The 114,143-nt window shown below is 67.1% G+C and carries 108 protein-coding genes, 4 pseudogenes and 1 riboswitch (1 of these 113 running past the window's edge); of the genes and pseudogenes, 43 read left to right on the forward strand and 69 right to left on the reverse strand.

Features of this window, described 5'->3' with window-relative positions; all coding sequences use genetic code 11:
• Window positions 1–136 precede the first annotated feature (136 nt).
• On the reverse strand, window positions 137–1,501 hold the full coding sequence (lat, locus tag NMI01S_RS00560; protein ID WP_062994239.1) for an L-lysine 6-transaminase: 1,365 nt from the start codon (window positions 1,499–1,501) through the stop codon (window positions 137–139).
• A gap of 64 nt (window positions 1,502–1,565) precedes the next feature.
• Window positions 1,566–2,018 carry an Lrp/AsnC family transcriptional regulator gene (locus tag NMI01S_RS00565; protein ID WP_036498415.1) on the reverse strand — a complete coding sequence of 151 codons (453 nt, stop codon included), beginning with the start codon at window positions 2,016–2,018 and terminating at the stop codon, window positions 1,566–1,568.
• Window positions 2,019–2,115: 97 nt separating this feature from the next.
• Here NMI01S_RS00565 and amaB point away from each other — a divergent pair, with 97 nt between their 5' ends.
• Complete coding sequence (amaB, locus tag NMI01S_RS00570; RefSeq protein WP_062994095.1) at window positions 2,116–3,645, forward strand: L-piperidine-6-carboxylate dehydrogenase; 1,530 nt, start codon at window positions 2,116–2,118, stop codon at window positions 3,643–3,645.
• Between the two features lie 4 nt (window positions 3,646–3,649).
• Here amaB and NMI01S_RS00575 read toward each other — a convergent pair whose 3' ends face one another.
• The 3 genes from NMI01S_RS00575 to NMI01S_RS00585 form a co-directional block, all read right to left on the reverse strand.
• Window positions 3,650–4,501 (reverse strand): SDR family NAD(P)-dependent oxidoreductase, encoded by an 852-nt coding sequence (locus NMI01S_RS00575; RefSeq protein WP_062994096.1) that lies wholly within the window; start codon window positions 4,499–4,501, stop codon window positions 3,650–3,652.
• A complete protein-coding gene (locus tag NMI01S_RS00580; RefSeq protein WP_062994097.1) occupies window positions 4,498–5,445 on the reverse strand; it encodes a patatin-like phospholipase family protein in 948 nt (315 codons plus the stop codon). Before NMI01S_RS00580 ends, NMI01S_RS00575 begins: the two co-directional genes overlap by 4 nt.
• Before the next feature lie 81 nt (window positions 5,446–5,526).
• A complete protein-coding gene (locus NMI01S_RS00585) occupies window positions 5,527–5,991 on the reverse strand; it encodes a VOC family protein (RefSeq protein WP_084512075.1) in 465 nt (154 codons plus the stop codon).
• 166 nt (window positions 5,992–6,157) lie between these two features.
• Between NMI01S_RS00585 and NMI01S_RS36505 the strand changes: the two are divergent.
• From NMI01S_RS36505 to NMI01S_RS34630, 4 genes and pseudogenes are all read left to right on the forward strand, one after another.
• Window positions 6,158–7,864 (forward strand): annotated as a pseudogene (locus NMI01S_RS36505) (DEAD/DEAH box helicase); the annotation flags it as partial.
• 501 nt (window positions 7,865–8,365) lie between these two features.
• Window positions 8,366–11,080 (forward strand): annotated as a pseudogene (locus NMI01S_RS36510) (Lhr family ATP-dependent helicase); the annotation flags it as partial.
• Window positions 11,081–11,121: 41 nt separating this feature from the next.
• Window positions 11,122–11,934: a DNA-formamidopyrimidine glycosylase family protein gene (locus NMI01S_RS00595; RefSeq protein ID WP_062994098.1), complete on the forward strand. Its 813-nt coding sequence runs from the start codon at window positions 11,122–11,124 to the stop codon at window positions 11,932–11,934.
• Between the two features lie 120 nt (window positions 11,935–12,054).
• Window positions 12,055–12,228 carry a hypothetical protein gene (locus NMI01S_RS34630; RefSeq protein WP_157125989.1) on the forward strand — a complete coding sequence of 58 codons (174 nt, stop codon included), beginning with the start codon at window positions 12,055–12,057 and terminating at the stop codon, window positions 12,226–12,228.
• Window positions 12,229–12,243: 15 nt separating this feature from the next.
• On the opposite strand, the gene glpD is transcribed toward NMI01S_RS34630, so the two are convergent.
• Complete coding sequence (gene glpD / locus NMI01S_RS00600; RefSeq protein WP_062994099.1) at window positions 12,244–13,992, reverse strand: glycerol-3-phosphate dehydrogenase; 1,749 nt, start codon at window positions 13,990–13,992, stop codon at window positions 12,244–12,246.
• Between the two features lie 132 nt (window positions 13,993–14,124).
• Here glpD and glpK point away from each other — a divergent pair, with 132 nt between their 5' ends.
• Window positions 14,125–15,624 carry a glycerol kinase GlpK gene (gene glpK / locus NMI01S_RS00605; RefSeq protein ID WP_062994100.1) on the forward strand — a complete coding sequence of 500 codons (1,500 nt, stop codon included), beginning with the start codon at window positions 14,125–14,127 and terminating at the stop codon, window positions 15,622–15,624.
• Window positions 15,625–15,635: 11 nt separating this feature from the next.
• Here the strand turns inward: glpK and NMI01S_RS00610 are convergent, their stop codons facing one another.
• From NMI01S_RS00610 to NMI01S_RS00625, 4 genes are all read right to left on the reverse strand, one after another.
• Entirely contained in the window at window positions 15,636–16,820 is a 1,185-nt protein-coding gene (locus NMI01S_RS00610) for an aminotransferase-like domain-containing protein (protein WP_062994101.1), read from the reverse strand.
• An 84-nt stretch (window positions 16,821–16,904) separates the two neighbouring features.
• Window positions 16,905–18,083, reverse strand: coding sequence for a DUF8176 domain-containing protein (locus NMI01S_RS00615; RefSeq protein WP_062994102.1), 1,179 nt, complete (start codon window positions 18,081–18,083; stop codon window positions 16,905–16,907).
• A 73-nt stretch (window positions 18,084–18,156) separates the two neighbouring features.
• The gene (locus NMI01S_RS00620; RefSeq protein WP_245716641.1) at window positions 18,157–19,299 is read right to left on the reverse strand and encodes a hypothetical protein; all 1,143 of its coding nucleotides are present in this window, start codon (window positions 19,297–19,299) and stop codon (window positions 18,157–18,159) included.
• 354 nt (window positions 19,300–19,653) lie between these two features.
• The gene (locus tag NMI01S_RS00625) at window positions 19,654–21,072 is read right to left on the reverse strand and encodes an NAD(P)H-quinone dehydrogenase (RefSeq protein WP_281186606.1); all 1,419 of its coding nucleotides are present in this window, start codon (window positions 21,070–21,072) and stop codon (window positions 19,654–19,656) included.
• A gap of 201 nt (window positions 21,073–21,273) precedes the next feature.
• Between NMI01S_RS00625 and NMI01S_RS00630 the strand changes: the two genes are divergently transcribed.
• Window positions 21,274–21,756 (forward strand): gamma-glutamylcyclotransferase family protein, encoded by a 483-nt coding sequence (locus tag NMI01S_RS00630; protein ID WP_062994104.1) that lies wholly within the window; start codon window positions 21,274–21,276, stop codon window positions 21,754–21,756.
• Between the two features lie 60 nt (window positions 21,757–21,816).
• On the opposite strand, the gene NMI01S_RS00635 is transcribed toward NMI01S_RS00630, so the two are convergent.
• The 4 genes from NMI01S_RS00635 to NMI01S_RS00650 all read right to left on the reverse strand — a co-directional run bounded on the left by NMI01S_RS00635 (window position 21,817) and on the right by NMI01S_RS00650 (window position 26,307).
• Window positions 21,817–22,980, reverse strand: coding sequence for a M20 family metallopeptidase (locus NMI01S_RS00635; RefSeq protein WP_062994243.1), 1,164 nt, complete (start codon window positions 22,978–22,980; stop codon window positions 21,817–21,819).
• Between the two features lie 248 nt (window positions 22,981–23,228).
• Window positions 23,229–24,404, reverse strand: coding sequence for a M20 family metallopeptidase (locus NMI01S_RS00640; RefSeq protein ID WP_062994244.1), 1,176 nt, complete (start codon window positions 24,402–24,404; stop codon window positions 23,229–23,231).
• Window positions 24,405–24,608: 204 nt separating this feature from the next.
• Window positions 24,609–25,310 (reverse strand): enoyl-CoA hydratase-related protein, encoded by a 702-nt coding sequence (locus tag NMI01S_RS00645; protein WP_062994105.1) that lies wholly within the window; start codon window positions 25,308–25,310, stop codon window positions 24,609–24,611.
• Between the two features lie 88 nt (window positions 25,311–25,398).
• Window positions 25,399–26,307 carry a ribonuclease Z gene (locus NMI01S_RS00650; protein WP_062994106.1) on the reverse strand — a complete coding sequence of 303 codons (909 nt, stop codon included), beginning with the start codon at window positions 26,305–26,307 and terminating at the stop codon, window positions 25,399–25,401.
• A gap of 101 nt (window positions 26,308–26,408) precedes the next feature.
• Here NMI01S_RS00650 and NMI01S_RS00655 point away from each other — a divergent pair, with 101 nt between their 5' ends.
• Both NMI01S_RS00655 and NMI01S_RS00660 read left to right on the forward strand, forming a co-directional pair.
• A complete protein-coding gene (locus tag NMI01S_RS00655) occupies window positions 26,409–27,188 on the forward strand; it encodes a purine-nucleoside phosphorylase (RefSeq protein WP_062994107.1) in 780 nt (259 codons plus the stop codon).
• Window positions 27,189–27,197: 9 nt separating this feature from the next.
• The gene (locus tag NMI01S_RS00660) at window positions 27,198–28,823 is read left to right on the forward strand and encodes a phospho-sugar mutase (protein WP_062994108.1); all 1,626 of its coding nucleotides are present in this window, start codon (window positions 27,198–27,200) and stop codon (window positions 28,821–28,823) included.
• A gap of 69 nt (window positions 28,824–28,892) precedes the next feature.
• On the opposite strand, the gene upp is transcribed toward NMI01S_RS00660, so the two are convergent.
• Entirely contained in the window at window positions 28,893–29,522 is a 630-nt protein-coding gene (gene upp / locus NMI01S_RS00665) for a uracil phosphoribosyltransferase (RefSeq protein ID WP_062994109.1), read from the reverse strand.
• Window positions 29,523–29,668: 146 nt separating this feature from the next.
• On the opposite strand from upp, the gene NMI01S_RS00670 reads away from it, so the two are divergent.
• The 5 genes from NMI01S_RS00670 (at window position 29,669) to NMI01S_RS00690 (ending at window position 33,207) form a co-directional block, all read left to right on the forward strand.
• The gene (locus tag NMI01S_RS00670) at window positions 29,669–29,989 is read left to right on the forward strand and encodes a type VII secretion target (protein ID WP_036498448.1); all 321 of its coding nucleotides are present in this window, start codon (window positions 29,669–29,671) and stop codon (window positions 29,987–29,989) included.
• Entirely contained in the window at window positions 29,986–31,128 is a 1,143-nt protein-coding gene (locus NMI01S_RS00675) for an NlpC/P60 family protein (RefSeq protein WP_062994110.1), read from the forward strand. Before NMI01S_RS00670 ends, NMI01S_RS00675 begins: the two co-directional genes overlap by 4 nt.
• Window positions 31,125–31,472 carry a hypothetical protein gene (locus NMI01S_RS00680; protein ID WP_036498400.1) on the forward strand — a complete coding sequence of 116 codons (348 nt, stop codon included), beginning with the start codon at window positions 31,125–31,127 and terminating at the stop codon, window positions 31,470–31,472. Before NMI01S_RS00675 ends, NMI01S_RS00680 begins: the two co-directional genes overlap by 4 nt.
• 106 nt (window positions 31,473–31,578) lie before the next feature.
• Complete coding sequence (locus NMI01S_RS00685) at window positions 31,579–31,911, forward strand: YbaB/EbfC family nucleoid-associated protein (RefSeq protein ID WP_030513580.1); 333 nt, start codon at window positions 31,579–31,581, stop codon at window positions 31,909–31,911.
• A gap of 33 nt (window positions 31,912–31,944) precedes the next feature.
• On the forward strand, window positions 31,945–33,207 hold the full coding sequence (locus NMI01S_RS00690) for a SatS C-terminal domain-containing protein (protein ID WP_062994111.1): 1,263 nt from the start codon (window positions 31,945–31,947) through the stop codon (window positions 33,205–33,207).
• A 21-nt stretch (window positions 33,208–33,228) separates the two neighbouring features.
• Here NMI01S_RS00690 and NMI01S_RS00695 read toward each other — a convergent pair whose 3' ends face one another.
• From NMI01S_RS00695 to NMI01S_RS00715, 5 genes are all read right to left on the reverse strand, one after another.
• Window positions 33,229–34,323 carry an adenosine deaminase gene (locus NMI01S_RS00695; protein ID WP_062994112.1) on the reverse strand — a complete coding sequence of 365 codons (1,095 nt, stop codon included), beginning with the start codon at window positions 34,321–34,323 and terminating at the stop codon, window positions 33,229–33,231.
• A 110-nt stretch (window positions 34,324–34,433) separates the two neighbouring features.
• Window positions 34,434–34,937, reverse strand: a complete 504-nt coding sequence (locus tag NMI01S_RS00700; RefSeq protein ID WP_062994113.1) for a DMT family transporter — start codon at window positions 34,935–34,937, stop codon at window positions 34,434–34,436.
• The gene (locus tag NMI01S_RS00705) at window positions 34,934–35,458 is read right to left on the reverse strand and encodes a DMT family transporter (protein WP_167669857.1); all 525 of its coding nucleotides are present in this window, start codon (window positions 35,456–35,458) and stop codon (window positions 34,934–34,936) included. Before NMI01S_RS00705 ends, NMI01S_RS00700 begins: the two co-directional genes overlap by 4 nt.
• 152 nt (window positions 35,459–35,610) lie before the next feature.
• Complete coding sequence (locus tag NMI01S_RS00710) at window positions 35,611–36,897, reverse strand: thymidine phosphorylase (RefSeq protein ID WP_062994115.1); 1,287 nt, start codon at window positions 36,895–36,897, stop codon at window positions 35,611–35,613.
• A 44-nt stretch (window positions 36,898–36,941) separates the two neighbouring features.
• A complete protein-coding gene (locus NMI01S_RS00715) occupies window positions 36,942–37,343 on the reverse strand; it encodes a cytidine deaminase (RefSeq protein WP_062994116.1) in 402 nt (133 codons plus the stop codon).
• A gap of 329 nt (window positions 37,344–37,672) precedes the next feature.
• Here NMI01S_RS00715 and sdhC point away from each other — a divergent pair, with 329 nt between their 5' ends.
• From sdhC to NMI01S_RS00740, 5 genes are all read left to right on the forward strand, one after another.
• Complete coding sequence (sdhC, locus tag NMI01S_RS00720; protein WP_051024341.1) at window positions 37,673–38,074, forward strand: succinate dehydrogenase, cytochrome b556 subunit; 402 nt, start codon at window positions 37,673–37,675, stop codon at window positions 38,072–38,074.
• 1 nt (window position 38,075) lies between these two features.
• Window positions 38,076–38,507 carry a succinate dehydrogenase hydrophobic membrane anchor subunit gene (locus NMI01S_RS00725; protein ID WP_030513572.1) on the forward strand — a complete coding sequence of 144 codons (432 nt, stop codon included), beginning with the start codon at window positions 38,076–38,078 and terminating at the stop codon, window positions 38,505–38,507.
• A gap of 13 nt (window positions 38,508–38,520) precedes the next feature.
• Complete coding sequence (sdhA, locus tag NMI01S_RS00730; RefSeq protein WP_062994117.1) at window positions 38,521–40,305, forward strand: succinate dehydrogenase flavoprotein subunit; 1,785 nt, start codon at window positions 38,521–38,523, stop codon at window positions 40,303–40,305.
• Window positions 40,305–41,081: a succinate dehydrogenase iron-sulfur subunit gene (locus NMI01S_RS00735; RefSeq protein ID WP_036498394.1), complete on the forward strand. Its 777-nt coding sequence runs from the start codon at window positions 40,305–40,307 to the stop codon at window positions 41,079–41,081. The genes sdhA and NMI01S_RS00735 overlap by 1 nt, the downstream gene beginning before the upstream one ends.
• Window positions 41,082–41,329: 248 nt before the next feature.
• Window positions 41,330–42,214 (forward strand): phenylalanine 4-monooxygenase, encoded by an 885-nt coding sequence (locus tag NMI01S_RS00740; protein ID WP_062994118.1) that lies wholly within the window; start codon window positions 41,330–41,332, stop codon window positions 42,212–42,214.
• Window positions 42,215–42,275: 61 nt separating this feature from the next.
• Here the strand turns inward: NMI01S_RS00740 and NMI01S_RS00745 are convergent, their stop codons facing one another.
• Both NMI01S_RS00745 and NMI01S_RS00750 read right to left on the reverse strand, forming a co-directional pair.
• Window positions 42,276–42,875 (reverse strand): acyl-CoA-like ligand-binding transcription factor, encoded by a 600-nt coding sequence (locus tag NMI01S_RS00745; RefSeq protein ID WP_062994119.1) that lies wholly within the window; start codon window positions 42,873–42,875, stop codon window positions 42,276–42,278.
• A gap of 49 nt (window positions 42,876–42,924) precedes the next feature.
• Window positions 42,925–44,385, reverse strand: coding sequence for an MFS transporter (locus NMI01S_RS00750; protein WP_084512132.1), 1,461 nt, complete (start codon window positions 44,383–44,385; stop codon window positions 42,925–42,927).
• 342 nt (window positions 44,386–44,727) lie between these two features.
• Here NMI01S_RS00750 and NMI01S_RS00755 point away from each other — a divergent pair, with 342 nt between their 5' ends.
• The gene (locus tag NMI01S_RS00755) at window positions 44,728–46,044 is read left to right on the forward strand and encodes a D-alanyl-D-alanine carboxypeptidase family protein (protein WP_062994246.1); all 1,317 of its coding nucleotides are present in this window, start codon (window positions 44,728–44,730) and stop codon (window positions 46,042–46,044) included.
• Between the two features lie 26 nt (window positions 46,045–46,070).
• Here the strand turns inward: NMI01S_RS00755 and NMI01S_RS00760 are convergent, their stop codons facing one another.
• The 4 genes and pseudogenes from NMI01S_RS00760 to NMI01S_RS36340 all read right to left on the reverse strand — a co-directional run.
• Window positions 46,071–47,471, reverse strand: a complete 1,401-nt coding sequence (locus NMI01S_RS00760; RefSeq protein WP_084512088.1) for an ADP-ribosylglycohydrolase family protein — start codon at window positions 47,469–47,471, stop codon at window positions 46,071–46,073.
• 3 nt (window positions 47,472–47,474) lie between these two features.
• Window positions 47,475–48,440, reverse strand: coding sequence for a hypothetical protein (locus NMI01S_RS35700; protein ID WP_245716643.1), 966 nt, complete (start codon window positions 48,438–48,440; stop codon window positions 47,475–47,477).
• Window positions 48,377–48,907 carry an SUKH-4 family immunity protein gene (locus NMI01S_RS35705; RefSeq protein WP_245716644.1) on the reverse strand — a complete coding sequence of 177 codons (531 nt, stop codon included), beginning with the start codon at window positions 48,905–48,907 and terminating at the stop codon, window positions 48,377–48,379. The genes NMI01S_RS35700 and NMI01S_RS35705 overlap by 64 nt, the downstream gene beginning before the upstream one ends.
• Before the next feature lie 145 nt (window positions 48,908–49,052).
• Window positions 49,053–49,373 (reverse strand): annotated as a pseudogene (locus NMI01S_RS36340) (toxin glutamine deamidase domain-containing protein); the annotation flags it as partial.
• Window positions 49,374–49,661: 288 nt separating this feature from the next.
• Here NMI01S_RS36340 and NMI01S_RS35715 point away from each other — a divergent pair.
• The gene (locus tag NMI01S_RS35715) at window positions 49,662–50,105 is read left to right on the forward strand and encodes a hypothetical protein (protein WP_062994124.1); all 444 of its coding nucleotides are present in this window, start codon (window positions 49,662–49,664) and stop codon (window positions 50,103–50,105) included.
• Between the two features lie 326 nt (window positions 50,106–50,431).
• On the opposite strand, the gene NMI01S_RS35720 is transcribed toward NMI01S_RS35715, so the two are convergent.
• A complete protein-coding gene (locus tag NMI01S_RS35720) occupies window positions 50,432–50,665 on the reverse strand; it encodes a hypothetical protein (RefSeq protein ID WP_062994125.1) in 234 nt (77 codons plus the stop codon).
• A 36-nt stretch (window positions 50,666–50,701) separates the two neighbouring features.
• Complete coding sequence (locus tag NMI01S_RS35725) at window positions 50,702–50,932, reverse strand: hypothetical protein (protein WP_062994126.1); 231 nt, start codon at window positions 50,930–50,932, stop codon at window positions 50,702–50,704.
• Between the two features lie 289 nt (window positions 50,933–51,221).
• Between NMI01S_RS35725 and NMI01S_RS35730 the strand changes: the two genes are divergently transcribed.
• Complete coding sequence (locus NMI01S_RS35730; protein ID WP_062994128.1) at window positions 51,222–51,587, forward strand: hypothetical protein; 366 nt, start codon at window positions 51,222–51,224, stop codon at window positions 51,585–51,587.
• A gap of 1,545 nt (window positions 51,588–53,132) precedes the next feature.
• Here the strand turns inward: NMI01S_RS35730 and NMI01S_RS36630 are convergent.
• The 6 genes and pseudogenes from NMI01S_RS36630 to NMI01S_RS00825 all read right to left on the reverse strand — a co-directional run.
• A pseudogene (locus NMI01S_RS36630) lies at window positions 53,133–53,531 on the reverse strand (WXG100-like domain-containing protein); the annotation flags it as partial.
• A gap of 15 nt (window positions 53,532–53,546) precedes the next feature.
• Complete coding sequence (locus tag NMI01S_RS00805) at window positions 53,547–53,873, reverse strand: WXG100 family type VII secretion target (protein ID WP_062994129.1); 327 nt, start codon at window positions 53,871–53,873, stop codon at window positions 53,547–53,549.
• Between the two features lie 84 nt (window positions 53,874–53,957).
• Complete coding sequence (locus tag NMI01S_RS00810; protein WP_084512091.1) at window positions 53,958–54,455, reverse strand: YbaB/EbfC family nucleoid-associated protein; 498 nt, start codon at window positions 54,453–54,455, stop codon at window positions 53,958–53,960.
• A gap of 123 nt (window positions 54,456–54,578) precedes the next feature.
• Window positions 54,579–54,950, reverse strand: a complete 372-nt coding sequence (locus NMI01S_RS00815; protein ID WP_062994131.1) for a hypothetical protein — start codon at window positions 54,948–54,950, stop codon at window positions 54,579–54,581.
• Window positions 54,947–57,145, reverse strand: a complete 2,199-nt coding sequence (locus NMI01S_RS34640; RefSeq protein WP_157125991.1) for a hypothetical protein — start codon at window positions 57,143–57,145, stop codon at window positions 54,947–54,949. Before NMI01S_RS34640 ends, NMI01S_RS00815 begins: the two co-directional genes overlap by 4 nt.
• Window positions 57,145–57,453, reverse strand: coding sequence for a hypothetical protein (locus tag NMI01S_RS00825; protein ID WP_062994133.1), 309 nt, complete (start codon window positions 57,451–57,453; stop codon window positions 57,145–57,147). Before NMI01S_RS00825 ends, NMI01S_RS34640 begins: the two co-directional genes overlap by 1 nt.
• Window positions 57,454–57,651: 198 nt before the next feature.
• Here NMI01S_RS00825 and NMI01S_RS00830 point away from each other — a divergent pair, with 198 nt between their 5' ends.
• Window positions 57,652–58,758, forward strand: a complete 1,107-nt coding sequence (locus NMI01S_RS00830; RefSeq protein ID WP_084512095.1) for an NAD(P)-dependent oxidoreductase — start codon at window positions 57,652–57,654, stop codon at window positions 58,756–58,758.
• A 23-nt stretch (window positions 58,759–58,781) separates the two neighbouring features.
• Here the strand turns inward: NMI01S_RS00830 and NMI01S_RS33860 are convergent, their stop codons facing one another.
• From NMI01S_RS33860 to NMI01S_RS36350, 3 genes are read right to left on the reverse strand one after another with little or no spacing between them, the layout of a single operon-like run.
• Entirely contained in the window at window positions 58,782–58,982 is a 201-nt protein-coding gene (locus NMI01S_RS33860) for a DUF397 domain-containing protein (RefSeq protein WP_084512099.1), read from the reverse strand.
• Window positions 58,982–59,530, reverse strand: coding sequence for a DUF5753 domain-containing protein (locus NMI01S_RS36345; RefSeq protein ID WP_369689896.1), 549 nt, complete (start codon window positions 59,528–59,530; stop codon window positions 58,982–58,984). Before NMI01S_RS36345 ends, NMI01S_RS33860 begins: the two co-directional genes overlap by 1 nt.
• Before the next feature lie 17 nt (window positions 59,531–59,547).
• Window positions 59,548–59,787, reverse strand: coding sequence for a helix-turn-helix domain-containing protein (locus tag NMI01S_RS36350; RefSeq protein ID WP_369689892.1), 240 nt, complete (start codon window positions 59,785–59,787; stop codon window positions 59,548–59,550).
• Window positions 59,788–60,079: 292 nt separating this feature from the next.
• On the opposite strand from NMI01S_RS36350, the gene NMI01S_RS00840 reads away from it, so the two are divergent.
• Genes NMI01S_RS00840 through NMI01S_RS00855 form a run of 4 tightly spaced genes read left to right on the forward strand, consistent with a single transcriptional unit; the run spans window position 60,080 to window position 63,145 of the window.
• Window positions 60,080–60,445 (forward strand): hypothetical protein, encoded by a 366-nt coding sequence (locus NMI01S_RS00840; protein WP_062994135.1) that lies wholly within the window; start codon window positions 60,080–60,082, stop codon window positions 60,443–60,445.
• A gap of 38 nt (window positions 60,446–60,483) precedes the next feature.
• Window positions 60,484–61,074, forward strand: a complete 591-nt coding sequence (locus tag NMI01S_RS33865) for a DUF3558 domain-containing protein (RefSeq protein ID WP_245716665.1) — start codon at window positions 60,484–60,486, stop codon at window positions 61,072–61,074.
• A gap of 2 nt (window positions 61,075–61,076) precedes the next feature.
• Complete coding sequence (locus tag NMI01S_RS00850; protein WP_062994137.1) at window positions 61,077–62,420, forward strand: hypothetical protein; 1,344 nt, start codon at window positions 61,077–61,079, stop codon at window positions 62,418–62,420.
• The gene (locus tag NMI01S_RS00855; protein ID WP_062994138.1) at window positions 62,417–63,145 is read left to right on the forward strand and encodes an ESX secretion-associated protein EspG; all 729 of its coding nucleotides are present in this window, start codon (window positions 62,417–62,419) and stop codon (window positions 63,143–63,145) included. The genes NMI01S_RS00850 and NMI01S_RS00855 overlap by 4 nt, the downstream gene beginning before the upstream one ends.
• Window positions 63,146–63,240: 95 nt before the next feature.
• On the opposite strand, the gene NMI01S_RS00860 is transcribed toward NMI01S_RS00855, so the two are convergent.
• From NMI01S_RS00860 to NMI01S_RS00875, 4 genes are all read right to left on the reverse strand, one after another.
• Window positions 63,241–63,864 carry an antibiotic biosynthesis monooxygenase gene (locus NMI01S_RS00860; protein WP_084512105.1) on the reverse strand — a complete coding sequence of 208 codons (624 nt, stop codon included), beginning with the start codon at window positions 63,862–63,864 and terminating at the stop codon, window positions 63,241–63,243.
• 144 nt (window positions 63,865–64,008) lie between these two features.
• Entirely contained in the window at window positions 64,009–65,103 is a 1,095-nt protein-coding gene (locus NMI01S_RS00865; RefSeq protein WP_062994139.1) for a TPR repeat domain-containing protein, read from the reverse strand.
• Window positions 65,100–67,586: a TPR repeat domain-containing protein gene (locus NMI01S_RS00870; protein ID WP_062994140.1), complete on the reverse strand. Its 2,487-nt coding sequence runs from the start codon at window positions 67,584–67,586 to the stop codon at window positions 65,100–65,102. The genes NMI01S_RS00865 and NMI01S_RS00870 overlap by 4 nt, the downstream gene beginning before the upstream one ends.
• 26 nt (window positions 67,587–67,612) lie before the next feature.
• A complete protein-coding gene (locus NMI01S_RS00875; RefSeq protein ID WP_062994141.1) occupies window positions 67,613–67,930 on the reverse strand; it encodes a hypothetical protein in 318 nt (105 codons plus the stop codon).
• 91 nt (window positions 67,931–68,021) lie between these two features.
• Here NMI01S_RS00875 and NMI01S_RS00880 point away from each other — a divergent pair, with 91 nt between their 5' ends.
• Complete coding sequence (locus tag NMI01S_RS00880; protein ID WP_062994142.1) at window positions 68,022–68,579, forward strand: hypothetical protein; 558 nt, start codon at window positions 68,022–68,024, stop codon at window positions 68,577–68,579.
• Between the two features lie 51 nt (window positions 68,580–68,630).
• Here NMI01S_RS00880 and yhjD read toward each other — a convergent pair whose 3' ends face one another.
• The 3 genes from yhjD to NMI01S_RS00895 all read right to left on the reverse strand — a co-directional run bounded on the left by yhjD (window position 68,631) and on the right by NMI01S_RS00895 (window position 71,721).
• Window positions 68,631–69,644: an inner membrane protein YhjD gene (gene yhjD, locus NMI01S_RS00885; protein WP_062994143.1), complete on the reverse strand. Its 1,014-nt coding sequence runs from the start codon at window positions 69,642–69,644 to the stop codon at window positions 68,631–68,633.
• A gap of 51 nt (window positions 69,645–69,695) precedes the next feature.
• On the reverse strand, window positions 69,696–70,718 hold the full coding sequence (trpS, locus tag NMI01S_RS00890) for a tryptophan--tRNA ligase (protein WP_062994144.1): 1,023 nt from the start codon (window positions 70,716–70,718) through the stop codon (window positions 69,696–69,698).
• A 70-nt stretch (window positions 70,719–70,788) separates the two neighbouring features.
• A complete protein-coding gene (locus tag NMI01S_RS00895; protein WP_062994145.1) occupies window positions 70,789–71,721 on the reverse strand; it encodes an oxygenase MpaB family protein in 933 nt (310 codons plus the stop codon).
• 99 nt (window positions 71,722–71,820) lie between these two features.
• On the opposite strand from NMI01S_RS00895, the gene NMI01S_RS00900 reads away from it, so the two are divergent.
• Window positions 71,821–72,513: a TetR/AcrR family transcriptional regulator gene (locus tag NMI01S_RS00900; RefSeq protein WP_245716646.1), complete on the forward strand. Its 693-nt coding sequence runs from the start codon at window positions 71,821–71,823 to the stop codon at window positions 72,511–72,513.
• Window positions 72,514–72,543: 30 nt separating this feature from the next.
• Here the strand turns inward: NMI01S_RS00900 and NMI01S_RS00905 are convergent, their stop codons facing one another.
• Both NMI01S_RS00905 and NMI01S_RS00910 read right to left on the reverse strand, forming a co-directional pair.
• Complete coding sequence (locus NMI01S_RS00905) at window positions 72,544–73,065, reverse strand: barstar family protein (protein WP_062994146.1); 522 nt, start codon at window positions 73,063–73,065, stop codon at window positions 72,544–72,546.
• Window positions 73,065–73,571, reverse strand: a complete 507-nt coding sequence (locus NMI01S_RS00910; protein WP_369689893.1) for a guanyl-specific ribonuclease — start codon at window positions 73,569–73,571, stop codon at window positions 73,065–73,067. Before NMI01S_RS00910 ends, NMI01S_RS00905 begins: the two co-directional genes overlap by 1 nt.
• A gap of 1,197 nt (window positions 73,572–74,768) precedes the next feature.
• Between NMI01S_RS00910 and NMI01S_RS00915 the strand changes: the two genes are divergently transcribed.
• The 3 genes from NMI01S_RS00915 to NMI01S_RS00925 are packed head-to-tail and all read left to right on the forward strand — an operon-like array spanning window position 74,769 to window position 76,436.
• Window positions 74,769–75,110: a hypothetical protein gene (locus NMI01S_RS00915; RefSeq protein ID WP_062994148.1), complete on the forward strand. Its 342-nt coding sequence runs from the start codon at window positions 74,769–74,771 to the stop codon at window positions 75,108–75,110.
• Complete coding sequence (locus tag NMI01S_RS00920) at window positions 75,079–75,603, forward strand: DUF6879 family protein (protein ID WP_062994149.1); 525 nt, start codon at window positions 75,079–75,081, stop codon at window positions 75,601–75,603. The genes NMI01S_RS00915 and NMI01S_RS00920 overlap by 32 nt, the downstream gene beginning before the upstream one ends.
• Complete coding sequence (locus tag NMI01S_RS00925; RefSeq protein ID WP_062994150.1) at window positions 75,600–76,436, forward strand: helix-turn-helix domain-containing protein; 837 nt, start codon at window positions 75,600–75,602, stop codon at window positions 76,434–76,436. Before NMI01S_RS00920 ends, NMI01S_RS00925 begins: the two co-directional genes overlap by 4 nt.
• A 108-nt stretch (window positions 76,437–76,544) precedes the next feature.
• Here the strand turns inward: NMI01S_RS00925 and NMI01S_RS00930 are convergent, their stop codons facing one another.
• Window positions 76,545–77,333 (reverse strand): exodeoxyribonuclease III, encoded by a 789-nt coding sequence (locus NMI01S_RS00930; protein ID WP_084512108.1) that lies wholly within the window; start codon window positions 77,331–77,333, stop codon window positions 76,545–76,547.
• A 14-nt stretch (window positions 77,334–77,347) separates the two neighbouring features.
• Here NMI01S_RS00930 and ephH point away from each other — a divergent pair, with 14 nt between their 5' ends.
• A complete protein-coding gene (ephH, locus tag NMI01S_RS00935; protein WP_245716647.1) occupies window positions 77,348–78,280 on the forward strand; it encodes an epoxide hydrolase EphH in 933 nt (310 codons plus the stop codon).
• A gap of 52 nt (window positions 78,281–78,332) precedes the next feature.
• Here the strand turns inward: ephH and NMI01S_RS00940 are convergent, their stop codons facing one another.
• The 9 genes from NMI01S_RS00940 to NMI01S_RS00980 form a co-directional block, all read right to left on the reverse strand.
• Entirely contained in the window at window positions 78,333–80,096 is a 1,764-nt protein-coding gene (locus tag NMI01S_RS00940) for an AMP-dependent synthetase/ligase (RefSeq protein ID WP_062994152.1), read from the reverse strand.
• Window positions 80,093–80,968: an alpha/beta fold hydrolase gene (locus NMI01S_RS00945; protein ID WP_063920621.1), complete on the reverse strand. Its 876-nt coding sequence runs from the start codon at window positions 80,966–80,968 to the stop codon at window positions 80,093–80,095. Before NMI01S_RS00945 ends, NMI01S_RS00940 begins: the two co-directional genes overlap by 4 nt.
• Window positions 80,965–82,221: an acyl-CoA dehydrogenase family protein gene (locus NMI01S_RS00950; protein ID WP_062994153.1), complete on the reverse strand. Its 1,257-nt coding sequence runs from the start codon at window positions 82,219–82,221 to the stop codon at window positions 80,965–80,967. The genes NMI01S_RS00945 and NMI01S_RS00950 overlap by 4 nt, the downstream gene beginning before the upstream one ends.
• 18 nt (window positions 82,222–82,239) lie before the next feature.
• A complete protein-coding gene (locus NMI01S_RS00955; RefSeq protein ID WP_062994154.1) occupies window positions 82,240–83,109 on the reverse strand; it encodes an SDR family oxidoreductase in 870 nt (289 codons plus the stop codon).
• 14 nt (window positions 83,110–83,123) lie between these two features.
• On the reverse strand, window positions 83,124–84,005 hold the full coding sequence (locus tag NMI01S_RS00960; RefSeq protein WP_062994155.1) for a MaoC/PaaZ C-terminal domain-containing protein: 882 nt from the start codon (window positions 84,003–84,005) through the stop codon (window positions 83,124–83,126).
• 4 nt (window positions 84,006–84,009) lie between these two features.
• The gene (locus NMI01S_RS00965; RefSeq protein WP_062994156.1) at window positions 84,010–84,444 is read right to left on the reverse strand and encodes a type II toxin-antitoxin system Rv0910 family toxin; all 435 of its coding nucleotides are present in this window, start codon (window positions 84,442–84,444) and stop codon (window positions 84,010–84,012) included.
• Between the two features lie 13 nt (window positions 84,445–84,457).
• Window positions 84,458–85,675 (reverse strand): lipid-transfer protein, encoded by a 1,218-nt coding sequence (locus tag NMI01S_RS00970; protein WP_062994250.1) that lies wholly within the window; start codon window positions 85,673–85,675, stop codon window positions 84,458–84,460.
• Between the two features lie 466 nt (window positions 85,676–86,141).
• Window positions 86,142–86,786, reverse strand: a complete 645-nt coding sequence (locus NMI01S_RS00975; protein WP_062994157.1) for a TetR/AcrR family transcriptional regulator — start codon at window positions 86,784–86,786, stop codon at window positions 86,142–86,144.
• A 38-nt stretch (window positions 86,787–86,824) separates the two neighbouring features.
• Window positions 86,825–87,364 (reverse strand): potassium channel family protein, encoded by a 540-nt coding sequence (locus NMI01S_RS00980; protein WP_062994158.1) that lies wholly within the window; start codon window positions 87,362–87,364, stop codon window positions 86,825–86,827.
• Between the two features lie 283 nt (window positions 87,365–87,647).
• Here NMI01S_RS00980 and NMI01S_RS00985 point away from each other — a divergent pair, with 283 nt between their 5' ends.
• The 4 genes from NMI01S_RS00985 to NMI01S_RS01005 all read left to right on the forward strand — a co-directional run bounded on the left by NMI01S_RS00985 (window position 87,648) and on the right by NMI01S_RS01005 (window position 93,184).
• The gene (locus NMI01S_RS00985) at window positions 87,648–87,998 is read left to right on the forward strand and encodes a hypothetical protein (protein WP_063920622.1); all 351 of its coding nucleotides are present in this window, start codon (window positions 87,648–87,650) and stop codon (window positions 87,996–87,998) included.
• Window positions 87,999–88,032: 34 nt separating this feature from the next.
• Complete coding sequence (locus NMI01S_RS00990) at window positions 88,033–89,967, forward strand: type VII secretion target (protein WP_084512111.1); 1,935 nt, start codon at window positions 88,033–88,035, stop codon at window positions 89,965–89,967.
• Window positions 89,964–92,096, forward strand: a complete 2,133-nt coding sequence (locus NMI01S_RS35525) for a hypothetical protein (protein WP_174554415.1) — start codon at window positions 89,964–89,966, stop codon at window positions 92,094–92,096. Before NMI01S_RS00990 ends, NMI01S_RS35525 begins: the two co-directional genes overlap by 4 nt.
• 170 nt (window positions 92,097–92,266) lie before the next feature.
• A complete protein-coding gene (locus NMI01S_RS01005; RefSeq protein ID WP_157125993.1) occupies window positions 92,267–93,184 on the forward strand; it encodes a hypothetical protein in 918 nt (305 codons plus the stop codon).
• Here NMI01S_RS01005 and NMI01S_RS01010 read toward each other — a convergent pair.
• The 3 genes from NMI01S_RS01010 to NMI01S_RS01020 form a co-directional block, all read right to left on the reverse strand.
• Entirely contained in the window at window positions 93,141–94,403 is a 1,263-nt protein-coding gene (locus tag NMI01S_RS01010; protein WP_062994163.1) for an FAD-binding protein, read from the reverse strand. The two genes, NMI01S_RS01005 and NMI01S_RS01010, sit on opposite strands and share 44 nt — an antisense overlap.
• A gap of 166 nt (window positions 94,404–94,569) precedes the next feature.
• Window positions 94,570–95,874 carry an MFS transporter gene (locus tag NMI01S_RS01015; RefSeq protein WP_245716648.1) on the reverse strand — a complete coding sequence of 435 codons (1,305 nt, stop codon included), beginning with the start codon at window positions 95,872–95,874 and terminating at the stop codon, window positions 94,570–94,572.
• Between the two features lie 170 nt (window positions 95,875–96,044).
• Window positions 96,045–97,262, reverse strand: a complete 1,218-nt coding sequence (locus NMI01S_RS01020) for an NADP-dependent isocitrate dehydrogenase (protein ID WP_030513542.1) — start codon at window positions 97,260–97,262, stop codon at window positions 96,045–96,047.
• A gap of 312 nt (window positions 97,263–97,574) precedes the next feature.
• Window positions 97,575–97,686: riboswitch (SAM riboswitch) on the forward strand.
• 13 nt (window positions 97,687–97,699) lie between these two features.
• Between NMI01S_RS01020 and NMI01S_RS01025 the strand changes: the two genes are divergently transcribed.
• On the forward strand, window positions 97,700–97,954 hold the full coding sequence (locus tag NMI01S_RS01025; protein ID WP_062994165.1) for a hypothetical protein: 255 nt from the start codon (window positions 97,700–97,702) through the stop codon (window positions 97,952–97,954).
• Entirely contained in the window at window positions 97,951–99,117 is a 1,167-nt protein-coding gene (gene metX, locus NMI01S_RS01030; RefSeq protein ID WP_174554417.1) for a homoserine O-acetyltransferase MetX, read from the forward strand. The genes NMI01S_RS01025 and metX overlap by 4 nt, the downstream gene beginning before the upstream one ends.
• Window positions 99,118–99,128: 11 nt before the next feature.
• On the opposite strand, the gene NMI01S_RS01035 is transcribed toward metX, so the two are convergent.
• The gene (locus NMI01S_RS01035; protein WP_062994252.1) at window positions 99,129–99,374 is read right to left on the reverse strand and encodes a DUF3017 domain-containing protein; all 246 of its coding nucleotides are present in this window, start codon (window positions 99,372–99,374) and stop codon (window positions 99,129–99,131) included.
• Between the two features lie 197 nt (window positions 99,375–99,571).
• Here NMI01S_RS01035 and NMI01S_RS01040 point away from each other — a divergent pair, with 197 nt between their 5' ends.
• Window positions 99,572–100,036, forward strand: a complete 465-nt coding sequence (locus tag NMI01S_RS01040) for a tRNA (cytidine(34)-2'-O)-methyltransferase (protein WP_062994166.1) — start codon at window positions 99,572–99,574, stop codon at window positions 100,034–100,036.
• A 28-nt stretch (window positions 100,037–100,064) separates the two neighbouring features.
• Here the strand turns inward: NMI01S_RS01040 and NMI01S_RS01045 are convergent, their stop codons facing one another.
• Window positions 100,065–100,295 (reverse strand): DUF167 domain-containing protein, encoded by a 231-nt coding sequence (locus NMI01S_RS01045; RefSeq protein ID WP_062994167.1) that lies wholly within the window; start codon window positions 100,293–100,295, stop codon window positions 100,065–100,067.
• A gap of 83 nt (window positions 100,296–100,378) precedes the next feature.
• Entirely contained in the window at window positions 100,379–103,720 is a 3,342-nt protein-coding gene (locus NMI01S_RS01050) for an error-prone DNA polymerase (RefSeq protein WP_062994168.1), read from the reverse strand.
• 371 nt (window positions 103,721–104,091) lie between these two features.
• Between NMI01S_RS01050 and NMI01S_RS01055 the strand changes: the two genes are divergently transcribed.
• Window positions 104,092–105,441: an MFS transporter gene (locus NMI01S_RS01055; RefSeq protein WP_062994169.1), complete on the forward strand. Its 1,350-nt coding sequence runs from the start codon at window positions 104,092–104,094 to the stop codon at window positions 105,439–105,441.
• 6 nt (window positions 105,442–105,447) lie between these two features.
• On the opposite strand, the gene NMI01S_RS01060 is transcribed toward NMI01S_RS01055, so the two are convergent.
• Entirely contained in the window at window positions 105,448–105,624 is a 177-nt protein-coding gene (locus NMI01S_RS01060) for a hypothetical protein (protein ID WP_157125994.1), read from the reverse strand.
• 234 nt (window positions 105,625–105,858) lie between these two features.
• Here NMI01S_RS01060 and NMI01S_RS01065 point away from each other — a divergent pair, with 234 nt between their 5' ends.
• Window positions 105,859–106,839 carry an SDR family NAD(P)-dependent oxidoreductase gene (locus tag NMI01S_RS01065; RefSeq protein ID WP_062994171.1) on the forward strand — a complete coding sequence of 327 codons (981 nt, stop codon included), beginning with the start codon at window positions 105,859–105,861 and terminating at the stop codon, window positions 106,837–106,839.
• Window positions 106,840–106,923: 84 nt separating this feature from the next.
• Here the strand turns inward: NMI01S_RS01065 and NMI01S_RS01070 are convergent, their stop codons facing one another.
• From NMI01S_RS01070 to imuA', 4 genes are read right to left on the reverse strand one after another with little or no spacing between them, the layout of a single operon-like run.
• Entirely contained in the window at window positions 106,924–107,835 is a 912-nt protein-coding gene (locus tag NMI01S_RS01070; protein ID WP_062994253.1) for a ferredoxin family protein, read from the reverse strand.
• Window positions 107,836–107,885: 50 nt separating this feature from the next.
• The gene (locus NMI01S_RS01075) at window positions 107,886–108,710 is read right to left on the reverse strand and encodes an alpha/beta fold hydrolase (RefSeq protein ID WP_157125995.1); all 825 of its coding nucleotides are present in this window, start codon (window positions 108,708–108,710) and stop codon (window positions 107,886–107,888) included.
• A 21-nt stretch (window positions 108,711–108,731) separates the two neighbouring features.
• Entirely contained in the window at window positions 108,732–110,336 is a 1,605-nt protein-coding gene (locus tag NMI01S_RS01080; RefSeq protein WP_062994255.1) for a DNA polymerase Y family protein, read from the reverse strand.
• 22 nt (window positions 110,337–110,358) lie between these two features.
• Entirely contained in the window at window positions 110,359–111,090 is a 732-nt protein-coding gene (gene imuA', locus NMI01S_RS01085; RefSeq protein WP_062994256.1) for a DnaE2-dependent mutagenesis accessory factor ImuA', read from the reverse strand.
• A gap of 405 nt (window positions 111,091–111,495) precedes the next feature.
• Between imuA' and NMI01S_RS01090 the strand changes: the two genes are divergently transcribed.
• The gene (locus NMI01S_RS01090; protein WP_062994172.1) at window positions 111,496–112,641 is read left to right on the forward strand and encodes a serine/threonine-protein kinase; all 1,146 of its coding nucleotides are present in this window, start codon (window positions 111,496–111,498) and stop codon (window positions 112,639–112,641) included.
• Window positions 112,642–112,648: 7 nt separating this feature from the next.
• Here the strand turns inward: NMI01S_RS01090 and NMI01S_RS01095 are convergent, their stop codons facing one another.
• Together NMI01S_RS01095 and NMI01S_RS01100 are read right to left on the reverse strand one after the other, a co-directional pair.
• Window positions 112,649–113,311, reverse strand: coding sequence for a response regulator (locus NMI01S_RS01095; protein ID WP_036498325.1), 663 nt, complete (start codon window positions 113,309–113,311; stop codon window positions 112,649–112,651).
• Between the two features lie 153 nt (window positions 113,312–113,464).
• A protein-coding gene (locus NMI01S_RS01100) for an ATP-binding protein (protein WP_245716649.1) crosses the window boundary here: on the reverse strand, window positions 113,465–114,143 show its end. It continues 836 nt past the right edge of the window; only the last 679 of its 1,515 coding nucleotides appear in the window; its start codon lies off the right edge, out of view; the stop codon is at window positions 113,465–113,467.

The raw sequence follows: 114,143 nt of genomic DNA on the forward strand, positions 1-114,143 counted from the left end.
AAGGCTGACTCTGGACACTCGTCATGCCCCGGAGTGTAACCAGTGGCGCAGCCCGGCGGAATTCCAGTGGGGGCTACCGACCAGTACCCTTATTGACTACTTGCCAGCAGAAAACCGCTGGTGAAGTGCCACAACGTCACCTATCGGCCATGCCCGTGAGGACCCGATCCAGGGCATCCACCGCCCGCTCGAGCTCGTCGGCGGTGACCGTCAGCGGCGGCCGGAACCGGATGCCGCGCTCACCGGTTCCGAGGAACAGTACCCGTTCGCGCTGCCGCAGATCGGCCAGGACGGCATCGCGTAGCTCGGCGGATTCCAGCGTCACCGCGCACATCAGGCCACGACCGCGCGGATCGGTCAGCCGCTCGTGCCGGTCGGCGAGCGCGCGCAGCCGGTCGAGCAACAGGGCGCCCAGCTCCTTCGCGCGGGCGGCCAGGTCTTCGGCCTCGACCACCTCGAGGATGCGCCGCGCCCGCACCATATCGACGAGGTTGCCGCCCCAGGTGGAATTGATCCGCGAACTCACCGCGAACACGTTGTCGGGCACCTCGTCGACGCGCCCGCCGGCCATGATCCCGCAGACCTGCGTCTTCTTCCCGAACGCGACCACATCGGGCCGCAGGCCGAACTGCTGGTAGGCCCAGGTCGAGCCGGTCATCGCCACACCGGTCTGCACCTCGTCGACGAGGAACAGCGCGTCGTGCTCGTGGCACAGATCCTGCATGTGGCGGAGAAATTCCGGTCGCATATGCCGGTCGCCACCCTCGCCCTGTATCGGCTCGGCGATGAAACACGCGATGTCGTGCGGATTTTCGACGAACGCGGCCCGGGCCTGCGCCACCGCACGCTGCTCGGCGGCCTCGATATCGACGCCGGGACGCAGGTAGGGGGTCTCGATGCGCGGCCAGTCGAAGGTGGGGAATCGTTCGGTCTTGATCGGGTCGGTGTTGGTCAGCGACAGGGTGTAGCCGGAGCGGCCGTGGAAGGCGCCGGTCAGGTGCAGCACCTTCGTGCCGAGGTCGGCCGGGCGGCCGTGTATCGCGTTGTGGCGGCTCTTCCAGTCGAACGCCACCTTCAGCGCGTTCTCGACCGCCAGCGCGCCGCCGTCGATGAAGAACAGATGCGGCAGTGCCGGATCGCCGAGGACCCGCGCGAAGGTGTCGACGAAGCGCGCCATCGCGACCGTATAGACATCGGAATTACTGGGCTTGTTCAGCGCCGCCCTGGTGAGTTCGGCGCGAAAGCGGGCGTTCGCCGCCAGCGCCGGATGGTTCATCCCCAGCGCGGAGGAGGCGAAGAAGCCGAACATATCCAGATAGACGGTGCCGTCGCGGGCGTCGACCAGCTCGCGTCCCCGCGATCTGCGCAGGTCCAGGACCAGATCGAAACCGTCGGCGAGCATATGGGCGGACAGGATGTCGTGTACGCGCGAGGCGGTGACCGACGCCGGGTTCGTGACCTCCGCGTCAGCCGTTCCGGGGCGCTCCAGTTCGAGGGTCACACCCACAGGATACGAAAATATTTACGGTTTCACTACGAACAAACGGATAAATTACGATCAGGTCTCATCTGTCATAGAATGTCTGCAGAATGATGGTGCTTCGGGTGCGGACATTGGCGGTGGCGCGGATCTCCTGCAGCAACTGTTCGAGATGCCGGGGCGAGGCCACCCGGACGAGCAGCATGTAGCTCTCCTCCCCCGCCACCGAATGACATTCCTCGATGCCGGGGATGTGCTGCAGCAGGGCCGGAGCATCGTCGGGCTGTGACGGATCGAGAGGAGTGATCGCGACGTATGCCGACAGCAGTTGTCCCAGCGCCTCCGGATCGACCTTCGCGGAATATCCGCGGATCACGCCGCGCGCCTCGAGCCGGCGCACCCGCGACTGCACCGCGGACACCGACAGACTGGCCTTCTCGGCGAGATTGGACAGTGTGGCCCGGCCGTCGGCCATCAATTCGCGGATCAGGAGCCGATCGATATCGTCGAGAACAGGTTTCGCAGGTGCATCCGCCATCAGCGAAGGCTAACCCAGCGGGCGGTGGCCGGGGCCGGAAACGATCTCCCACCGGTGTGAAGTCCCTCGTCAACCGATTTCGGATACGGAGCCGCAGATGACATCCGCACCTGTTCTGCCCACCACCGACGAACTGCGTGACCGGGCCGCGCGCCTGCTGCTCGAACTCGGCGTCGACCCGCTCGACTCGGGCGACCTACCGGCCCGCACACCGATCACCGGCGGTGAGCTGATGCGTGTCCCGGCCACCTCCGCATTCGAGGTGACCTGCGCGATCGACAAGGCGCACAGCGCTTTTCGCACGTGGCGCACCGCCCCCGCGCCGCAACGCGCCGCGGTGGTGCGGCGGCTGGGACAACTACTGACCGAAAACCTCGACGCGCTGGCCGAACTCGTCACCCTGGAGGCAGGCAAGATCGGCGCCGAGGCCCGCGGCGAGGTCCAGGAGATGATCGACGTCTGCGAATTCGCCGTCGGTCTGTCCCGCCAGCTCTACGGCCGCACCATGGCCTCCGAGCGGCCCGGGCATCGGCTCATGGAGACGTGGCATCCGCTCGGTGTGGTCGGGGTGATCTCGGCGTTCAACTTCCCGGTCGCGGTTTGGTCGTGGAATACCGCGATCGCACTGGTCTGCGGCGACACGGTGGTGTGGAAACCCTCGCAGACGACGCCGCTGACCGCGCTGGCCTGCGATGCGCTGCTGCGTCGCGCGGCCCTCGACGTCGGCGCCGACCCGCAGATCCACCAGCTGATCCAGGGCGGCGCGGATGTCGGCACCCAGCTCGTCGACGACGAGCGGGTGGCCCTGGTCAGCGCCACCGGATCGGTGCGGATGGGACAGGCTGTGGCGCCCAGGGTGGCGGCGCGCTTCGGGCGGTGCCTGCTCGAGCTGGGCGGCAACAACGCCGCGATCGTCACCCCGTCGGCGGATCTCGATCTCACCACGCGGGCCGTGGTTTTCGCCGCGGCGGGAACGGCCGGACAGCGGTGCACGACGCTGCGACGGGTCATCGCGCACGTGGATGTGGCCGGACCGCTGCTGGATCGGATGAGCGCGGCGTATCGCCAACTGCCCGTGGGTAATCCGTTCGACGACGCGGTATTGGTCGGACCGCTGATCGACGGCCGCGCCCACGCCGCGATGCGGGCGGCGATCGACCGTGCGCTGGCCGACGGCGGTGAATTGATCTGCGGCGGTGAGCGGGTCGAGGTCGGCGGCGGCGACTCCTACTATGTGCGCCCGGCGATCGTCCGGATGCCCGCCCAGACCGCGATCGTGCGCGAGGAGACCTTCGCGCCGATTCTCTACGTGCTCACCTACCACGATCTCGACTCCGCGATCGCCCTGCACAACGGTGTGCCGCAGGGGCTTTCGTCGGCCATCTTCACCGGGGACCAGCGTGAGGCGGAACGGTTCCTCGCCGCCGACGGCTCCGATTGCGGCATCGCCAATGTGAACATCGGCACCTCGGGCGCGGAGATCGGCGGTGCGTTCGGCGGGGAGAAACAGACCGGCGGCGGGCACGAATCGGGGTCCGACGCGTGGAAGGCGTATATGCGCCGCGCCACCAATACGGTCAACTACTCCACCGAACTGCCGCTGGCACAAGGCATTCGGTTCGGTTGAGCGCCTAGCGCTCCGGTTCGCGCCCGATGGCGCGGACCTGGTCCTCGTAGACGGCCCGCACCGCCGCATCGCCCGGATGCAGCGCCCGGTCGCCGTCGAAGAGGCCGCGCACCCTGCGCACGACCGATTCGGGCGCGGCCGCCAGCGCGATGTCGATCGGGTCGAGGTACTGCGGCACCGCCACCTCGGCTCGGCGGGAGCGGCAGGTCTTGACGATCGCGGTGGCGACGTCGACCGGATCGACCGTGGGCAGCCCGCGGCCCAGGGTCAGCCCCGAAGACAGCCGCGTGCGCACCGCTGCGGGCAGCACACAGCTCACGCTGACCCCCGATTCGGCGAATTCCAGCCGGGTCGCGGCCGAGAGTCCGACGGCGGCGAACTTGCTCGCGTTGTACACCGCCAGGCCGGGCAGCGGGATTTTTCCGGCCAGCGAGGCGACGTTGACGATATGACCGCGGCCGCGATCGATCATCGCCGGCGCGACGGCCCGCATACCGTGGATGAGTCCCCAGACGTTCACATCGATCGTGGTGTGCCCCACCGCATCCGGTTCGCTGAGGAACGGGCCGGCCGGCATCACTCCGGCGTTGTTCACCAGGATGTCGATCCGGCCCAGATCGGCGACGACCTCGTCCCACCGCTCCCGGTCGCGCACGTCGAGTTCGACGGGGCGGGCACCGAGGGCGGCCGCCGCGTCGGCGGCGGCCGCGCCGTCCACATCGGCGAGGACGACCTCGGATCCGTTGTGCGCGAACAATTCCGCGGTGGCCCGGCCGATGCCGCGCCCGGCGCCGGTGACGAGGACGCGGGCAGCGGCGAGGTCGATCGGCGGATAGCCGTTCCCGAACAGGTTCATGCGAATTCACTCCGTTCCATGGCGCGGCGGGTGCTGCGCAGACTGTGTTCGAAGGTCTCGCCGCGGCGGCGGCCGTCCATGAAATTCGGGCCCATCACCGCCAGGTCGGCGGCGGTCACCGCCAGCCGCAGTACGCGGGTTCCGGTCGCGCGCACGGCGGCGATCTCGGAGTCCAGTTGCGCGCTCATCGGCCTGCGGAGCTGACGCTCGAGCCAGTGCCCGGGCCCGCCCGCGGGCACCGACCGGGCCGAGGCCATCGGGGTCAGCACCACCAGTTCGTCCAGATGCAGCGGCAGCAGCAGATCCACCGAGGCGGTGGAGGCGGCACCGCCGTCGACGAACCGCCGGCCCGCGATCGGCACGGGCGGGAACCAGCCCGGAACCGCCCATGAGGCCCGCAGCGCCTGGCCGACCGTCGCGACCGGCGCCTCCGGTGCGCCGAAGGCGACCCGCTCGCCGGAGTCGTAGTCCATCGCGACCAGCCACGCGGCCGGATGGGCGAACCAGTCCCGATCGTGGTTCAGGTCGGTGGCCAGGCGCTGCAACCAGCTCGCGTCGCCGCCGCCGACCGGCAGCAGCCGACTGCCCGCGCTCAGCAGCGCTTGCCGGGAACGGTTGCCGTGCAACGTCATTCGCGGTGCGCCGAGGCGGGGGCGGGGCAGCGGCGGGAAGCGGCCCGGTTCGTCGGCCATGTGCCGGACCAGGATCGGATCGGCGACGGTGCCGCGCTGCATGGCCACCAGATCGTCGACGGAGATCCCCGAGGCGAGCATCGTCACCATCTCCGCACCGGCGGAGGTGCCGATCAGCGCGTCGGCCTCGCGCGGATCCCACTGCAGCACATCTCGCACCGCGGCAAGCGCCGCCACGATCCAGGCCGCCCCGACGGTGCCGCCGCATCCGATCGCCAGGCCACGTCGCTGTAACCCGTTACTGTTACGCATAGTCTCAAACACTAGCGGGCGGGCGGCGCGAGACGAGGCCGGGTTCGGCGGATCGCAACCGTTCGGCAATGAACGCGCCGGCTACCGCCACGGCATGTACTGCAAACTCCAGGTATTGCCGTCGGGGTCGGCGAAATGGGCGTACAGCACGCCCCCGCCGACATCGTCGACCTCACCCACGGCGACACCGCGCGCGAGGAGGTCCGCGCGGGCAGCCTCGATATCGGCCACCACGAGATGCAGTCCACGCAGGGAACCCGCCGCGCCCGCCGCGGTGGGGACGCCTTCGGACAGCAGGATCGAACACGCCGAACCGGGCGGGGTCAGCTGCGCGATTCGCACACCCGGGGCGGGAGTCACGTCGACATCGAGATGAAATCCCACCCGATCGCGATAGAACTCGATTCCCCGATCGATATCGCGCACCGGGACCGGCACCAGTTCCAGCAGCAGCGTGCCGGGCGGGACCGGGGGGTTGTCCGGGTCGTTCGTGACCTGGGCGGGATCGGCCGGAATCTCGGTCACAGTGTCGGGGCGCTCGCTCATGGTCGGTCCCATCGTCGGTATCCACCGCATTCGCGGCCAGCCTATCGGGGCGAGCCGTGGACCGGCGCCGATCCGGCGACCTCATCCGGCGGGGTCCGGTCCGGGAAACACCCCGCACACATCGCCGGCGGGACTCGATGTCGGTGCCCGGGTGCAGACTGAACCCATGCAGCAGTTCTCCCGGCCGACCCAGGAGTGGTTCGACGGTGCGTTCCCCGCGCCCACAACCGCCCAGCTGGGGGCCTGGGAGGCGATCTCCGCCGGAGAACACACCTTGGTGATCGCGCCGACCGGGTCGGGCAAGACGCTGTCGGCCTTCCTGTGGGCGATCGACCGGCTCGCCACCCGCGAACCCACGGACGGCCCGCAGCGCACCGCCGTGCTCTACATCTCCCCGCTCAAGGCGCTGGCGGTCGACGTCGAGCGCAATCTGCGCGCCCCCCTGGTGGGCATCACCCGCACGGCCGCCCGGCTCGGTATGCCCGCCCCGGAGATCAGCGTCGGCGTACGTTCCGGCGACACCACCCCGGCCGACCGGCGGACACTGCAGCGCAGGCCGCCCGACATCCTGATCACGACGCCGGAATCGCTGTACCTGATGCTCACCTCGGCGGCGCGCGAGACGTTGTCACAGGTCGGCACCGTGATCGTCGACGAGGTGCACGCCATCGCCGGTTCCAAGCGCGGGGCGCATCTGGCCCTGTCGCTGGCCCGGCTCGACCAGCTCACCGAGCAACCCGCCCAGCGCATCGGGTTGTCGGCCACCGTCCGGCCGCCGCAGGAGGTGGGGCGCTTCCTGGTCGGCTCGGCGCCGATCACGATCGTGTCGCCACCTGCGCCGAAAACATTCGACCTGTCGGTGCGGGTGCCGGTGGCGGATATGACCGAGCCGGGCGAATCCGATCAGCCGGGTTCGATCTGGCCGCATGTGGATGCCGCGATCGTGGATCTGGTACTGGCGCATCGTTCGTCGATCGTGTTCGCGAATTCGCGGCGGCTGGCCGAACGCCTGACAGCGCGGCTCAACGAGGAATACGCCGAGCGCATCGCCGAACCGGACGAGGCGCAGGAGGTCGCGGGACACCGCGAGCACGCGCCGCCCGCCCAACTCGGGTCACCGACCGAGGTCAATCATGGGGCGGCGCCGTTGCTGGCGCGGGCCCATCACGGTTCGGTGAGCAAGGAACAGCGCGCCATCATCGAGGACGACCTCAAGAGCGGCCGGTTGCGGTGCGTGGTGGCGACCAGCAGCCTCGAACTCGGTATCGACATGGGTGCGGTGGATCTGGTGGTGCAGGTCGAGGCGCCGCCGTCGGTCGCCGGCGGGCTGCAGCGGGTCGGTCGCGCCGGACATCAGGTGGGTGAGATCTCGCGCGGGGTGATCTTCCCCAAACACCGCACCGACGTGATCCACTGCGCGGTGGCGTCGATGCGGATGACGGCGGGACAGATCGAGGAGCTGAAGATCCCCGCTCATCCCCTCGACATCCTGGCCCAGCAGACCGTGGCCGCCTGCGCCCTGGAACCGATCGATGTCGACGAGTGGTTCGAAACCGTCAGAGGGACAGGAAGTTTCGCACTTCTGCCGCGCTCGGCGTACGAATCGGTGCTGGATCTGCTGTCGGGCCGCTACCCCTCCGACGAATTCGCCGAACTGCGTCCGCGCCTGGTGTGGGACCGCGATGCGGGCACGCTGACCGGACGTCCCGGCGCGCAACGCCTCGCGGTCACCTCCGGCGGCGCCATTCCCGACCGCGGGCTGTTCCCGGTGTTCATGGTCGGCGAAAAGGCCTCGCGGGTCGGTGAACTCGACGAGGAGATGGTCTACGAATCGCGGGTGGGCGATGTGTTCGCCCTCGGCGCGACCAGCTGGCGCATCGAGGACATCACCCACGACCGGGTTCTCGTCTCCCCCGCCTTCGGTCTGCCCGGCCGGCTTCCCTTCTGGCACGGCGACTCCCTCGGTCGCCCGGCCGAATTGGGCGCGGCGCTGGGCGAATTCGTCCGCACGGCCGGTCAGGCCGTCGAGCGCGCCCCGGCCGGGCGGATCGAGGAACTCGTGCGCGATGCGGGCGGCTTCGGTTCGGAGTTCGACGGTGAGGCCCTCGACTCCGGCGGGCCGGTGACGCGCGGCGGCGGACAGCGGCAGTCGCGCCGGGCAGTGCGGGACAACGCCGATTCGATCGACGACGAGCAGCCGCGTACCTCGGCGGCGCCGTCGGAAAGCCCTGCGCGACAACGCCGGTCGCCCGCGGACCCCAGCGGGAACGGCGCCACCCGGCGCACGCCCTCCCGCGCCCGCGCGGGAGCCACGGGCTCCACGCCCGGTAAGAAGGGCGGCGAACTGGTCGAACTCGAACAGCTCGTTCATGCGGCCGGCCTGGACGATTTCGCGTCGGCGAATCTGGTCGCACTGCTGGCCGAACAGCGGCAGGCCACCGGCCATCTGCCGACCGACCGCACCCTGCTGGTCGAACGCTTTCGCGACGAGCTCGGTGATTGGCGGCTGATCCTGCACTCGCCCTTCGGATTACCGGTGCATGCGCCGTGGGCGCTCGCGGTGGGTGCGCGGTTGCGGGAGCGGTTCGGGGTCGACGCCGCGCCGACCGCCTCCGACGACGGCATCGTGGTGCGACTGCCCGATACCACCGACGATCCGCCGGGCGCGGAACTGTTCGTCTTCGAACCGGACGAGATCGACGACGTAGTGACCGAGCAGGTGGGCGGGTCGGCGCTGTTCGCCTCCCGCTTCCGCGAATGCGCGGCGCGGGCACTGCTGTTGCCGCGCCGGGACCCCGGCCGCCGTGCGCCACTGTGGCAGCAGCGCCAGCGCGCGGCCCAATTGCTCGATGTGGCAAGGAAATTCCCGGATTTCCCGATCCTGCTGGAAACGGTGCGCGAATGCCTGCGTGACGTCTACGATCTGCCCGCCCTGCGCGATCTGCTGACGAATGTGGCGCGGCGCAAACTGCGACTGGTCGAGGTCGAGACGGCCTCCCCCTCACCGTTCGCCAATGCGTTGCTGTTCGACTACATCGGCCAGTTCATGTACGAGGGCGACAGTCCGCTGGCCGAACGCCGCGCGGCCGCGCTGTCGCTGGATTCGGGCCTGCTCGCCGAACTGCTGGGCCGGGTGGAACTGCGCGAACTCCTCGACGCCGCGGTCCTCGAACTGACCGAACGCGAACTGCAACGGCTCACCCCCGAACGCCATGCCCGCGACGCGGAAGGGCTCGCCGACCTGCTGCGGCTGCTCGGCCCCCTCACCCCGGCCGAGGCGGCCGAGCGCTGCACCGCGGACCCGGGCCCGTGGTTCGCCGAATTGCTGCAGGCCAAGCGGGTTCTGGAGGTGTCGTTCGCGGGATCGCGGTGGTGGACGGCGATCGAAGACGCCGCCCGGTTGCGCGATGCCCTCGGCGTCCCCCTGCCGATCGGCACGCCGGCGGCCTTCATCGAGCCGGTCGCCGATCCGCTGGGCGATCTGGTCGCCCGCTACGCCCGCACCCATGCCCCGTTCACCCTCGACGCGGTTGCCCGGCGCTTCGGGATCGGGCCGGCCGTCGCGGCAACCGCGCTGCATCGGCTCGGAGCCGAGAAGCGAGTGGTGGAGGGCGAATTCACGCCGGGTTCGGCCGGTGCGGAATGGTGCGACGCACAGGTGTTGCGCCGGCTGCGCCGCCGGTCGCTGGCCGCCGCGCGCAAGGAGGTCGAGCCGGTCTCCACGGGAGCGTTCGGACGATTCCTGCCGGCGTGGCAGCATATCGGTACCTCGACACTGCGCGGCGTGGACGGGGTGGCCGCGGTGGTGGAACAGCTTGCGGGCGTGCCGATTCCGGCTTCCGCATGGGAGTCGCTCATCCTGCCGTCACGAGTGCGCGACTACACACCGGCGATGCTCGACGAACTCACCGCCTCCGGTGAGGTGCTGTGGTCCGGTCACGGCGCCATCACCGCCAAGGACGGCTGGATCGCCCTGCATCCGGCGGATCAGGCGCCGGTCACGCTGGGGCCGCCGCAGGAGATCGACTTCACCGACGTGCAGCTGCGGCTGCTGACGGCGTTGGGCGCGGAGATGACCGCGGCGGCCACCGACGCGATTCCGCTCGACGCCGACGGCACGGTCGCTACCGAATCGGGCGCCTCCGGCGGCAACCGGCTCGTCGTGGTGGCGGGCGGCGCCTATTTCTTCCGGCAGTTGTCCGACGCGACCGGTGTACTCGACGACGCGGCCGTGGCGGCGGCACTGTGGGAGCTGGTGTGGGCCGGATATCTGTCCGGCGACACCTTCGCTCCGGTCCGTGCGCGGCTGTCCGGCACCACCCGCAGCACCACCGCCCATCGCACCCCGCGACGCACCCCGCGCGGACGCATGTACCTTCCGCGACCGGCGATGCCGACCCGGACCGGCCCTCCCGCCGTGGCCGGGCGATGGTCGCTGCTGCCCCAGCGCCTGCCGGACAACACCATTCGCGCCCACGCCACCGCGGATCTGCTGCTGGAGCGCTACGGCGTGCTGACCCGCGGTTCGGTGCAGAACGAGGAGATTCCGGGCGGGTTCGCGCTGATGTACCGGGTGCTCACCGAATTCGAGGATCGCGGGCGCTGTCGGCGCGGCTATTTCGTCGACACCCTCGGCGGTGCGCAGTTCTCCACCACCGACGTGGTGGATCGGCTGCGCTCCTACGATTCCGACCGGCCGGGCGCCGGCGCTGTCGGCGCGCTCGCGCTCGCCGCCTGCGATCCGGCCAATCCGTACGGCGCCGCCCTGCCGTGGCCGAAGAATGCGGGGGAGGGAGCCGGACATCGCCCGGGCCGCAAGGCGGGGGCTCTGGTCGTCCTGGCCGCGGGCGAACTGGCCCTGTACCTGGAACGGGGCGGCAAGACACTGCTCACCTTCACCGAGGACCCCGAAATCCGGACCGAGGCCGCGGCCGCGCTGGCGGCCCTGGTCCACGACCGCCGGATCGACTCGCTGGTCGTCGAACGCGTCGATGGGGAGTCGGTGCACGGCAACACCTTCGCCACCTTCCTCACCGACGCCGGTTTCCACACCACTCCCCGGGGCTTCCGGCTACGGAGCACAGCATGAGACCGGCGCGCATCGCCCGACGGCACCGGTGGTGAACGCCGATGCCGGAAGGAGATACCGTCTATCTCGCGGCGGCGCGGCTGCGTTCCGCGCTGGCGGGAAAGATACTGACGCGCAGTGATTTTCGCGTGCCGCGCTACGCCACGCTCGATCTGCGCGGCAGCCGGGTCGACAGCGTCGGCAGTTACGGCAAACACCTGTTCGTGCGGACCGAGACGCTCAGCATCCACACCCATCTGAAGATGGAGGGCACCTGGCGGATCTACCGCCCCGGGCAGCGGTGGACCAAACCGGGATTCACCGCGAGACTGATTCTCGCCACCGCCGACACCGAAGCCGTCGGGTTCTCTCTCGGCCTGGTCGAGGTGCTGCGCCTCGCCGACGAGCACACCGCCGTCGACCATCTCGGCCCGGATCTGCTGGGCCCGAATTGGGATGCGGCCGAGGCGGTCCGCCGGCTGCGCACGGATCCGGAGCGGCCGATCGGGCTCGCGCTGCTCGATCAGACGACCATGGCCGGAGTCGGAAACATCTTCCGCAGCGAGATCTGTTTCGCCGAGCGGGTCCACCCGGCCACCCCGGTCGCCGCCGTACCCGACCTTCCCGGACTCGTCGACGCCGCGCACCGCATCCTCGGCCGAGCCGCGCACCATCCGCCCCGGCCCGCGGTGGTCTACGGCCGGCAGCGCCAACCTTGCCCCCGTTGCGGATCGATGATTCTCGTCCGCATGCTCGGCTCCGATGCCACATCCGCCTCCGCCCCCGCCACCGAACGCGGGATCTACTTCTGTCCGCGCTGTCAGCCCGCACCCGAGACGCCGGAGCCGAGGACCGCAGGCAGGACTCGCGGCTGACCGGTCACGAGCCGTGATGTTTGCCGTTCGATAGCTATATTTCTTTCGGCCGCTAACACTTCGGAGCGTGAATGCGACATAAGGGCGACACAGATCGTCACCGGTCGGGAAGCAGGGCAGATGACATATGCGAGCACCGCGATGCGTCGTAGCACACGGCTTGTCACCCAGCTGCTGATCACGGCTATCGCCATCGCCGCCACCGTCCTGTTCACCTATGCGCTGCAGCACTCGGTGAGTACGGGCCCCGCCCATTCCGGTCACACCTCGGCGCCCACGTCGACCGCTCCCTAGCCGCCCGCGTAGGGGCTATGCCTGGGGCAGCGGCACCGGCTCCAGGATCTCCGGACGAGGTTCCGGCGCGGCGGCGCGCAGTGCGTCGGCCGACACGTCGTCGGGTTGGGTCTGGGATCGGATCTCGGCGTCGACCCGGGCGTTGTACGTACTCACCTCGCGCCGGATCTGCTCCTCGTCCCAGCCCAGCACCGGCGCCACCAGGCGCGCCACCTCGTCGGCGCATTCGGTGCCCCGATGGGAGAACTCGATGGAGATCCGGGTGCGCCGGGCCAGGATGTCGTCCAGATGCAGCGCGCCCTCGGCGACCGCCGCGTAGACGGCCTCCACCCGCAGATATCCGGGCGCGTCCGTAATCGGCTGCAGCAGTTCGGGTTTTCCCTCGGCCAGATCGAGGACGTCGGTGATCAGGGAGCCGTACCGGTTGAGCAGATGTTCGATCCGGTAGGGATGCACACCGTAGGTCTGTGCCAGCTGCGGCGTCTGGTTGAGCAGGGCGAAGTAGCCGTCCGCACCGAGCAACGGCACCTTGTCGGTGATCGAGGACGACACCCGCTGCGGAATCTCGTGGACGGCCAGATCCACCGCGTCGTAGGCCATCACCCGGTAGGTGGTGTATTTACCACCCGCGATGGCGACCAGCCCCGGAGCGATCCGCGCCACCGCATGCTCGCGCGACAGCTTGGAGGTCTCGTCGCTCTCCCCGGCCAGCAGCGGCCGCAGCCCGGCGTACACCCCCTGGATGTCGTCATGGGTGAGCGGGGTGACCAGTACCTCGTTGATCCGTTCGAGCAGATAGTCGATATCGGCCTTGGTGGCGGCCGGATGGGCCAGATCCAGATTCCAGTCGGTGTCGGTCGTGCCGATGATCCAGTGATTGCTCCCCCACGGAATCACGAACAGCACCGAAGTCTGGGTGCGCAGAATCAGCGCGGCGTCACTGGCGATCCGATCGCGGGGGACCACGATATGCACGCCTTTGGACGCGCGCACATGGAATCGGCCGCGAACATGCGACAGCGCCTGCAGTTCATCGGTCCATACGCCCGTCGCATTGATCACCACATGGCCGCGGACCTCGGTCGTGCGCCCGTCCTCACTGTCGCGCACCTTCACTCCGACCACCCGGTCGGCTTCCCGCAGGAAGTCCACGACCTGGGTCGAGGTGCGGATCACCGCACCGTAGTGGGCGGCGGTGCGGGCGACCGTCATGGTGTGGCGGGCGTCGTCGACCACGGTGTCGTAGTAGGTGACACCGCCGATCAGGGCGTCCCGGCGCACGCCCGGCGCCAGTCGCAGCGCTCCCGAGCGGGTCACATGATGTTGGCCCGGAACGGATTTCGCTCCGCCCATGGTGTCGTAGAGCACCAGGCCCGAGGCGACGTAGGGCCGCTCCCAGCCGCGATGGGTCAGCGGGTAGAGGAACCGCAGCGGTTTCACCAGATGCGGGGCCAACGTCTTCAGGCTCAGCTCACGTTCCCGCAGCGCCTCGCGGACCAGCCCGAATTCCAGCTGTTCGAGGTAGCGCAGACCGCCGTGGAACATCTTCGACGAACGGCTCGAGGTGCCCGAGGCCAGATCGCGCGCCTCCACCAGGGCCACCTCGAGGCCCCGGGTGGCGGCATCGAGGGCGATGCCCGCGCCCACGACCCCGCCACCGATCACGATGACGTCGAAATGCTTGGCGCCCAAGCTTTCCCAGGTGGCCGCGCGCTGCGCGGGCCCCAGTTCGCCGGTGTGCTGACCGTGTGACTTCTCGTTCATCGCTCGACTTCCTCCGCACTGTTCGGTGGGATCGTCCTGCGTTACCCGTCGGTAATCGCTACCACCCTAGTCCACCGCCGGGCGTGCGGCGATGTGATGCGCGGCGCGTGCGAGGTTTAGTAGCCTGCACGGATGCGACGCTTCGTGGCCGCCATCGACCAGGGGACAACCTCGAGCCGGTGCATCGTGTTCGACCGCTCCGGCCGCATCGCCGGCCTCGGGCAGCGCGAGCACGAACAGCTGTTCCCGCGGCCGGGCTGGGTCGAGCACGATGCCGAAACCATCTGGCGCAATACCGAATTCGTGATCGGTGCCGCGCTCGAGGATGCCGGGATCGGCGCCGGCGACATCGCCGCGGTCGGGGTCACCAATCAGCGCGAAACCACCGTGGTCTGGGACCGTGCCACCGGCAAGCCGGTCGCCAACGCCATCGTCTGGCAGGACACCCGCACCGCGGCGCTGTGCGACGAGCTGGCCGGCGACGTCGGCCCCGCGCGCTACGCCGACCGGACCGGACTGCCGCTGAGCACGTATTTCGCGGGCCCCAAGCTGCGCTGGATCCTCGACAACGTCGACGGTGTACGCGCCCGCGCGGAGGCCGGTGACCTGTGCTTCGGCACCATGGACAGCTGGATCCTGTGGAAGCTGACCGGCCGCCACCTCACCGACGTCACCAACGCCTCCCGCACGATGCTGATGAATCTCGAGACCTTGCAATGGGATTCGCAGATCTGCGCGGAGTTCGGCATCCCCGTCTCGATGCTGCCGCAGATCCACAGCTCCTCGGAGGTGTACGCCGAGATCTCCGCCGGCCCGCTCGCGGGGATCCCGGTGGCCGGCATCCTGGGCGATCAGCAGGCCGCGACGTTCGGGCAGGCCTGCCTCTCGCCGGGCGAGGCGAAGAACACCTATGGAACCGGCAACTTCATGCTGCTCAACACCGGCACCACGCCGGTGTTCAGCAAGCACGGTCTGCTGACCACCGTGTGCTACCGGCTCGGCGACCAGCCGGCGGTGTACGCGCTGGAGGGTTCCATCGCGGTGACCGGATCCCTGGTGCAGTGGTTGCGCGACAACCTCGGCATCGTCGAATCCGCGGCGGAGATCGAACCGCTGGCCCGCAGCGTCGACGACAACGGCGGCACCTATATCGTTCCCGCCTTCTCCGGTCTGTTCGCACCGCGGTGGCGGCCGGACGCGCGCGGCGTGATCACCGGACTCACCCGCTTCGTCACGAAGGCGCATCTGGCCCGAGCGGTGTTGGAGGCCACCGCATTTCAGACTCGCGAGGTGATCGACGCGATGCGCGCCGACGCCGAGGCGGAAAATCTCGGCGTCGAATTGACCACCCTCAAGGTCGACGGCGGCATGGTCGCCAACGAACTGCTCATGCAATTCCAGGCCGACATCCTGGATGTGCCGGTGGTGCGGCCGGTGATCACCGAAACGACCGCGCTCGGCGCCGCCTACGCGGCCGGACTGGCGGTCGGTTACTGGTCCGGCACCGACGACATCCGCGCCAACTGGTCCGAGGACAAGGTGTGGCAGCCGACGATGTCCGACGCCGACCGCGATCACCTCTACGGCGAATGGAACAAGGCCGTCGAACGCACCTACGGGTGGGCGCAGTAGATTCGCCCGCGCTACTGCGCCGCGTCGACCGCGCGGCCCAGCCGATCGACCGCGTCGGTGAGCACGGCCGCGTCCGACGTGGTGAAACACATGCGCATCGAGCCGCGGTAGGGCTGCGAGACCGCGAACGCGGAGCCCGGGACGTAGGCCACGCCGTGGTCGATCGCGTGCGGCAGCAGTTCGACGGTATCGGTGCCGTCGGTGAAATCGAGCCACACGAACATGCCGCCGGCGGCGTCGGTACTCACCACCCGGTCGCCGAAACGGGCGCGGACCGCGCTCACCAGGGCGGTGGCGCGTTCGCCGTAGATGCCGCGCACCTTGTCCAGGTGGGCGCCCAGCCACGGCTCGTCGGCCAGCAGGTCGGCGGCGATCTGCTGGGTGAGCGCCGAACCACACAGATCGGCGCCCTGCTTGAGCAGTTCCACGCCGCGGCACACTTCGTTCGGGGCGATCATCCAGCCCACCCGTAGTGTCGGCGCCAGGATCTTCGAGGCACTCGACAGCCGAATCACGTTGGGCGAGTACGTGGCAACGGCCTGCGGCGCGGGGCGGTCGAACCACAGCTCGCCGTACGGATCGTCCTCGACCACCCAGAAGCCGTACCGTTCGGCCAGCGCCGCCAGTTCGCGCCGGCGCTGCGGGCTCAGCGTCACACCGCGCGGATTGTGGAAATTACTCACCGTATGCACCAACGCCGGGCGCTCGCCGCGTTCGAGCAACTCGGCCAGCGCGTCGACACGCATACCGTCGGCATCCAGCGGAATGGCCACGATCCGCGCCCCCGCCGCGCGGAACACCTGCAACGCGCCGACATAGGCCGGGTCCTCGACCACCACGAGAGCGCCCGGATCGAGAAGCACCTCACCCAGCAGCGACAAGGCCTGCTGCGAACCGTGCGTGACGAAGATCTCCTCCAGCGGCACGGGCCGGCCGAGCCGCACCGACTCCCGGGAGGCGAGCACCTCGCGCAGCGGCCCCCAGCCCGCGGACTCGGTGTACTGCAACCGGGACGGGTCGGCCAGCGCCGACTCCGCGGCGCGGGCGATGGCATCGCGCGGCATCAACTGTTCGTCGGGCAGGCCCCCGGCCAGGCTGACGATATCCGGCCGGGCGGTCAGCTTGAGCAGATCGCGGATCGCCGAACTCTGCAGACCGTCCAGCCGACGGGACAGGGGTGGAGTATGCGGCGACATGGAGACCTCCGGACGAAAGGGTGGTACCTCCACTTTCGCACAGCGACATCCACAATATGAACTCAGATTCTCATATTGTGAGATTTAGAACGACTGAATCAGCTGGATGAGATTCCGGCCTCCCTGATTCACGGTCGTGATGACTTCCAGATACAGCGACTTCGTACCGTCGGGGTGGAACTCCGAGACCTCGACGTTGAACTGATTGGGCGCGGTCGTCGCGATCCGCAGGCAGTACGTCGTGCCCTTCGGGATGTGCTCGTCGATGGTCTTCTGCAGGTCCGGCGGGGCCTGCACATTCGCGCCGGGGGCGATGAAGGTGTGCGCTTTCTCGGCATTGCGATCCGTGTAGTACGCGTGCTGATAGCCGAAGATCGCGTTCGCACCGCTCGAGGTGTCGCCGGGCCCGTTGCCGTAGATCAGACTGCCCTCGGTGCGGGCCCGGCAGCCGGTGCCGTCGGCCGCATTGGTCGCCCCGCCGGCCTGGGCGTTGTCGGACTTGTCGCCACCACCACTCGTGGCGAAGACGACGACCACGATCAACGCCACGAGCAGCACGACGGCCGCGCCGATGCCGCCGATCAGCACCGTCTTGTTGCGGCCGGTCTCGACGGGTTCCGGCCCGGGCACCGGCCGCGAGGGCGCGAGCTTCTTGGCCAGCTCGTCGTCGTCCCACAGCGAGCCCGAACCCGATTTCTGCTCGGCGCCGCCGCGCGGGACCGTGAGCTTCTTCGCGAGTTCGTCGTCGTCCCACAGGGATCCCTTGGTTTCCCGCGGCGGAGTGGGCGGGAACCCGGAATCGTCTGCGCGCCACCAGGATCCACGGTCCGCCTCGGCACCGCCGGCGTCCGGGTACCGCACCGTCTCCGGGGCGCGCGGGGGCTCGGGGATGCGGCGCGTCTCGGGCGCGGGCGGCCGAACGGTCTCCGGCGCCGGCGCCCGTACAGTCTCGGGCGCGGGCGCCCGCGTGGTGTCGGCCGGGCGCGGCGCCTCCGCCGCCGGATGGCGCACGGTTTCCGGCGCCGCGGACGAATCCGGCGCACGGTATTGCGGGGGTGGCGGCGGGACGGACGGCGTCGCAGGGGCGTCGGCGGGCTGCCAGCCCAATGTGGGACGTTCCGGTTCCCCGACCGGCGCCCAGCCGATCGCGCCCGTTTCACCCGTCGGCGGCCCGAAGTCGTTCAGCGGTGGTCCGAATCCGGAAACCGGCGGGCCGAATCCCGACTCGCCTTCGTCCCGGTCCTGATCGTCGCCGGAGCCCATCACCCGTTCCTTCCCCGAGACACACGCGTGGGGCGGTCGCGAACGACCGCCCCACACGTCGATTCAGTCTGTATCAGTACTGGACCGTGCCACCCCACTGTGTGGTCGCACCAGCGACATTCACCGTTTGTGGAGCGAAATCACCCTGCGGGAGTCTACCAATCTGAGCGGCCGCATCCAGTGCTGCGGCACCACCCGGCTGCTGCTTGATCCAGCCCTCGACGGCGGCCTTGGCCGCGTTCGCCTCGGTGGTGTCGACGTAGTTCTCGGACTTCAGATCGTCGAAGCCGGTGGCGTGGGTGTACGAGGTGATCTTGATCTTGTTCGCCTCGACGAACTCCACCGACACACCCGCGTCACCCACTCCGTTCGGAGTGCTGTAACCCACCGTGCCGACATATCCGTCGAGGTTGCTGAAGTGGTGGGTGTTGGCCACGTAGCCCGGCAGCAGCCCGCCGCCGTCGACGTTGGCGCCGACCTCGGTGTGCGGGCCGTTCATCTGGACGACCGGTGCGGCCGGTGCGGCCTGCAGGCTCGGCGAGGTCCACTGCGCCTGCTGCGACGGGGTCGAGTTGCCCTGCTGGCTACGCAGCGTGTCCGCGTTGCCGCCGTTCTGCGACTGCGGCTTGTTCGGAGTGCCGACCGTCTGGTCCGGCGACTGCTGACCCGGCTTCAGCTGGTCGGCCTGGCCGTTGGGGGTGGGCTGGTCCGGAACGACGGCCGGCTGCACCTGGCCGCCCTGACCCGGCACCGGCAGCGGCGCGACGCGCGGGGTGGTCACACCCGGCTGCGTCGGCGAGGCCAGGTTCTGGTCCGGCTTCGGCGTGTTCTGGTTCGGTGGCGTGACACCCGGCTGCGGGGTGGTGACGCCCGGCTGGTTCGGAGTCGTGACACCCGGCTGATTGGGGGTGGTGACGCCCGGCTGCGGGTTGCCGTTGCGCTGGGGCCCGTTCTGCTGGGTCCCGTTCTGCTGGTTGTTGTTCTGCTGCGGCCCGTTCTGCTGGGTACCGTTCTGCGGAGCGTTCTCCTGCGTGCCCGGCGCGTTCTGACCCTGGCCGTTGTTGTTGTCCGGCGCGGGTGCCTCGTTGGTGGCGCCCGGCTGCGCCGGAGTGGTCGGCACGCTCGGCTGATCGGCCGGCGCGGCACTCGCCGTACCCGACGCGAGGATGGTCGCCACGGCGGCCGCGGTGGCCAGTGGCAACGACGTCGTGGCCATCGCTCGCTGCGCCCGACTCGGCTTACGATGTTTCACTGTCTCGCAATCCCTTTCCCGAGCTCGGCCAGTGCCACCGACCGACGAACGCCGCTCGATGGGGCCGTCTCCATTCGTCCCTCATCGATGTCCGGCCCGCACCCTGCTGCGGTCCGCGAGCCGCTCGCGGATTCCCGGCCCGGGAAAGATGCATTCCCCCCGCAACGTGAACCTGCCAACCGCCCACCACTGACACCTCTGCCGGAAGTGAACCACACGAACAAGTTTCAGGCAACCGGTGCTACCCGGCTGTGGGAAGCCGCACCCCGTCCGGCAAAAGATCAAGCGGGCCAGCGCATTTGAAACAGTCGCCGCCCACTAGCCCAGATCGTCGTGACGCATCAACTGCCGCGCCGCCTCGGTGACCGATCCCGAGAGCGAGGGGTATACCGAGAACGTCTGGGCCAGGTCGTTCACCGTCAGATTGTTCTGGACCGCGATCGCGATCGGCAGGATGAGTTCGGAGGCGATGGGCGCGACCACCACGCCACCGATCACCACGCCGGTGGCCGGCCGGCAGAAGATCTTCACGAAGCCGCGGCGCAGGCCCGACATCTTGGCGCGCGGATTGGTGTTGAGCGGCAACATCACCGTGCGCGCGGGCACCTCACCGTTGTCGATCGCGGTCTGGCTGACACCGACCGTGGCGATCTCGGGCCGGGTGAACACCGCGGAGGCCACCGTCTTCAACCGGATCGGCTGCACTCCCTCGCCGAGCGCGTGATACATCGCGATCCGGCCCTGCATCGCCGCGACGGAGGCCAGCGGCAGCAGCCCGGTGCAGTCACCGGCGGCATAGATCCCGGGCACCGCCGTCCGCGAGACGCGGTCGACGCGCAGATAGCCGCCGCGGTCGAGTTCGATGCCGATGCGCTCGAGGCCCAGATCCTGGGTGTTGGGCGTGGAACCGACCGTCATCAGAGCGTGGGAGCCGGTGACCGTGCGCCCGTCGGACAGTTTGACCACGATCCCGTCCGCGGTCCGCTCGACGGCGTCGGCACGGGCCTGTTTGACGAGTTCCACCCCGCGTTCGGCCAGAGCGTCCTCGAGGACCAGCGCGGCATCGGCGTCCTCCCCCGGCATCATCCGGTCGCGGCTGGAGACCAATTTCACCTTCACGCCCATCTCGGTGTAGGCGGAGACGAATTCCGCGCCGGTGACACCGGAGCCGACGACGACGAGCGTTTCCGGCAGTTCCTTCAGGTCGTAGAGCTGACGCCAGGTGAGGATGCGTTCACCGTCGGGTTCGGCGCCGCGCAGTACCCGCGGGCTGGCGCCGGTGGCGATCAGGACGATCTCGGCCTCCATCACCCGTTCGGTGCCGTCGGCGAGCGTCGCGCGCACCAGATGTGTGGCCAGACCGGCGATCTGGTCGATCAGCTGACCGCGGCCGTTGAGAATGGTGACGCCGGCGGCCTGCAGTTTGGAGCGGATATCGGACGACTGCGCCTGCGCCAGCGCCTTCACCCGGGAGTTCACCTCCGACAGCCGCACCTGCGCCTGCGCCACGTGCAGCGTGATGCCCAGATCACGCGCGCGGCGCAGATCGGTGCGCACACCGGTCGAAGCGATGAAGGTCTTGGACGGGACGCAGTCCCACAGCACGCACGCGCCACCGATACCGTCGGAGTCGATCACGGTGACCGTGGCTCCGTGCTGAGCTGCCACCAACGCCGCCTCGTAGCCGGCGGGGCCGCCCCCGATGATTGCAATGCGGGCCATGTGTACCTCCGCTATCGAGCCGTGCGGCCGGGATCTCCGGCACTGCCGTCAACGTTATCGGTCCTGCTCCTCATCGTTTTGACCGCGTCAGGGGTGACGTTGCGCGTGTCACCTACCGGTAATTCTCCGGACATCCGCCCGCCCCGCCGGAGACTGGCACGGCCCGAACCCGGCCGGATCGAAACAAGCGGTCCCTACATTCGATACTCTTGCCAGGTGCCGATATACGCCGCCTACGGATCCAATATGGACCCGGAGCAGATGCTCAAGCGCTGTCCGCACTCCCCCGTCTACGGAACGGGCTGGCTGGAAGGGTGGCGCCTGACCTTCGCCGGCGACGACATCGGCTGGGAAGGCCCGCTCGCGACGGTGGTCGAGGATCCGGGCTCCCGGGTGTTCGTCGTGCTGTACGACGTCTCGGCCGAGGACGAGGAGAGCCTCGACCGGTGGGAGGGTTCGGATTTCGGTATCCACAAGAAGATCCGGCTCCGGGTCTCGCCCACTTCGGGGACGGGTACACAGCCGGTGCTGGCGTGGCTGTACGTGCTGGATGCCTACGAGGGCGGGCTGCCCTCCGCCCGCTACATCGGCGTGATCGCCGACGCGGCCGAAAAGGCCGGGGCTCCGGGCGATTACGTCCACGCGCTGCGCACCCGCAACAGCCGCAACGTGGGCCCGGGGACCTTCGGCTCGATGTAGCCGGCCCGCCGGGACGGAGCCGGACAGCCCGCCGGGTTCGCCACCCGACGGGCCATGCGATCAGCGTGCCTGCAGGACCAGATTGGTCATCACGCGCACGCCGGCCGCCAGCGCGCGTTCGTCGATGTCGAAGGTCGGCTGGTGAATGTCCAGTTGCGGTCCCTCACCCGACCACACGCCCAGCCGCGCCATCGCACCCGGAACCTCCTCGAGGTACCAGGAGAAGTCCTCACCACCGCCCGACTGCGGCGTATCCGACAGCGCGTCCGGCCCCAGACCGAGAATCGCGTCCTCGAACATCCGGGTGGAGAATTCGTCGTTGACCACCGGCGGGACGCCGCGCTTGTAGTTCAGCTGATATCGCACACCGGTCGGGGCGAGCAGCCCGTCGACGATCTCGCGGACCATCGGCTCGAGCAACGACCAGGTGGTGTGATCACCGGTCCGCACGGTCCCGGTCAGCATGCCGGTCTGCGGAATCGCATTGGGCGCCTTACCCGCCGATACCGCGCCCCACACCATCACCGTGCTGGTCCGCGGATCGATGCGGCGGCTCAGCAGACCCGGCAGGCCGGTGATGACAGTGCCGATGGCATAGACCAGATCGCTGGTCAGATGCGGCCGGGAGGTATGCCCGCCCGGTGAGTCCAGCACCAGTTCCACGGTGTCGGCGGCCGAGGTGATGGCGCCGACCCGCACCCCGATCCGCCCGACCTCGAGCCGGGGATCGCAGTGCAGGGCGAAGACGCGCGTGACGTCGTCCATCGCACCGGCGGCGACCATATCGATGGCACCGCCGGGCATGACCTCCTCGGCGTGCTGGAACACCAGCCGCACGCCGACCGGGAGGTCGCCCACCTCCGCGAGGGCCAGGGCGGTGCCGAGCAGGATCGAGGTGTGCGCGTCGTGCCCGCAGGCGTGGGATACGCCGGGAACGGTCGAGGCGAACGGCTGCCCGGTGTACTCCTGCAGCGGCAGCGCGTCCATATCGGCGCGCAGTGCCAGGCGCGGCCCGGCCGGGCCGATATCGCAGATCAGCCCGGTGCCGGTGGGTAGTTTGCGCGGTTCCAGACCGGCCTTCACCAGCCAGGATTCGACGAATTCGGTGGTGCCGTGCTCGGCGCGGGACAGTTCCGGATTGGCGTGGATGTGACGGCGCCAGCCGATCAGATCGTCCCCGTGCTCGCTCAGCCACGCCTCGACCGCGGCCTGTCCGGCCGTGATCTCCGCCTGCCGTCCGGTCGCGAGTCCGGTGTGGCGACAGGTACCGGCCTCCGGGCCCAGCGCCTTGCTCTGCAGGCCGGAAGCCACCGCCTTGCTCTGCAGGCCAGAGCCACCGGCCGTGCGGCCCGCCGCCGCGGAAGGGCGCGAACCGGTCGCGGAGTCGTCCTCCGAACCGGTCGCGGCATCGTCACCGCGACCCGCCGCGGCATCTCCCTCGCGGCCCGCCGGTGATGACCGGCCGATCGTGCTCACCGAATTTCCTCCTGTCGCTGAATACTGCGCTCCAACAACCTGTCCCTGTGTAGTTGATCGCCCGCAACCTGAATTGCGGTACGGGCCAGTGCCCGCGCGCCGTCACTCACCGCGAGATCGGCCGACGGCGTCACACAGGCCGCGGCGAACTCCCGCTGGTGTGTCACCGCGCCGTTCGCCTCGATGCCGATAACCGGGTGGATGCCGGGAATGACGTTGGTGACATTGCCCATATCGGTACTGCCCAGCGGCCGTGCTGCCTCGAGTTCCGGCGCGAGCGGCATGCGACCCATACCGATGATCTGCTCGCGGTAGGCACACAGTAGTGCGGAATCCGGCGTGAGCTCGGTATATGTGGGCGCCAGCGCCCGGATTTCATGGGTGCATCCGGTCGCCAGCGCTCCCGCCTCGAAGCAGGCCGAGGCGCGCTGCAGCAGATCGTCGAGGGATGCGGAATCGTCTGCCCGCAGGTAATACAACAGTTCCGCATGGCCGGGCACGATATTCGGGGCAACACCGCCCGACTCGACTATACCGTGCAGTTGCTGGCCCGGGCGCAGATGCTGACGTAGCAGACCCAGCGCCACCTGCGCGACGGTGGCGGCGTCCCCGGCGTTGCGGCCGTACTCCGGCGCGGCGCTGGCATGGGCTTCGCGGCCGTGGAAGGACACCGATAGATCGGCCAGGGCCAGCGACCGCGCGCCCACGATGTCCAGCGGACCGGGATGCACCATCAGGGCCATCGCGACCCCGTCGAAGACGCCGCGCTCGAGCATCAGCACCTTGCCGCCGCCGCTCTCCTCGGCCGGCGTGCCGAATACCTTCACGGTCAGACCGCACCGATCGGCCACCTCGGCCAGGGCCAGCCCCGCGCCCACCGCGGCCGCGGCGATGATGTTGTGACCGCAGGCGTGACCGATCTCGGGCAAGGCGTCGTATTCGGCGCAGATTCCCACCACGAGCTCGCCGCTGCCGAAGGTGGCGACGAAGGCGGTGTCCAGGTCCGCGACCGGTATCTCGATCCGGAACCCGCGCTCGCGCAACGGTGCCAGCGTCTTGGCCACACTGCGGTGCTCGGCGAACGCCAGTTCGGGTTCGGCGTGGATGGAATGCGAGAGGACGATCAATTCCGATTCGGCCGCCGTGACGGCGGCATCGGCGGCGGCGAGCAGGGCCGGATCCGCGGGATCTACCGAGGCATCGGCGTCGCCGGCACGGAGATCGTCGGCGTCGGCACGGGCGTCGTCGGCGCGGGCGCAGCCGGATGCCGCGGCCCGGTGCGCCGACCGGTCCGTGCGACTCCAGCTGCGTTCGTCCCCGCTGCGTGGCATGGCACACAGTCTCGCACTGTGCGCCACGCGATGATCATCGGGTGTTCAGGAGCCGAAGGCGAGATTTTCCGGTGTCGTCGGGGTATTCAGGCCCGCGAGCGCCCGTCCGTGCAGCGCACGCTTGATAACCGGCAGGTTGGGCTTGCGGTTGCCGGTCAGTGCCGCGGCCCGCGCGACGGCCGCGGCCAGCACGCCGTCGGCCTCGGCCGCCTCGTCGACGATGCCCGCGGCGATCGCGTCGGCGGCGCCGTAGCGGCGGCCGGTGGTCATCGCCTCGAGTGCCACCTGATTGGCCAGCCGCTCGGTGACGAGCGCGTTCATCGCCACCGTGAACGGCATTCCCAGATGGACCTCGGGCAGGCACCAGTACCCGCGATCCGAGCGCATCACCCGGAAGTCGTGCGAGGTGGCCAGCATGGCGCCCGCGCCGAAGGCGTGCCCGTTCAGCGCGGCGACGGTCGGCATGCCGAACGTCAGCAGCCGGCTGAAGACGGTGTGCACCCGGTCCAGGTACCAGTGCATCTTGTCCATGTTGCCGAACAGCCAGTCGGTGTCCAGGCCGTTGCTGAAGAATTTTCCGGTGGCCACCGTGACCAGCGCCGCCGGCCCCTCGGCAGCCTCGACCTCGTCCAGTTTCGCGTGGATGGCGTCGATCCAGTCGGGATGGAAGCGGTTCTCGCTGTCGGTCTGACCCTCGTTGCCGAGGTAGAGCACGAATACGTCCCCGTCACGGTCCAAGTACGGCATACGCAGAGAATATGCAGCTCCGAATGAACGCCCGCATCACACCCCCGGCCAAGTTACCGGCGAGTTGTCATCACTGCCCGCGCGCCGGTCAGCGACGCGGCGGGAGCGGCACCCGGATCAGGTCCTCGGCGATCACCAATTCCCCGTCGAAATACCGCTGCGCCTCGGCCCGGTGCCCGGCCAGATCGCCGTAGCGCTGCGAGAAATGGGTGAGCACGAGCGTTCGCACGCCTGCCGCCGCGGCCACCCGCGCCGCCTGCCCGGCGGTGAGGTGGCCGAAATCGTCGGCCAGCTGCGCCTCGGCCTCCAGGAAGGTCGACTCGATGACGAGCATATCGGCGCCTTCGGCCAATTCCGCTACGCCCGAACACATTCGGGTGTCCATCACGAAGGCGAAACGTTGCCCGGGCCGCGGAACCGACACCTCCTCGACCGTGACCGTGCGACCGTCGGGCAGCCGGATCGCACCTTCGCGCTGCAGCGTCCCGACCATGGGACCCGCCAGGCCGAATTCGGCGAGCCGCTCCGGCAGGATCCGATAGCTGTCGGGTTCGACGAGCCGATAGCCGAAGGTGTCGATGCGATGCGACAGCCGCACCGCCTCGAAGGTGAACGGCGCGTCCGGCAGCGGCACCGGGCCGTCCGTATCGATCGGATGCTCGCGCAGACCGGGAAAGGCGGGCACCACGCCGCGGAGATGTCCGAGCAGTTCCGCACCCGATCCCGGGAAGCAGATGTCGACCGGATGGGTGACCTGATCCAGATTGAGCCGCGCCAGCACCCCGGGCAGGCCGAGGCAGTGGTCGCCGTGGAAATGGGTCAGGCCGATGCGGGTGATGCCACTCGCCGAAACCCCCGCGAACAGCATCTGCCGCTGGGTCCCCTCGCCGGGGTCGAACAGCAGGCCGTCACCGTCCCAGCGCAACAGATATCCGTTGTGATTGCGCCGGCGGGTCGGCACCTGACTGGCCGTCCCGAGGACCACGAGTTCACGCACGGCACCATCCTGCCCTCGCCCCGCCGGCCGCGCCCGGCGGCGGCACTCGTGTCCGGCCCGCGACGCGCACAACCGGCCCGTCGGCGCACTATCGTGGGCGCATGCTTGCCGAACAGGCCGCCGAGGCGATCGCCACACGTACGGGAGTCGCGCACCATCGGGTCGCGGTGATCCTCGGATCCGGCTGGCAGTCCGCCGCCACCGAGATCGGAGCGCCGCGGGCGTCGATTCCGATGACCGAACTCCCCGGCTTCGAACCGCCGACGGCCCAGGGACATCAGGGCATCGTGCATTCGGTCCGAGTCGGCGAGGTGCCGGTCCTGCTGATGATGGGCCGCCAGCACCTCTACGAGGGCTACGAACCGCACCGGGTGGTGCACGCGGTACACGCGGCGGCCGCGGCGGGTGCGCAGACGGTGATCCTCACCAACGCCGCGGGCGGTATCCGACCGGGCCTGCGGGTCGGCGAGCCGGTACTGATCAACGATCACCTCAATCTCACCGGCCGCACCCCGCTCACCGGTGCCGCGTTCGTCAACATGGTCGATGCCTGGGACCCCGGATTACGCACGCTGGCAAGGGAAATCGACCCCTCGCTGACCGAGGGCGTCTACGCGGGCCTCAACGGTCCGCAGTACGAGACCCCCGCCGAGATCCGCATGCTGGGCGGCATGGGCGCCGATCTGGTCGGCATGTCGACCGTGCTGGAGGCGATCGCGGCCCGCTCGCTGGGCCTGCGGCTGCTGGGCATCTCGCTGGTGACCAATCTGGCCGCGGGCGTGACCGGCGCGCCGCTGTCGCACCAGGAGGTGCTCGCCGAAGGGCAGGCCGCCGCACCGAGATTGGGCAAACTGCTGCGCGGTGTGCTGGAACGGCTGTAGGCGGGCGCCATGTTGCGATTCGGAACCGCAGGTCTGCGCGGCCCTCTGCAGGACGGGCCGGACGGGATGAACGTCGGCACGGTGGCGCGCGCGAGCGCCGGTGTGGCGGTGTGGCTTCGGGAACGCTGTCTGGGCGGCGGCCTGGTGATCGTCGGCCGCGACGCCCGCCACGGCTCCGCGGAGTTCGCCTCCGTCACCGCGGAAGTATTTGCGGCAGCGGGCTTTTCGGTGCTGCTGCTGCCACGCCCGCTACCGACGCCGATCGTGGCGTTCGCGGTCCGGGAATTGGGGGCGGTGGCCGGTGTGCAGATCACCGCGTCCCACAACCCCGCCACCGACAACGGTTACAAGCTCTACCTGGACGGCGGTTCCCAGCTGATCCCGCCCGCCGACGCCGAGATCGAACGCTGCATCGATGCGGTCACCGAACCGATCGCGCGCACCGAACCGGCGACCGGCGCCCCATCGCCGTCGATCCTGTCGCTGCCCGACGATGCCACCCGAGCCGACCTCGGCGAGGAACTCCTTCGCCGCTATCTGGCGCGAGCCGCCGCCGTGCCCGAGACGATCGGCGGCGCGCGGACGATTCCGGTCCATACGAGCCACGAGGCACGCCACGCCGGTCCGCCCGGCGAACCCGACGGCGAGCGAATGACGCTGCGGCGCCCTGATATCCGGATCGCGCTGACGCCCATGCACGGCGTCGGCGGCGAGACGGCGGTGGCCGCGCTCGCCGCCGCCGGATTCCCGGACGTCCACGTCGTCGACGAGCAGTTCGCCCCCGACCCCGACTTCCCGACCGTGGCCTTCCCCAATCCCGAAGAGCCGGGCGCGGCCGACCTGCTGCTGGCTCTGGCGCGGAAGATCGATGCCGACCTGGCCATCGCACTCGACCCCGATGCCGACCGCTGCGCGATCGCGGTGCCCGGTCCGGACGGGTGGCGCATGCTGCGCGGCGACGAAACCGGTGTCCTGCTGGCCGATTACGTGTTGCGCAATGCGGCACCGGGGGCACTGGTCGCGACCACCGTCGTGTCGTCCCGGCTGCTCGGGAAGCTCGCGCCCGCACGCGGTGCCCGCTACGCCGAAACGCTCACGGGCTTCAAGTGGCTCGCCCGCGCCGGTGAGGGCCTCGTGTACGCCTACGAGGAGGCCATCGGCCACTGCGTCGACCCGGCCGCCGTCCGCGACAAGGACGGCATCACCGCCGCCGTCGCCGCCGCCGACCTCACCGCTCGCCTGCGGGAGCAGGGGCGTTGCCTGCTCGACGTCCTCGACGACTACGCCGTGGAGTTCGGCCTGCACGCCGGCGACCAGGTGTCGCTGCGACCGGCCGATTCGGCGGCCGCCGCGCAAGCCGTTGCCCGCCTGCGCGATACGCCACCCGATGTCATCGCGGGCGTCCCCGTCACCTGCACCGATCTGTCGACGGTTCGCGGCCGGATGCGGACCGACGCCTTGATCTTCGAGGGCGAGGGGCAGCGCATCGTCGTCCGCCCCTCGGGCACCGAGCCGAAACTCAAATGCTATCTGGAGGTCGTCGAGCCGGTTCGCGACCGCGCCGCGCTTGCTCGGTCGAAAGAAGTTGCAGCACAACGTCTCTCGGCCCTGCGCGAGTTCTGCGAGAATTTGTGAACCGCTGAGCCCTCGGGCGAGCCGACCTACCGATCCCGCTGTTCGGCCGGATGCCGCCGGCGGGCGACATCAGTCGTGGCGCGGTCCGAATTGCCGATCCCCGGCGTCGCCGAGCCCCGGCACGATGAAGGCGTCGGCATTGAGTCCGGAGTCGACGGCGGCGGTCACCAGCCGCACCGGCAGGCCCGACTTCTCCAACGCGGCAATGCCTTCCGGGGCGGCGACGACACAGACGGCGGTGATGTCGGTGGCGTTGCGGGCGCACAGCAGTTCCAGGGTGTGGCGCATGGATCCGCCGGTGGCCAGCATCGGATCGAGGACGAAGACCGGTAGGCCCGACAGATCCGCGGGCAGCGATTCCATGTACGGCACCGGACGATGAGTCTGCTCGTCGCGCGCCACGCCGACGAAACCCACGCGAGATTCCGGAATCAGCGCACTGGCGGCGTCGACCATGCCGAGGCCGGCGCGCAACACCGGAACGAGCAGCGGTGGTTTCGCCAGCCGGGCGCCCCGAGTCGGCGCGACCGGGGTGTCGATGTCGAAGGTGTGCGTCGGGGCTTCCCGCAGTGCCTCGTAGACGAGGAATCCGGTCAGATCGGCCAGGGCCGCCCGGAAACCCGCGTTGGACGTGCGGGCATCGCGCATGGTCGTCAGGAGGGTGGCCGTCAGCGGGTGTTCCACGATATGCGTACGCATGAGGGAACGATAAGGTCTGCCGGGGTTCGAAATCGCCAACCCGGGGCGGATTTCCGCAACCGGAGTGGGAACCGTTGCGCAGGGGCATGCGTCGAACTACTCGGATGACGTAATCTGCCACCAGACCAGCACGATGGGGGATGTTGATGCACAAGATCTCGGTCGACACCGAGGGCGTCGCCGCCTACGGTGCCACAGCCGCGGGACTGGCCGGTGAAATGGGTGTTGCCGCGGCGGGCGCCGCCGGGGCCGACCCGCTCCTGCTCGGCCCGATCTTCGGACTGGTGGGGGGCGATTTCGTCGCTGCCTATGCCGCGGCCCACGCCGGACATGTCGCGGGGATCGGCGAACTGTCCGCGGTGATGGGCAGCGTGGGGGCCGCCGCGACGGGCGCCGCCGCCACCTACTCCGAAACCGACGCCGCCCACGCCGCCGCACTGCGCGCCGCGGAAGGCCCGATCGGATGACGGGCGTCATCGATCTCGACGCACTCGCCCAACCACTCATCGATCTGCTCACCAGCTTCGGCTCCGGTGTGCTGCCGGTCGGCGGCCCGGCCGACGCGCTACGCCAGGTGTCCACCCACCTCGACGGAATCCACCAGGCCGGCAGCGCGAGCATCAATCAGATGACCAACGCCTGGAACGGTGGTGGCGGCGACGCCGCGATGGACAAGGCGCTCAAGGTGCAGACCTCGGCGGCCACGATGTCGGATCGCGGCAACGATATGGCCGATGTGGTCAGCCAGGCCGCCGCGTCGGTGCAGACGGGACAGAAGGAACTCGACGGAATCGTCCAGTCGTTCGTGCAGTCGGTCACGGCGCTGGGACCCGCGCTGACGACTCCCCCGGGACTGATCACCGTGGTCAACTCGGCGATCGACCACTTCGGCCAGGCGCTGGGTGTGGTCGGCCGGGTGCGGTCGGAACTCGACACGCACACCACCTCGATGACCGAACTGACCCCGCCCCCGCCGACGCCGTCCATGTCGGGCACCCCGGTGGCCGCGGCCTCGGTCGTCGCGCCCGCGCTGAGCACCGGTGCGCAGACGGCCGGTTCACTGCTCGGCGGGCTGGTGTCGAGCGGCGGTTCGATGATGAGCAGTATGACCAGCCCGGCCTCCGCGGCGACGCAGTCGCGGTCGAGCTCGGGCGCGACGAAAACCCCCGGAGCTCAGCAGTCCGGCGCCGACAAGCCCGGCCGCCACGGCGGCGTCATGATCACCCTGCCCGACGGCAGTCAGGTCGAGGCGCCCAATCAGAAGGCCGCCACTGCGGTCAAGGCGGCGATCAGCGCCTGCGGCACGCCGTACGTCTGGGGCGGTAACACCCCCGGCGCCGGGCTCGACTGCAGCGGCCTGACCAAATGGGCCTACGGCGAAGCCGGTGTCGACCTGCCCCGACTCGCCTGCGATCAGAGCGCCGGCGCGACACCGGTGAGCCCGGGTGATGTGATGCCGGGTGATCTGGCCATCTGGGACGGTCACGTCGCGATGGTCGTCGGGAACGGACAGATGGTCGAGGCCGGCGATCCGGTGCAGATCGACTCGATTCGAACGGAGAACATGGGAATGGCGTTCCACGGGTTCTACAGGCCGACGTCATGAGCCAGCCGCAGCAGCAGATCCCGAGCGTCACGGTCGCCGCCAGCACCAATCGCGCCGGCACCATCAGCGTGCGGGCCACCGATCAGGGCATCCCGGTGGAGATCAAATTCGAGCGCAGCGAATACCGTTACGGCGCACAGGCTTTGGCTGCGGAGATCCTGCGGCTGACCAAGCGGTCGGCGATCGTCGCCAAGGCGCGCCGGCGCGAACTGCTCGCCGAATCCGGCATGCCCACCGAGATCCTGGACAAACTGGGCCTGCCCACCCGCCAGGAAGCCGTCGACGAACTCGACCGCATGGACGACGAGGACACCGGACCCACCAGCTGGATGAGGCCCGTATGAACGGTCAGGCGCGCAGGAGGCAGCGGAGCGTGACCACGCAACGCCCCGTTCATACGGTTGATGAGCACAGCGTGAGCGTCAGCGCATATGCCGGAAAGGACGCACTGTGAGCGCGGAAATGGATGCCCTCGTCGCCGCGGCGACGAATAAACTCGAGGCCCTCGAGGCCGCGCTCTACAACCTCAAGAACGTGCGCGGTCGCTTCACCGCCGAGGACGGTTCGGTGAGCGTCGAGGTCGACAGCGACGGCGCCCTGGTGGGCCTGGACCTGTCCGAGGCCGTCACCTCCCATTCTCCGGCCGAAGTAGGCCAGTTGATCATCTGGGCGTGCCAGCAAGCTGCGCAGAATGCGGGAGAGCAGCGCTCGGAGGTGGTCGCCACCCTGAATTCGGCCTTCACCGCACCCGAATCGGGAAACGTTGGGGGGCGGGCCGAATAGTGTCGAAGGCAATGGCTCGATAGGCTTCCGTTCATGGCTTCTGGAGACATCGTCCCGATCGAGCTCGGTCTCACCGACGGCGATCTGGTCACCCTGTGGGCACCGCGCTGGCGAGACGGTGACGACGAGTGGGAGGCATTCCTCGGTCACGAGGACGAGCTCTACGGATTCGACTCCCCCGCGGAGCTAGCCGCGTTCATCCGGACCAACGACGACAACGATCTGGTGGACCATCCGTCCTGGAAGGTCGTCGTCGGTTTGTCCGCCGCCGAGCTGGAGCCCCAGGAGGAGCACGTCTTCGATCTGGTCGGCGTCCCGGAGCTCGCGGCCGGTGAGCCCGACCCGGAGACCGTCGCCGAACTGGAAGAGACCCTCGAGATGGTCCGCACCATCGGCGAGGTGTGCGAACTCGAGGTGGTCACCAAGTTCTTCGGCTCGCACCCCGTCCTCGGCGCACTGCCGGCGGGTGTGACCGCGTTCGTCGGGCGCGACGGCGAACAGCTGTGGGATCAGGTCGGCAACGCGATCGCCAAGGACTGGGACCAGGTCATCGACGCCATCGATTCGGTGGTTGCCTCACCCGAGGTCGATGCCGAAGCGCTGGCCGTGGCCGAGGCGGAAATGCTGGCCGCCGAGGAGAACGTCGTCGACGCCGAGGACGTCGCCGACACCGACGACGACGACATCGAACCGGTCGACCTCGACGAGGACGAGGAGACCGACGAGGAAGACGACGAGGACGAAGAGGAGACCTTCTGGCACGAGGTCGGCATCGACCCGGTCAAGATCGTCACCTCCGAGGGCGAGTTCTTCACGCTGCGTTGCTATCTGGACGACGAACCGGTGTTCCTCGGCGGCAACGGCACCATCACCGTCTTCCCCTCCGAACGCGCGCTGGCCCGCTACCTGGCCGACGATCACGACCACGATCTGGCGCGGGTCAGCACCTACGGTGAGGTCCGCACGGCGGCGGTCGACGGATCGCTCGAGGTCGAGGTCACCGAGGAGAACGTCTACGTGCTGCCGGGTCTGGCCGACGATCTGGGGCAGGGCCCCAAGTCGGTCGACATCGACCAGCTCGATCTGGCGGTCGAATTGTTCACCGACGCAGCCGATTACGTCGGCGACGATTCGGTCGAGCAGGCGCTGGCGAAGTCGACGCCGCTGGGCTGGTACGTCTCCTATCTGCTGGAGCCGGACCCGACCCGGCTGGCGCCGAGTCCGCCGTTCACCGCCGAGGCCGAGAGCTGGCGTGCCCTGGAGCAGGCCTTCGAGAACCGGCTGGAGAAGGGCTAGCCGGCTCCCGAGGCGGGGTCGTCATCCGATCAGGACGGCGTAACCGGGCTTGATCACCTCGTCGATGATGCGCAGCCGGTCCGGGAACGGGATGAACGCCGACTTCATGGCGTTGATGGTGAACCGTTCCAGATCGCTCCAGCCGTAACCGAAGGTTTCGACCAGCTTCAGCATTTCGCGGCTCATATCGGTATCGCTCATGAGCCGGTTGTCGGTGTTGACCGTGACCCGGAACCGCAACCGAGCCAGCAGGTCGAACGGATGCTTGTCCAGAGCAGGCACCGCACCGGTCTGCACATTCGACGAGGGGCACAGCTCGAGCGGAATCCGTTTGTCGCGTACGTAATTGGCCACCAGCCCGAGGGTGGGTTCGGCGCCGTCGCTGTCGAAGATGTCGTCGGTGATCCGCACCCCGTGCCCGAGCCGATCGCAGCCGCAGAACGCCAGCGCCTCGTGGATCGACGGCAGTCCGAACGCCTCCCCCGCGTGGATGGTGAACTGCGCGCAGTTGGCCCGCATGTATTCGAAGGCGTCCAGATGCCGCGAGGGCGGATAGCCCGCCTCCGCGCCGGCGATGTCGAATCCGCCGACGCCGCGGTCCCGGAAGCGCACCGTCAGTTCGGCGATCTCACGGGAGCGGGCGGCGTGACGCATGGCGGTGAGCAGGCAGGTCACCCGGATGGGGGTGCCGGCTTCGGCGGCCAGCCGTTCCCCCTCGCGGAACCCGGCCAGGGTGTGCTCGACGACCTCGTCGAGGGTGAGGTCGCGTTCGAGATGCTGTTCGGGCGCGAAGCGGACCTCGGCGTACACCACGCCGTCGGCGGCCAGATCCAGCGCGCATTCGCGGGCCACTCGCCGCAGCCCCTCCGGAGTCTGCATCACCGCCACCGTGTGGGCGAAGGTCTCGAGGTAGCGCTCCAGCGATCCGCTGTCGGCCGCTTCGCGGAACCAGTGCGCCAGCGCCTCCGCGTCGGTGGCGGGTAGCTGGTCGTATCCGCAGTCCTCGGCCAGTTCGAGCACGGTCGCGGGACGCAGGCCACCGTCGAGATGGTCGTGCAGCACGGCCTTGGGGGCCTGGCGGATCGAGGCGAGAGTCAAAGGCATCGGTCCAGTCATGTAACGACGCTATCCGCATTCGCGGAACCGCGCAGGCGACTTGCCCCGGTGTGCATCTACCCGCCGGGCTGTCGTCGCCCGATGGTCGCCCGCGCGTAGCCGGACCCGGATCAGTACTTCGCCATCAGATAGGCGCCCACGACGATCAGCGCACAGCCCGCCAGTCGTTGCGCGCTGACCGGCCGGCGCGGGAAACCCATGACGCCGAAATGGTCCATGACCGCCGCCAGCAGCATCTGGCCGGCGATGATCAGGGCATTGAACGTGCTCACTCCGACGCTGGAGGCCACGGTGATCATCGCGAAGATGGCGGCGCCGCCGGTGAGCCCGCCGAAGGGAGCCCACCGTGGCATCGTCTTCAGATCCGCTCGCGACGGCCACGGCTGACGCGGTGAAATCGCCAGTGTCACAGCGAATATCGCGCCGACACCGGCGAGCGCCACCGCGTACGAGATCACCCCGCACAGAAAGACGTTGTGCAAAGCGAGTTTCAGCGAGTTCTGGCATCCGGCCTCGACCGAGCGCAGTGCGCCGCCGAGGAGCATCAGAACGAAGACGAGGATCATCGCCCCGCGGCCGAGCGTCGCAGGCCGGACTGTGGTGCGGGCGGTCATCGCGCCACCTCCCCGGCCGGCACGAATTCGGGTGGCCGGGGCGCGGATTCGCGAGAATCGCTGGCCATGAGGTAGACGGCCACGGTGATCAGCGCGGCGGCCAGCAGCCGGGGCGGGGTCGCGTGGCGCTCGGCGAAACCCATCGCGCCCAGGTCGTCCATCACCAGCGCGACCAGCATTTCGGCCACGATGACGACGGCGTTGAAGGTGGCGACACCGACATATTTGGCCACGGTGATCATGCCGAGCACCGCGACGCCGCCGATCAACCCGCCGAACGGCGCCCACCAGGGCATTCTTTCCACGTCGGCCCACGTCGGCCACGGCGAATGCGAGACCACGGTCGAGATGACGAGGAACACCGAGAATCCGGCAAGCGCGACGGCGTAGGAGACCACCGCGCACAACCACATGTTCTTGAGATGAAATTTCTGCGTGTTCTGGCAGCCGACCTCGACGGACCGTAATCCGCCGGCGGCCAGGATGAACACGAAGATGAGTCCGAGAGCGACAGCACCCACGAGCACACGTCCTTCGCTAGGTGACAACGAATGCCGCCGCACGCAGGCGGTATCTGCTCACCAGCCGGGTTCTGCGGTCGTGCGAGCACAGAATAGCAACCTGAACGACGTGCCGTTGGTTATTGGCACGATAGGCAGGTCACTCGTTGTGCTCAGAGCCCGATCCGGCCGAGGATCAGCGGATGCGCGGTCGGCGGGACCGCTCCGATGTCGAATCCCGCCCGCAGCGTCGCGATCGCCGTGGGTACGGCCGCTTCGGAGTCGGTGTGCAGGGTGAACAGCGGCTTCCCGGCCGTCACCGAATCGCCTGGCTTGCAGTGCATTTCGATGCCCGCGCCGATCTGGACGGGATCGCCCTGGCGAGCGCGTCCGGCGCCGAGCCGCCAGGCGGCGAGGCCGACCGCCATCGCATCCAGCCGGGTGAGGATGCCCGACTCCTGCGCCACCAGGGTTTCGGTGTGCCGGGCCCGCGGCAATGGCGCGCCGGGGTCGCCGCCCTGCGCCGCGATCATCGCCCGCCAGCGATCCATCGCGCGGCCGTCGGCCAGCGCATCGGCGGGATCGATATCGTGAATTCCGGCCTGCGCCACCATTTCTCGCGCCAGTGCGACCGTCAGCTCGACGACATCCGCCGGGCCGCCCCCGGCCAGCACCTCCACCGCTTCGGCGACCTCGAGCGCATTCCCCGCCGTATGTCCGAGCGGAGTGTCCATCGCCGTCAGCAACGCGACCGTCCGCACCCCGGCATCGGTCCCCAATTCGACCATGGCCGTGGCCAATTCGGTAGCGTCGCGGAAGTTCTTCATGAACGCGCCGCTGCCGACCTTCACATCCAGGACGAGAGCGCCGGTCCCCTCGGCGATCTTCTTGCTCATGATCGAACTGGCGATGAGCGGAACCGATTCCACGGTTCCGGTCACATCGCGCAACGCGTACAGACGCTTGTCGGCCGGCGCCAGATCGGCACCGGCCGCGCAGATCACAGCGCCGATCTCCGGATCGGTGAGGATCGAGCGCATCCGCGCGCGGTCCAGATCGGCCCGCCAGCCCGGAATCGACTCCAACTTGTCCAGGGTTCCACCGGTATGCCCCAGGCCGCGGCCCGACAGCTGCGGGACCGCGGCCCCACAGGCGGCCACCAGAGGAGCCAGCGGCAGGGTGATCTTGTCGCCGACCCCGCCCGTGGAGTGTTTGTCGACGGTCGGCCGGGGCAGGTCCGTGAAATCCATCCGCCGGCCGGAGGCGATCATCGCGGCGGTCCACCGGTCGAGTTCGCGGCGGGTCATGCCGCGCAGCACGATCGCCATCGCCAGGGCCGACATCTGTTCGTCGGCGACCTCGCCACGAGTGAACGCGTCGACCACCCAGTCGATCTGCTCGTCGTCGAGTTCCGCACCGTCGCGCTTGGCCGCGATCACCGACACCGCCGTATGGGTCATGACGAAAAGCCTTCCAGATCCCGTTCGGGGTGCGGAAATTCACATCATGTCCGGCCGGCGGCCAGATCGTCCGGCCCGAAGGCGTCCGGCAGCAACCTCGCCAGCGGAACCGGACCGGCGCGATGGTCGACGAGCAGGTCCGGTCCGCCGTGCTCGTAGAGCACCTGCCGGCACCGTCCGCAGGGCATCAGGATTTCCCCGTGCGAATCACAGACCGCGATCGCCAGCAAACGGCCACCGCCGGAGGAACAAAAGTTACCGACGAGTACAGTTTCGGCACAGACGCCGAGACCATATGAGACATTTTCCACATTGCAGCCGCTCACAATGGAACCGCCGGCCGTGAGAGCGGCGGCGCCCACGGGAAAGCCGGAGTACGGCGCATACGCATTACGCATTACTCGAAATGCGTTGTGACGCAGGGAATCCCAATCAATTTCCGGCATATCGGACCTCCGCTCGAATGGTTGATATGACAGCGTAGAAATGGCACCGTGACGCCGTCGAACATTCAGGCAAGGCAAACCTAACTCCCCGCTCGGAGGGTCAACGCACGGCACGCCGAATTAGTTCCGCGAATCGCCGGGGATTAGAGTTCTCCACAGATCGGTCCAGGTTTGGCAACGCACCGCCGGCCACCGCCTCCGGATGTCAGCGCCCGAGATGAGCTGGTGTTTCTCCAGATTCACATGCTCGGCGTATGCCGAAGCTGCGACCGGATCCGACTGCCGGCTCGCCGGCGTGTCCATCAACGACGTTGGAGGCACCGCACTCTATGACGACCACACTGGAAGCTCCGGCCCAGCCGAAGCGGAAGACCCTGTACCGCGGCGACCCGGGTATGTGGTCCTGGGCGATGCACCGGATCACCGGTGTCACGATCTTCTTCTTCCTGTTCGTCCACGTACTCGACACCGCTCTGGTGCGAGTCAGCCCGGACACCTACGACCGGGCCATCGAGACCTACAAGAACCCGGTCGTGGCCCTCATGGAGATGGGCCTGGTCGTCTGCGTGCTGTTCCACGCGCTCAACGGCGTCCGCGTCATCCTGGTGGACTTCTGGTCCAAGGGCCCCAAGTACCAGCGCCTGATGCTGTGGATCGTGCTCACCATCTGGGTTCTGGTCTCCGCCGCCGGCGTCGGCCGCCAGTTCTTCTACCTGCTGACGGAGCACTGATATGACCGCACCTGTTCTCGGCAAGTCCTACGACCGGCCCGCCAGCCTCGACTCGCCGCGCACCCCGCGCCGTTCCTCCGGCAACAACTTCGAGAAGTACGCGTGGCTGTTCATGCGCTTTTCCGGCCTGCTGCTGATCGTGCTGGTGCTGGGTCACATGACGATCATGCTGATGCTCGACGGCGGCGTGAAGCGGCTGAACTTCGGCTTCGTGGCCGGCCGCTGGGCCAGCCCGTTCTGGCAGTGCTGGGATCTGGCGATGCTGTGGCTGGCGCAGCTGCACGGCGGCAACGGCCTGCGCACGGTCATCGACGACTACTCCCGCAAGGACTCCACCCGCTTCTGGCTGAAGACCCTGCTGGCCGTCGCCATGATCCTGATCATGGGCGTGGGCACCTACGTCATCTTCACCTTCGACCCCAACATCAGTTAGGAACGCCTCCGCGATGAGTGAAACTCGACCGGTTCAGGAGCACCGCTACGACGTGGTCATCGTCGGTGCCGGCGGCGCGGGGATGCGTGCGGCGATCGAGGCCGGCCCCCGGGCCCGCACTGCCGTGCTGACCAAGCTGTACCCGACCCGCAGCCACACCGGCGCGGCCCAGGGCGGTATGTGCGCCGCGCTGGCCAACGTCGAAGAAGACAACTGGGAATGGCACACCTTCGACACCGTCAAGGGTGGTGACTACCTGGTCGACCAGGACGCCGCGGAGATCATGGCCAAGGAGGCCATCGACGCGGTGCTGGACCTGGAGAAGATGGGCCTGCCGTTCAACCGGACGCCCGAGGGCAAGATCGACCAGCGTCGCTTCGGCGGTCACACCCGCGACCACGGCAAGGCGCCCGTGCGCCGCGCCTGCTACGCCGCCGACCGCACCGGCCACATGATCCTGCAGACGCTCTACCAGAACTGCGTCAAGCACGACGTGGAGTTCTACAACGAGTTCTACGTGCTCGACCTGGTGATGAGCGAGACCGAGCGCGGTTCGGTCGCCACCGGTGTGGTCGCCTACGAGCTGGCCACCGGTGAGATCCACGTCTTCCACGCCAAGGCGATCATCTTCGCCACCGGCGGTTCGGGCCGGATGTACAAGACCACCTCCAACGCGCACACGCTGACCGGTGACGGTATGGCGATCGTGTTCCGCAAGGGGCTGCCGCTGGAGGACATGGAGTTCCACCAGTTCCATCCGACGGGCCTGGCCGGTCTGGGCATCCTGATCTCCGAGGCCGTCCGCGGTGAGGGCGGCATCCTGCGCAACGCCTCCGGTGAGCGCTTCATGGAGCGCTACGCCCCCACCATCAAGGACCTCGCGCCCCGCGACATCGTGGCCCGGTCGATGGTCAAGGAGGTCCTCGAGGGTCGCGGCGGCGGCCCGAACAAGGACTACGTCTTCATCGACGTCACTCACCTCGGCGAGGACGTGCTCGAGGAGAAGCTGCCCGACATCACCGAGTTCTCCCGCACCTACCTGGGTGTGGACCCGGTGAAGGAGCCGGTGCCGGTCATGCCGACCTGTCACTACGTGATGGGCGGTATCCCGACCCGTATCCGCGGTGAGGTGCTGCGCAACAACACCGACGTGGTCCCCGGCCTGTACGCCGCCGGTGAGTGCGCCTGCGTGTCGGTGCACGGCTCGAACCGCCTGGGCACCAACTCGCTGCTGGACATCAACGTGTTCGGCCGCCGCTCGGGTATCGCCGCCGCCGAGTACGCCGCCCGCACCGAATTCGTCGAGCTGCCGGAGAACCCGGCGCAGATGGTGCAGGACTGGCTGGCGCTGCTGCTGAGCGACCACGGCAACGAGCGGGTCGCCGACATCCGGACCGACCTGCAGGTCACCATGGACGCCAACGCCGCGGTGTTCCGCACCGAGGAGACCCTCAAGACGGCGCTGACCGACATCCACGCGCTCAAGGAGCGCTACCAGCACATCACGGTGCAGGACAAGGGCAAGCGCTACAACAGCGACCTGCTCGAGGCCGTCGAACTCGGCTTCCTGCTGGAGCTGGCCGAGGTCACGGTCGTGGGCGCGCTCAACCGCAAGGAATCGCGCGGCGGCCACGCCCGCGAGGACTACCCCGACCGCGACGACGTCAACTTCATGCGCCACACCATGGCGTACAAGCAGGTCGAGCCCGGTAAGCCGGCGGAGCTGATCGCCGACATCCAGCTCGACTTCAAGCCGGTCGTGCAGACCCGTTACGAGCCGATGGAGCGTAAGTACTGATGACTGCTGTAGCCGAAGCCCCGGCCGGGCAGAAGCCGGCCCCCGTGCCCGACGGGTCGACCATGGTGACGGTCAAGGTCGCCCGGTTCAACCCGGAGGACGACAAGGGCGCGCACTGGGATTCGTTCCAGGTGCCGGTCCTGCCGACCGACCGCTTCCTGAACGTGCTCATCTACATCAAGTCCTACCTGGACGGCACGCTCACCTTCCGGCGCTCCTGCGCGCACGGTGTCTGTGGTTCCGACGCCATGCGCATCAACGGTGTGAACCGGCTGGCGTGCAAGGTGCTGATGCGCGACATGCTGCCCAAGAACGGCAAGGAGCTCACCGTCACCGTCGAACCGATCCGCGGCCTGCCCGTGGAGAAGGACCTCGTGGTGAACATGGAGCCGTTCTTCGACGCGTTCCGCGCGGTGAAGCCGTACCTGATCACCTCGGGTAACGCGCCGACCCGCGAGCGCATCCAGTCCCAGACCGACCGGCACCGCTTCGATGACACCACCAAGTGCATCCTGTGCGCCTGCTGCACCACCTCCTGCCCCGTGTATTGGAGCGACGGCAGCTACTTCGGCCCGGCCGCGATCGTGAACGCCCACCGCTTCATCTTCGACAGCCGCGACGAGGGCGCCCGCGAGCGTCTCGACATCCTCAACGACGTCGAGGGCGTCTGGCGCTGCCGCACCACCTTCAACTGCACCGACGCCTGCCCCCGCGGCATCGAGGTCACCAAGGCCATCCAGGAGGTCAAGCGCGCCCTCCTGTTCGCCCGGCCGTGAGGTAGCAGCCGAAGCGCAGCATCCGTAAACGACAGGCCGCCCGCATCTTTCGATGCGGGCGGCCTGTCGTTTCGGCAGACGTTCGAGTCGCACACACGCGGCATTCGCCCAGGCGATGACTCGAACAGAGGTCCCTGATCGCAGAAGGCTGAGTTACACATGCGGGTGGAGGGAGCTCCAAGTAGGCAAATTGCTCAGTTTGCTACGGGTTTGTTGTCGGATCGGGGTGCGGGTGCTTGCCTGGAGGCATGTTCACCGAAGCTCAGTTGTATTCGCCGGTTACCACCGGTAGCGACGGCGATGTCACGGTGCATTTGAGTGCCGAGCATCCGGGTGTGCACGATCCGGAGTATCGGGCGCGGCGCAATGCGATCGCCGCGCTGGCGCTGGCGTATCGGGAGGGCGAGGCGCTGCCGCGCATCGACTACACCGAGGAGGAACAGCAGGTGTGGCGCATCGTGTCGGCGGAGTTGACGCGCAAGCACCGGACGTACGCGTCGGCGGAGGTGCTCGACGGCGCCGGGCGGCTGGGCCTGCCCACCGATCACATTCCGCAGTTGGACGAGGTGACCGCGAAATTGGTGCCGCTCACCGGTTTTCGCTATGTGCCAGCGGCGGGATTGGTGCCGTTGCGGGAATTCTTCGGCTCGTTCGCCGATCGAATTTTCCACTCCACCCAGTACATTCGCCACCATTCCGCGCCGCTGTACACGCCGGAGCCCGATTCGATTCACGAAATCATCGGGCACGCCAATCAATTGGCGTCGCCCCGGTTCGCCGCGATCTATGCCGAGGTGGGCGCCGCGGTGGCGCGGCTGGAGACCGAGGCGGCGCTGAAATTCCTGGCCGACGTGTTCTGGTTCTCCATGGAATTCGGCGTGGTGCGCGAACAGGGTGAAGTACGTTGCTACGGTGCGGGTTTGCTGTCCTCGTTCGGTGAGATCGAGGAGTTCCGTCACGCCCGGCTGCGTCCGCTGAACATTCACGACATGGGCACCGCGACCTACGACATCACGCACTACCAGCCGATTCTGTATTGCGCGGAGTCGATTTCCGAGATCGAGGACGTGATCGGCGGCTTCTTCGCCACCATGACCGACGACAGCGCGGCCGCCGAACTGGCCGCGTCCTGATCGGGGCCCGGCCGGTCGGTGACACGGCTGAGATTCGGGCGTGCCCCACGGCCGGTGACCGTCAGTCGGCCGAGTCCACTGAGTCCGTGGTCGACGGCGGTTCCAGCGGCATGCCCGCCGCGATGAATTCCGCGATCCGGTCCACCTTCTCCAGATCGAGCCCGTCCCGGCCGAACGCGGTCATCATCGCGCCGATCATCGCCCCGGAAAACGTGCGGACCTCGAAGTCGTCGGGTTCGCGCCCGATCCTGCGAGCGAGCAATCCGGCGATCAGGTCCACGTTGCGCTCGGTCTCCTGCATGATCACGCTGCGCAGTTCGGGCTCGTTGTAGATCAGCTTCATCCGGTCCTGCTCGAACTGCCAGTCCTGCGGATCCAAGTTCTCGAACGTATCGCGCATCGCCTGGCGGAACGCGGCCAGCGGCGCGAGTTCCAGCGGCTGGGACTCGATGGCGTCGATCATGATCGGATCGACGTCGTCGGCCAGCACCACCTGCTCTTTGGACGGGAAATAGCGGAAGAACGTGCTCGGCGAGATATCGGCGGCCTCGGCGATCTGCTCGATCGTGGTCGCCGAATACCCTTGTCGCTGAAACAGTTTCATCGCCTCCGCGCGGATGGTGCGGCGGGTGCGCTGCTTCTTGCGTTCACGCAGGCCCATCCGGGGCGATGTGGTCGTCCCGGAATGGGCCCGCGCGGGTGCCTTCGACTCAGCCGACATGCACCGATTCTCCCGCATCCGCGCCGGTGTGGGGGTCCGGCTCCCCGCTTCGGATCCGGATCGCGGCGAGCAGCGCCGCCACCGCGCAGACTCCGGCACACAGCCACAGCATCGCGCCCATCCCGGAGACGAAAGCCGACTGCACGTGATCGAGCATGTCACCGTTGCCGGTGGCCCGCGCCACCGCGACGCCCGCGTTCACGCCGTCCGATATCGGCTCGTGGTTATAGACCCCCAGGTCGGAGCGGTATTGCGTGGCGAGGACGGTACCCAGTACCGCGACGCCGATGGTGCCACCGGCCTGGCGCAGCGCCTGCAGCAGGGCCGAACCCGAGCCGGCGCGCTCGGCGCCGAGCTGTCCCATCGCCATCCCCATCGCGGCGGGCATGACCAGGCCCATCGCGAAGCCCAGGATCGTGGTCCAGGCGGCGGTGTAGCCGTAGCCGCTGCTCACCTGGGTCATGGCGCCAATGGCGAGGCCGCCGCCGAGGATCAGGAAGCCGCCGCTGAGCACGATCCGCGCTCCGAGTTTCGGCAGCAGTTTGTCGACCGCGCGCGTGCCGACCACCAGCCCACCGATCAGCGGCAGCAACCGCAGGCCGCTACCGAGCGAATCGACGCCGAGCACCGCCTGGAAGTACTGCGGGACCGTGAAGAACATGCCGAACATCGCGAAGTTGACGAAGACGGAATACGCTGTGCCCCAACGGAAGCCACGGTTGGTGAACAGCGCGATATCGACCAGCGGATGCGCGATCCGCCGCTGCCACCACACGAAGCCGGCCAGCAGCGCGGCGCCGGCGACCACGGCGGCCCAGGCCGTACCGTCACCCCACCCGTGGTCGCCGAAGCGGATGAAGCCGTAGGTGAATCCCAGCATGCCCGCGGCCGAGAGCAGCACACCGGGCAGATCGATGCGGAAGGCCGAATCGCTGCGGGTTTCGGGGACCAGGAGCGCGACCGCGATCACTCCGACCACGACCAGGGGAACGTTGATCAAGAACACCGATCCCCACCAGAAGTGGTTCAGCAGCCAGCCACCCACGATCGGGCCGAGCGGCAGGCCCAGTGCGGTGGAGCTGACCCAGATCGTCAGCGCGCGCTGGCGTTCGGCCTGATCCGGGAACAGGCCGGGCAGCACCGACATCGACAGCGGCATCATCGCGGCCGCCGCGATACCCAATACCGCCCGGGCGGCGATCAACATCCCCGCCGAGGTCGCCAGGGCGCACCACAGCGATGCCCCGCCGAAGACGACCAGCGCCACCAGTAGGAACTTCTTCCGTCCGTAGCGGTCGCCGAGCGCACCCGCCGGCAGCATCACGGCGGCGAGCGCGAGGGTGTAGGCGGTGGTGAACCATTGCAGCGCAGCGGTATTCGCGTGCAGGTCGATGGCCATGGTGGGCAGCGCGACGACCAGCACCGTGGTGTCGAGGCCGATGGTGAGCATCGCGAGCGCGAGCGCGCCGAGGGCGAGCCAGCGCGCCCGGCCGGCCCCCTGCGCATCGGCCCCCTGCGCATCGACCCCCGTCGCGCCGGCCTCGGATGCGCCGCCGTCCACCGCGGACGGCCGGGCAGTGGCCATCGGGCTTGCGACCGATTGCTCTCGCGCCGCGGCCGCGATCCCGGCCTGCGCGGGCGATTCCGATGAACTCCGCAAGTTCATGACATGTCCATTCAGTTGGCTGTGTCTATATTTTGATAGTAACTCCCATTTCATGGTCTCTGTCAATACTCGACCGCCCCGGGTGTTCGCGGCGCCATCGCGCAACGCCGCATAAGCTGCATGTCGATGAACACCCGCATGTCCCGCTACGTCCGCCTCCGCCGATCCCGCTCGCTGGCGGCCGCTGTTCTGACTGCCGGGCTGCTGGGTGCCACCACGGTCACCGGGCTCGGCGTGGCAGACGCGGCCCCCGCGCCGCCGCCATCCACGCCGTTCACGACGCCGAATACGGATTCCTGCCCGAACAAGACGGCCCCGCCGCCGCCGATCGACACCTCGGAGGTTCCGGCACCCGGCAGTACGACGCCGTCGCCGCTGCCGGTGCCGTCGGATCCGATCGGCGGCGACAAACTCGGGCGCTGCGGAGTGGTGGTTCCGTCGGGAGCACCACCGGTCCCCGCCGACATCTCGGCGACCGCGTGGCTGGTGGCCGACCTCGACACCGGCAAGGTGCTGGCCGCCAAGGATCCGCACGGCCGCTACCGGCCCGCGTCGACGATCAAGACGCTGCTGGCCGCCGTCGCGCTCCCCGCACTGGACCCGAACCGGGTCGTGATCGGCACGCAGGACGATGCGAATGCCGACGGCACCCGCGTCGGCATCGGCCCCGGCGGCCGCTACACCAACGACCAGCTGTTCCACGCGCTGCTGATGTGTTCCGGCAACGACGCCGCCCACGCCATCGCCACCCAGCTGGGCGGCGACGAAGCCACCGTCGCGAAGATGAACGCGATGGCGAAACAGTTGCAGGCCATGGACACTCGGGCCGCCACCCCCTCCGGCCTGGACGGCCCCGGGATGAGCACCTCGGCCTACGACCTGGCGACGATCTTCCGCCACGACATGCAGAACCCCACTTTCGCCTCGATCATCCGCACCGAGCAGTACGACTTCCCGGGCTATCCCCCGAACCCCGCGATCCCCGACGACAAGGACCATCCCGGCTTCCCCATCGCCAACGACAACCATCTGCTCTACGACTACGACGGTGACCTGGGCGGCAAAACCGGCTACACCGACGACGCCCGGCAGACCTTCGTGACCGCCGCCCAACGGGGCGGCCACCGCCTCGTCGTCACCCTGCTCAAGGCCGACGTCCTGCCCATCCGCCCACCGGAGCAGGCCGCCCGCCTCCTGGACTACGCCTTCGCCCTCCCCGCCGGCGCGAACATCGGCTCCCTCCCCGACCGCAACACCGGCGAGAACTCGAACACCAACGTCGCCCTGGCCTCCCCACCCGCCCACGACACCCCGACCGCCGCCGCGCCGACGACACCCCACGGCAACTCGAACCTGCGGACGATCGGCATCATCGGCGCGTTGGGATTGGCGATCGCGCTCGGGCTGTTCGGCTGGTCACGCATGGGACGGTCGCGGCGGTAGCCGGTCCGGGGCGTCGGCGCTACCGCCTATGTGGGCGGGTAGCGACGCAGCCACTCTTCGTTGGTGAGCACGTCACGAAGTTCGGTGGCGAGATCGTGGGCGAGGGTGTCCAGAGTGGGGGCAGAGCTGATCGAGTCGAGGAAGGCACGGGGGATCGCTTGGATTCCGTATTCGGCGCCGATCAGCATTCCTGCTGTCGCAGCGACATCGGTGCGATGCGTGGCGTAATTCAATGCCAACAGCAGCGCTTCACGCACGTAATCGCTGGCCATGGCACAGTAGAGCGCGATGCCGAGTACCTCGGCACCATCCACACCGCCATCAGGGAAGCACCGGCGTAGAGTGCCCAACTCGCTCGGAGGCCGCTCGTCTTGCACCAAAATGAGCGCACGATTGACCATCACACGGGTCTTTTTGCTGTCGGGCCTGCGCACCAACTCATCGAAGCCCGCGGATAGGCAGTCCATGAACGGACGATCGCGAATCTGCTGATGCAGGATGACGGCCAAAGCGCCTGCCGCCAGGCAGTCATCAGGATGAGGATGAGTCAGCGCGGCGATAGCAACCGCTAGGTCGAACGTCTCCGAAAGATCCTCCGACCATACCGCAGCCAGAGCAGCGCGGATCAGAGCGTCGCCACCACGTGCGGCACCACGAGGATCGCCGGGCACCAGCCGAATTCCGGTGGCGGCGAAGTGACGTAGCGTATCCACGACGACCGGATCGGGTTTGCGATCCCGGGTCAGCTCCGAATCTTCCACGACAATACCGTCAGGGCGACCACGCTCAGTCGCCTCGCGCGCGTAAATACCACCGTTCATGCGCCACGAATTGACTTGCTCCGGATCAGTCATTGCGCTCAGCATGTAATGCAGCCATCGCTGAAATCCGTGCTGGACGGCCGAAACAGGTTCGACCAGATTACCGACCCGCCGCCCCCCGAGCGCACGGAGAAGGCCTTCGGCGGCGTGTGCCATCAACTGGGTAACCCATGTAGGGGCGAGCACCTCACCAGGCACGTACTCGACGAGTTCAGGTCCCTCTGTGCCACCTGGACGCCAGGAGTGAGTCGTCAACCCGCCCACAGTGCATGAAGCCGCAAATGCGTCGCCAACTGCGGCCCCCGCCACAGCGCCGCGCAAGCGTTCGGCCCCGGTAGGCATCCACAGCTTTTGCGGGCTAGCCCTCAGGTAGCCGCCGATCTCGTCCGAGCGATCACCGTATTCAATCTCGGCTTTCAGCGACGCCTCGACATCGACGTAATGCTGGTTGTAGTCACTGTCTTCTACCGTCCGGCTCTCCGGCCGAAACCGGACGTTATCTCGCCACCGTTTCGACCAGTCACTGTGCCAATATTCGAGCTTGACATCCCGCCGAAATTTTTCCGTCTTTCCCCAACCCTTGGGAGCGATTCGAGGGTCCCTCACCCGCTATTCCTCCTGCATCTTCTTGACACCGTGCCAGGAAATCCTGACGCCCGGCTCCATAAATACTCGCTTCCCTGGCCACGACAGCTCCCGCGACTCCCCGGGCAGAAGGCCTTCCGGCCTTCCGAGCTTCGCAATTTCTGCCGGACGGGGGAAATCGACCGAACCGACTTGGAAACGCCGGGCAATTCCCTCGGATGTCCGCAGCAGGCTGCTGAGTTCTCGAATCTTTCGATCTCTGGAGCTATCAGGAACAGAGGCTTGCTCGCGCTCCAATTGCGCAAGATCGGCGTGCATTCTTCGAATTTCCCGATTCAAACGAGGAAGAATGTCGTTAACCGCCGCCTGCTGGTTCGCGAACTCGAAACCCTGCCTCGCCCAAGCGTAACTTCCCACATCGATATTGGCACGCAACATCACCTCGTCCACCCCGGACTGTCGATACCACGCGAACATCGCGTTGTTCAATTCATTCGCACAGCCCTGACCACGAACATCATTATCGAGCCGGAACATCGTGTGGTCCGCCACTATCCGACCCTCCATGTTGTAATAGGTTCGGTTGGCATATCCGACCTGGTTCCCACCAGCGTCGTATATTTTCGTGCCTACGTGCATCACGTGTGAACCGCCACTGACGCTCTCGACGCTGACGCGCAGCCCGCCATATTCACCGTCGATCGCTCGCCGCAACAGCGGCAGCACCCGCGTCTCGTCGACCGTCGAACCGTCCGGCGGAATCAGATCGCCGAGGCTCGGCTTGGGTTCCGTCGGAGGAGTGACATCATCCGTCGCCCTCGACGGTTCCGAATCCTGTTGGTCGCGGTCAGACGTCTGCTCACTTGACTCGTTTTCAGGTCGGTCGTTCTCGGACCTGTCTGCTGGCGAGAATTCGTTCCGCTCGCCTAATACTGAGTGGTCCCCCGACTGGGCCAGATCCCGTCCGTGCGTTGCCGATGCTCGATCCACGCCGCCGCCATCATGTTCACTGTTCCGGGCGGTTGGTACATCCGGGTGTCCTTGTCGATCACCAGCAGGTAGTCCGCGCTCGGCCGTGGATCGGTTGTCGATTCGGGTCGGATCAGGTACTCGACTGTGGTCGGGTTGTCCCGAATGAGGCTGACGTGCAGGCGGGTTCGCGGCGGGTAGATCTGGCCGCCGGGCATCCGGGTGCCTTCTCGAATCGCCGCCGTGTACATCTGGGCCACGGTCTCGACCGGCAGGCTCGGGAGTTCGGTGATCACTCCGGTCCGGGCGTCGAGCACCATTTTCGACAGGCCGATATGCCGGCCCTGGCTGATCTCCTCCTCGGACAGGATCGGGTAGATCACCCACCCCAGGCCGAACGGGAACATCCGGTACTCCCGGCTCGTGCCCAGCGCTTCGGCCAGGTACCGTTCCGCTTCCTCTGGGGTGTGAATCAGTCTGGGGGACATGCGGCCTCGCATCCTGAGTGAGTGGAATGGCGTGCAGGCTGGCCGCGTCCGCGACCAGATGTGGGAATGGGCGGTCGGATGCCTGGCCGGTCACCGGATCCCACCACACCGGGCCTTCGGCGTCCCGCGGATAGACCACGAGGACACCGTGGCCCGCCTCGATAACAGGGCTGCCGTCCGCGTGGTACTGCGGCAGCCCGGTCCGAGGATCGCGGGCGTGGAATCCGACCGCTACCGCTGCCGAGGAGCCCGGCCCGAGCGAATCGATGAGGTCGTGCAACTCACCGAAACCGTTCGCGGCATCGCGATGTCCGAACGACTGCCAGTCCGCGCCGAGCCAGTCGCCGATGCGATCGATCACTCCCCGTTCAGGGCTGCAGTGGTCGATACTCCCGTCGGGAAGCCGGTCCAGGTGGCGCGGATGCGAGATCTGCGGGTCACCGTAGAACGACGACAACCCGGCCATGATGTTGTCGCCGCAGGAGTTCCGGCGGCCGGGGACTTCGGGGCCACCATCGTTGATCAGTCTGCCGGCCTCATGTGTGCGCGGATCGAACCAGGTCGCGTAACGGTCGCCCTCACGTAGCGCATTGCGCACATACTCCTGATAGGAGGGATTCTCCAAGGGAGCCAATTTGCCAGGACCGACCTCGCGCGTATCGGGCAAGCCGCGTAGGGGCGCAGCGGTGTTCGTTTCGGCGATTCGATCACTCAGGCGCTGAATATCGTAGGCGTCCAGCGCTACTCGCCCGTCGTGATCGGCTGGGAGTCCGAGGTGTTCGCGCAAACGTCCGGCCAGCGCCTGCGGCGACGAGCCGGTCGGCCAGATCCCGCGTTCCGGACTACCGCTGTGATCTACGGCCGCGTGCAGATCGGCGCGAGCCGGGTCGGCGACGAACTCGATGTGCAGGCCCGGTCGATCGCCCCATGGCAGACGCTGATGCGGACCCGTGATCTGCGCCGCCGCAGTCCAGGCAGCTTGCGCTACATCACGCATATGCTGGTTCGATACACCGGGGCCTTGGTCGAGATGAACGCGGATGACCAGGTTCGAAACCGGTCGTCCCGACTCGTCAACCGAGCGGCGCACGGTGAACGGGCGTTCGTGGTCACGCGATCGGTCGGGTCTTCCTCCCGGCTGCTCTCGTTTCGGGACGTGCGGTTCGACACGGCGGGGCGTATCTGGAAGTGGTTGTGACTCATGGCGACTGCCCGGCCTATCCGGAGCCGACGGCCACCTCGGTGGCATTTGGTTGTTGCCCGCATGCTCCGAACGCGGCGCGTTCGGGTCCGGCGCGTGCCGAGAAGAGTCCCGACGCACCTGCTGCTGCGGCGCGTCTCGAGGGAGACCGGCGTCCCGGGCGGAACGCGAGGGCTCCTCATGGAAAGCCGGATCCCATGAGCTGCCCGGCCGCTGCGCGCCGTTCCGGTCGGCGGCCCCTGACCTACGACGTGGGAAGAGTCCCGCAATGTCCGGTGGCCGGTCACCACCCCGGCCGGGTCGCGCCGGCTCCTCCCGGTCGCTCAGGCTTGAATCCCGCCCCCGCCCGGCCAGTTCGGGTCGTTCGCCTTCCGCGCCAGAATGCGTCCGGCTACTTTCATCACCAGCGGGTCGTTCGTTCCGTCCGCCGCTATGACGGCCGGGCCGGTCTTCTCGATCACCAGCTCGCGGTTCAGTTCCGTCTCGCTGCTCCCGAACCGGTAGGTCACCTCGTGCTCGGTTTCCGCCGTCTTCCGGTATATCGCGTACAAGGCCATCGACACCCGCCTGGTCTCGGTCGTCCTCGCCATCCCTCAGGACGCGATTACTCCGTTCCGGGGCCACTGCTTCTCGCGTTTCGCCCGAAGCATGATCTGGCCCGCGGCCGACCGGAAGATCACGTCCTCCGGTTGGTCCGTGTGGGGGGTGTTGTTCGCCTTGTCGATCGTCAGGGTGCGATCCAGGGCTTCTCTCGTCTCCCCGAACCGGTACTCCACCTCGTGCGGGTCGTCCCTGATTTGGTTGTAGTAGATCAGCAGTGCCATCGTGTGGTCCCCAGAAGGTGTCGTACCGTTCGCCCGAGCGTCCCGCGGCGACTTCGGCCCAGTTGTGATCGATATTGGCATGTGCGTGAGCGTCCTGATACAGGGCGCCCGGATGGTCACGGTAGTAGTTCGACTCCGCCAGCTCATGTTCCAGCAGCACCAGGTCCGCCGGATCGGGCCGGCCGGATCTCACCCTGATCCACGCCTCCGCGATATCCGGGTCCGCATCGTAACGCCGATGAACGATTTCACCGTCGTAGTCCCGAATCGGATGTTCCTCGCGGAATAGGTGATTCTTGATCTGCTGAATGTGCTCTGCCGAAAAGTGACTACCGTCCTCGCGTGGATGATCGGCCAGGGCCCTGACCATGTGGTGAATATCGCTATCATCACCGCGGAAGCGTTCATACGCGTCATCAGCCCACTCGAATGCCGCGAAATCATCGCGCGGCCGGATCACACCGCCGGAATAGGCATCTGGGGAGACGTCGGGAATACCGTCGCGCGTCGGGTGGTCGATCGAGTTCGCGTCCCGCGGATCCACAGGGCGCTCGGCGCCGGGGGTGTGAGGTGGGGTCGCAACTCCAACCGGAACCGGTTGCGGTTGCTGCGCGCTATCGCTCGGAGTGCCAAGCGAATCCGCTCGATCGGATGAGCCGTTCGGCTGGTGGTCTTGCCGGTTCGATACATCCTGTCGCGGAACATCTCCGGGTGCGTGATCGCCGCGCCGAGAATCCGGGTGCGCGCCGCCAGACTCCGGGGAACGAGCAGCCACTTCCCTACCCGGATCATGCGGGGCCGGGGCGTCGGTTCGTTGAGTGGAATCAGAAGTGCGCTGCAATTCTCCGGGATTCCGCGGGCTCGACGGATGAGCTGGGCGGGCCGGCGGGTGAGGACTTTCCGGACGCGCCGGTGTGCCCGACGGCCGCTCCGAGGCAACCGGCGGACGATGCGACGCGTCGGGAACAGCTCGGATGGCGGCATCCGGTCGAGCGGGCGTATCGGTATGGCCCGGCCGAGCGGGCGTGGCCTCCGGGCGAGGTGTGGCGGCTGCTGTCGGCGGCTCGGTAGTCCGGTGCCCGGGCGCATCGGCGATCGGCGATCGCGAAGATTCCGGAACCCGCTGCGGTGCAACACGATCCGTAGCGGGAGTTTGCGCATCCGGTCGCGCTGCGACATCCGGCGCCGGGCGCGTCGCAGGCATCGGCCGATCCCCTAGCGGTCCAGCGTTGGGAGCCTGCGGTTGCGATGGCGGGGCGGAACGATCGGGTGGCGGCGGCGCCTGTGCCGGCGCCGGCTGATTCGTCGATCCCGGCTCCGGAGTCGGCTGTGGCCCGGTGTGCGACCGCATTTCGGTCGGAGGTTTGGAATCACCGGACTGGCTCGCGCCATTCGAGTCAGGTTGGGCCGCAACAGATGTCTGATGCCCTGCAGCTACTGTGGCCGCGCGATCCGTGCCGGCTGCTGGAGTGGTTTCCGCTGCTACGGTACCCGGATCCTGATGGGTACTCGACGGATATGTGACGTCGGCGGCGAAGGGAGTACTCGCATCCGAAGGTGGCAGGGATGGCTCGGCAGGCGGCGCGTGATCCGAGCTTCCGGCGGCGGGCCTGTCCGGCGGCGACTCCGGGTGCGGACCCGCCGCAGGATCACCATGCCCGGGCACGTTGTGCTCGCCGGGCTTTCTGGCCAGACCGCCTCCGGCGCCCTCCAACAAAGTGCCGGGATCGATCGAATGATCAGGATTGGTGGCCAGCTGAGCGGCGGCGTTACCGACAACGTTGCCCGGGAGCTCGGCAACGTTCTGATCGACGTACCGTCCGGCGAACGACGCCAATTTCCCAGGGTCACCGTCTCTGGCAAGTGCGGCCGCAACCCCGTCATCGAGTTTGCCGGACAGCAGTCCGCTCGCCGGCGCGGCGACCCCACCCGCGATCGCACCCGATGCCGCGGCAGTGCCCAGCGAACCCCAGTCGAATCCGTCCTCCCGGTGTCCTTCCATGAGCTCGATCGCTTGGGCGGCGGCATCCGTGCCCGCACCGAAAGCCGTACCGACGACCGCGCCCACAGCTACCTTGACCGCCACGCCTGCCATGCGCTCACCGAGAAAGACGGCCCCTTTGGCGGCTATCTTGCCGATCAGCTCCTGAACCGCCTTCTGGATGGCGATCTTCGCCCCCACCACAGCTCCGGCCTCGGCGACCTGACCAACCCCCGGAACAAAGGTCCACAGCAGACTTGCCAACATCGCCATCGCAGATATGTAGATGGTCAGTTTGGCGTGCTCGGTATCGGTAGCCCCGTGTTCGAGTTGCTTTGCGAAGCTCTCGCAGTCGTCGATCAGTTTCTGCAGGTCACTGCCGTCGCCACCGGCGATGTCCTGCCAATAACTCGACATGGCGTCATGTGCTTTGCCGTCGATCGCCGACAGCGCTTCGGCCATCGACTGGCCGGCCGGGTGCTGCAGCTTCTTCAACGCCTCGGCCATGTCGGACCAATGCTGGGCGGCACGCCGCATGGCGTCCTCGTCGCCCTCCGGCCAGTGCCCCAGAATGAAGTCCGACAAATAGGGAATCTGGGGCGGCTTCCACAACGTCACGCGACTGCTCCCCCGCTATACCTTGCGAATCCCGTCGGCGCTGGCCTGATCCTGATTCTGAACGATCGCGGCAGTACCGGTGATTTTGTCGCCGGTCGCCTTCAACGCCCCCGCCAACTTCGCCAAGCTGTCCAGGGTCTGGTTGACGCTCCCGGCGCCTTCCTGCGGATAGTTCTTCTCGAACTCTTTACCCGGCCTGTCCCCACCCCAGCAACGTCCCTCCGCGGCCAGCCCGGTCCGCAACTTCTCCAGGGCCGTTTCGACCTCCTCCCCCAGAGCCTCGAACTGAGGCGATATTGCCCGCAACCGCTCCGGGTCAGCAAAAAAGTCGACCACACCCACACTCCCTCATCGCCCTGCGCCGTCCTTCACTTCGACGTGGCAGCCCCGGCACCGGTTCCACGAATCTTCCAGCACACCAATGGGTTACTGCGTTCTCGTTCGAGACTCCGACAACCGTTCGCGCACTTCACGCATGCTGGGCACGCCCGGCATGACCTCATCGATGTCCGCCATTCCGTCGATCACCGATTGGACGGGCTCGAGGATCTTCGCCCGAGCTCGAGCGGCCGCCTCGACACCACCGCGAATGGCCGCGTTCAGGTCTTCGGTCAACTGCCGCGGTGTACTGCGCCGGAAAGCGTCCTCGGCAATCGTGATGTCGGTGACGATGCCGGACCCGTCGACCGTCACCCGTGCAAGGTCGTTCGGCGACGTCGCCCGCACCCGCAACGCGGCGAGCTTTCCTTGGATCTCCTCCAGTTCGCCTATCTCACGCTCGAAATCGTCCTGCATCGAGTTCAGGGTCGATCGCAACCCGTCATTGGCCGACCGAATCTGTTGACGCTCCCACTCATCCACCACACCGCTCCTTCCCCGCGACGCAACCGAGCCACCGCACATCTCTGCGCAGCCGACGATCACTCGGTGCCGGAATCGCGCCCATGACGATCGAGCCACTGACGCCACAGGTCGAGGAGATCGGTTCCGGGAATTGTCATCATCGAATCGTTCGCAACCGTGCGCCGGAAGACTGCGCCGAAAACGCTACCGCAGCCAGGATTCCGGCGGACCGTAGCCCTCGGCCCGGGCTTCGTCCTCGTCGGTCCAATCCGATGGCATGACGACCACCTCCCGTCCGGCACTCTGCGTCTTGTGCCGTTCGGCCGCTCGCATCCGCGCGCGCTCAGCCTCCTCGGACAGCAGACGGTCACGCTCGATCCGTTCGTCTGTTGCCGCCTCCCCCGGAGTTTCCGCGCGCTCCTGCTCATCCCGCAGACTTTCCCGCAACTTCGCGACCAGTTCCGCCCCACCTGTCGTAGTCTGCGCATCCACCTCCAGGAACCGTTCCTGGACGCCACGCGAGCCGGCTCGATAGTCGGCGACGATTCGGTCGAATTCCGCGGCGTAATCAGTCATTTCGCATCACCGGTGTCGATTTCGATCTTCACGCCGGCAGTGGATGGACGCGTCGCTGCCGGTGCAGGCGAGTCAACAGTCGTGGTGACCTGGCTAGGGCTCGTCGGCGCTGACGACCCGCCGTCCAACGGACCCGCTGTGGCCAATTCGGGACCCGCAGTGGTGGATTGTGACGAGTTCCCATCCAGGGGACCGACCGTCGCCAGTTCGGGGCCCGGACCAGCGGGCCCGGCAGGCCCGTCGGGTATCTGCCCGTCACCGCCAGGAACCGTCGTCCACAACGGCTTCGGAGGAACGATTCCGCTCGGCGGACGCTCGGAGTCCGGTGTGGACTTCCCTCCACCTGCGGGCGCGTGGGGCAGGCCACTCATCGGCATACCGGGTGCGGCAGGGGCGTTCGTTCCCGCGCCGGACCCCGCGCTCGAGTTCTCAGCTCGGGGCTCGACTGCATGTCCGGGCACCGAGCCCGGCGTAGCGGTTCCCGAGGGCGCCGGTGTCAACGACTGCGCCGAAGATCCCGCCGCGGAAGCACCCGCGGGACCGGGGCCAGGACCAGACGACCGCGCACCTCCCGGATTCGAACCCTTCTCGCCGGAAGGTCCGGTCGCGGCGGGATCTGCCGACTCGCCCGGGCCGGGCTTCAAGAACGGCACCCCGTCCTTGATCCCCATCGAGTACTCCTGCGACTTCCCGTCAGGGCCAGAAACTTTCGCGGTAATCGTGCCGTTCGGCGCTTGAGTAACCGTGAGAGTCCCGCCCAACGCACCGACGTTGATCAACTCCTTCGAACCGGGAGAACCCTTGACGTCGGTCATCTGAGAACCGACGCCCGATAACTGCGTTCCGAGGCTCGACAAGTTGCCACCCAGCGCGCCGAGACCCTGTTGAGCGACATTTTGAATCTGGCTGAGACCTTGCTGCAACGTCTGCGTGAGTCCCTGCTGGACGGTCTGACTTGCCTGGCTCGCCAAGCCGGACAGGATTTGCGCCGGATTGAACTGTGCGGCACTGGGATTGGCGGAGGAGGGAACTGTCGGGGCCACGGCCGAAGGAGCTGTCGGCACCGTCGATGTCGGCGTCGTCGGTGCAGCCGGTCCGGTAGCCGTCGGCCCAGGACCTGTGTTGGTCGGCTGATTCGGATTTTGCCCGCCGGGCGGTTTCGGGAACGGAGTCGTGTCGTGACTGTCGAGAAGGTCCATCACCGGCTTGTACGCTTGGCGAATGTAGTAGTCAGCGAGCGCGCATTGATGCACCAAGGCGGTAAACGCTTCACGCACTGCGTATGCGAAGTGATCCTTCAGCCAGTTCTGACAGGCAGTGCGGATCTTGTAGTTATCGTCGCCATTTTTGCCTGCGCCCACTCCCTCGATGTGGAATTGGGCGATCGCCACTTCGTTCTGCTTACCGTGCAGGTAGCCCCATGTCGTACTCTCAGCTGCCACAGTGATTATCGTGCTTACGGGATCTTCAGCTCCGTCCAACCGCATCGCATGGCCCGCAACTGGACACTGGGGACTGTCGAAAGAGCGAACAAAGTTCGCTTTGTGCATCACAATCTCGCGCAGGACCTCCGGCAGGCCCTCCAGGGCAGAAGCTACAGCCTCCAAGTACTGGGCTTGTTGATCAGCATGTGCGTGAAACCCTGCGAGATGATCCTGTGCCGCGTCGCCACCTCGGCCTTCCCATACCTCCGGCACAGCACCCGCGATGCCGGCGAGATCAGCTGCGATGTCTGCGGCCTTCGAGTGCTCGCCACTACCGTGCGCGGCCGCTTGTATCGCACTTGCCAAGCTCTGCAAGCCGGGAAGGTTCATATGACGTTGTTGGTCATACCATCTCCCTTGGAGCTCGAGCATCGAATTATCCGGATCCTCCTCTGTGTTGATTTCCCAGGCGCCGATGGATTCACCGCCGATAACAAGCGGGGGGATAATAATCCGGTTGAAGCCCTCGTACCTCAGCACATCCCATACTCGGTGATATCGGATCAAGGCGAGCCGAAACCATCCGAGCCCGAAGGCTCCGTTGTCCAGCAGCGCGTTGACGTCGCCGGCAACGACCGGAGGTTTGTCCGTCCAAATCTTTTGCGGGTCGAAAACGTTGGTGCCGTCATCGGATAGGAAACGTGCGAGTGTTTTTTTCGCGTCTTCACCCGCGCCCTGATACTGCTGCGCATATTCTTGTGCCCCCACCATCAGGATGTGAGACCCCCCGTCGAGCCGTCGATCTGCGTACCGCTCCCCTGGTCGGTGGCCACCGTCAGATCCACAACTTGCCGCAACGCCCCTGCAGTCGCCTCCGATGCGTCGGACCAGGACTGCAACATATTGACAAGTCCCTCGACTCCGGCCGCAATCTTCTTCCCCTCAGGCCCATAGTCCTGACCGGTATGCGACGGATCGAAGCCAACGTTCGCGATGTTCGTCGCGTGCGCCTTGGTCGCATCGACCGCCGGATCCAATGTCTGCGCCATACCCAGCACAGATTCGGGAACGAAACGCATGACCCCCTCCTGGTCTTCGAATTCAACGCATCGAAGCGGCCCGCATCAGTCGAGCAGCCGCCGCTCGATCATCGCAGATCGAGCGGTGCCGTGGCCAGGTAGACGGTTCGAGCAAGTGCGAAGGCAGCCCATGAGACCGAGCCGACGCGCGCAAACGTCCCTGCTCTGCCCCGGTCGCTCGCCTGACATGGTGGCCTGATGAGCCGCCCGACGCCTACTCATCCCCGTATCCTCGTCATCGATCCCGCGCCGAGCGGGTTGGCAATGGCTGAACTCGAAGGCTTGACTCAACTCGGTCTCGTCCCGACGGTCAACCTACATCGAGTTGCGGATCGCACTGCTCGTTCCGAGATCGAACACCGTTGGGACTGTATCGATTTCGATGCCTTCATGTCGGACGAGATCGTGGCAGCCTTCGATCGTGGCGGCGGATACGACGCGCTGAAATGTCGCGCCGGTATCCCTCTGAGCCGCAACGTCTCCGAGCAGATGACAACCGGCCGGCACGAACAACCACTGCGGCTGGTCGCCAAGGCCGCTTCTGGTCTGGACAGTTTCGATCTCGACGCTGCCCACGACTTGGGAGTCACAGTCCTGTCGACCCCGGGCGCGAACGCCGGCGCCGTTGCCGAGTTGACGATCGGGCTCATGCTCGACGCCCTCCGCGGAATCATCAAGCGGGATACCGCCCTCCGGGCCGGAGACTGGGACACGGCGATCGACGGTATTCCCGTTCGGAGTCTGTCGGATTCGCGGGTCGGCCTCGTCGGCAATGGAGCGATCGCGCAGGCAGTGGCGGAACGTCTCCAGCCGTTCGGGGCGGAGGTGTGGGTCCACGGGTCGCCGCGCTTCACTGCCGAAGCGGCGGCACAATGGCCTGCATTCCGCGCCGAGAGTCTCCGCGCCCTTTTGACCAGCTGCGACATCATCTCGGTTCATGTGCCGGCCACCCCCGCGACCACAGGACTCATCGGCGCGCGAGAGCTGCGGTGGATGAAGCCTGGGTCGGTGCTGGTCAACACATCGCGGGAACTGGTGGTTCCGGAAGATGCCCTGAACGCGGCATTGCGCGACCCGGACTGCGGCCTCAGCCACGTCGCCGTGGACGTATTCGCCGCGGAGGGAGAGTCTTTCAGCTCGCCGCTGGCTTCGCAGCCACACACCACACTGAGTCCCCATGTGGGCGGGATGACGTCAGGGGCGATGAAGGCCAGTTCGGGCCGGTTACTGACCGAGCTCGCTCGTTTCTACGCGAACGCCGCCATGCCAGCCCCCGCCTTCGGCACGTCGGAAGGCACCGCCTGACTGACATCAAGGTATGAAAGTGATCAGTGATCGAGGTCACCGCGGGTTGCGGCTGCGGTGAAGGAGGACCATTCAGCGCCGGTGAAGGTCAATGCGGGGCCGGTAGAGTCTTTCGAATCACGAACGCCCACAACGTCATTCGGAAGAAACGCAACCTCGACGCAGTTCTCGGAGGCGCCACTATGAATGCTCTTGAACCAACGCGCAGTCGATAAGTCATCCATTACGATACGTACTCCTTCGCCATCTGCCGGAGTAGGGAACGGCTGGCGACAGCGTCCAACACACTCCGTCGGAGATCTCCGTAGGCCCTATGGTAGCGCTGAACAGTGGCCGGTCTCGCAAGATACAAACCCCCTGTGAAACATTCGGTATAGACCACCGGCGGTTCATCCGGGCAGCCGACCCCGTCCGTACCGAATTCCAAGATGACGAAAGGCCCGATGGGCTCCCCCAGCGGAAGCCCTGCAGAGAACGGCAAGATGTGGACGTCGACGTTCGGCAGAGTGCTGACGTCGGCTAGATGCTTCAGCTGGGCGGCCATCGCCTTCGGACCACCAACCACACAGCGCAGCACCGATTCTCGCAGAATCACCTCGAGAGTCACAGGCCGGTGCTTTCGAGTGATTCGCGTCTGCCGCCGCATCCTCAACTGGACTCTCCGCGCGTGCTCGTCCGCAGTGTCGGTCGGATAGCCGGTGTGAAACAGCACGCTCGCATACGCCGGTGTCTGCAGCAGTCCGGGAACGAGTTCTGGCTCGTAAGTGATCAGCCGCTTCGCGGACGCCTCTAGACCGACATAGAAGTCGAAGTTCGGGGCAACAAATCACCGTACTCGCACCACCAACTCAACTCGTTGCCTTGCGCAGCAAGGGCTTTCATTGCAGCGGTGTGGTCGCCGTCGAATCCGTACACCTTGCACAGAGCATCGATGTCCACCTCACGCAGATGCGCCACCATCCCCCGCTCGATCCGCTGCAACGTACTCGCACTGCGCTGAATCAGCGCAGCCGCCTGATGCAGCGTCAACCCGCACTCCTCACGCCCGTTGCGCAGATACCGCCCCAGCTGCCGCCTCGGCAACGTGGAACCACACTCCGACATGCCTGCCTCCCTTCAGGTTCGCTTCGACCGTGGCAGCACATCACCACGCAATCCCCCACTGCCCCACCCTGGCGGAATCTCATTCGATCCCCGCATAACCCCAGCAAGGATTGCATCTTTCGCGGAGCCCGCACAGCAGATCGAGCAGTCGAGGGAACCGTGAGCGCCCACCGAGCGTCCAGTAAGGTGAGCGGGACGCACGACGGGAGGGACGCCGATGGACGTGGGGCAGTCAACCGCTAACGCGCTGTGGCAGCAGGCGGTCGACGGAACATTCAAGATGGAGCCGGGGGCTGCACATAAATGCGCGAAGGTATTCGAGCGATTCGCGGAATCGCTGGACGAGCAGGTCCAGGATTCGTACCTGATCCATGCTCTCAGCGGGTTCGGGAATTTTACCTCCGCATCTGATCTGCAGAGCGGATTCGCGAAAAAGGGCGAGAGTCTCACCGAAGCACTTCTCGGAATACAGGAAGCAGCGCTGCAAATGGCTGCAGCTTACCTCCGAGCCGGTAACGACCTACAGGGAGCCGATGACATGAATCGCCGGGCCATCAATACATCGTCAGGCATTGCGAAATGAACGTTCGGATCTGGCTCACCGTAGGCTGCGCAGTAATCATGCTGGCCACTTCATCCGCTTGTTCTTCCAATGGTGATGGAGTCTCCAAATCCGCCACTTCCGCCCCGGGGTCGATTTCCGAACTAGCCAATATGCCTCCCGCTCCCACACTGACAGCACCGAGTTTGCAGCCTCCGAAGCAAGACGGTGCCACGGATAGTGGTCGGCCGGCGGTTACATTCGATCCGTGCACGTGGATCCAAGACGAAACTGTTACTGCGGCCGGTTTCAATCCGAGGTCGCGTAAACGCGCGAACGACTCGGTAACCGAGTACACTGCGTTTACCTGCAGGTTTACTTCGGATGTCCGCAGTATGGACGTCGATTCGACAAATATCTCATTCGCGGAGGACCAGCAGAAGAACGGCTCGTGGCTGCATCCCATTGCACCCGTGAACGGGCGCGAGGCAACGTCCGGTCAGGACCAGAGCATCCCCGGATCCTGCGAAACGCATCTGCGCACGAAGGCGGGGTCGGTATTCATCCGAATGCTATTGACCCTGCGCGGTCGCGGCGAGGCCGCCGATCCGTGTGCCGATATGGCGAATATCGCCTCGGCAATCGAATCCTCGATCGGTAAGGGTAACTGATCATGGGCGGCAACAGCCAGCCCGACCCGGGCACATCCATTCTTGGTCCCTTTCTCGGGCCAATGCTGCAGGAATACGAGAATCGCAAGTCGGCCGACCAAGCTCAGCATGGTGCGCACCAAGTTGAGCAGGGCGTTCACCACCAAAGTACCGACCCCTCTTACATTAAAGATCTGGAGCCCTGGGAGGCACTCGAACATCAAGATATTTATGACAAGGTCGTAAGCATAAAGCCGGACGCGATGCACGAACACGCCAAAAAGTGGTTCAATATCGCCTCCGCGCTCGGTGGCGCTCTGTTCGGCTTGAACATATCGATCCAAAAGGAGCTGTCCGACAGCTTTCATGGCCAGTTCGCCGGCGCCGCTGCGGACGCCGCCAGAAAGTTCGTTCAGCAGGCCACCGATGTCCAAGAGGTCATCACGACGGTCAGCGCACGGATCACCGCCGCGGCCTATGGCGCGGAGGCAGCCAAATTGGCTGTGCCGCCTCCAGATACGACGTCGTCCCCTGCGATCAATCTGGCAGATGTACTGACGAGCGCACTCGGCGCCGCGCCGCCGGCTCCGACGATCGACAAGGGCAAGGCCGATGCCGAGCTTCGTCAGCAGGCGATAGACGCCATGCACAACAACTACGACCCCACGTACCGGCCCGCGGGCGACGGCGTCCCCACCTTCGTCCCGGTCGATAATCCTGGTGGTGATGGCACGAACAGCCCGAACAGCGGACTGTCGAACAGCGGCAATGGGATAAACAATTCGGGGAATCCGGGTGGCCCCAATTCCCAGGGGGACGAGCACAAACCGGATGATACGACCGACAAGTCCGATCCGGACGCTTCACAACAGACCGACCCAGCCAGTGCATCCCGGTCCGGGCAGAGCTCCAATCCGCCCGGTAGCCAGAACGCATCGAACCCTGCTACGTCGGCTCTCCCCGGCAGCGATACCCGGCCGTCGGGGTTTGATTCCACCAACGCTGCGGGATACGGCGGAGGTGGACCGGGGTCCGGGGTCGGCTCCTATGGCACGCATGGCGGTTCGAGCGGCGCCCAGTCGGGCGGTCCGGGCCGAAGCATCCCCGGAGTGCCTGGCGGTGCAAATCCCGTCGCCGCGAGCACTTTTGGTGCTCGCCCTGGACAGCCCGGACTCGGCGGCATGCCCGGCATGGGCGGCGCCGGCAAGAAGGACGAGTCCGAGCGGGAGCACAAGACTCCCGACTACCTGATCATGGATCGAGAAGAGGAACTACTGGGCCGTCGCGAACGAACTCTGCCGGAGGCCATCGGCGCCGACGCCCCCGCAGCGCAGTTTCGCCCCGATGACGAGGGGCGTCAGCGGTGAAATGGGAGTTCACACCTGACGAATTCATGCACGTCTGGAAAGAGACGGGCAAGGATAGATACCCGTATCCGATTCAGCTGCGTTCGTCGGCACAATGGCAGAGCGAGTACGAGCAGATGAGCTGGGAGCTGCGGACCAGGATGCCGAAGGGCTTCGACCCAGACCTGTCTGCCGCCTTACGAGTCGTCACGAATCCCGCGATCTCGTTGTTACTCACGGGAACTCGTAAGCGACCTGTCAGAATCTACGCCGCAGTCGACACCACAGTGGGCGTGACGCTGGTCCAAAGGCCCGGCCCCGTAGCGGATTACGGCGGCAACGTGGTGATCGAGGCGGGCAGTGCCTCCATTGTGTCGAAGGTGTTCGGCGCTGTTCTCGGCAACCTCCCGGCCGGGAAGCAACCCGCCTTGATCGAGAGTTTCGACCGCATCCGCACCGATCTCGACTCCTGGACGGGCACGAGGGAAACCACCACCGACCGGATGAAAAAGCTGCTCAAAGCGCCGCGTGCGGGCTCGGGGCATATCGAGGTCCGGTGCGGGCTGCAACACCCCAGGCCCTATCCCCCGCAATATCTCAGCTGGTTCGATGTCGAGGGCGACGGGCGCTACACCTATCGCCAGCAGTACAACGATTTTCGCATCGACCCTGCCGCGACCGACAGCATCTGTCACGACATCACACGCATGATGCAGATACAGCAGGAGTATTCGCCCGTCGATTGATCGCTGAGCTGCATACCTGCCGTTGCCGACGCAGAACTGATAGCTGAAGAGCGCAGTTGACTGCGGCGTCGCCCGATGGCGACGCCGCGACGCGCTCACACCAGTTCCGGCACCCGCAGATGCGCCAACGCCAGTTCGAACTCCCGTACATCGATCGCCTCGACACCCACCTGGCGGGCCGCGTCGACACGCAAAGCCGCGGACTGCTCGCGGTTGCGCTGCATGGCCTCGGCGCTGTCGAAGACGCCGCAGGAGACGGCACGGCCGGATGCGCGGTTGATCAGCAGGCTCGCGCTGCAGAATCCGTCGAGCTGTTCCATCCCCGGCAGGATGTAGTTGCGGTAGGCGTCGGTCGACATGTCGAGGCGGCTCGGATCGGTCTTGATCCAGGTGGCGCGGACGCATGCCCCGGGCATCGAGGGATGGTCCCGGTGCAGGACGGCGATTTCCCATTCCGCGACCTGCGCGGCGGTACCGCCGAAGACCGTCACGGCCCGGTCGCGCGCCGCCATGAAACCCGGCTCGCTCTCGTGCATGGCAGCCTCGGTTTCCCATCCGGTAGTGGAGATACAACGACCGAAGGTGCGATCGACGAGGAGAGACAATCCGGTACAGCCGGGGGTTTCCTTCAACACCGGCATGACGTCATCCCGCATATGCGCAATCCCGGCATCGATAGCGGAGGGTTGCGCCTGAATCGTGGTAGACCGTGCGAACACGACCCACCCCCTCTCTGCTCGGGGCAGCGCCCGGCGGCGCCACCGGTCCTGTTCAGACTCCTCCGTCGGGAGCACCGTGGCAAGCACCCGGGCAATAGCCGCGAGAACACAGTTCTCGGGGCCGAGGGCCGCGCGCAGTTTTCGCTACTCGACGGCGTCCCGCCCCTGCCGGTAGCGACCGTAGAAGCCGAGATAGGGCACTTCCATCCTGCCGTTACTGTCGTTGCAAATGACATTGGCCAGGTCGCTTTGGACCACCTGGCCAGAGAGAGGGCCGGATCTCATCAGCTGGATCACATCCCGCAACTGTCCCTCGTCGTCGAATAAATACGTGTAGCGAGCGTCGTGAAAGATAAAACCGTTGTGGCTCTGAATGGCTGTCGCGATATCGATCTCCGGCAGGGCTCCGAGCAGCGCGTCATACGCGACGTAGGGCTGTTGACGTTTGTCATCGACCGGCGGAGGGGTCGTATCACCGAACTCGTCTCGAGTTCGGTCGTCCGCTTCCGCGGTGAGACCGCGATCGAGAATCCCGCACAACACTCCGTACTCGTAGGGCCCAGCGGTGGCGGCACGGTGATCCAGTTCAGCGAATACCCACTCTCTGGCAATGGCTCCGGCGACAGCGAAGGTCGCGTCCACGAGCTGCTGGGCGGCGTCCCTGTCGCTGCCGACCACAGCGAAGACGTTGACCGCGTCGCGTCCGATGGGGTCGCTCCCGTCAGGTGCCGGGAATCCCGCCGCGGCGATACCCGGCAAGCGGACTCCTGCCATATTGGGGATATATGGCGTCAGGGCGGCGCTGATCTGTTGTACCGCCTTCGGGTTCACCTGTCCGACCGATGCGGTTCGGGGACCGTCGAGATTGAGCAGGTCGGCTACGTGATCACCCAGGTATCGAGCCAGCCCGGCTGCGGATTCGCCGGCGCGAGCTGCGACTGCCGGATCGGATGCCTTCGCGTCCGTTCCGATCCACGAGAACAGCGCGCCCATCGCGGCCCCGTGGTCATCCCAATGTCGATGCAGCAAATTGCCGAGTACCTGATCTGCGGTCACACCGTCGCGGGGCGCATGGCCGGTGAGCAAGCCGTGAACCGCCGTCTTGTCGGCACTGCCGGCCGCGACGGCATGACCGACCAGATCGTCCGCGGCCGATTGTGCGGCGCTCGGCTCGGTACCGCACGCAACCAGCCCGGCCACGATCGCGGCGCACAGAAAGCCCCCGACCAGACGCTTCACTTGATCGAATTCCGTCCCTTGTCGACATCGTTCTGAAGTTGCAAGAATTTATCGCTGAACGCACCGTTGTTGTAGCTGTTGATGATATTGGTGAGATTCGAATCGATCACCTGCTCGGGCATGTGATCGTCCTCGACCAGGGTTTGGTAGCTTTTCAGCTGTCCGCGAGAATCGAACATATCGGTATACCGGGGATCGTGCGCGATATACCCGTCTCTGGCCTGCAAGGTGTCGGCTACCGAGTAGGAGATTTGAGCCGGCTGGAAGTGTGAGTCGATTCGAGGCTGCGCGGGATCCGGTGCCGAATACAGGCCGATCAGAGCATTCTTCCCCCAGGGATTACTCACGTCGATTATTGGTGCCGCTATATCTCCGACCACCGGAACATATTTGATTCCGGTGGTGAGAACGGACTTGATCGAGTCGTAGGCGGCACCCTTGTTCGCGAAGTGGTGAGCGGCGTCCAGTGCGGCCGCCTTATTGGCATCGCCGGTGCGATCGGACGCTTCCATCGTCAGCCCCTGGTCGACCAGAGCTTGGATCCTGCCGGATGTGGTCGCCAGTGAGCCTTGCGGATTGCCCGGGTTGTCGAGCGCGCTTTCCACCCACCTGGACTGGAGTTCCGACGCCGCGACGAGCGCCTTCGCATTGAACTGTGTCGCCGCATCCTTGTCGGTATCCATCAGTGCGAAAATCTTCTGCGCGCCCGGTCGTCGGTCGTCATGGATGCCATCGGGTGGCGTAAACCCGGTGTGCGCGACGTCGGGCGGCAGGTTTCCGGCCATATCGGGCACATAGGGAGCCAGCGCGGACGACAGCGCCTGCACCGCCTCGGGATTGACCTGACCGAACGCTTCGGTATGCGAGCCGTGCACATTCATCAATGTGTCATAGTTCTTCACCAGGCTGCCGGACAGGCCGCCGGCAATTTCACCGGCGCGCGTTCGGACGGCGGGGTCGGAAGAATGCGAATCGTCCTCCACCCACCGATACATGTTCCCCAAAGCGTCGCCACCGTCTGCCCATTTGTGCGTCAACAGCGTCGTTGTCAATTTACCCGCGTCGTACGGATGCCACGACTGCCCCGGCGTGTCCTTACCGAACAACTCGTCGCTGCCTTTACCGGTGAGCAATGCGTGGTCGGCATCGTGATTACGAGCGGCCACGTCCAGGAGATTCTGCGCACTGTGCTCCGTGTGGCGCAACGCCTCACCGTCCTGAAGCTTCGTACCTTCGTACCCGGTGTATCCATCGTGATCGATGATCCACGCTTGGTGGGCCGCCTGACGCCCCAGTTCCACACCGAATTTCTCGCCGGGTTGGTATTCCTTGTTCGCATCCCAGAGGAAGTCGGCGAATTTGTCCAAGTCCCCGGTGTACTCTTTGATCGCGCTCTGGCGGTCGACATTGTGACCACCGAAGAATCCCGATCGGTAATCGTCGGGAATATCTCTGGTGTTCGCATCGGGTGCCCCGCTGATATTCGGCCGGGTGCCGATTATCTCGCGAACCTCGGAGTTGAGTTTCCGGTACCCGCCGCGGTCGGTGACCGTCCCCTTCGAATCACGGCTCACGAGGTGCTCGTTGGACAGTGTCATCATCCCGTTGGCCAGGCTCTGTCGCAGTTCGAGGGATTGGGGCGAGCCGTCGCGCTTCAAAGTCTCCGAGAGCGAGATCAGGCCGTCCCGGCCCGCCTCGTCGTAGAGGTTCGACAGGTAGCTCATGGTGGAGGCCGGGACCGTGACGTCCTTCCCCTCTCGCAGGGCCGTCAGTTGTTCCGGGGTGAGCCCGGTCTGGCGCAGATGATCGAGAATCCGCTGCTTCTCATCGTCGGAGAGTTTCCCGTCTGCGATGGTCTCACCGTCGGCCTTCCCCTGCTCCGCGGTCAGTTGCTTGCTCGGATCCAACTTTCCCGGCGCTTCGGCCGCGACGGCGGTGACACCGCCGCTGTGTTCGAATGCCTTCCGGATGTGATCTGCCGCCGCGTCGACGATCGTCCCCAGGTCGTTCAGCGCCGTCTTGATCGGCTGCTCGAACGTGTCCTTGCCGTACTTGGTCAGCGCGGCAACTGCATTCCTCCTGTCCTCCGCCTGATCCAAGGAAGCTGTCGCGGCCACGATGGCATCTTGGCCGGCGGAGACCGTACCGTCCTCGGCAACATCGTATTTCGCCTGAGTGGCAGCGGTAATCGCCCCGGTGGCGCGATTCTTGGCCGCCCAGATCGCATCGCGATCGCCTCTCAGTGTTGTGAGAGCCGCAGTGAGGTCACCGGTGAACGAGCGTCCGGCGGTGACCGCTTGCGCCGCGGTGTCACGTGCCCGATCTCCGGTCTTACCGGTCCAGTAGTCGACAGACTGACGGTAGTCGTTGCCCGTCTTGTCCAAGGCCGTTTCGACCGTGTCGTGCACGGTCTGCCACTCTGTGATGAGCGAATCCAGTGCGCTCGGATTACATTGCTCCGCTTGAGTTTTCGTCGCGGACACAGCCGCCCCCCTTTGTCTTCATCCGGTCAGCGGCCCGCGTCGGCGCGATCGAACTCGCGTGCTCGGGCCTCATCGATGTGCAGGAACTTGGCCGATACCGTCACCGTGTTGTCGCCGATGACATCCAGCGCTGTGCTCAAGTCCCGCAACGCTTGCGACGCCGCCGTGCCGGCTGTCGTGCACGCCTCGCCGATGGTGAAGCCCGGGAACCCGTTCGTCACCGTGGTCGCGGCCTCTCCGTGCTTGACGTCCTTGATTTCTCCGGCGCGGGCCTTCACGTTGCGGGCCAGGATGGCGGCGTCGGCGCCGTTGATCTTCAGAGTCTCGCTCAATGGATCACCCACGAAGCGTCATCGTACGGGCATCGAAGCGGCGAGTTCAAAGCCTGAGTAAAGATTCACGTTACGCTTGCCCGGTACGAGGGAGGAGTTCGATATGGGGTTGACCGATCAGGATCCGATCCACGAAAGCACCCGCCGACTTGCGGAAGCGTTGACGACAGCGCGGTCATCTGCCCGATCACTGGATGGGTATCTGGTGGTGGAAGCTTGCGCCGACGGAGAGATCGCGATCCGAATCGATGATCGCGCGTTGACCTACGGTGGCGCGGCCGTGGGTGCCGAGCTCACCCGACTGGCTGCCGAGGCCCTCGCGGCCGCACGCGTCCAGGTACGTGATGCCGTGCAGGTCTTCAGCGCCGATCCTCAGGTCGCCGAGGCGGTCGCGGCGACCGGCGACGCGTTGGGCCGACCACTCGGCGCGGCCGCCGGGTCCGGATTGCCTGACCGGCCCCGCAATTCGCCCCCGAATCGGCCCGAGGACCGACCGGCGGCCCAGCGCCAGTCGGCATTGTGGCAGGACCATCGGCAGGAGCGGTCGAATACCCCTCCGCGGCAGCATGCTTCGCCGAATACGTCACCGCCGTACAACCTCTACGACGTGCCCGATGACGATGAAGACGCTTACTATCAGCGAAAATCCTGGTTGGAGTAACCGTTGCGGCACCCGCCGCGCCGGCTGGCTGCGCAGATCGAGCGGTACGCCTCACCGCTTCCGGCGCGCGATACCGACCATCGAACCCAGCGCCGCACCCACGCCGAACAAGGCCAGGCCCGTGCTCGCCGTCATGCCCGCGTGCATCCGCGGCTCGATCACCGCCGGTGCCGGCGCCGGGATCTCTGCCTCCACCTCGTTCTCCCGCGCGGTGGCGGCCCAGGCGGTGGCGAACAGGATGATGCGGGCGGTGATGTAGGCGAAGACCATGAGGCCGATGATCGAGCCGAAGGCGACGCCCGCGGGGCTGGTGAGCACCTTCTGCAGGTAGAAGGAGGCCACCTGCTTCCAGATCTCGAAGGCGATCGCGGCGATGAACGCCGCGCGCACGGCGCTGGTGAAGGTCACCGGCTGGCGGGGCAGCCGGGCGATGATCCAGACGAAGACCGCCCAGGACGCGAGCACCGCGAGGACCAGCGTGAGCAATCGCAACAGCCACGAGACGCCGGGCGCCTTGTCGAGCCCGACACTTTCCAGCAGTTGCAGCGCCAGCCCACTCGACGACAACGCCGACAGGCCCAGCGACACCACCATCGCGACGCCGAGCCCGGCCAGTGCCATCAGGTCCGACAGTTTGGTCTTGAACCAATTGCCCTCGTGTGCGGGCTGTTCCCACTGTTCGGTCAGGGCGGCGCGCAGGTTGGCCATCCAGCCCAATCCGCTGTAGGCGGCGATGAACAGACCGATGAGGCCGACACTGGTCCGGGACTTGATCGCCTGGTCGATCAGATCGTTGACCTGGCCGCCGAACGACCCCGGAATGTTCTCGACGATCTTGTCGCGCAACTCCTCGAGCAGGTGCGGATCGCGGGCGAGGACGAACCCGGCGACGGCGAAGGCGACCATCAGCAGCGGAAACAGCGAGAGCACCGTGAAATACGTGATGCCGGCCGCGAAATAGTCGCCGCGCTGGCGCTGGTAGCTGCCGCCGGCGCGAACGGCGTGGTCCAGCCACGGCCGCGCTCGCACCTCACGTTGGATCCGCGCCTTGAGCTTGTCGAGCACCTGTCCTCCCGAACCTGTTCAACCGCAACACACGGCCTCGCGCGGCGCAGATCAGCGGTGCAGGAAACCCACTCGGTCGTACACCTGCGCGAGGGTCTTACCGGCGATCTCGCGCGCCTGCTCGGCACCGGTGGCGAGAATGCGATCGAGTTCGCCCTGATCGTCCAGATACTCTTGCACTTTCGCCTGCAGCGGTGTCACGAATTCCACCAGGGCGTCGGCCACATCGGCTTTGAGCTCGCCATATCCCTTGCCCTCGAAGCCTTTTTCGAGTGTGACGATGGGCGTGTCGGTGAGCGAGGACAGGATCACCAGCAGGTTGCTGACGCCCGGTTTGGTCTCCGGGTCGTAGCGAATCTCCCGTTCGGTGTCGGTGACGGCCGAGCGGATCTTCTTCGCCGACACCTTGGGATCGTCGAGCAGATTGATCAGGCCCGCGTCGCTGGCGGCGGACTTGCTCATCTTCGAGGTCGGATCCTGCAGGTCGTAGATCTTCGCCGTACCGGTGACGATATGCGGTTCGGGGACCACGAAGGTCTTCTTGAAGCGAGTGTTGAAGCGCTGCGCCAGGTTTCGGGTCAACTCCAGGTGCTGGCGCTGATCCTCACCGACCGGGACCAGCTGCGCGCGGTACAGCAGGATGTCGGCCGCCATCAGGATCGGGTAGGTGAACAGGCCGACGGTCGCGTTGTCGGAACCCTGTTTGGCCGCCTTGTCCTTGAACTGAGTCATCCGGCTGGCCTCGCCGAAGCCGGTGATGCAGCTCAGCACCCAGGTGAGTTCGGCATGCTCGGGCACATGACTCTGCACGAACAGGGTGGACCGCTTGGGGTCGATACCTACCGCGAGCAGCTGCGCGACACTGCGCAGCGTACGGCTGCGCAGCTGTTTGGGGTCCTGCGACACCGTGATGGCGTGCATGTCCGGAATGAAGTAGAGCGCCTCGTAGTCGTCCTGTAACGGCACCCAATACTGCAGCGCACCAAGGTAGTTGCCGAGGTGGAAGGAGTCGCTGGTCGGCTGGACGCCGGAGAGGACCCGCTGCTTGCGTTCGCTGGGGGCAGGACTGGACATGAACCGATCTTCCCATGCACGCCCAAGCGGTTTTTCCCGAGGGAGCGGGGGACGTGCGGGGCGGCGCCGCTCAGACCGCGTGCCGTTCGGCGTAGTTGCGCGGATCCACCCCCGGCATGCTGGACCTACCGCTCGCGACCAGGTCCTTTTCCCGCCGGGTGATCAGGCGATAGACCGGTGCGCTCGGTCCGGACAGGGTGTCGCGCAGTACCGGCGGCGCGAGCGGCGGCCGCACGTGGGCGGTGCGCACGGCCTGCGCGAGCCCCCGGTACGCGAGCTCAACGCGGCGGCCCCACTGGATGCCGTACATCCGCCGGATCCGCGGCGGTAGCGAGCCCTGGACCAGCAGATGCGCGCCACTGCTGGCCTGCTGCAACGGCCGCGGCAGCGGATGCGGCACCTGCGCGCCCGCCAGATACGAGCCGACCAGCCGCGCCTCCTCGGTCAGGTACAGCTCGTCCGAGGCGAGGTAGGCATCGAAGACCCGCCGGAAGGCCGGATAGTCGGCGGGAGCGGCCGAACGCGGCATTCCGAACAACTCACCCCAGCGCACGTAGTCCTGGTACAGGTCCTCCCGCTCACCCGAAGTCAGCTTGCGCACCAGCACGTCGTGCATGACCTCGGCGGAGTCGGCGGTGAATGCCATGGTCATGAACATCAGGTGCGGGTCCAGTGCGGAGTAGTGCGAACCCGCCGGATGATGCGGGCCCGCATTCTCGGGCAGCACACCTTCGACGGGGACATGCCGCTTTCGGGTGAACGACAGCGCCCGGTCGGCCTCGTCCTTGTCGCCGAGGAACACCGCCTCGAACAGCCGGCCGGTGAGTGCAAGCCGCGTGTAGGGGGTGGCGCGGTGGGCTGTGTTCTCGGCGGTGCCGACGAACAGCAGCGGATGGACCGCGCCGATCACCAGCGCTCGCAGGCCGTAGGTCAGTCCCACCGCGCGTTTGCGCATCACCCGGCGGATCATCGAATCGTCGGAGAAATATCCCGGACCAGGCATCGTCGCCCTCCTCGCATGGAATCTGGCAATAGCATCCACCAGAAACCCTCGTTCTGGCAAGAGACCATGCCAGAATCGCGTCCGTGCCACAATCGGACCGTGACGGCACAGCGGACCTATGGCGGTATCTCGGCCGCCGAACGGCGCGCGGGCCGGCGTGCCGCGCTGCTCGACGCGGCACTCGAGATCATCGGCACCCAGGGCGTGGACAAGCTGACGGTTGCCGGGCTGTGCGCGCAGGCCGGATTGAACGAGCGGTACTACTACGAACAGTTCACCGGCCGCGATGCCGTTCTCACCGCACTGTTCGACGGCATCGCCGAGGAACTCGCGCACGCCATCGTGCAGGCCCTGCAGCAGGCAGGGGGCTCAGCGGCCGAGGCGAGCGACCACTCTCCCGACGCGTCCACCCGGCGCACACAGCGCGACACACGCACGATGGCGCACGCCGCCGTCGCGGCCGGTATCCACGTGCTGACCGACGATCCGCGCAAGGCCCAGGTCGCGCTGGCGGTGAGCGCCTCCACCCCGGAGCTGCGCTCACGCACCCTGCAGTCCATCGCCTCGTTCGCGAATCTCGTTGCCGTGCAGGGCATCGACTTCTACGGAATGAGCTCGCCGACCCCGGACCCGGCCATCGGATTCCGCGCGACCTATCTGGTGGGCGGACTCGTCCAGACGCTGACGAGTTGGTTGCAGGGCGACATCGACATGTCCCGCGAACAGCTCATCGACGAAACCACGGATGTGTTCGTCCTGCTCGGCGAGGACCTGGCCGGCCGCCTGCGCTGAACCGGACGCGAGCGACGCCGGCCAGGCGCGTCATCCCGCGCCGGCGAGGGTCAGCTCGACCGCGGACAACGACGGCGACGGGCGCTGCAGCACCACGCGGAAGACGGTTCCGCGGGTGGCCCAGGCGCTCGCGGCCGCCGTCATGGCCTCGTCGAACCATTCCAGATCTTCGCGCTGATCCGCGAGCAACTGGCCCGAATCCCGGATCACGATCACGTATCCCGATGCCTCGCCGACGAATTCGTCCAGATCGCGCAGACATTCGTCGAAGGCGTCGCGATTGTCGCCGAAGTAGTAGGGAAACTGCAGGGCTGCGGCGAATTCGTCGAAAACGCCCTCGGTGGTGCGCATCTTCGCGCCCCGGACCTCGCGGGCGATATACCCGTCCGGGACCTGGAATCGTACCCCGCTGAACGGTCCGGCGCCGACGTCGAGGGCGCCGAGGACCGGCCCCGTCGCCGCCCGGTGGGCGCGGCCGTTCTGCCGCGCCGCGGCCGCATCGGAGCCGGCATTCGGGGCCAGGAACCGCGACAACGACATGGTTTCGGCCATCAGCGCATCCTCGTGAAGGTCTGGTAGTGGTCGCCGGTGTAATAGGCCGATCCGTCGCTGCCGGTCACGATGCGTTCGGCGTCGCGGGTCTGGCCGCGTTGCTTCGGGTTGACGTCCCATTCCTGATAGGTGATCGCCTTACCGCTCGAGTCGGTCTTCGGCAGGGTTCCGGCGCGGTTCATCCACTGATCGCCGCCCTTGGTGCCCGGCGCGTTCGCCGAATCGGGCCAGCGTCCGGCGTCGATTTCGACGAGGGTGGCGTAGGCGCGGTCGGGCACGCCCGGCGCCCGGGTCGCCGACGCGGCGGGTGTGGCGCCGTTGCCGGGCGCGGGCTTGGCGGATGCGGTGGTGGACTGCGCGGCCTTGGTGGAGTGCACGGTCGCCGCCGCCGAACTCGCGGTGTCGTGCGTGGTGGAACCACCGCGCAGGCCCAGGACCCCGGCCACGATCGCCGCGATCACCAGCCCACCCAGAACCATCAGGATGCGAATTCTCTTGTCGGACATGTTCATCGGTGCCTGTTCATCGGTGCTGCCGGACGTGCGGAGGTCCCGTCCACGCTGACGGGGAGAACGACGAGTCGACTCGCCGCCCCGTCGGCCGGATGGTAGCGCGGCCCTCGTTCACGCGAGACAAACCTACGGGACCACCTGGTGTCGTGTCCGGAAAGGTTGATGTGGCATCGCGGGGACGAGTTGTCATCGCCGCAGCTAGCGGCAGTGGATACCCCGGAATAGTGAGGTGTCCCAGCGGGTCCCACCACCCCGCACACAGCTGGGTACCGTCCAGGAACCCACCCGTCGGGCCGTAGGAATCTCGGGCTACACCCGGTCGCAACGGACCCTCGAACACATGCTCGCTGTACTTCTTCTCGGCCTTCGCAGCGTTGCCACCCGGAGGCACGATCAAGTAGTACGCCTGAAGGTTCCCGCTGTGGCCTTGCGCCACGGCCAGCGTCGTAACCACTTTGTAGACAGTCAGCCCTTCCCCCGACACGTACAGCGTCACCGGGCCGTCCTGCCGTTCAGCGTCGGCATGAGCGGGGCCGGCGCCGACCGTGAGCGCCGGAATTATGCCGATGAGCGCCGCAACGAGAGCGAGACTCCATCGCGTATTCATCTATCCATGTAGGTTCCCGGCTCGCTCCGTTGGCCGAGCATTTCTGCCCTCACTGCTTTCGGGGCCAGAAGAGCACGGCCAAGAACGCCACCAACGGCACCGCGAACGCTACGAACAGCCCCATCAGGCGCCCTCCGCATCGATGTCCGCCGAACCGAGCCGTTCGGCCTCGCCTGGACCGAACGCCCGAGCGCTGTTGCACGACTGCCGGTACTCCAGATACACGCCGACACCCGGTTGGTCTCCGGGGTACGCCTGCACCTCCAACACTCCACCCGGAAAGGTGTAAAGCCTTGTGCGCCGGGCTGGTCGGTCTCCGTGTCCACTCATCTCGGCCCCTATATGCGGTGGTGTCTCCAGGGCGGACCGTTCGTCCGCTTGGTCAAGCACCCAGCACCGGAGAAGTCGGTTTCGATCCGGTGCCGGGGCTCGGTCGGAACGGTACGAACGCACTGTCAGGCGGGTCCATGAGTTTGATAAAACTTGCTCATATTTAGCGACCAGCTATCTAGCCGAGACGACTTGAGGGATCATGGAAATTGGTACGGAAAGTCCGTGCATACGAGCAGATACGGAGCTGGACTATGCTCTTGCGTTTCCTTGGTAAGGGTGGTTCGGGAACCAACGATTGCCCGACCCTCTATGCCACTGACCAGGCCAGTTACGCGATTGTCGGTTGGGTTACCGACCGGCCGGAGACGGTGGAGATTCCTCACCTGCTGCTCGGCTTTCTGGAACCCGACACCTTCGTCGGTACTTCCTTGACCGACACCGGCCGAGGCACGTTCCTCGTGTCGGGTCACCCGATCACCGACCGTGAGACGCTGGACCAGATGATGATCGAGACCGACGAGACGGCTATCGAAGTCCCGAAGGCAGAAAGGACGTTCTACGGTGCAACTGCTTCACGGCGATCCGTGGCCTGATCTGTTCGGGCAGTGCCAGCGAGAAGCGTTTCACCTCGAGGTCAGGGACACCTATGCGGTACCCAACGAATCGGAACCGCTGCGGCGGTTCCTGAACGGTGAGCCGGACGACAACGCCTGGTTCGAATCGTGGGGGCAGCTCGTCCGTGAGACGACCGGCAGGGGTGTGCGCGTGACCCGCGTCCGCGTCGTCACCGTTCCGCACGTAGATTACCAACGGTGGTCGCTCACGTTTGCTGCGCTGAATACCGAAGCGGGTGAAGATATTCGGTACTTGCCCCGGCATCTCGCAGGAGCGGTGCCCGCAGATGACTTCTGGCTGCTGGATGACGAACGGGTGGTGTTCAACCTCGTCGACGAGAACGGCCGTGCGGCCGGGGCTTCGGCTCTAACCACCGACCCGTGGATTGTCGACCGATGCCGACAGGTGAAAACGCGCCTGTGGCAGCTCGCTACGCCGTACACCGAGTATGCGGTAGACCTTCGAAGGTGAGCAACGGCGTGCATGAGGCCCGGCAGGCGCTCGGGCAGCGGCTTCGTGAGATTCGGCGCAGATCGGGAATCTCGGGCCGTGAGCTTGCGCGCCTGTCCGGCTGGCACGAAACGAAGGTCTCCAAGCTCGAGTACGGCAGAGTCACGCCGTCCGACGCCGACATTCGCGCCTACTGCGCTCACACGGGCGCAGGTGATCAACTCGAAGACCTGCTGGCGACGGTCCACAACCTAGATGCCGCGTATATGGAGTACCGGCGTCAGCACGCGGCGGGGCTAAAGCGGGGACAGCAGAAGTCGGCCAGGCTCGCTGAGCGCTCGAAGCTGATGAGGATCTATCAGCCGGTCGTTGTTCCCGGCATTCTTCAGACTGCCGAGTACGCCGAAGCCATCCTGAGGCATTCAGTCGCTTTCTATCGCCTTCCTGACGACGTGGACGAGGCGGTCTCCACGCGGCTGGAACGTCAGCAGTACCTGTACAGAGGTGAACGGCGCTTTCACATCCTCATCGCTGAGCAAACTTTATATACCTCGGTTGGCACCGACGCCGTAATGGTTGGGCAGCTGGACAGGCTGATGGCGGTGATCGGCCTCTCCCGGGTTCGGCTCGGAATCGTTCCGGCGCAAGCAGGCCCGCCGATGCAGACAACGAACTTCGTCATGTTCGACTCACATATGGTCACGGTAGAAGGCATCACGGCGGAGCTGACGATTACGCAACCGCGAGAAATCGCGATCTACGCCCGCGCGTTCGATGTGCTGGCCGCTCAGTCCGCAACCGGTGAAGCCGCACGAGATTTAATCCGCAAGGCGCTCGACGCCCGTACGCCTTAATCGTGCCCTGAGCCGCGGAGTCGTTCGCTGTACAGACGATCCCCCAGGCCGAATCGGGACGAACTCCCTCCGATGCGGACACGACATCAGCACCGCAGTTGATCAGGTTCAGCGATACTGCACGGTGACCGGAGCGTGGTCAGACCAGCGCAGCGCGTATTCCGGGGCGCGTTCCACCACGGCCTGCTTCGCGCGGCCGGCGATCGCACCGCGCGCGAGGTGGTAGTCGATCCTCCACCCGGCATCATTGTCGTAGGCGCGCCCGCGATAGGACCACCAGCTGTAGGGGCCGGGCACGCCCGGGTGGAGTTGGCGGACCACGTCGACATAGCCGGCGGCCAGCATCTCGTCGATCCAGGCCCGCTCGCCGGGCAGGAAGCCGGAGTTCTTGACGTTGCCCTTCCAGTTCTTGATGTCGAGTTCGGTGTGCGCGACGTTCCAGTCGCCGCAGATCACGAAGTCGCGGGTCTGCGCCTTCATATGCGCGCCCAGTTCGCCGAGGAAACGATATTTCTCGTCCTGCATGGGAGTGTCGGCCTCGCCGGTGTGCACATACACGCTCGCGACGGTGACGTCGTCGAAATCGGCTTCCACGTAGCGGCCGACGCCGTCGAATTCGGTGCTGCCGAAGCCGATTCGCACGCGTGTGGGCTCGCGGCGCGACAGAATCCCCACCCCGGCGCGGCCCTTGGCGCCCGGCTCGGCGTGGGCGAGGAACCACCCGGCGTCGAGGACCGAGGCCAGCGCCCTGCGGGTCTGCTCATCGGTTGCCCGGGTCTCCTGCAGGCAAATGATGTCGGCCTCGGTCACTGCGAGCCATTCGAGCATCCCCTTCCCGGTCTTGCCGGTAGCTGCGCGTATGCCATTGACGTTGACGGAACTGATGATGCTGGCCACGTATCGACCGTACAATGCGGGAATCAACCCGTCCTCGCGGACATCGCGGCCACGCCGAACAGGCCGCCGCCGATCCGGAAGGGGTGACGACGATGACGTCCGGCACCACCCAACCCGCCACCTCCCTCGCGCCGATGACAGCCCTGCACACCGGATCGGGTGATCCCCTGCTGCTGTTGCACGGTTTTCTGATGTCGCCGCACTGCTGGGAGGACGTCGCGTCCCGATTGTCCGCTACTTGCGAGGTGTTCGCTCCGGCCTTCGCCGGGCATTGGGGCGGCCCCGACCTCAGCGGCTGGTACATCGACGTGAATCTGCTCGCCGACCAGGTCGAGGAACAGCTCGACGAATTGGGCTGGCGCACCTGCCATATCGCGGGCAACTCGCTCGGCGGCTGGGTCGGCTTCGAATTGGCCCGCCGCGGCCGCGCACGCACCCTCACCGCCATCGCCCCCGCAGGTGGATGGCACAATCCGTCACTGGCCCAGTTGCGCGTGGGGCTCGAGTTCCTGGCGCTGGTGCCGATCGTCGAAATCGGTAAGCGCCTGCCCGCCTCGATCCGGTTCAGCGGGCTGGTCCGGCGTGCCACCGCCATGCTGCTGAGCAAGAACGTCGCCGCGGCGCCCCGGCGCGGGGTGGAGGCGGCGATCATGTCGGCAACCCACTGCGCGGCCATGCTGCCATTGATCGCCAGTGGTTTGCGGATGGCCGTCCTCGACGATCTGTCCACAGTGCGGACGCCGGTGCGGCTGCTGATGTGCGAATACGACCGAATCATCCCGAATCGCATGTACGCCAAGCGTTTTTTGCGGGAACTGCCCGAGACGGCGGACCGCATCCTGGTGCACGGGGTGGGGCACGTCCCGATGCTGGAGGCTCCCGACCGCATCGCGACCCTCATCGCCGAGCACGTCTATGCCAGCCGCACGCGTCTGCGGGCGGTGTGAGAAAGGCCGGCGGATCGGTTCGAACCCCTCGGCGCCGATCCGCCGGCCGCCATCAGCTCGCGTACATGGCCTCGATTTCGGCGGCGTACTTCTCGCTGATCATCTTTCGCTTCAACGACATCTTCGGGGTGAGTTCGTCACCGCCGGGTTCCCACACCGTGGGCAGGACCGTGAAGCGCTTGATCTGCTCGACCCGCGACAGTCGCTCGTTGGCGGCCGCGATCGCGGCCGCTACCGCGGCGCGCAGGTTCGGATCGGCCGCGAGTCGCGCCGGATCGGTCTCACCGCCGGGAACACGTGCGGCACAGACATCCGGATCGAGGGTGAGCAATGCGGTCACATACTTGCGGTGGTCGCCGATCGCGACGACCGAACCGACCAGTGGGCACGCGACTCGCACGGCGCCCTCGATATTCGATGGCGACATGTTCTTGCCACCCGCGTTGATGATCAGCTCCTTCTTCCGGTCGAGGATGCGCACGTAACCGTCGGCGTCGACAGTGCCGACGTCACCGGTGTGCAGCCAGCCGTCGGTATCGATCGCGGCCGCGTTCTGTTCGGGATCGTCGCGATACCCGCGCATCACCAAGGGGCCGCGCACCAGCAGCTCACCGTCGTCGGCCACGGTGACCTCGACGCCCGGTAGTGCCTTGCCGACGGTGCCGATGCGGATGGCCTCGGGTGGATTGGCCGTGGCGGCGGCCGAGGTCTCCGTCATCCCCCATGCTTCGCAGACCGTCAGGCCCAGCCCGAGGATGAACGTCATCGCATCCGGTGCGATGGGCGCGGCGCCGCTCAATGCGGCCCGCACCTCGTCCAAGCCCATCCGTGCCCGCAGCGCCCGCAGGACGGTCCGTTGCAGGAGCTCGTCACGCACCCGCAGCGATATCGGGATCGGCCGCCGGTCGCTGCGCCGCCGGGCCACCTCCGTGCCGACGCCGATGGCATGCGCGAGGATTCGGCGGGTGATCGGATCACGTTGTGCCACCACGGATTCGAGTCCTGCCTTGATCTTGTACCAGATGGCCGGAACCGCGAGGAACAACGTCGGCCGGACCTGCGGCAGGACGTCGATCAACTGTTTCGGATCCGCCACGGTGGTGATCTGCACGCCCTCGACGATGCTGTTGTAGTGGCAGAACGCCCGATTGGCCAGATGAGCGTCGGGCAGATACGACACCACCCGATCGTCGGGCCCCACCCGCAGCATGGATTCCACCGCCGCGAATTCGGCCAGCAGATTCGCATGGGTCAGCTCGACCCCTTTGGGCGGGCCGGTGGTGCCCGAGGTGTAGACGATGGTCACGAGGTCCCCCGGCCCGACCGCCCGCCACGCCGCCTCGAAATCGAAGTCGGGGGCCGGGATGGCGGCCAGTTCCTCGAGCGACAGACAGCCCGCGACCGGACCGTCTACACAGACGATGTGTTCGAGCCGTCCCTGCGGGTCCGCGGCCCGGATGACGTCCAGGAAGCGGGATTCGGTGATCACCACCCGATTGCCCGCGTTCCGGAACAGATGCGAAATCTGTTCCGGCGCAAATGTGTTGTAGATCGAGAACGGAATGGCTCCGACGTGCAGGACCGCGGTGTCGGCGAGGTGGAATTCCGGGATGTTGGTCAGCATCAGGGCGACCGTGTCGCCGGGGCCGACACCGATGCCCGACAGTCCGGTCGCGATCGCACGGACCCGTGCCGCGTACTCGAGCCAGGTGAAGCTCGGTGTGCCGGTCGGCCCGCGCAGCGCGACACGTTCCGGGTGGCGGGCGGCCGTTCGCTGGAATGCCGCGCACATGGTCGGCGCAAGGTGCTCGCTCATATGGATTCCCTGTCTCGGAAGCCGGCCTCGCCCTCGGCTCGCGGCAGCGCAGCGGCGAATTCCGCGACGAGCGCGGCGACGGCGACCGGATCGTCGAGTTGTGGACAGTGACCGGCGGTCGGCAGAATGATCAGCTCGCTGCCCGGTAGCAGGCGATGCAGATCCCGGCTGGCCTGGGGCGGGATGATGCGGTCGCGGCGGCCGTGCACGATGAGCACAGGACAGCCGACCGGATCGCGCGGGTAGCCCCCGCCGGTCTCGCGGGCGAATCGCAGGGCGTGCTCCAGGAGCCAGAACATCCGCTCCCGCTGCCCGTAGCGGTCCGACCAACGGCGAATGACCACCGGATCGACGTCGGCGCGGCTGCCGTAGAGCACCTCGCGCGTCGCCCAGCCGACCATGCCCCGCGCGGCCACCGCCGGGACCGGCACCCGCCGCAGCCCGCCGAGCATCCACGCGGCCCGGGCACCGCGGGCGAAGCGGGCCAACCGATCGGCGGAGAGGATGGGCTCGTCCAGGGTGGCGATGCCCGCCACCAGCTCCGGACGACGTTGCGCGGCCCGTACCGCCATCATTGCGCCGAGCGAATTGCCCACGAGCACAACGGGTCCGGTGGCCTCGAGCGCGCCGTCGACGAAGCGATCCAGTTGTGGCAGCAGGTCGCCTGGCTGGAACGGATCACCCTCGCCGTGACCGGTCACGTCGACGGCCAGGGCGGCGCGGCCCCGCCGATCCAGTTCCGCCAGCACACCGCGCCAGGTGTCGGCGCAGTCGGCGAAACCGTGTAGGAACAGGATCGGCGTCCCGGCACCGGCGACGGTCAACGCCCGGGTGTGCACGCCGTTGTAGCACACCCGGGATGGCGTGATCACCGGCCCAGGAGCCCCTTCGCGATGTGGGTCACCTGGATCTCGTTGCTGCCGGCGTAGATCATCAGCGACTTGGCATCGCGGGCGAGTTGTTCGACACGGTATTCCTGCATGTATCCGTTGCCGCCGAACAGTTGCACGGCCTCCATCGCGACCTCGGTGGCCGTCTCCGAGCAGTACAGTTTGATCGCCGAGGCCTCGGCCAGCGTGGGCGGCTTCCCCGCGCGGCCGCGTTCGAGGGTGTTGAAGACCATGTTCTGCACGTTGATGCGAGCGATCTCCATCTTCGCGAGCTTGAGCTGCACGAGCTGGAAGCGGCCGATCTCCTGCCCCCACAGCGTGCGGGTCTTGGCGTATTCCACACAGAGCCGGTGACATTCGTTGATGATGCCCAGCGCCATGAAGCCCACGCCCACCCGTTCGGCGACGAAACTCGTTCGCGCGCTTTCCCGTCCGTCGCCACCCCGGTGTTCCTCGGTCTCGCCGAGCAACCGGTCCCGGCCCAATCGCACGTTGTCGAAGAACAATTCGCCGGTGGGCGAGGAGTGCAAACCCATCTTCCTGAACGGTTTGCCCTGGGTGAAACCCTCCATACCCTTGTCGAGGACGAAGGTGAGCACCTTGCGATCGCGCCTGTCGGTGCCGTCGCCCTCGTCGAGTTTGGCGTAGACGACCACCACATCGGCGTAGGGCCCGTTGGTGATGAAGGTCTTCTGGCCGTTGAGGATGTAGTCCTCGCCGTCGCGTTTGACCGAGGTCTTCATGCCACCGAAGGCATCCGAGCCCGAATCCGGTTCCGTGATGGCCCAGGCCGCCACCTTCTTCAAGGTGACGATATCGGCGAGCCAGCGCTCCTTCTGCGCGAGCGTGCCGCGCGACATGATGGTGGACGCGCCGAGGCCGATCGAGACGCCCATCGCCGCGACCAAACCCATACTGACGCCGGACAATTCGCTGATCAGCACCGCCATCAACGACTGCTGCTCGCCGAACGGGTCGCCGCCGGACCGGGGTTTCTTGTCGCGCTGTCCGGCCTGGTCCGGTGCGGCCTCGGCGGCACGCTGCTTGGCGAGCATCTTCTCGATCGCCTCGGCGCCCATGACATCGATGCCGAACTCGCCGAACAGTTTTCGCAGAATCGGATACGGCGGCATCTCACCGCTGTCGAGGGCGTCCAGATGCGGCCGGATCTCCTTGTCGATGAAGGCGCGCACGGCCGCGCGGATCATCTCGTCGGTCTCGGACCATTCGAACATCGTCGTTGTCCTCCAGCGTCAGGGCAGCCGGGCTGCGATGTCGTCGATCAGCCAGGGGCCGTCGGTTTCGATGGTCTTCACGTCGTGCCAGCCGCCGAGCTCGGAGATGGCGCCGCCCTGCACGGCGAAGACCTTGCCGGTGACCGGGCATTTGTCGGTGGCCAGGTAGGCGACCAGCGGTGAGATGTTGGCCGGGCTGAAGGCATCGAATTCGCCCTCGCCCACCTCGGCGGCGAAGATCGCCCCCATACCGGGTGTGGCCAGGGTCAGGCGCGTGCGCGCCATCGGGGCGATGGCGTTGACCCGCACGCCGTAACGCTCCAATTCCTCGGCGGCGACCAGCGTCAACGCGGCGATACCGGCCTTGGCCGCACCGTAGTTGGCCTGGCCGGCGTTGGGCAGGGTGACGCCGGAGGCCGAGGCGGTGTTGACGACGGCGGCATTGGGCTGCTTACCGGCCTTCGACTGGTCCTTCCAATACGCCGCGGCGTGGCGCAGCACGTTGAAGTGGCCCTTCAGATGCACGGCGATGACCGCGTCCCACTGCGATTCCTCCAGCCCGGCGATGAACCCGTCGCGCAGGATGCCGGCGTTGTTGATCACCGCGTCCAGCGTGCCGAATTCCGAGATCGCCTGGTCCACCAGGTTTTTCGCACCGTCCCACTGCGCCACGTTGTCGGTGTTGGCCACCGCCTTCCCGCCCGCGGCGCGGATCTCGTCCACCACCTCCTGCGCCGGTCCGGCGTCGGCGCCCTCGCCGGCGTTGCTGCCGCCCAGGTCGTTCACCACGACCGAGGCGCCCTCCCGCGCGAACAACAGCGCGTGTTCGCGTCCGATGCCGCGGCCCGCGCCGGTGATGACGGCGACCCGCCCATCCAGAACACCCATGACAGTCTCCTCGACTACGAGTTGTCGGCGACGACCGCCAGGCCGTCGGTCAGAACGAGATCGGTTCCGCGTGCGGTGCGGAACGCGTAGGTGGTGTCGGAGCCGGTCGAGCCGACCTGCCAGATCTGCGTCTCCAGATCGTCGCCGGGGAACACCATCTTCGAGAAGCGCACCGCGAACCGCTTCAACCGCTGCACATCGGAACCGGCGACCTCGGTGAGGACCGCCCACGACGACATCGCCATCGTGCACAGACCGTGCGCGATGATGCCGGGGAGTCCGGCATCCTTGGCCACCTGCTCGTCCAGGTGCAGGGGCACCGGATCGCCGGAGGCGGGGGCATAACGGTAGGTCTGATCGTCGTCCACGTGCGCGGCGACCCGGGCCAGCGGCGGCTGCGCCTCCAGGCCGGGATCGAACTTGTGCGGCGGCGCGTTCTCTCCGACCTGCTTGCCGACATCGACGTTGCGGAAGAAAGCGGTCAGATACTGCTCGTTGACCAGCTCACCGTCGGAGTCCCGGCATTCGATGAGAATGGTGATGGTGGTGCCGTTCTCGCGGCCCTCGTAGCCGACCGCCTTGGCCCGCGAGACCAGCCGATCACCGGGCCGGATCGGACGGTGGAAGTGAAAGTCCTGCTCACCGTGCACGACTCGGCCGAAGATGTCCATCGGGACGACGTCGATCACCGGCATCATCATCGCCTCGAAGACGGGGACGATGGCGAAGACGGGTGAGGCGATATCGCCGGACAGGTGAGCCGGAATCGGGTCGTTGGTGGCGGCGGCGTATTCGGCGATCCGCTCCCGAGTGACCTCGAACCGCTCCTCGTCGGACCAGACGTTCAGACCCGCATCGTCGAATTCCACGGGCCGGGGCCCTGTTTCGGTGGCCATATCGCTACGCCCTCGCCAGGGCGTCGAGCTGTTCGAGGGTGGTGTCCAGCTGCTTGGCGCCGTCCTTCTCGACCGCCTTGCCCAGCGCGCCCTTGATGAGCGCACCCTCGAAATCACCGGAAACCGAGAATGTGCTGCCTGCCCCCTCGGGTGCGATGTCGAAGGAGAACTTCACCTTCACACCGGCCATCCCGGCACCGCTGAGGACCAGGCGGTTCGGCGAATTCACCTCTTCGACAACCCATTCCATCTTGTTCGCCATGCCGAGCATCATGATCTTGGCGACCAGCTTCGAGCCCGTGGTCAGTGTGGCCGGCGGCTCCTCCATCCAGCGCTCGTGAATGGTGAACCATTTGTCCCAGGTCTGCGGATCCGAGACGACCGCCCACAGCGCGTCCGGGGTGGCGTTGAGGTTCTTGGTGGCTTCGATGTGACCCATGCTCGTACTCCTTTCAGCGCTCGGCGCGCTGGTAGGCGGTGACGACCGCGGCTCCGCCGAGGCCGATGTTGTGCTGCAGTGCGGCGGTGACGCCCTCGACCTGACGTTTGCCGGCGTCGCCGCGCAGCTGCCAGGTGAGCTCGCTGCACTGAGCCAGACCCGTCGCCCCCAGGGGATGCCCCTTGGAGATGAGGCCGCCCGACGGGTTGACCACCCACTTGCCGCCGTAGGTCGTCTGATCGCCGTCGATGAGGCTGCCGGCCTCGCCCTCACCGCACAGGCCCAGCGCCTCGTAGAGCAGCAGTTCGTTGGCGGAGAAGCAGTCGTGCAGCTCGATCACCTGGAAGTCTTGCGGCCCCAAGCCCGATTGCCGGTAAACCTGCTGCGCGGCTTGCACATTCATGTCGTAGCCGATGAGGTTCTTCGCGGTGCCGTCGAAGGTGGAGGCGAAATCGGTGGTCATCGCCTGGCCCACGATCTCCACCGCCCGCGCGGCCAGACCGTGCCGGTCGACGAAGTCCTCGGAGGCGAGGACCACCGCGCCCGAACCGTCCGAGGTCGGCGAGCACTGGAGCTTGGTGAGCGGGTCGTAGATCATTCGCGCGCCCAGGATGTCGTCGAGCGAATACTCGTCCTGGAACTGCGAATACGGGTTGTTCACCGAATGCTTGTGGTTCTTGTACCCGATCTTCGCGAAATGCTCCGCGGTGGTGCCGTACTGCTTCATATGTTCGCGGCCCGCGGCGCCGAACATCCACGGCGCAGGCGGGAACAGCACCTCGGAGATCTCGGCCAGCGCCATCATGTGCTTGGCCATCGGCTGCTCGCGGTCGTCCCAGGTGGAACCGAGCGAACCGGGTTGCATCTTCTCGAAGCCCAGCGCCAGCGTGCAGTCCGCCAGCCCGCCTCGAATCGCCTGCGCCGCAAGGTAGAGCGCGGTGGAACCGGTGGAGCAGTTGTTGTTCACGTTGATCACCGGGATACCGGTCATCCCCAGTTCGTAGACCGCGCGCTGGCCGGAGGTGGACTCGCCGTAGACGTAGCCGACGTAGGCCTGCTGCACCTCGCGGTAGTCGATCCCGGCATCGGCCAGCGCCTCGGTGCCGGATTCGCGGGCCATATCCGGGTAGTCCCACGCGCGGGTCGCACCGTCGGCCTCCTCGACCTGCCGCCGACCCGGTTTCTCGAACTTCGTCATTCCGACGCCGACGACGTAGACCTTGTTCGTCATCGAACCACCCTTCTCCCAGTCGGCCGCCCCGGCGAGCGGCAGTGGTCGATCCGTTCCGATCGAACTGGAAACAAACATACGGAGCTGTATGTAAATGCGCAATAGGGTGCGCACGTTCGCCCCAAGTTTGGGAGGTATGCCCAGCTAGGGCGTTTGTATTGATACGTACAGGCGCATCTGTTGCTCGCCACAGCCTGCGCTTTGGGCACCGTCGCACCGGCGTGGCGGTACGAGCGTCAACGGCGGCACACGCAACAACAGCCTGCGCTCATGCGCGCGAGATTCGGCGAAACGGACTGCGCCGCAGAATCATTCGCCGAGACGGCTATCCGGAAGCCTGGCCTCGCTCACCTGTATCGATCACCGCGCAGCGCCGTAACCAGGCGAAACGTGTCGACACGCGCAATGCGGACAGCGTAGGCGCAGCAGCCGCACGTCGGCGGCGGCGCGGAGCCGTCCAGAGCTTTCAGCCGCCGATTCCGAGGCCCGGCAGTGCGGTTTCGGCGGCCCGGCGCAGATGCGCCGAGGCGCGCTGCCAGCGGCGGCGGGCGCGTTCCGGATCCGGAGATACGAAGTTGGAGACCAGGATTCCGCGCAAGGTGTCCATGGCGGTATAGGCGAAATCTCGAACTTCCTTACGCCGCAGCTCATCCGGGACCAGCTGCGACACCGCCATCAGGACGGCGTTGTTGACGAACGGCTCGACCTTCTCGGCCTCGGCGGCCAGCACCGGATCGGTGCGCCCGGCCACCCAGAGCTCCATGGCCGCGATGAACAGCGGTCCCTGATGCAGCTCCCACATCGCGTCCAGGGTGGCGCCGATCGGATCGTCGCCGGCGCGCAACCGGCCGAGCTCCTTCATCGCGGCTTCGGTGCGCCGCTGCGCCAGGTGGGAAATGGCGGCCACGACCAGATCGGTTTTGGAACCGAAGTGGTGCACCTGAGCGCCGCGGGTGACCCCGGCCCGCTCCGCGACGCGCGGCGTCGTGGTGCCCGCATAGCCGTATTCGACCAGGCAATCGATGGTCGCGTCGAGCAGCCGCACCCGCATCTCGCTGCTGCGCTGCTCCTGGGTACGACGCGGCGGCTTACCGACGACAGATCTGGCCATCCGGAAATCCTACACTTACATACACACGTGCATGAAACTCACTCGGGCTCGCGCGCCGCCCGTCCGCGTTGTATCGCGGCCAGCAGCACCCGCACCCCCGCGCCGATGAGCGCCAGATCGGCCAGAATCTGCACGGTCACGACGACGCGCGCCGCCTGCGAGGTCGCCGCGATATCGCCGAAACCGACCGTCCCCAGCACGGTCACCGTGAAATAGAGCGCGTCGATCCGGGTCAGCAAGGCCGAGAAACTGCCCGGCTCGGCCGCCGACATCAGGACGTACGTGGTGGCGAACATGAGAATGAAGGCCACCGCGATCATGGTCAGCGCCTCGGCCCCGCGCAGCCCGGGATAGGGCGCGGCCACGATGCGCGTGGCCTGCCGCACGATGAGCACGACGACCACCACCAGACCACCGCACAGACCCAGAATCGGACCGAGCTCGTTCAAATGATGAAAGGGCAGGACGAAATACAGCGCCACCAGCACCATCGTCGTCAGCGCGGTCCGCGCGACGGCAAACAGCACCGCCCGCCGCCGCGCGTCGCCACCGCCACTCCCTCGTACCTGCGGATCCATCCTGACCTCCCGGTCGAGTTCTGCCGCCTGCTCCGGATCACTCAACCACGCCGGAGAGGGGAACGAGCGGAGGTTGGGGCTGCGGCAAGCAGGCACTTCCCCACAGTGGGAAATATGAGACCGCATCGCGGCGGCTCGAGTTGAGAAACTGACTATCGACCAGTCGGTGAGGAGCCGCAGCCGGTTGGGCGGACCGGGAGGGTGCGCCGGACCGGCACGCCGGGTTCCCGCGGAAGCAGCGTGAGGATTGATGAGAGAACTTCACCCCGATGTCCGCGTGGCCATGGCGATGGGACGAGAACTGAAGCACCGCATCGCCGAAATGCGCGAGCGTGCCGACGGCATAGTCGCACGCCGCCCCTCGCCGAGCGGGATGGTGATTCCCGAGGTCAACGTCTATGGCCAGCTGACGGACCTGTATCTCGCACCCGGCACCTGCGACCGTTTCGGCAACGATGAGCTGGTCGCCGAGATCGTGGCCGCCATCCGGGAAAGCACCGTCAACGCGCGCCGGCAGTACGGCATCGCGATGAACGAGGACCATCACCACGTGCCGCTGGCCGAGAAGGCACGCCAGTGGCGGGCGGAGATGGACGCTCCGAAGCCCTCCACCAGTGGGAACCCAGAAGAATAAGGTTCGGACGGCTGGGCGGGAGGATTGGCCAGTTATGGCAAATTATCTGGATCTTGATCCTGATCAGCTGCGCGTATACGCCGAGCAACTCGAGAGATACGCAGCTGCCATGCGGAAATGGGGCGAGATTCCGGAGGATTGGCTGAAGGAGTTTCCGGACGGCTACGGCACCATCGCAGATCCGATGCACGGCGCGCTGGAGGAGTACTACCGGAAACGTCATGAGAAAGCCGAAGCCCAGGCGGCGTCGGCCGAACGGACCGCACACGATCTGCGAACCGCGGCCGGACGAATGGAAAACACCGAACTCTCCGGGGGACAGCAGATTTCCAACGCCGGTCCGCATGGCGGGCCGAGTCCGGTAACTCATGGGCCCAGCGCACTGGACGGTCACACTCCGAAAACTCCGGCCATATCGAATGATTCGCCGCAGCGCGCGCCAGACATTCCCGCGCGGCCCGTCGTCAGCCATACCGACGGAGTGACCGGCCCAGCGGCGGCCACCCCCGGGCAGCCGGGTCACGGCACCATCCCGGCGTTTGCCGGAGCGAATCCAGTCGCACCCATTGATGTTTCGCATTCAATGCCGAGCCCCGAACATCGGGTCGACGGGTCGGCGCCACCTCCCACACAGGTAGTGCCCGTACGGCACAGCACGCCAGAAGGTGCCGGGGTCTTCACTGTCGGATACGGGACCGGTACGCAGTCCGGCGCACCGATCGCCGCTGCCGTGCCGCTGATGGGGCCGACGGGCCCGCTGTCCGCCGTTCCAGCCCCCCAACCACCGAGACCGCTGCGGCCAGGACCGCTCGCGGTCTCGTTCCAGCCCGTCCGCGGCCACCGCCAGGGTCTACCGCAGCTGGTAGTCGGTGACGGCGGGGAGGACGATCTGACGTTGGCCCGGACATTATTGAGCGCCGTCCTTTTCGCCGTCGGCGATTCCGCGCCGGGCGTCGAGTGGGCGACGGGCGTAGTGCGGAACAGAAAAGGTGCCGTCGTCCTGCTGACGTCGACCGAGGGCCGCGGATGGCTGCCCGCCGGCTTGTTCGTCCCGTCGGAGGTTTTGATTCCATGGCGATGGGATTCGATCCTGGACGCCGAGGGCCGCGGCGCCATCACAGCGTTCGAGAACAACGCCGATCCCGCGCGGATCCTCACCGAATTCGCCCGTCATGCCGCGCGGGCGAAACGCGGACATTTGCGCGCTCTCGCATCGACGTCGGGGGTGGGCGATTATGTGCGTGCCACGCTGGGCAGCGAGGTCGCCATTGCGGACCTGGTAGTCGCAACAGAGACCTCTGTCGATCTATCCAGTCCCGGCGCGGGTCTTTTCGATCGGCTCGACGCCGGTGGCTCCGCAACATCGCGACAGCGTGCAGCCGAGGTAGCGGACTCCGACATCCGAGCGGTCTGCGTGCAACTGGCCCGCGACGCCGATGCTCTGGCCCGGCAGGCTATGCCCGACGCCACCCCGGAGGTTCGGGCGCAGCGAGCCCGGCGACAGGAGGTCCTGCACTCCCTCGGCGCCCGAGACCGGGTGTCCGCGAGCAGTCGGCCACACCTTCCTCCAGCCGGCCAAGACCTTGTCGCGCCCGCCTCGGCCGTATTCGCGCCGTCCGGATCATCGCGTGCCGCGGCCACGTCTGCGATCATTTCCAGCAATTTCTCACCGCCACCGGATGTGGATACCGAGCGCAGCCGAATGTTCGAGCGACGGGCCGATGAATTGATTTCGCTACTGCTCACAGAAAAAGATGACCATCGAATGCTGCGCGATGTGTTGTACGTCCACGATCAGATTGCCGAGCATCCGCAGCTCCAGAGCATCCTAGGAAAGGTGCCGGCACCGACCGCGAACACTACTTCAGTCGATACGGGTTCAGCCGGGCCCAACCTCTCACCTGCCGCCGAATATCAGAGTTTCCCTGTGAGCCCGGGACGCTACGGTGAAGAAAGGAGCATCCGATGACCGGCAAGGATCCCGGTACTCTGATCAAAGAGATCCAATCAACCCACGACAAAACTTGGGCTGACGACACTTATACCAAAGATCAATCACTTACCATCCTGAAAGAACTCGACCAACTGTCTCCGGAAGACTTCAAGACAGTATGGAACGGTTTGGACAAAGACGATAGGCAAGATCTCGTAACCTCTATCGGGCTGAGTGATGCCAACGGCTGGGATCCGCGAAAAGACAGCGACTACAAAGAGCTCGCCAAGGCGCTGGGCGACGATAATCTCGACGAAGCAATGGCATACAAGAATGCCCAGAAAACCAAGCAAGACAATGAGAAGGCGGACGCTCCCGCTAAATTCGACAAAGATTTCGGCTTTCTCCCCAGCGATGGCAAGAAGCATTTCGAGGAGGTACTCCTGTATGTTCCCAAAGGACGGAGCCAATCACTCCTCGAACTGATCCAGGACACCCAGGACACCATGCAGGCCGGTTTCGATTCACTCGGCTCGCGCAACCCGAAGGACGCACCGGACTTCAACTCGCTACTGGAGCAACACCAGCTCGACAAGCCCGAGGGATGGTCCAATGTCGTAGACAGGTACGACACCTTCAAAAAGACCTTCGACTCGCGAGAAGAAACATATAAAGATAAAAGCAAGGACGTGAATTTCACGACCAAGACCACCCAGAAGGACCTCCTCGACTGTGCCTCCAAGCTCCGGGGCGTAAAGGATGAACTCAACGGATTTCTCCAGCAGGACTACAGCACGTACACCCAGAAAGGGAACACGATAGTCCTGCCCGGACCGCATCTGAGCGCCAACACCACCGGCCCCGACGAAACTGTCTACACCCGTAAGACGGAGAACGACAATTTCGTACTCACTCCGGAAGCGGAGCAGAAGTACTACGTCAGCCACATCCAAACCGCCGTCGACAAATGGAACAAGATCTATGACGACACGGCGATGAAGTTCCAGAAGCAAGCCGACCATGTCGACGATCCGGGCCCGAAGGAACCGGAGAAACCGGCGGCGCCCGCAGCACCGGCGGCCCCTGCGGCCCCCGCAGCGCCGGCGACGCCCTACACACCCCTCACCGACACCTCCGGCACCACCGATCTGGCCGACCAGACGGACTACAGCGACAGCATTTTCGGCGGTCTCACCGACGGCCAATTCCCGGCCGATGCGACCGACATCTCGGAGTCCTCGGACCTGTCGAGCCTCGACGGGACGAGCAGCACAGGTACCGACACCGATTCGACCAGCGGCACGGGCTCGGGCGATTCCACGGCATGGGACCAGATAGAGAACGCCCTCACCGGTGACAACAGCGGTAGCGGGACCACCGGTCAGAGTACGGCCGGCACGACCGCCGCGGCCACGAACCCATTCATGGGAGCCATGAATCCTATGGCTGGGTACATGAATCCGATGGGGAACTTCGGGTCGGGCGGATTCATGAACCAGGGGGGTAATCAGAACAACCCCGCATCGCAGTACGGCCAGAACCCCCTGTCCTCCGCTTTCGGAAGGCAGGCGAATTCGCTTCTGCCCGAGGCAAATCCGGCGCAGACGGCGACAGGCGCCACCGCGCAGCAGGCCGCCTACACCAATCCGGCCTCGGCCGTCTCGGCCACGCCGGCTTCCGGCACGCCCCCGCGTATCGGCAATTCCATGGTCGACATGAAACTGCCGGACGGCAGTACGCCGCAGAAGGTTCCGGCAGTCGTGGCCGACGCCGTGAACAGGGCGTTCAACAATCCGAACGGCAGCGACGCGGCCGCCGCGTATGGCAGCGCCTACGCGCAGGCGACCCCGGTGGACCCGTCGAATCTGCACACCGGCGATGTCGTGCAATGGGCCGATCGCAGCGCGGTGATCGTTCGCGAGGGCACCGATAACTACTACATCATCACCGACGGCCAGATGCGGCACGTCGAACTGAAAGACCTTCCGAACTACGACAACGGGGCATTCGGCAAGTTCGGAGGATTCTTCCGACCGGCCGGGGCAGGCGATCCGAGCCAGGAGGGACACCTCCAGGCGAACGCCGTCGTCCAACCGACCACGGTGGTCTCCGCGTCGTCGACAACCTCCGCACGTCCGCCGAGCACCGACACGCAAGAGACGTGACAGCCGCGACAGCCCGGTCGGCCGGGGACTTCCTGGTCGATGTCGCCGAGCGGATCGGGACAGGTTGCACGCCGGAATCCCTTCGCTCGGTGCTGCTTCGGGCCTGTGGTGGCCGATTGGACACACGCACACCGGACGGGAGTCGCTCCAGCGGGATCACACTGTCCGGTATGCCGTTCGAAGCCAGCGTGACCGGCGGGCGGGGTCACTCCGCCCGGCTGCTGCGCTACATCACCGAAACCACCACGTGGGAACCGGAATTCGCCGTTCGCCTGCAGGCCTATTCGGCCGCGATCGCGGAAGTCTTCACATGGCTACCCGGCGGAAACGACGCGGTGATCGACCTTCTTCATTCGTTCGTCACCACCGTCTACCCCGATCCGGCCGCCATCGAACCGGGGCGACGCCTGGCCATGTGGCTGGGAATCGTGCATCACCCCGCGGAGCCGGAGCACATCGCGGGCCTCAAGGTGTACTGCAGCCCGACCGCGGCGGCGGATACCGTCGACCTGGTAGCCCGCCGATGGCCGGGATTCGCGGGACTGCACCCGACGCCCCGGAGCGACACGCTCTTTCGCAGGGCCGGGCTCGCTCTGGAGGTCGACGCGCGCGGGGACGTCAGGTACAAGGTCTATCTCAGAGCAGATTCCAGAGATGTCGCGGTGCCGATGAAATTGATCCGCTACTTCGGTGATCCGGCATGGGAAGTACTGTCCGAATTCACGCGATGCGGTGTGGATGCCGCCAGTCTGCACAATTTCGACTACTTCGTCTGCTGTAGTCGCCGAGACCACGAAGATCCCACCTACACGATCTCGTTGGCCACACGACGATCCGACGATCTCACCGAGTTGGTGCGCGAACTGGCCGCGCGGCACCACGGCACCACCCTGACGGTCGACGCTCTGGCGCACGCCGCACGGTCCTGTGGAGCGGACTGGCGCTATTCGGCTCTCGGCCTCGGCTTCTCACCCGAGTACGGCATCGACAAATTGAACGTCTACGGCACACCGACGTGGGCGAACACCTCGGAGTCGGCCGTGCTCAGGCCCGCGCGGCAGCTCGCACGATCGGAAGATGCGCGTTGACGTGTTCGAGCCGCAACGACGCTCGAAGTTCGGCCAGCCGCTCCAGATCGTCCCGGAAGAGACCGGCCGCCTTCGCGTGGTCGATGTCGCTGATGCCGTACAGATACGGACGTCCGCCCCATGCGCAACAGCGTCGTTGGAGGTCGTGAAACGCCTCTCGCGCAGCGGCTGTCACTTCGGGATCGCGGCCGACGGTGGCGTAGAGGCCCACACCGACCGAGACGGGTGCGGTGAGGGCCGGTGCGAAGGCGAAGGGGACCGCGTCGCGCGGACGACGCACGACCAGCGCGTAGACCATGGTCGAAGGGTCGTCGAAGGGAGCCCGATCCAGCTGCGCCGCAACGGCTTCGAACATCGCGACACAGTGTTCGGCCGGTACCACGTAGTCGGCCCACATCCGTCCTCGATCGGCGGGAGGCGGCGGTGCGGCATGTGGGTCGGTTTCCCACATCGGTGACTCGGTGAGGACGGCGCAGTTCTCGCCGCCACACGGGCGGGCCGGGCCGTCGCCGCGCCAACCCGTGACCGACCGGATTCGGCCGTGCCGGGACATTCCCCAGTAGGAGTCGACGTCGCCGGCCCGCGCGACTCGGGCGGTATGTTCGGCGAGTGCGCCGAGCGTCGCGTGATCGTCCCGATGTTCGTGTATCCGCGGCTCATATTCGACCGTCCGGAGTACCGCTCGCTCGATCAGGCCCACGGCGCCCAGTCCGCCGAGCGCGAACCGGAACAACTCGGCGTGTTCGGTTCGGGAACACCAACGGCTGCTTCCGGTTCCGTCGATCAGCTGGATGCGTTCCACCTGGTCGACCTGCCAGCCGGATCGGATCGACTCGGATCCGGCACCGCCCACCGACAAGGTGCCACCCACCGACATGTGCAGATAGTTCGGCAGGACCGGAAACGCCCTGCCACGCCGGTTCAGATATCGCTCCAGCCCGTGCCAGCTCGCACCGGCGGGGACTTCGAACAGCCCGTCACCGAGGTCCCGGATCTCCCGGGTCGCGCTCTCGGGCGCGTACGTCACCAGCAGCTCGTCGCTGGTGACCGTCTGCCCCGCGCAGGAATGCCCGGAGCCCCGCAACGTCAACGGACGGCCGGAACCGAGCAGGGCGGAGGGAAAGGCGGATGGCAGCCGATGGACGGCCCGAGGTGTGGCCCGATGCAAGCCACCGAAGTCGGTATCGAATTCGGCGGCGGAAACCTCAGTGGCACTCATGATTTCGATACCGATCGTGTCACCGTCCGGTCAGCGGTATGCGGCACGCCGTCATCGTAGCGAGCTGCCGGGGCGGCTTCTCACTGCCAGGAGTAGGGCACGGCCGGATCGTCACGCGCGGCGCGACGCACCGACGACATGGCACGTCCCGCCCGGTCACCGATGTTCAGCCGCGCCCCACAGCAACCTCGCGGTGCGCTGGTACCCGGCGAGCCGACCACACAGTGACGGTGAACAGGAACACCCCGGCGACGGCCAGGCCCGCACCCACGACGGCGGGTGCGGTGTATCCCAGGCCCGCCGCGATCACCAGCCCGCCCAGCCACGCGCCCGCCGCGTTGGCGATGTTCAACGCCGCGTGGTTGAGGGCGGCGGCGAGGGTTTGGGCGTCGTGGGCGACGTCCATCAGGCGGGTCTGCAGGCCGGGGGCCAGCGCGGCTCCGGAGGCGCCGACCAGGAAGGCGCCCGCCGCGGCGGTGAACGGGTTGTGCGCTGCCGCAACGAAACCCGCGAGGATGACGACCATCGCGATCAGCGCGACGAACACCGAACGGTCCACGCCGCGGTCGGCGAGGACGCCGCCGCCGATATTGCCCGCGACCATGCCCAGGCCGAACAGTGCCAGCACGATCGGTACCAGGCCCTGTCCCATGCCGGCGACGTCGGTCAGGGTCGAGGTGATGTAGGTGTACACCGCGAACATGCCGCCGAAGCCGACCGCGCCGACCAGCAGCGTCAGCAGCACCTGCGGACGGCGCAGGGCGGTGAGCTCGGTGCGGGGATCGGTCACCCGCACACCGTGCAGATCGGGCACGAAGCGGCTGATCGCGAACACCGTGGCAAGCCCGATGACGGCCACGACCACATAGGCGTCGCGCCAGCCGAGGCCCTGCCCCAGCCAGGTGGCGGCCGGAACACCCACCACATTGGCGGCGCTCAGGCCCAGCATCACCGCGGCGACGGCCTTGGCCCGCTGCCCTCCCGGAGCCAGCGAGGCGGCCGCGAGCGAGGCCACGCCGAAATAGGCGCCGTGCGGCAGGCCCGCGACGAACCGGGCCGCGACCAGAGCCGGGAAGGCCGGGGCCAGCACCGAGGCGATATTTCCGACGGTGAACGCGACCATCAGGGCGATCAGCAGGCGCTTGCGCGGCATCCGGGCGCACAGGGCCGCGATCACGGGCGCGCCGACCACCACGCCCAGCGCGTACGCCGAGACGGCATGTCCGCCGGTGGGCTCCGAAACATGCAGGTCCGCCGCGATATCGGGCAGCAGCCCCATGGTGACGAATTCGGTGGTGCCGATCCCGAAACCGCCGAGCGCCAGCGCGAGCATCGCCGGAATATGCCATCCGGTGCGAGTCTCCGTCGCCGCCCCGGAGCCGAGCGCCGCACGGGACGACGCGTCACTCGCAGACGACTCCGGTGGGAAGTCGACGGGTGGTGCGGTGCGCACGGGAGCTGAGTCGGCCATGGGTGTGGCCAACACTCGCGGACGCCGCGGCGATACCAGCGGCCGGGGTGATTCGACTCACGCGATCGGGCGCGGAAAGCAATTCGGGCACCCGCGGCCACCGGGATCGGTGGGGGCGGGTGCCCGGATATGTCTACCGGCCGCGCCGGATTCCGGCCGGTCGTGCGCGTTCAGCTCAGTTCGCGCGCCAGGTTCGCATCGAGCACGCCGAGGAATTCCTCGGTGGTCAGATAGCCCTGGTTGCCGCCGACCAGCAGCGCCAGATCCTTGGTCATCTGGCCGCTCTCGACGGTCTTGATGACGACGTCCTCGAGGGTCTGCGCGAAGCCGATGACCTCGGGGGTGTTGTCCAGTTTGCCGCGATGCGCCAGACCCCGCGTCCACGCGAAGATCGAGGCGATCGGGTTCGTGGAGGTGGGCTTGCCCTGCTGGTGCTGCCGGAAGTGGCGGGTCACCGTGCCGTGCGCGGCCTCGGCCTCACAGGTGCGGCCGTCCGGGGTGAGCAGCACCGAGGTCATCAGGCCCAGCGAGCCGAAGCCCTGCGCCACGGTGTCGGACTGCACGTCGCCGTCGTAGTTCTTGCAGGCCCAGACGTAGCCGCCTTCCCACTTCAGCGCGGAGGCGACCATATCGTCGATCAGCCGGTGCTCGTAGGTCAGTCCGGCGGCCGCGAACTCGTCCTTGAACTCGGTCTCGAAGATCTCCTGGAAGGTGTCCTTGAACATGCCGTCGTAGGCCTTCAGGATGGTGTTCTTCGTCGACATGTAGACGGGGTAGTTCTGCTGCAGGCCGTAGTTCAGCGACGCCCGCGCGAAGTCCTCGATCGACTTCTTGAAGTTGTACATACCCATGACGACGCCGCCGTCCTCGGGCATCTTCACCACTTCGTGGACGATCGGCTCGGAGCCGTCCTCCGGGGTGAACTGAATCGTGACGGTGCCGGCCTGATGCACCTTGAAATCGGTGGCGCGGTACTGGTCACCGAAGGCGTGACGGCCGATGATGATCGGCTTGGTCCAGCCGGGAACCAGACGCGGAACATTGGAAATGATGATCGGCGCGCGGAAAATGGTGCCGCCGAGAATGTTACGAATCGTGCCGTTCGGCGAACGCCACATCTTCTTGAGGCCGAATTCCTCGACACGCGCCTCGTCGGGGGTGATGGTGGCGCATTTGACACCCACGCCGTGCTTCTTGATGGCGTTGGCCGCGTCGACGGTGACCTGGTCATCGGTCTTGTCGCGGGTTTCGATGCCGAGGTCGTAGTACTCGAGGTTCACATCGAGGTACGGATGGATCAGCTTGTCCTTGATGAACTGCCAGATGATCCGGGTCATCTCGTCGCCGTCGAGTTCGACGACGGTCCCTTCAACCTTGATCTTGGACATGGATCTTCGTGTCCTCCTAAGGAAGGTGTGCTCCCATTGCACGGCCAGGCGAGCACGCTTGTGAGCGGACCCCAGCTGTTCAACAGACAACGTATACGCCCCGCGTTGTCCACGAGACGCCTGGTGCTAAACAAGACAAGCGTACTGGTGCGCTGGGTCTCACTGACAGGGGCGGTCCCATTGAGAGCTACCCACGTCACATCGGCCCGAGCCGATGAGGCAGGGAAACGGACATACGCCGCGAACGTCCGCCTCGAATCGGCCGAGCCCAACCCTCGCCCCCGTCGTGAGCGATTGTTACCATCCACGACAGGTCATGAGTGCCAGCGCCAAGCCCCGGCTCGCTGGCCGGCAACCCTCCAGTTGCGGTGGGGTGCTCCGGGTGATTGACCGGGCTCTCGAAAGCCGAGAGCAAGCGCGACTGTCAGGAGCAACAAGTGAGCGAGTCCACCGTGCCCATCGCCGGCAAGTCCGTGGAGGCGGCGGAGCGGCGCAGCCGTATCGCTACCATCGGGGATGTGTGTGCCCCAGCCCTCCGTACCGCCTCGACCACGCGCGCGCTCTCGCCGTGCGCCGACCCGGCGGCCGCCGGCGCCGCGTTGCGGAAGGTCCGCGGCACGATGCGGGTGATGGGAATCGGCGGCGCGGGGATCGATCGCGTGGCACGGTTCGACGTGGTGACGGCACGGTGACCGTGAGTATCGAATCGAGCACGTCACGCCCGGGCGCAACGACACTGCTACCCCCGCCGGACGGCACGGTGGGAATCATCGGCGTCGGCGATGTCCGCCTCGAGAACGGCGCGGTCGTCCCCGGTGTCGAACTGGCCGTGCAGCGCTGGGGTGAACTGACCCCCGGCCTGGACAACGTGGTGCTGGTCGAACATGCGCTGACCGGCGATTCGCACGTCTGCGGGCAGCCCGACGAACTGCACGCCCTGCCGGGCTGGTGGGACGGACTGGTCGGGCCCGGCGCGGCACTGGACACCGACCGCTGGTGTGTGATCGCCACCAACGTCCTGGGTGGCTGCCAGGGCAGCACCGGCCCCTCGTCCGTCGCGCCGGACGGAAAGCCTTGGGGTGCGCGCTTTCCGGAGATTTCGATTCGCGACCAGGTGAGCGCCGAAGTGGCGCTGCTGGACCTGCTCGGGCTGACCCGTATCGCCGCGGTGGTCGGCGGCTCGATGGGTGGCATGCGGGTGCTGGAATGGATGGTCGGATACCCCGACCGGGTCGACGCGGCCCTGGTGCTGGCGGTCGGCGCCCGCGCCACCGCGGATCAGATCGGCACCCAGACCACCCAGATCGCCGCGATCACCTCGGATCCGGACTGGCAGGACGGCGATTATCACGGCACCGGCCGTCGGCCGCTGGCCGGACTGGGCATCGCGCGCCGGATCGCGCATCTGACCTACCGCACCGAATTCGAACTCGACCACCGGTTCGCCAACACCGCGCAGGGCGACGAAAACCCTTGGGACGGTGGCCGTTATGCGGTGCAGAGTTATCTGGAGCATCAAGCCGACAAGCTGGTCGCGCGGTTCGACGCGGCCACCTACGTGCTGCTGACCGAGGCCATGAACCGGCACGACGTCGGCCGCGGACGCGGCGGCATCGAGGCCGCGCTCGCCGCCACCCCGGTGCCGTGCGTCGTCGGCGGCGTGGACTCGGACCGGTTGTATCCGTTGCGGACCCAGCAGGAGCTGGCCGATCTGCTGCCCGGCTGCAAAGGTCTGGAAGTCGTGCACTCACGCGACGGCCACGACGGTTTCCTCACCGAGATCGAGGCGATCAGCAAATTGCTGGAGCAGACGATGGAATTGGCGCGCGCCGCGCAGGACGCCCGCGCGTCCTGAGTCCGTCCTCGTCAGCCGACGCCGAGGCTACTGATGGTGGCCGCCATCACGATGATCGCACCACCCAGCACGGTATAGGCGCCGATGTCGAACGGACGGCTGCGCACCGCCAGCAGCCCGACCCGCGCCGACGGCAGGCACAACCGGAACACGGCCGCGAGCAGCGTCGCGCCGCCGATGAAGAACGCGCCACGCCGCCACCGGTCCTGCGCCAGGAAAACCACCGCGACCAGCAGCACCACGACGACCAGCAGCATCGGCAGATGAACCTGGAAGAAGCGGCTCGCCGGGCTGGAATGCTGCGGGTGGGTGGTCGGCGCGTCGGTCACGGCTGCGATTCTCGCATGACGGCACCGCCCGCGGATCGGTGGCGGGGGCCGGTGCCGCCGCCGTGGGCATCCGGTTCGACGTGGTCCGCGACCGGTGACATGCCGGCGAACGGTACGGTCTCGGTGTGCTCAAGCTGGTGTTCTTCGAACCGCGTATCCCACCGAATACGGGCAATGCGATCCGTCTGGCGGCCGGCACGGGGTGCGAACTGCATCTGATCGAGCCGCTCGGATTCGATCTGTCGGAGCCGAAGCTGCGCCGCGCCGGACTGGACTACCACGATCTCGCGGTGGTCACCGTGCACGAAAACCTTTCCGCCGCATGGAAATCCCTGCGGCCCGAGCGCGTCTTCGCCTTCACCACCCATGCGACCACGCACAACACCGACATCGCCTACCGTGCCGGCGACGTCCTGCTGTTCGGTCCGGAACCGACCGGCCTCCCGGCCGACGTCCTGGCCGACCCGCACATCACCGACCAGCTGCGCATCCCGATGCTGCCGGGCCGCCGGTCGATGAACCTGTCCAATGCCGCGGCGGTCGCGGTGTACGAGGCATGGCGGCAGCTGGGGTTCCCGGGGGCCGTGTAGGCCGCGACGGCCTACCGCATCGGGCGCCTCAGAGGTCGATCGCGAAGCGTTTGAAGCGGGAGGTCGCGCCCGCGGTGAGGTGGACGGCCGACTTGGGCACGCCGTAGTGCTCGGCGAGAAGTTCGATCGCGGCCTTGTTGGCCTTACCCTCCAGCGCGGGGGCGCGCACGTACAGCTGGAGGGTGCCGTCATCGAGAGTTTCGACGAGTGGGCCCTTGCGGCTGTTGGGTTTGATGGTCGCGCGGACCACGGTCGGCACGTGCTGCTCCTCGATTTTCGGGCGGTGCGGTACTCGACCGGTGCGGATTGTTCGGCCGGTGCGACGAGAGTAGCCGCGATGGTTCAGCGGAAATCGCGCGACTTCGACGCCATCCGCAGGTCCATGCGCTGCAGATGTTCCGCCACCACGCTCACCACGCCCTCGGCGTTCTGCACCCGGCCCCGGATCAGCAGCGCCGGGGCGCCCTGGGCGATGCGGCGGTAGCGGCGCCACAGGCCCACCGAGCACACCACGTTCACCATGCCGGTCTCGTCCTCCAGGTTGATGAAGGTGACTCCGGACGCGGTGGCCGGTCGCTGCCGGTGCGTCACCGCGCCGCCGATCAGCACCTTCGACCCGTCGGGCACGGCGAGCAGCCGGTTCGCGGCGACCACGCCGAGTTCGTCCAGACGCGGACGCAGGAATTCGGTGGGATAGCGGCCGGGCGACACACCGGTCGCCCACACGTCGGCCGCCGCCATTTCCAGTTCGCTCATCCCGGGCAGCGCCGGCGCGTCGGTGACCGCCCCGGTCCCCGGCAGCCGATCCGCCCGCTCCCCCGCCGCCGCACCGGCCGCCCACAGCGCCTGCCGGCGGTCGAGCCCGCGGCCGGACGCGGATTCGATACTGCCGAGCGCATCCGCGGTGGCCAGGGCCTCGGCCTGCGGCACGGACAACTCGACCCGGCCGGTCAGATCCAGAAACGATCGATAGGGACCGGAGGATCGTGCCGCGACGATCTTCTCGGCCACGTCGTCACCGATGTGCCGGACCGCGGACAAGCCCAGCCGCACCTGGGTTCCGTTCTGCTCGAGCGTCGCCCCGGCCAGGCTGTGATTGATATCCGGCCCGTGTACCACCACCCCGTGCCGGCGGGCGTCGGCCACCAGCGACTGCGGAGAGTAGAAGCCCATCGGCTGCGCGTTCAGCAGTCCCGCGCAGAACGCGGCGGGATGATGCAGTTTGAACCAGGCCGAATAGAACACCAGTGCGGCGAAACTCTGCGAATGACTTTCCGGGAAACCGAAATTCGCGAAGGCGTAGATCTTCTCGTAGATGCGATCGGCCAGCTCGCCGGTGATTCCGTGCAGATCGCGCATGCCCTGATAGAAGCGCCCGCGCAGCCGCTCCATGCGCTGCGGTGACCGTTTCGATCCCATCGCGCGGCGCAACTGATCCGCCTCGGCGGGGGTGAATCCCGCGATATCGATCGCCATCTGCATGAGCTGTTCCTGGAACAGCGGAATTCCGAGGGTGCGGGCCAGCGAACTCTCCAGCGCCGGATGGTCGAGCGTGACCTCCTCCCGGCCGTTGCGCCGGCGGATATAGGGATGTACGGAACCACCCTGAATGGGACCGGGCCGGATCAGCGCGACCTCCACGACGAGATCGTAGAAAGCACGCGGGCGCAGCCGCGGCAGCGTCGCCATCTGGGCGCGCGACTCGACCTGGAACACACCCACCGAATCCGCACGCGCGAGCATCTCGTAGACGGCGGATTCGGCGAGATCGAGAGCGTGCAATTCGACGACCTCACCTTTGTGCTCGCGCACCAGATCGATCATGTAGTGCAGGGCCGACAGCATGCCCAGGCCGAGCAGATCGAATTTCACCAGACCCGCTGCGGCACAGTCGTCCTTGTCCCACTGCAACACGCTGCGGCCGGGCATGCGCGCCCACTCGACCGGGCACACGTCGGCGATCGGCCGATCACAGATCACCATGCCGCCGGAATGAATTCCGAGATGCCGGGGCAGGCCCTCGATCTCGCCCGCCAGTTCCAGGACTCGATCCGGAATATCGGTATGCGTTTCGGACGCCACTCCGGTCCACCGGCTCACCTGTTTGCTGAACGCGTCCTGCTGTCCGGGCGAAAACCCCAGCGCGCGAGCGGCATCGCGCACCGCGGACTTACCGCGATAGGTGATCACATTGGCTACCTGGGCGGCGTATTCGCGACCGTACTTGCGGTAGACGTGCTGGATCGCCTCCTCCCGGCGATCGGATTCGATATCGAGATCGATATCGGGCGGACCGTCGCGTTCGGGTGCCAGAAAGCGTTCGAACAGCAGATCGTTGGCGACCGGATCCACATTGGTGATGCCGATCGCGTAGCAGACCGCGGAATTGGCCGCCGACCCCCGGCCCTGGCACAGGATGTCGTTGCGCTTGCAGAAGTGGACGATGTCGTGCACGACCAGGAAGTAGCCGGGAAAGTTGAGTTCGGTAATGATCCGTAGTTCGTGTTCGATCTGCCGGTACGCCTTGGGATTTCCCTCCGGCGGGCCGTAACGATCGCGCGCCCCGGCGAGAGTGAGTTCTCGCAGCCAGGAATTCTCGTCGTGGCCGGGCGGTACGTCGAACGGCGGCAATTCGGGGGCGATCAAGCGCAGATCGAAGGCGCATTCGCGGGCCAGATCGACCGCCCCGGCCACCGCCTGCGGGCATTCGGCGAAGAGCCGGGCCATTTCCGCACCCGACCGCAGATGCCCGCCGCCGGTCGGCGGCAGCCAGCCGTCGATCTCGTCCAGACTGCGCCGTGCCCGGATCGCCGCCAGCGCCATCGCCCGGCGCCCCTGGGCGGGGGTGGCGAAATGCGCTGCGGTCGTAGCGATCACCGGCACGTCCAGCCGTGTGGCGAGGGCGATCAACCGGGCATTGCGTTCGTCGTCGTCGGGCACCCCGTGGTGGGTGAGTTCGACGCTCACCCGGTCGCGTCCGAACAGATCCATCAACCGGCGCAGCTCCGCCTCCGCCTCGGCATCACCGCGGTCCAGCGCCCGGCGCACGTGACCTTTGCGGCAGCCGGTGAGAATATGCCAGTGCCCGTCCGCGGCGGCGGCGAGCCGATCCAGGTCGTACCGCAGAATTCCCTTCTCGCCGGCCACCATATGTGCCGCCGACATCTCCCGCGACAGCCGCCGATATCCTTCCTGCCCGCGCGCCAGCACCAGCAGATGCGGTCCCGCCGGATCCGGTTCCCCCGTGCGCGGCTGGGAATCGTCCATCGGCGCCGAACCGAATATCGTCGCCGGGTCGCGGGTTTCCCCCAGCGACAATTCGGCGCCGAACACCGTCGGCAGCCCCCATTCGGCGGCGGCCTCGGCGAAACGCACCACACCGTAGAAGCCGTTGTGATCGGTGAGCGCCAGGGCCTCGAGCCCCAGCCGCACCGCCTCCTCCACCATTTCCTCGGGTTGGCAGGCACCGTCGAGGAAGCTGTAGGCCGAATGCGTGTGCAATTCCGCATACGGCACCAGCGGACCGCTCGGCTCCGGCCGCGTACCCGCCCGGTATTCCCCACGCGTATGCGACCACGCCGGGCTGTCCCCGCCGTCGCCCGGTGGGGTGGCCCCGCGCCCGGGCAGACCGGAGAGCACCCGCTCCATTTCCGCCCAGGTGGGCGGGCCGTTTCCCCAGCCCATAGCGGCACACACCTTCGTCGATTCGAACGTATATTCGATATCGATGCTAACTCGTGGGCGCAGGGCCAGGGAAGGCACCCCGCCGCGATCGGCTCGGCTACCTGGCGCCGGCCGTTCCGACTGCGCCGGGGCAGCGGTCGGCGGTCCACAACCCCGGGCCCCGCACGACCGCGTACGACGCGTCGGTACGGCCCGGCTGCGTCCCGGACATTTACCGGTCGCCGGCTGACCAGGCGAAACACCGCCGGCAGCGGCCCGGCGCAGATCACCGCGATACGCCGCTGGAATCTGGCTGATTCGAATCCTTTTCGCGGATATCGACTCGCCCTAATGTCACTGCGCGAATCGACGGCGGGAAGGAAAGGGACCCCATGTCTGTACTGGAGTCCGCGCCGGCGAGTACGCGCGCCACGGGGCAGCACGAGGAGCGGCCGGGACACCTCCGCGCCGCCGAAACTCGAACAGCGGTGGCGGCGAGCCTGATCGGCACCACGGTCGAGTGGTACGACTTCTTCCTCTATTCCACCGCCGCGGGCATCGTCTTCAACAAACTGTTCTTCCCGGATACGAGCGCGTTCGTCGGAACCATGCTGTCGTTCGCGACATTCGCGGTCGGTTTCGTGATGCGTCCGGTCGGCGGATTGGTTTTCGGCCATATCGGCGACCGCATCGGGCGCAAACGCACCCTCGCACTGACCATGGCGATCATGGGCGGATCGACCGCGCTGATGGGTGTCCTGCCGACCAGTGCCGCGATCGGAATCGCGGCGCCGATCCTGTTGCTGGCGTTGCGAATTCTGCAGGGTTTCGCGCTCGGCGGGGAATGGGCCGGTGCGGTACTACTGGCCGTGGAACACAGTCCCCGCACGAAGGTCGGCCGGTTCGGCAGCTATCCGCAGATCGGCCTGGCGCTCGGCCTCGCGCTCGGCACCGGTGTCTTCGCCCTGCTGCGTTCGGTCCTGAGCGAGCAGGCCTTTCTCGACTACGGCTGGCGAATCGCCTTCGGCGCCAGCGTGGTTCTGGTGGTCATCGGCCTGGTGGTGCGGCTGAAGATCGACGAAACGCCGGCCTTCCGGGAAATCGACCGGCTCAATCGGATCTCGAAAGTTCCTGTGGTCGAACTGTTCCGGAACGCGCGCACCCGGCGCAACACCGTCCTCGGCCTGCTCTCACGATGGGGTGAGGGCGCGGCGTTCAACACCTGGGGTGTCTTCGCGATCAGTTTCGCCACCGGACATCTCGGTTTCGAACAGGTTCCGGTACTGCTCGCGGTGACCATTGCCGCCGTCGTGATGGCCGCCCTCATTCCGGTATCGGGAAATCTGACCGACAGGTTCGGGCCGCGCCGGGTCTATATCGCCGGTATCGCCGCGTACGGCGTGCTGGTGTATCCGGTATTCGCGCTGTTCGAGGTCGGCAATATCGTCGTGTTCACCGTCGCGATCATCGCGGTGTTCGGTGTCGCCCATGCCCTGTTCTACGGTGCGCAGGGCACGTTGTACGCCGGGCTGTACCCGGCCGAGGTGCGCTACACCGGACTCTCGTTCGTGTATCAGGTCTCGGGCATCTACGCCTCGGGCATCACACCCCTGATCGTCACCGCACTGATCGCGGCGGGCGGCAAAACCCCTTGGCTCGCTTGCGGTTATCTGCTGGCGACAGCGGTGATCAGCGTGGTCGCGACGTTGTTCATCAGTGAGGACGACCGGCTCACCGCCTGAATCCGCTCACCCGCCGGTGTACAGGGCCCGGCGCCGCCGCCGCGAACGCCGGATCGCCTTCTCCGCCGCGGCGGCGGCCTCCGGTTCGGACGCCCCCGCGGCGATCGCCTGCGCTCGCGCGTCGGCTCCGGTCTTTTCGTCTCTCGCCGCCGATCGCCGGCGCAGCGTCGTCCACAACCCCATCGCCCTCTCCTCCCGCATAGACATCCGGACGTCCAGCATGACCGGACCAGGTCCCGCCCGGCATCGCCCTGCGGGATGATCGGCGGGTGGCGGGCGTAGTCCTCGAGATCTACGGGACAAGGTCTACCCGGCCCTCGAGACCGTTCCCTCCGCCCGCCGATGTGGGCGGACCCCTTGGCAGCGGAACTTACTTTGGAGTAAGTTCGAGGGAAATCGACCTGCAAGGGAGCAGCGATGTCGGATAACCACGCGGCCGAACACGGCTATCTGGCCCGTCGGCGGGCACGCCGGGATCTCGCCGGGAAACACGTCGTCATCACGGGCGCCTCCTCCGGGATCGGACGAGCGGCAGCGGGTGCGGTCGCCGCCAAGGGGGCGGTCGTACTCCTGCTCGCGCGGCGCGACGAAGAGCTGAAAGCGGTGGTCGAGGAGATCACTGCGGCCGGTGGCCGGGCCTACGCCTACCAGTGCGATGTCACCGACCCCGACTCGGTGGACCGGACCGTGAAGTCGATTCTCGACACCCACGGCCACGTCGACATGCTGGTCAACAACGCCGGCCGCTCCATCCGGCGCGCCGTGCACCGATCCACCGACCGGCTGCACGATTTCGAACGGACCATGGCGGTCAACTACTTCGGTGCGGTGCGAATGACGCTGGCACTGCTGCCCCAGATGCGGGAGCGTAAATCCGGTCACATCGTCAACATCTCGAGCGCGGGTGTCCAGGTCGCCACCCCGCGGTTCGCCGCCTATCTGGCCAGCAAGGCCGCCCTGGACAAGTTCGCTGAGGTCACCGCGGCCGAAATGCTGTCCGACAACATCACTTTCACGACCATTCACATGCCGCTGGTGCGGACGCCGATGATCGCGCCCAGCGGTAAACAGGGACCGTCGGAATCCCCCGAATGGGCGGCGGCCACCATCGTGCGCGCGCTGAGCGAGCGGCCGCGGCGCATCGACGTGCCCGTGGGCACCCTGGCCGAATACGGAACGCTGTTCGCGCCGGGGATCAAGGATCGCGTCATGCACCGGTACTACCGGGCGCTGCCGGACTCTCCCGCCGCCAAGGGCGAACTGCCGGTCGAGGACGAACCCGAGTCGGAAGTGCCCGCGCTGCAGGCGAAACCGCAACGCAAGTCGTCGACGGCGGGGCGGGTCACGCGCTCGACGTTGCGCCGTGCCGCGCGATTGGTGCCCGGCACCTACTGGTGAACGCGGCAGCAGACCGCGGGCACGACGCTCGCACACCGCGTCGCTCCGTTGCGCTCACGCCCGCCGGTCACCTGCGACGAAATATCAAGCGGTCTCGCGGATTTCGCCCACGACGATCGCCGATGCCGGTTTCGGGGCCGCACCGCAGCTCGCCGGGCGAGGCGGATAGCCGACGGTCCGCGTGGTGACCAGCCACCGGCGGCCGTCGGCGTGGGTCACCTCCGCCGCGCCGGCGAAGGTCGCCGGATCCGAGATCGGGGTGTCCGGCTCGACAACGGTCACCGTCAGTTGGTCGAGGGCTGCCGGCACCCGTTCCCGCACCGCGATCTCCGCCACCTGCTCCACCGGAGAAAGGCCGCTTCGTCCGCGAAACCCGATGAGCGACAACTGGTTGTGCTGCACCTGCGCCACCGCGCGGACGGCATCCGCGCCGTCGACCCGGCCGTAGGTCAACCCCTCGGGCAGGATCACCATCGCGGGCGCGAATCGGTGCCCACCGGTATGCGAGCACTCCCAGACCCGATCCGGATATTCGGCCGCCAGCCGGGCCGCGATCGGACGTCCCAGCCGGGCACAACACTGATCGCGCTTACCGTGTGCGCACACCAGGGCCAGCGGATCGGTCACGCGCTCACCGATTCCCGGCGCGGGACCGTTGAGCGCCTGCAGGTCGATATCGAGAAGCTGTTCCGGATCGGTGACGGTCAGACGTTCGCACCACGAACCCTGCGGCCGGGAGGCGGCGAGCAGAACCGTTCGCTCACCGGTGAATTCGCCGCGGCCGGGACGCCGGATGAGGGTGGGACGGACTCGCGCGGCCTTGGTCCGTGCGGCCAGTTCGGCGGTGAACTCGGCGCCGAGAACCGCATCGCCGATCACATCGCGACCCCAGGCGCCGGGTTGTTCGATGCACAGCCAGCCGCTCACCCGGGTCGCGCTGCCCGGCAGGGGAATATCGGCCGCTGCCGCCGAACACGGCAGCCCATCGACATTCATCGCGGGCGCCTGCGACATGGGTGGTGCGGAACGGGAATCGGCCCCCATGTTCAGTGCTCCAGGAACGGCAGCACCACCGCGGCGAATTCCCGATACCGGTCGCGGTGGATGCTGTGCCCGCAGGTGAAGGTTTCGACCCGGCAGTCCGGCACACTGGTGCGGAAGATCTCCAACTTCTCCGGATCGACCATGCCGCCGGGACCGCCGCGCAACATCACCGTGGTCGCGGTGATATCCGCGAGTCGCTCCCACCATTCCGGATGCGGTTTGCGGAACTGCTCGAGCGCCGCAGTGGTCATCGACCGGTCGAAGGCGAGGACCGCGCGCGGGTGACGCAGCAGACTGGTGGTGGCATGCCACAGTTCCGGCACCGACGGCAGCCGCCGGGTGAGAGTGAGTTGTTCGTCACCGGACCGCAGCGGCAGCGGCTGCTCCTCGAGTACCAGCCGCCGGACCAGCGCCGGCCGTTCGATGGCCACCCACGAGCAGGCGTATCCACCCAGCGAATGGCCGACCAGATCGACGGTGATCAGTTCCAGCCGATCGCAGAGGTTCAGCAGATCCGCGCCGAAGTCCTCGAACCGGTAGGAGGCGGTGTGCTCGCTGCGGCCGTGTCCGCGCAGATCGGGAACGATCACCCGGCGACCGGACCGGATCAGCGCGGTGGCGAAGCGATCCCAGGTGTGGCCGTCGCCACCCATCCCGTGTACCAGCACCACCGGGATCTTCGAGAGCGGATGCGTGGTCGGCGCGCTGCCCGAATCCCGATAGGCGATCTGCACCCCCGCCAGGGGCACCCGGATGACGTTCGACTCCACGATCAGCCAGGGTACGTCGCCGCGGGCGCCGTCGCCGCAGCGTGTGGGGCGTTCCATAGCCCGCGCCCGGGGCCGGAGCTATTCGTAGAGTCCCTCCACATGCCAGATGTGGTCGTAGCCGAGCAGCAGTAGTGCACGCTCCTCGGTGTCGAGCAGGATCTGCGCGCGAACGGCGCCGCCGGAATCGCCGGTGGCCCACCAGCGTTCGTCCAGCAGCCAGGGCCCGGCCCAGCCCGCGACCCGCCACGACCTACTGCCCCAATGCAGTTCCGCCGGTTCGGCGGTGAACTCGCCACGATCGGTGAGCCAGATCGGGCTGCCGTCGCCGGACTCCAGCCGGACCTCGGGACGATTGCCCAGCACCACCGCGGGGGCCGGTTGCGGCAGCCGGCCCGGCCACGGCAGGCCGGGGTCGGCGGCGGGGACCAATTCCTCGCCGAAGGTGATCAGGGTGACGCGTTCGATGGGTCCGCGGCCGCCGCTGAGGACACCGATCCGCACCGCCTCACCGCCCAGCAGCCCCTGCACCCGGGTCAGGGCACGGCGGGCGCGTTGATCCTCCTCGCCGACCCCGCCCCAGAGCCCGAGTTGCAGCGCACCGGCCGCCACCACCTCGACCGGCTCCAGGCGCAGCAGGGTGATCGGAGCGGACGGCGGCGGTTCGGCATCACCCGTCCGCCCGCGTTTCCCGGTGTTCCGGGCGCGATGGGTCAGCCAGCCGTCCAGCTGCCAGCGCACCCGGTCCGCGGTGGTTTCCGGAGTGAGCGGCTGAGCGCAACGCCAGATCCTCGACAGGGCTTCCCCGGCCGCGGTTTCGGCGTGGACCGCGAGCCGGGTGCAGGCCACCGAGGCCGCCGCCAGTCGTTCGTGCAGCCGGGTGGCGAGCATGCGACCGGCGAAGGCGGCGGCATCGACCCGCTCGATCGGCGGATCGCACCGGTACTCCACCACCAGATCCGGGGCGGGCGGGGCCGCCGAGGGCGGGCGCTCCGGTTCGGCGCGGGCACACCGGTGCGCCCGGATCGCGTCGGCGCCGAAACGGGAGGCGACCTCGGCGGGCGTGAGGGCCGCGAAATCGCCGATCCGGCGTAAACCCAAGCGATGCAACAGATCCACCAATTCGGCGCGTTCCGGCGGAGTCAGACTCGGCTCGACGGCCAGCTCGCCCACCGGCAGCGGCGCCAGGAAATTCGCGGCGGCGCCGGGCGCGACGATCTGCGCCCGGCGCGCGGCGATCACCGCGGCCGACAGTTCGTCGGCGATGCCGATGCGGCATTCCACACCGAGTGCGGCGACCGCGTCGACCAGGCGTTCGGCGGCCTCCTCCTCGGAACCGAAGTAGCGGGCGGCGCCGCGAGCCGCGAGTACCAGCAGGCCGGGCCGCAAGACCTCCACCCCCGGCACCGTCGCGTCCACGGCCGTCGCCACCGGTTCGAACAGGCGCGCGTCGCGGTCCGGATCCGCCTGCGCCACATGGAGGTCCGGGCATCGCGACTGCGCCTCACGCCTGGTCAGACCGCGCCGCACTCCCGCGTCGCGAGCCACCGCCGAACAGGCCACCACCCGATTCGCGTGCAGCACCACCACCGGCCGCAGCGGTGAGAGATCGGCCACGGCGGCGGCCGCGGCGGCCGGCCAGTCCGGACACCACACCGCCAGTACGCGAAATCCGGGGCGTTTCATCACGCTCCCCTGCCGCGTTTCATCACGCACCCACGGCCGACAGTGACGTCGGCGGCGAATCCGATTCCGGGACAAGCCATTCGACCCGGCCGTCGCGCGGGCACAGATCGAGGGTGCCGGTGCGTTCCGGTGCGGACCGGCCGCGCACACAGACGTCCAGACGCACCGACCGCAGCCGGCCGCGGCCACGCCCCAGACCTGAATAGCCCGCGACCCGGGTGTCGATCCGCAGCATCGGGCCGCTCCAGGCGCCGCCGGTCACCACGAGCGTGGAGCCCTTGCTGCGGGCGCGGGCGGCGAGAATTCGAGTCCGGCTGGGCGGCACCGACATACCGGCCAGGCCGACCACCACCAGATCCAAACCATCCAGCAACACTGCGGCGACCTCCACCGGGTCCGGGCCGGGCTCGGTCACCACGGCCAGCCGGCCCAGATCGGCGCCCATCTCCGCCGCGGCGAGCAACCCGAGCCGCGGCAAACCGATCGCCGCGGCGTAACCACCACCACCGGTCACCGCGGCCAGCAGGCCGGTCAACAGCGATCCCGCACCCGAATAGGCCACCACCGACCCCTTCGGCACCCCACCATCGGGCAGGAGCCCGGCCAGGGCGGGCGGCACGGGAAGCAGCTCTCTGCGCAGTTCAGCGGCGGTCGGCGGGCGTTCCACGACCTCGACCCCACGGGCCGGAACCGCAGCCATCCGCCGCCGCAGCTCCGCCAGCTGCACGGCTCGCGCCTCACCAGCCGAACCCATCTCGCCGACCACCTATCTCTCACCGAACGGACTCCACCGCACTCGATGCACCACGCCGCCGCATCGGCTACCTTCCACTCCTCCTCCGCCTCGCCCGCCGCGCCGGAGCCCGCCTCCCGCGACAGCACCCGGAAGCATCGCCGCGAGGTGCAGCACCGATTCAGCTATCGATCTTAATCGAATATACGTTCGATCCGGTGACAGTAGAACCTTCCGACCGGTCTCCGTCAAGCCACACCGGCCCACGTGTCACATCAGCCTCAGTGCGACTGTTCCGTCACCGGTCGCGGCTGTTGTCCACGCCACCCGTCAGTGGCATCCGACCGCCTGCCCGCCGGGCTGTGACCGCCGCCGACCCCGGTCCGAAGCAGGCCGGTCGCCCTGGTTTTCGGCTATCCTCGCGCCGTGACCGAACGCGCCCGCCCCATCGTCGGCCCCGACTATCTCGTCGCCGGCCGTTACCGCCTGCAGTCCAAACTCGGAGGCGGCGGTATGGGTGCGGTATGGCTCGCCACCGACCGGCTGCTCAACCGCGAAGTCGCCATCAAACAGGTGCTCACCACCGCGGGACTCAGCGAGGCCGAGGCGACCGAGGTGCGCAACCGGATCGTGCACGAGGGCCGCGTCGCGGCCAAGCTCTCGCACGAGCACGCCATCGCCGTCTACGACGTGGTGCTCGAGGCGGGCGAACCATGGCTGGTGATGGAGTATCTGCCCTCGCGCAGCGTCGCCAAGGCGCTCGCGCTGGCCGACACCCTCTCCCCCATCGAGGTCGCGCAGATCGGTGCGCAGGTGGCCGATGCGCTGGCCGCCGCCCATGCCGCCGGGATCGTGCATCGCGATATCAAACCGGGCAATATCCTCGTCGCCGATCGAGGCTCCGACGTGGGGATGGCCAAACTCAGCGACTTCGGTATCTCCAGTGCCGGTGAGGCTTTCGACGAACCCGAGGACGTGATCACCGGCACCCCCTCCTATCTGCCGCCGGAGGTGGCGCGCGGCGCTCAGCCGGGCCCGGCCAGCGACGTATTCTCCCTCGGCGCAACGCTGTACACCGCGATCGAGGGACATCCGCCGTACGGATTCGACGACGACAACGACGTCATCGTCACGCGCGCGGCGATGGCGCAGATCATTCCGCCCACTCGCAGCGGGCCGCTCACTCAGGTGCTGCTGCACATGATGGAACCGGCGCCGCAGCGCCGCCCCACCATGGCCGAGGCGCGCGAGGAAATCCTCACCGCCGCATTCGGTCCCGGCACCGGGCCCTATATCCTCGGCGCTCCGATCCGCACCGACGACGGCACGATTCCGGCCTGGGCCGCCCGCAATTCGGCAGCCGGACTGCGCAGTCCGCACTCCGCGCCGCTGCCCCGTCCGCCGCGGGTCGCCGCGACCGGTGCCGTTGCGCAGCAACCGAAATTGGGGAAATCGAAGCTCGTCGACATCGACTTCACGAAGTTCGGGCCCAATGCGGCGCCGCTCGCGATCGCGGTGGGCCTGCTGATCGGACTGCTCATCCTGATCGTGGTGCTCGTCGCCGCGATGTAGGCGCGACTCAGTCGATGCGCCGGCGGTGCGCCCAGCGAGTCAGCGCATTGCGGTTGGACTGCTGGGTTTTTCGCAACACGTTGGAGGCGTGGGTTTCCACGGTCTTCACCGAGATGAACAGCGTTTCGGCGATTTCGCGATAGGTATAGCCGCGGGCCAGCAGGCGCAGCACCTCCAGTTCGCGCGGGGTCAGCGAATCCAGTTCCGGGTCCAGCGGGGGTTCGGGAGCCGGTGAGCGCCCCGTGAACGAGTCCAGCACGAAACCGGCCAGCCGCGGACTGAACACCGCGTCGCCGCCCGCGACACGCCGAATGCCTTCGGCCAGTTCGGAACCGGAGATGGTCTTGGTGACGTAACCGCGCGCGCCCGCACGGATCACCGCGATCACATCCTCGGCGGCGTCGGAGACGCTCAGTGCCAGGCATACCGGGCCGTTACCCGACGCCGAACCGTTCGGACGGTCGTCGATGCCCTGCAGTACCGCCACACCCCCACCGTCGGGCATGTGCACATCCAGCAGCACCACGTCGGGTCGCGCGGCGTCGATCCCGGCCACGGCCTCGGCGACGGTACCCGCCTCGCCGACGACATCCATATCGGCTTCGCGGCTCAACTCCGCCCGCACCCCCGACCGGAACACCGCGTGGTCGTCGACCAGAAAAACCCGGATCGTCACAGTTCTCCTCACCTCGAGCCGGCCCGCTGCCGGGCGCGGCGGCGCCACTCATCGGTACCACATCGGTGGTCGGGGTGCTCGGCACCGGCATCGAGGACGGCGGCATCACCGTCCGTCCGAATTCTGTTCACTCCGCAGGTGCGCCCGCTAGCGCGACCGGCGGGGGCCGGTCTCCGCGGTCTCCCCTCGCGGTCCCCCGGTCTCGGCCTGCCGTGCCTCGTCGTGCTGTGCCTCGTCGTGCTGTGTCTCGGCCTGCTGTGCCTGGTCCTGCGCATCGCCGACCCGGTCCGCGTCGCCGGATGCGGGCATCTCGGTCTCGGCGCCGTCGAACCCGCCGGTTTCGCCCGGACCTTCGGAATCCTTGCGGGGCATCATGATTCGCACCTCGGTGCCGCGGCCGGGCGCGGTCTGCACCTCCACGGTGCCGCCACGGCGTTCGATCCGGGCGTGAATGGATTTCGCCAGCCCCTGCCGGTCCGCCGGAACCGCGGCCGGATCGAAACCGGTGCCGCGATCGCGCACGAAGATACTGACCTGATGCGGTTCCACCTCGGCGAAGACGTCGATGGTAGGCACACCGGCATGTTTGGCGGCGTTGACCAGCGCCTCGCGGGTGGCGCCGAGCAGAGCGGTGAAATGTTCCTTCGGCAGGCCGAATCCGGTGTCGCCGACATCCATCGAGACGTCGCCCACGGTCACCGGAGTGACCTGAACCCCGTGCTGGTCCTCCACCTCACCGGCGATCGTGCGCAGGGCGGCGGCCAGGCTCGACTGCGCGGGCATGGAATCCTCGAACAACCACTTCCGCAGTTCCCGCTCCTGGCTG

It is taken from the genome of Nocardia mikamii NBRC 108933, assembly GCF_001613505.1.
GTDB classification, from domain to species: domain Bacteria; phylum Actinomycetota; class Actinomycetes; order Mycobacteriales; family Mycobacteriaceae; genus Nocardia; species Nocardia mikamii.

Coding starts and splice junctions, on each gene's coding strand:
- NMI01S_RS00755 (WP_062994246.1), top strand. CDS start 44,728: ATGAACACCCGCATGTCCCGCTACGTCCGCCTCCGCCGATCCCGCTCG.
- NMI01S_RS00980 (WP_062994158.1), bottom strand. CDS start 87,364: ATGGATCCGCAGGTACGAGGGAGTGGCGGTGGCGACGCGCGGCGGCGG.
- NMI01S_RS00615 (WP_062994102.1), bottom strand. CDS start 18,083: ATGGGCTCCGGCGACGATCAGGACCGGGACGAAGGCGAGTCGGGATTC.
- NMI01S_RS01050 (WP_062994168.1), bottom strand. CDS start 103,720: ATGGGCTGGGGAAACGGCCCGCCCACCTGGGCGGAAATGGAGCGGGTG.
- sdhA (WP_062994117.1), top strand. CDS start 38,521: ATGAGTGAAACTCGACCGGTTCAGGAGCACCGCTACGACGTGGTCATC.
- NMI01S_RS00580 (WP_062994097.1), bottom strand. CDS start 5,445: ATGCGTAACAGTAACGGGTTACAGCGACGTGGCCTGGCGATCGGATGC.
- NMI01S_RS00655 (WP_062994107.1), top strand. CDS start 26,409: ATGCTTGCCGAACAGGCCGCCGAGGCGATCGCCACACGTACGGGAGTC.
- NMI01S_RS00975 (WP_062994157.1), bottom strand. CDS start 86,786: ATGGCCAGATCTGTCGTCGGTAAGCCGCCGCGTCGTACCCAGGAGCAG.
- NMI01S_RS00905 (WP_062994146.1), bottom strand. CDS start 73,065: ATGGCCGAAACCATGTCGTTGTCGCGGTTCCTGGCCCCGAATGCCGGC.
- NMI01S_RS00955 (WP_062994154.1), bottom strand. CDS start 83,109: ATGGGTGTTCTGGATGGGCGGGTCGCCGTCATCACCGGCGCGGGCCGC.
- NMI01S_RS00675 (WP_062994110.1), top strand. CDS start 29,986: ATGACGGGCGTCATCGATCTCGACGCACTCGCCCAACCACTCATCGAT.
- NMI01S_RS00610 (WP_062994101.1), bottom strand. CDS start 16,820: ATGTCGCCGCATACTCCACCCCTGTCCCGTCGGCTGGACGGTCTGCAG.
- NMI01S_RS00815 (WP_062994131.1), bottom strand. CDS start 54,950: ATGACTGATTACGCCGCGGAATTCGACCGAATCGTCGCCGACTATCGA.
- NMI01S_RS00695 (WP_062994112.1), bottom strand. CDS start 34,323: ATGACTGGACCGATGCCTTTGACTCTCGCCTCGATCCGCCAGGCCCCC.
- NMI01S_RS00750 (WP_084512132.1), bottom strand. CDS start 44,385: ATGCTCACCATCGGCCTCGACACCACGGTGCTGGTCGTCGCGCTGCCC.
- NMI01S_RS01055 (WP_062994169.1), top strand. CDS start 104,092: ATGTCTGTACTGGAGTCCGCGCCGGCGAGTACGCGCGCCACGGGGCAG.
- NMI01S_RS00645 (WP_062994105.1), bottom strand. CDS start 25,310: ATGCCGTACTTGGACCGTGACGGGGACGTATTCGTGCTCTACCTCGGC.
- NMI01S_RS00680 (WP_036498400.1), top strand. CDS start 31,125: ATGAGCCAGCCGCAGCAGCAGATCCCGAGCGTCACGGTCGCCGCCAGC.
- NMI01S_RS00840 (WP_062994135.1), top strand. CDS start 60,080: ATGGACGTGGGGCAGTCAACCGCTAACGCGCTGTGGCAGCAGGCGGTC.
- NMI01S_RS01070 (WP_062994253.1), bottom strand. CDS start 107,835: ATGAATGTCGATGGGCTGCCGTGTTCGGCGGCAGCGGCCGATATTCCC.
- trpS (WP_062994144.1), bottom strand. CDS start 70,718: ATGTCCAGTCCTGCCCCCAGCGAACGCAAGCAGCGGGTCCTCTCCGGC.
- amaB (WP_062994095.1), top strand. CDS start 2,116: ATGACATCCGCACCTGTTCTGCCCACCACCGACGAACTGCGTGACCGG.
- NMI01S_RS00670 (WP_036498448.1), top strand. CDS start 29,669: ATGCACAAGATCTCGGTCGACACCGAGGGCGTCGCCGCCTACGGTGCC.
- NMI01S_RS00960 (WP_062994155.1), bottom strand. CDS start 84,005: ATGGCCACCGAAACAGGGCCCCGGCCCGTGGAATTCGACGATGCGGGT.
- NMI01S_RS00940 (WP_062994152.1), bottom strand. CDS start 80,096: ATGAGCGAGCACCTTGCGCCGACCATGTGCGCGGCATTCCAGCGAACG.
- NMI01S_RS00850 (WP_062994137.1), top strand. CDS start 61,077: ATGGGCGGCAACAGCCAGCCCGACCCGGGCACATCCATTCTTGGTCCC.
- NMI01S_RS35705 (WP_245716644.1), bottom strand. CDS start 48,907: ATGTCCCCCAGACTGATTCACACCCCAGAGGAAGCGGAACGGTACCTG.
- imuA' (WP_062994256.1), bottom strand. CDS start 111,090: ATGGGTTCGGCTGGTGAGGCGCGAGCCGTGCAGCTGGCGGAGCTGCGG.
- NMI01S_RS00690 (WP_062994111.1), top strand. CDS start 31,945: ATGGCTTCTGGAGACATCGTCCCGATCGAGCTCGGTCTCACCGACGGC.
- NMI01S_RS01015 (WP_245716648.1), bottom strand. CDS start 95,874: ATGGCCGACTCAGCTCCCGTGCGCACCGCACCACCCGTCGACTTCCCA.
- NMI01S_RS00970 (WP_062994250.1), bottom strand. CDS start 85,675: ATGACGAACAAGGTCTACGTCGTCGGCGTCGGAATGACGAAGTTCGAG.
- NMI01S_RS01065 (WP_062994171.1), top strand. CDS start 105,859: ATGTCGGATAACCACGCGGCCGAACACGGCTATCTGGCCCGTCGGCGG.
- upp (WP_062994109.1), bottom strand. CDS start 29,522: ATGCGTACGCATATCGTGGAACACCCGCTGACGGCCACCCTCCTGACG.
- glpD (WP_062994099.1), bottom strand. CDS start 13,992: ATGAACGAGAAGTCACACGGTCAGCACACCGGCGAACTGGGGCCCGCG.
- NMI01S_RS01075 (WP_157125995.1), bottom strand. CDS start 108,710: ATGGAACGCCCCACACGCTGCGGCGACGGCGCCCGCGGCGACGTACCC.
- NMI01S_RS01005 (WP_157125993.1), top strand. CDS start 92,267: ATGCCGTTCGAAGCCAGCGTGACCGGCGGGCGGGGTCACTCCGCCCGG.
- NMI01S_RS35720 (WP_062994125.1), bottom strand. CDS start 50,665: ATGGCCTTGTACGCGATATACCGGAAGACGGCGGAAACCGAGCACGAG.
- NMI01S_RS00700 (WP_062994113.1), bottom strand. CDS start 34,937: ATGACCGCCCGCACCACAGTCCGGCCTGCGACGCTCGGCCGCGGGGCG.
- NMI01S_RS00745 (WP_062994119.1), bottom strand. CDS start 42,875: ATGGGCCTGCGTGAACGCAAGAAGCAGCGCACCCGCCGCACCATCCGC.
- NMI01S_RS34640 (WP_157125991.1), bottom strand. CDS start 57,145: ATGGTGGGGGCACAAGAATATGCGCAGCAGTATCAGGGCGCGGGTGAA.
- NMI01S_RS00740 (WP_062994118.1), top strand. CDS start 41,330: ATGTTCACCGAAGCTCAGTTGTATTCGCCGGTTACCACCGGTAGCGAC.
- NMI01S_RS01060 (WP_157125994.1), bottom strand. CDS start 105,624: ATGGGGTTGTGGACGACGCTGCGCCGGCGATCGGCGGCGAGAGACGAA.
- ephH (WP_245716647.1), top strand. CDS start 77,348: ATGCGGGAATCAACCCGTCCTCGCGGACATCGCGGCCACGCCGAACAG.
- NMI01S_RS35525 (WP_174554415.1), top strand. CDS start 89,964: ATGACCGGCAAGGATCCCGGTACTCTGATCAAAGAGATCCAATCAACC.
- NMI01S_RS00595 (WP_062994098.1), top strand. CDS start 11,122: ATGCCGGAAGGAGATACCGTCTATCTCGCGGCGGCGCGGCTGCGTTCC.
- NMI01S_RS00830 (WP_084512095.1), top strand. CDS start 57,652: ATGAGCCGCCCGACGCCTACTCATCCCCGTATCCTCGTCATCGATCCC.
- NMI01S_RS00915 (WP_062994148.1), top strand. CDS start 74,769: ATGCTCTTGCGTTTCCTTGGTAAGGGTGGTTCGGGAACCAACGATTGC.
- NMI01S_RS00715 (WP_062994116.1), bottom strand. CDS start 37,343: ATGCCGGAAATTGATTGGGATTCCCTGCGTCACAACGCATTTCGAGTA.
- NMI01S_RS34630 (WP_157125989.1), top strand. CDS start 12,055: ATGACATATGCGAGCACCGCGATGCGTCGTAGCACACGGCTTGTCACC.
- NMI01S_RS00950 (WP_062994153.1), bottom strand. CDS start 82,221: ATGTTCGAATGGTCCGAGACCGACGAGATGATCCGCGCGGCCGTGCGC.
- NMI01S_RS00725 (WP_030513572.1), top strand. CDS start 38,076: ATGACCGCACCTGTTCTCGGCAAGTCCTACGACCGGCCCGCCAGCCTC.
- NMI01S_RS00965 (WP_062994156.1), bottom strand. CDS start 84,444: ATGGGTCACATCGAAGCCACCAAGAACCTCAACGCCACCCCGGACGCG.
- NMI01S_RS00575 (WP_062994096.1), bottom strand. CDS start 4,501: ATGAACCTGTTCGGGAACGGCTATCCGCCGATCGACCTCGCCGCTGCC.
- NMI01S_RS33860 (WP_084512099.1), bottom strand. CDS start 58,982: ATGGATGACTTATCGACTGCGCGTTGGTTCAAGAGCATTCATAGTGGC.
- glpK (WP_062994100.1), top strand. CDS start 14,125: ATGCGACGCTTCGTGGCCGCCATCGACCAGGGGACAACCTCGAGCCGG.
- NMI01S_RS01010 (WP_062994163.1), bottom strand. CDS start 94,403: ATGAGTGCCACTGAGGTTTCCGCCGCCGAATTCGATACCGACTTCGGT.
- NMI01S_RS00880 (WP_062994142.1), top strand. CDS start 68,022: ATGGGGTTGACCGATCAGGATCCGATCCACGAAAGCACCCGCCGACTT.
- NMI01S_RS00910 (WP_369689893.1), bottom strand. CDS start 73,571: ATGTCCGACAAGAGAATTCGCATCCTGATGGTTCTGGGTGGGCTGGTG.
- NMI01S_RS01035 (WP_062994252.1), bottom strand. CDS start 99,374: ATGCTGCTGGTCGTCGTGGTGCTGCTGGTCGCGGTGGTTTTCCTGGCG.
- NMI01S_RS00895 (WP_062994145.1), bottom strand. CDS start 71,721: ATGCCTGGTCCGGGATATTTCTCCGACGATTCGATGATCCGCCGGGTG.
- NMI01S_RS00825 (WP_062994133.1), bottom strand. CDS start 57,453: ATGCGTTTCGTTCCCGAATCTGTGCTGGGTATGGCGCAGACATTGGAT.
- NMI01S_RS00990 (WP_084512111.1), top strand. CDS start 88,033: ATGGCAAATTATCTGGATCTTGATCCTGATCAGCTGCGCGTATACGCC.
- NMI01S_RS00585 (WP_084512075.1), bottom strand. CDS start 5,991: ATGAGCGAGCGCCCCGACACTGTGACCGAGATTCCGGCCGATCCCGCC.
- NMI01S_RS35725 (WP_062994126.1), bottom strand. CDS start 50,932: ATGGCACTGCTGATCTACTACAACCAAATCAGGGACGACCCGCACGAG.
- NMI01S_RS00985 (WP_063920622.1), top strand. CDS start 87,648: ATGGCGATGGGACGAGAACTGAAGCACCGCATCGCCGAAATGCGCGAG.
- NMI01S_RS01020 (WP_030513542.1), bottom strand. CDS start 97,262: ATGTCCAAGATCAAGGTTGAAGGGACCGTCGTCGAACTCGACGGCGAC.
- sdhC (WP_051024341.1), top strand. CDS start 37,673: ATGACGACCACACTGGAAGCTCCGGCCCAGCCGAAGCGGAAGACCCTG.
- NMI01S_RS00710 (WP_062994115.1), bottom strand. CDS start 36,897: ATGACCCATACGGCGGTGTCGGTGATCGCGGCCAAGCGCGACGGTGCG.
- NMI01S_RS00565 (WP_036498415.1), bottom strand. CDS start 2,018: ATGGCGGATGCACCTGCGAAACCTGTTCTCGACGATATCGATCGGCTC.
- NMI01S_RS00735 (WP_036498394.1), top strand. CDS start 40,305: ATGACTGCTGTAGCCGAAGCCCCGGCCGGGCAGAAGCCGGCCCCCGTG.
- NMI01S_RS00620 (WP_245716641.1), bottom strand. CDS start 19,299: ATGGCCACGACGTCGTTGCCACTGGCCACCGCGGCCGCCGTGGCGACC.
- NMI01S_RS00660 (WP_062994108.1), top strand. CDS start 27,198: ATGTTGCGATTCGGAACCGCAGGTCTGCGCGGCCCTCTGCAGGACGGG.
- NMI01S_RS01080 (WP_062994255.1), bottom strand. CDS start 110,336: ATGAAACGCCCCGGATTTCGCGTACTGGCGGTGTGGTGTCCGGACTGG.
- NMI01S_RS33865 (WP_245716665.1), top strand. CDS start 60,484: ATGCTGGCCACTTCATCCGCTTGTTCTTCCAATGGTGATGGAGTCTCC.